The 115,343-nt window shown below is 50.0% G+C and carries 95 protein-coding genes (1 of these 95 cut by a window edge); 40 read left to right on the top strand and 55 right to left on the bottom strand.

Annotated elements, in window-relative coordinates:
* Positions 1–317: 317 nt before the first annotated feature.
* Positions 318–632, bottom strand: coding sequence for a cupin domain-containing protein (locus GL2_RS09040; RefSeq protein WP_143730343.1), 315 nt, complete (start codon positions 630–632; stop codon positions 318–320).
* A 56-nt stretch (positions 633–688) separates the two neighbouring features.
* Positions 689–1,570, bottom strand: coding sequence for a LysR family transcriptional regulator (locus GL2_RS09035; RefSeq protein ID WP_143730342.1), 882 nt, complete (start codon positions 1,568–1,570; stop codon positions 689–691).
* Between the two features lie 122 nt (positions 1,571–1,692).
* Between GL2_RS09035 and GL2_RS09030 the strand changes: the two genes are divergently transcribed.
* Genes GL2_RS09030 through GL2_RS09020 form a run of 3 tightly spaced genes read left to right on the top strand, consistent with a single transcriptional unit; the run spans position 1,693 to position 3,206 of the window.
* Complete coding sequence (locus tag GL2_RS09030) at positions 1,693–2,367, top strand: type 1 glutamine amidotransferase domain-containing protein (protein ID WP_143730341.1); 675 nt, start codon at positions 1,693–1,695, stop codon at positions 2,365–2,367.
* A 59-nt stretch (positions 2,368–2,426) separates the two neighbouring features.
* Complete coding sequence (locus GL2_RS09025; protein ID WP_143730340.1) at positions 2,427–2,879, top strand: DMT family transporter; 453 nt, start codon at positions 2,427–2,429, stop codon at positions 2,877–2,879.
* Between the two features lie 36 nt (positions 2,880–2,915).
* Entirely contained in the window at positions 2,916–3,206 is a 291-nt protein-coding gene (locus GL2_RS09020) for a putative quinol monooxygenase (RefSeq protein WP_143730339.1), read from the top strand.
* A 92-nt stretch (positions 3,207–3,298) separates the two neighbouring features.
* Here the strand turns inward: GL2_RS09020 and GL2_RS09015 are convergent, their stop codons facing one another.
* Positions 3,299–4,750 carry an aryl-sulfate sulfotransferase gene (locus GL2_RS09015; RefSeq protein ID WP_143730338.1) on the bottom strand — a complete coding sequence of 484 codons (1,452 nt, stop codon included), beginning with the start codon at positions 4,748–4,750 and terminating at the stop codon, positions 3,299–3,301.
* A gap of 316 nt (positions 4,751–5,066) precedes the next feature.
* Here GL2_RS09015 and GL2_RS09010 point away from each other — a divergent pair, with 316 nt between their 5' ends.
* Positions 5,067–5,729, top strand: coding sequence for an outer membrane beta-barrel protein (locus GL2_RS09010; protein ID WP_143730337.1), 663 nt, complete (start codon positions 5,067–5,069; stop codon positions 5,727–5,729).
* Between the two features lie 75 nt (positions 5,730–5,804).
* Here GL2_RS09010 and GL2_RS21680 read toward each other — a convergent pair whose 3' ends face one another.
* Positions 5,805–6,707, bottom strand: a complete 903-nt coding sequence (locus tag GL2_RS21680) for a hypothetical protein (RefSeq protein WP_197736539.1) — start codon at positions 6,705–6,707, stop codon at positions 5,805–5,807.
* An 840-nt stretch (positions 6,708–7,547) separates the two neighbouring features.
* On the opposite strand from GL2_RS21680, the gene GL2_RS09000 reads away from it, so the two are divergent.
* Positions 7,548–7,994: a L,D-transpeptidase family protein gene (locus tag GL2_RS09000; RefSeq protein ID WP_232053805.1), complete on the top strand. Its 447-nt coding sequence runs from the start codon at positions 7,548–7,550 to the stop codon at positions 7,992–7,994.
* A 31-nt stretch (positions 7,995–8,025) separates the two neighbouring features.
* Here the strand turns inward: GL2_RS09000 and GL2_RS08995 are convergent, their stop codons facing one another.
* Both GL2_RS08995 and GL2_RS08990 read right to left on the bottom strand, forming a co-directional pair.
* Complete coding sequence (locus tag GL2_RS08995; RefSeq protein WP_143730336.1) at positions 8,026–9,453, bottom strand: sodium:alanine symporter family protein; 1,428 nt, start codon at positions 9,451–9,453, stop codon at positions 8,026–8,028.
* A gap of 166 nt (positions 9,454–9,619) precedes the next feature.
* The gene (locus tag GL2_RS08990; RefSeq protein ID WP_143730335.1) at positions 9,620–11,134 is read right to left on the bottom strand and encodes an MFS transporter; all 1,515 of its coding nucleotides are present in this window, start codon (positions 11,132–11,134) and stop codon (positions 9,620–9,622) included.
* 125 nt (positions 11,135–11,259) lie between these two features.
* Here GL2_RS08990 and GL2_RS08985 point away from each other — a divergent pair, with 125 nt between their 5' ends.
* Together GL2_RS08985 and GL2_RS08980 are read left to right on the top strand one after the other, a co-directional pair.
* A complete protein-coding gene (locus GL2_RS08985) occupies positions 11,260–13,758 on the top strand; it encodes a TIM-barrel domain-containing protein (RefSeq protein WP_232053804.1) in 2,499 nt (832 codons plus the stop codon).
* Positions 13,759–13,813: 55 nt separating this feature from the next.
* Positions 13,814–15,712 (top strand): alpha-amylase family protein, encoded by a 1,899-nt coding sequence (locus GL2_RS08980; protein WP_143730334.1) that lies wholly within the window; start codon positions 13,814–13,816, stop codon positions 15,710–15,712.
* A 58-nt stretch (positions 15,713–15,770) separates the two neighbouring features.
* Here GL2_RS08980 and GL2_RS08975 read toward each other — a convergent pair whose 3' ends face one another.
* On the bottom strand, positions 15,771–17,762 hold the full coding sequence (locus GL2_RS08975) for an alpha amylase C-terminal domain-containing protein (protein ID WP_143730333.1): 1,992 nt from the start codon (positions 17,760–17,762) through the stop codon (positions 15,771–15,773).
* A 1,519-nt stretch (positions 17,763–19,281) separates the two neighbouring features.
* Here GL2_RS08975 and GL2_RS08970 point away from each other — a divergent pair.
* The gene (locus tag GL2_RS08970; protein WP_143730332.1) at positions 19,282–20,133 is read left to right on the top strand and encodes a universal stress protein; all 852 of its coding nucleotides are present in this window, start codon (positions 19,282–19,284) and stop codon (positions 20,131–20,133) included.
* A 64-nt stretch (positions 20,134–20,197) separates the two neighbouring features.
* Here the strand turns inward: GL2_RS08970 and GL2_RS08965 are convergent, their stop codons facing one another.
* Positions 20,198–21,850 carry an alpha-amylase family glycosyl hydrolase gene (locus GL2_RS08965; RefSeq protein WP_143730331.1) on the bottom strand — a complete coding sequence of 551 codons (1,653 nt, stop codon included), beginning with the start codon at positions 21,848–21,850 and terminating at the stop codon, positions 20,198–20,200.
* A 274-nt stretch (positions 21,851–22,124) separates the two neighbouring features.
* Here GL2_RS08965 and GL2_RS08960 point away from each other — a divergent pair, with 274 nt between their 5' ends.
* From GL2_RS08960 to GL2_RS08950, 4 genes are all read left to right on the top strand, one after another.
* Positions 22,125–22,985 carry a DUF3014 domain-containing protein gene (locus GL2_RS08960; RefSeq protein WP_143730330.1) on the top strand — a complete coding sequence of 287 codons (861 nt, stop codon included), beginning with the start codon at positions 22,125–22,127 and terminating at the stop codon, positions 22,983–22,985.
* A gap of 573 nt (positions 22,986–23,558) precedes the next feature.
* Positions 23,559–23,684: a hypothetical protein gene (locus GL2_RS22125; RefSeq protein WP_255505853.1), complete on the top strand. Its 126-nt coding sequence runs from the start codon at positions 23,559–23,561 to the stop codon at positions 23,682–23,684.
* 314 nt (positions 23,685–23,998) lie between these two features.
* Positions 23,999–24,418, top strand: coding sequence for a tetratricopeptide repeat protein (locus tag GL2_RS08955; RefSeq protein ID WP_143730329.1), 420 nt, complete (start codon positions 23,999–24,001; stop codon positions 24,416–24,418).
* A 255-nt stretch (positions 24,419–24,673) separates the two neighbouring features.
* A complete protein-coding gene (locus GL2_RS08950) occupies positions 24,674–24,982 on the top strand; it encodes a hypothetical protein (protein ID WP_143730328.1) in 309 nt (102 codons plus the stop codon).
* 247 nt (positions 24,983–25,229) lie between these two features.
* Here GL2_RS08950 and GL2_RS22335 read toward each other — a convergent pair whose 3' ends face one another.
* The 3 genes from GL2_RS22335 to GL2_RS22325 all read right to left on the bottom strand — a co-directional run bounded on the left by GL2_RS22335 (position 25,230) and on the right by GL2_RS22325 (position 26,366).
* On the bottom strand, positions 25,230–25,436 hold the full coding sequence (locus tag GL2_RS22335; RefSeq protein WP_370452136.1) for an integrase core domain-containing protein: 207 nt from the start codon (positions 25,434–25,436) through the stop codon (positions 25,230–25,232).
* A 98-nt stretch (positions 25,437–25,534) separates the two neighbouring features.
* Complete coding sequence (locus GL2_RS22330; RefSeq protein ID WP_370452135.1) at positions 25,535–25,930, bottom strand: DDE-type integrase/transposase/recombinase; 396 nt, start codon at positions 25,928–25,930, stop codon at positions 25,535–25,537.
* Between the two features lie 184 nt (positions 25,931–26,114).
* Positions 26,115–26,366: a transposase gene (locus GL2_RS22325; protein WP_370452134.1), complete on the bottom strand. Its 252-nt coding sequence runs from the start codon at positions 26,364–26,366 to the stop codon at positions 26,115–26,117.
* A 344-nt stretch (positions 26,367–26,710) separates the two neighbouring features.
* Here GL2_RS22325 and GL2_RS08935 point away from each other — a divergent pair, with 344 nt between their 5' ends.
* The gene (locus tag GL2_RS08935; RefSeq protein ID WP_143730327.1) at positions 26,711–27,010 is read left to right on the top strand and encodes a hypothetical protein; all 300 of its coding nucleotides are present in this window, start codon (positions 26,711–26,713) and stop codon (positions 27,008–27,010) included.
* Between the two features lie 154 nt (positions 27,011–27,164).
* Here the strand turns inward: GL2_RS08935 and GL2_RS08930 are convergent, their stop codons facing one another.
* The 4 genes from GL2_RS08930 to GL2_RS08915 all read right to left on the bottom strand — a co-directional run bounded on the left by GL2_RS08930 (position 27,165) and on the right by GL2_RS08915 (position 33,354).
* Positions 27,165–28,688 (bottom strand): tryptophan halogenase family protein, encoded by a 1,524-nt coding sequence (locus GL2_RS08930; RefSeq protein WP_143730326.1) that lies wholly within the window; start codon positions 28,686–28,688, stop codon positions 27,165–27,167.
* A 138-nt stretch (positions 28,689–28,826) separates the two neighbouring features.
* The gene (locus GL2_RS08925) at positions 28,827–31,691 is read right to left on the bottom strand and encodes a TonB-dependent receptor (protein ID WP_232053803.1); all 2,865 of its coding nucleotides are present in this window, start codon (positions 31,689–31,691) and stop codon (positions 28,827–28,829) included.
* 167 nt (positions 31,692–31,858) lie between these two features.
* Entirely contained in the window at positions 31,859–32,821 is a 963-nt protein-coding gene (glk, locus tag GL2_RS08920) for a glucokinase (RefSeq protein ID WP_143730325.1), read from the bottom strand.
* A gap of 224 nt (positions 32,822–33,045) precedes the next feature.
* Complete coding sequence (locus GL2_RS08915; RefSeq protein ID WP_143730324.1) at positions 33,046–33,354, bottom strand: DUF1272 domain-containing protein; 309 nt, start codon at positions 33,352–33,354, stop codon at positions 33,046–33,048.
* Between the two features lie 749 nt (positions 33,355–34,103).
* Here GL2_RS08915 and GL2_RS08910 point away from each other — a divergent pair.
* Together GL2_RS08910 and GL2_RS08905 are read left to right on the top strand one after the other, a co-directional pair.
* Complete coding sequence (locus tag GL2_RS08910) at positions 34,104–35,519, top strand: amidase (RefSeq protein WP_143730323.1); 1,416 nt, start codon at positions 34,104–34,106, stop codon at positions 35,517–35,519.
* Positions 35,520–36,032: 513 nt separating this feature from the next.
* Entirely contained in the window at positions 36,033–37,325 is a 1,293-nt protein-coding gene (locus GL2_RS08905) for an amidohydrolase (protein WP_143730322.1), read from the top strand.
* Between the two features lie 40 nt (positions 37,326–37,365).
* Here GL2_RS08905 and GL2_RS08900 read toward each other — a convergent pair whose 3' ends face one another.
* From GL2_RS08900 to GL2_RS08890, 3 genes are all read right to left on the bottom strand, one after another.
* A complete protein-coding gene (locus tag GL2_RS08900; RefSeq protein ID WP_143730321.1) occupies positions 37,366–40,269 on the bottom strand; it encodes an FG-GAP-like repeat-containing protein in 2,904 nt (967 codons plus the stop codon).
* A gap of 325 nt (positions 40,270–40,594) precedes the next feature.
* Positions 40,595–42,922, bottom strand: coding sequence for a VCBS repeat-containing protein (locus tag GL2_RS08895; RefSeq protein ID WP_143730320.1), 2,328 nt, complete (start codon positions 42,920–42,922; stop codon positions 40,595–40,597).
* A gap of 279 nt (positions 42,923–43,201) precedes the next feature.
* Positions 43,202–44,677 (bottom strand): DEAD/DEAH box helicase, encoded by a 1,476-nt coding sequence (locus GL2_RS08890; RefSeq protein WP_143730319.1) that lies wholly within the window; start codon positions 44,675–44,677, stop codon positions 43,202–43,204.
* 450 nt (positions 44,678–45,127) lie between these two features.
* Here GL2_RS08890 and GL2_RS08885 point away from each other — a divergent pair, with 450 nt between their 5' ends.
* Entirely contained in the window at positions 45,128–45,721 is a 594-nt protein-coding gene (locus GL2_RS08885; protein WP_143730318.1) for a GNAT family N-acetyltransferase, read from the top strand.
* Between the two features lie 232 nt (positions 45,722–45,953).
* Positions 45,954–46,922: an alpha/beta hydrolase gene (locus tag GL2_RS08880; protein ID WP_143730317.1), complete on the top strand. Its 969-nt coding sequence runs from the start codon at positions 45,954–45,956 to the stop codon at positions 46,920–46,922.
* A gap of 104 nt (positions 46,923–47,026) precedes the next feature.
* Here the strand turns inward: GL2_RS08880 and GL2_RS08875 are convergent, their stop codons facing one another.
* A complete protein-coding gene (locus GL2_RS08875) occupies positions 47,027–48,088 on the bottom strand; it encodes a hypothetical protein (protein ID WP_143730316.1) in 1,062 nt (353 codons plus the stop codon).
* 501 nt (positions 48,089–48,589) lie between these two features.
* On the opposite strand from GL2_RS08875, the gene GL2_RS08870 reads away from it, so the two are divergent.
* Positions 48,590–50,101 (top strand): CoA-acylating methylmalonate-semialdehyde dehydrogenase, encoded by a 1,512-nt coding sequence (locus GL2_RS08870; protein ID WP_197736538.1) that lies wholly within the window; start codon positions 48,590–48,592, stop codon positions 50,099–50,101.
* Between the two features lie 43 nt (positions 50,102–50,144).
* A complete protein-coding gene (gene mmsB, locus GL2_RS08865; RefSeq protein ID WP_143730315.1) occupies positions 50,145–51,035 on the top strand; it encodes a 3-hydroxyisobutyrate dehydrogenase in 891 nt (296 codons plus the stop codon).
* 142 nt (positions 51,036–51,177) lie between these two features.
* Here mmsB and GL2_RS08860 read toward each other — a convergent pair whose 3' ends face one another.
* Positions 51,178–51,900, bottom strand: a complete 723-nt coding sequence (locus GL2_RS08860; protein ID WP_143730314.1) for an SDR family oxidoreductase — start codon at positions 51,898–51,900, stop codon at positions 51,178–51,180.
* Between the two features lie 163 nt (positions 51,901–52,063).
* Here GL2_RS08860 and GL2_RS08855 point away from each other — a divergent pair, with 163 nt between their 5' ends.
* Positions 52,064–52,936 carry a LysR family transcriptional regulator gene (locus GL2_RS08855; RefSeq protein WP_232053802.1) on the top strand — a complete coding sequence of 291 codons (873 nt, stop codon included), beginning with the start codon at positions 52,064–52,066 and terminating at the stop codon, positions 52,934–52,936.
* A 58-nt stretch (positions 52,937–52,994) separates the two neighbouring features.
* On the opposite strand, the gene GL2_RS08850 is transcribed toward GL2_RS08855, so the two are convergent.
* The 7 genes from GL2_RS08850 to GL2_RS08820 form a co-directional block, all read right to left on the bottom strand.
* Complete coding sequence (locus GL2_RS08850; RefSeq protein WP_143730312.1) at positions 52,995–53,396, bottom strand: FAD-binding oxidoreductase; 402 nt, start codon at positions 53,394–53,396, stop codon at positions 52,995–52,997.
* 405 nt (positions 53,397–53,801) lie between these two features.
* A complete protein-coding gene (parE, locus tag GL2_RS08845; RefSeq protein ID WP_143730311.1) occupies positions 53,802–55,688 on the bottom strand; it encodes a DNA topoisomerase IV subunit B in 1,887 nt (628 codons plus the stop codon).
* A 12-nt stretch (positions 55,689–55,700) separates the two neighbouring features.
* A complete protein-coding gene (locus tag GL2_RS08840) occupies positions 55,701–56,294 on the bottom strand; it encodes a YqiA/YcfP family alpha/beta fold hydrolase (protein WP_232053801.1) in 594 nt (197 codons plus the stop codon).
* A 104-nt stretch (positions 56,295–56,398) separates the two neighbouring features.
* Positions 56,399–57,079 (bottom strand): hypothetical protein, encoded by a 681-nt coding sequence (locus GL2_RS08835; protein ID WP_143730309.1) that lies wholly within the window; start codon positions 57,077–57,079, stop codon positions 56,399–56,401.
* Positions 57,080–57,382: 303 nt separating this feature from the next.
* On the bottom strand, positions 57,383–58,153 hold the full coding sequence (locus GL2_RS08830; protein WP_143730308.1) for a phosphodiesterase: 771 nt from the start codon (positions 58,151–58,153) through the stop codon (positions 57,383–57,385).
* Between the two features lie 95 nt (positions 58,154–58,248).
* Positions 58,249–58,770 (bottom strand): DUF1249 domain-containing protein, encoded by a 522-nt coding sequence (locus GL2_RS08825; RefSeq protein WP_143730307.1) that lies wholly within the window; start codon positions 58,768–58,770, stop codon positions 58,249–58,251.
* A gap of 87 nt (positions 58,771–58,857) precedes the next feature.
* Positions 58,858–59,520: an NUDIX domain-containing protein gene (locus GL2_RS08820; protein ID WP_143730306.1), complete on the bottom strand. Its 663-nt coding sequence runs from the start codon at positions 59,518–59,520 to the stop codon at positions 58,858–58,860.
* Between the two features lie 159 nt (positions 59,521–59,679).
* Here GL2_RS08820 and GL2_RS08815 point away from each other — a divergent pair, with 159 nt between their 5' ends.
* Both GL2_RS08815 and GL2_RS08810 read left to right on the top strand, forming a co-directional pair.
* Positions 59,680–60,720 (top strand): glycosyltransferase, encoded by a 1,041-nt coding sequence (locus GL2_RS08815; protein ID WP_143730305.1) that lies wholly within the window; start codon positions 59,680–59,682, stop codon positions 60,718–60,720.
* 39 nt (positions 60,721–60,759) lie between these two features.
* Complete coding sequence (locus GL2_RS08810) at positions 60,760–61,815, top strand: glycosyltransferase (RefSeq protein ID WP_143730304.1); 1,056 nt, start codon at positions 60,760–60,762, stop codon at positions 61,813–61,815.
* Positions 61,816–61,886: 71 nt separating this feature from the next.
* On the opposite strand, the gene GL2_RS08805 is transcribed toward GL2_RS08810, so the two are convergent.
* The 4 genes from GL2_RS08805 to GL2_RS08790 are packed head-to-tail and all read right to left on the bottom strand — an operon-like array spanning position 61,887 to position 66,174.
* Positions 61,887–62,438 carry a DUF4136 domain-containing protein gene (locus GL2_RS08805; RefSeq protein WP_143730303.1) on the bottom strand — a complete coding sequence of 184 codons (552 nt, stop codon included), beginning with the start codon at positions 62,436–62,438 and terminating at the stop codon, positions 61,887–61,889.
* Between the two features lie 22 nt (positions 62,439–62,460).
* The gene (locus GL2_RS08800; RefSeq protein WP_143730302.1) at positions 62,461–64,848 is read right to left on the bottom strand and encodes a PqiB family protein; all 2,388 of its coding nucleotides are present in this window, start codon (positions 64,846–64,848) and stop codon (positions 62,461–62,463) included.
* The gene (locus GL2_RS08795) at positions 64,841–65,527 is read right to left on the bottom strand and encodes a paraquat-inducible protein A (protein ID WP_232053800.1); all 687 of its coding nucleotides are present in this window, start codon (positions 65,525–65,527) and stop codon (positions 64,841–64,843) included. The genes GL2_RS08800 and GL2_RS08795 overlap by 8 nt, the downstream gene beginning before the upstream one ends.
* The gene (locus GL2_RS08790) at positions 65,524–66,174 is read right to left on the bottom strand and encodes a paraquat-inducible protein A (RefSeq protein WP_143730301.1); all 651 of its coding nucleotides are present in this window, start codon (positions 66,172–66,174) and stop codon (positions 65,524–65,526) included. Before GL2_RS08790 ends, GL2_RS08795 begins: the two co-directional genes overlap by 4 nt.
* Positions 66,175–66,530: 356 nt before the next feature.
* Between GL2_RS08790 and GL2_RS08785 the strand changes: the two genes are divergently transcribed.
* Positions 66,531–68,054 carry a TolC family outer membrane protein gene (locus GL2_RS08785; protein ID WP_143730300.1) on the top strand — a complete coding sequence of 508 codons (1,524 nt, stop codon included), beginning with the start codon at positions 66,531–66,533 and terminating at the stop codon, positions 68,052–68,054.
* Positions 68,055–68,096: 42 nt separating this feature from the next.
* On the opposite strand, the gene waaA is transcribed toward GL2_RS08785, so the two are convergent.
* Both waaA and GL2_RS08775 read right to left on the bottom strand, forming a co-directional pair.
* A complete protein-coding gene (waaA, locus tag GL2_RS08780; RefSeq protein WP_143730299.1) occupies positions 68,097–69,395 on the bottom strand; it encodes a lipid IV(A) 3-deoxy-D-manno-octulosonic acid transferase in 1,299 nt (432 codons plus the stop codon).
* Between the two features lie 103 nt (positions 69,396–69,498).
* Positions 69,499–70,419, bottom strand: coding sequence for a glycosyltransferase family 2 protein (locus GL2_RS08775; protein WP_172621097.1), 921 nt, complete (start codon positions 70,417–70,419; stop codon positions 69,499–69,501).
* A gap of 189 nt (positions 70,420–70,608) precedes the next feature.
* Here GL2_RS08775 and GL2_RS08770 point away from each other — a divergent pair, with 189 nt between their 5' ends.
* Together GL2_RS08770 and GL2_RS08765 are read left to right on the top strand one after the other, a co-directional pair.
* Positions 70,609–71,739 carry a glycosyltransferase family 4 protein gene (locus tag GL2_RS08770; RefSeq protein WP_143730297.1) on the top strand — a complete coding sequence of 377 codons (1,131 nt, stop codon included), beginning with the start codon at positions 70,609–70,611 and terminating at the stop codon, positions 71,737–71,739.
* The gene (locus GL2_RS08765; RefSeq protein ID WP_232053799.1) at positions 71,726–72,397 is read left to right on the top strand and encodes a YrbL family protein; all 672 of its coding nucleotides are present in this window, start codon (positions 71,726–71,728) and stop codon (positions 72,395–72,397) included. Before GL2_RS08770 ends, GL2_RS08765 begins: the two co-directional genes overlap by 14 nt.
* Here the strand turns inward: GL2_RS08765 and GL2_RS22120 are convergent.
* Positions 72,394–72,870, bottom strand: coding sequence for an ELM1/GtrOC1 family putative glycosyltransferase (locus tag GL2_RS22120; protein ID WP_255505858.1), 477 nt, complete (start codon positions 72,868–72,870; stop codon positions 72,394–72,396). The two genes, GL2_RS08765 and GL2_RS22120, sit on opposite strands and share 4 nt — an antisense overlap.
* A 71-nt stretch (positions 72,871–72,941) precedes the next feature.
* The gene (locus GL2_RS22115) at positions 72,942–73,283 is read right to left on the bottom strand and encodes an ELM1/GtrOC1 family putative glycosyltransferase (protein ID WP_255505852.1); all 342 of its coding nucleotides are present in this window, start codon (positions 73,281–73,283) and stop codon (positions 72,942–72,944) included.
* A gap of 277 nt (positions 73,284–73,560) precedes the next feature.
* Between GL2_RS22115 and GL2_RS08755 the strand changes: the two genes are divergently transcribed.
* Both GL2_RS08755 and GL2_RS08750 read left to right on the top strand, forming a co-directional pair.
* On the top strand, positions 73,561–74,925 hold the full coding sequence (locus GL2_RS08755) for an O-antigen ligase (RefSeq protein WP_143730296.1): 1,365 nt from the start codon (positions 73,561–73,563) through the stop codon (positions 74,923–74,925).
* Positions 74,925–76,268, top strand: a complete 1,344-nt coding sequence (locus tag GL2_RS08750; protein WP_143730295.1) for a UDP-glucose/GDP-mannose dehydrogenase family protein — start codon at positions 74,925–74,927, stop codon at positions 76,266–76,268. Before GL2_RS08755 ends, GL2_RS08750 begins: the two co-directional genes overlap by 1 nt.
* An 82-nt stretch (positions 76,269–76,350) precedes the next feature.
* Here GL2_RS08750 and GL2_RS08745 read toward each other — a convergent pair whose 3' ends face one another.
* The 3 genes from GL2_RS08745 to GL2_RS08735 all read right to left on the bottom strand — a co-directional run bounded on the left by GL2_RS08745 (position 76,351) and on the right by GL2_RS08735 (position 82,134).
* Positions 76,351–77,304 (bottom strand): branched-chain amino acid transaminase, encoded by a 954-nt coding sequence (locus GL2_RS08745; RefSeq protein ID WP_143730294.1) that lies wholly within the window; start codon positions 77,302–77,304, stop codon positions 76,351–76,353.
* Between the two features lie 60 nt (positions 77,305–77,364).
* On the bottom strand, positions 77,365–80,208 hold the full coding sequence (gene glnE / locus GL2_RS08740) for a bifunctional [glutamate--ammonia ligase]-adenylyl-L-tyrosine phosphorylase/[glutamate--ammonia-ligase] adenylyltransferase (protein WP_143730293.1): 2,844 nt from the start codon (positions 80,206–80,208) through the stop codon (positions 77,365–77,367).
* Positions 80,209–80,358: 150 nt separating this feature from the next.
* Positions 80,359–82,134 carry a GspE/PulE family protein gene (locus GL2_RS08735; RefSeq protein WP_143730292.1) on the bottom strand — a complete coding sequence of 592 codons (1,776 nt, stop codon included), beginning with the start codon at positions 82,132–82,134 and terminating at the stop codon, positions 80,359–80,361.
* 147 nt (positions 82,135–82,281) lie between these two features.
* On the opposite strand from GL2_RS08735, the gene GL2_RS08730 reads away from it, so the two are divergent.
* The 6 genes from GL2_RS08730 (at position 82,282) to ilvD (ending at position 89,904) form a co-directional block, all read left to right on the top strand.
* A complete protein-coding gene (locus GL2_RS08730; RefSeq protein WP_143730291.1) occupies positions 82,282–82,959 on the top strand; it encodes a TIGR00153 family protein in 678 nt (225 codons plus the stop codon).
* A 10-nt stretch (positions 82,960–82,969) separates the two neighbouring features.
* Entirely contained in the window at positions 82,970–84,244 is a 1,275-nt protein-coding gene (locus tag GL2_RS08725; protein ID WP_143730290.1) for an inorganic phosphate transporter, read from the top strand.
* A 234-nt stretch (positions 84,245–84,478) separates the two neighbouring features.
* The gene (locus GL2_RS08720; RefSeq protein WP_143730289.1) at positions 84,479–85,357 is read left to right on the top strand and encodes a carboxylate/amino acid/amine transporter; all 879 of its coding nucleotides are present in this window, start codon (positions 84,479–84,481) and stop codon (positions 85,355–85,357) included.
* A complete protein-coding gene (gene argE, locus GL2_RS08715; protein ID WP_143730288.1) occupies positions 85,335–86,498 on the top strand; it encodes an acetylornithine deacetylase in 1,164 nt (387 codons plus the stop codon). The genes GL2_RS08720 and argE overlap by 23 nt, the downstream gene beginning before the upstream one ends.
* A gap of 121 nt (positions 86,499–86,619) precedes the next feature.
* Positions 86,620–87,942 carry an amino-acid N-acetyltransferase gene (gene argA / locus GL2_RS08710; RefSeq protein WP_143730287.1) on the top strand — a complete coding sequence of 441 codons (1,323 nt, stop codon included), beginning with the start codon at positions 86,620–86,622 and terminating at the stop codon, positions 87,940–87,942.
* 126 nt (positions 87,943–88,068) lie between these two features.
* Positions 88,069–89,904: a dihydroxy-acid dehydratase gene (gene ilvD / locus GL2_RS08705; protein ID WP_143730286.1), complete on the top strand. Its 1,836-nt coding sequence runs from the start codon at positions 88,069–88,071 to the stop codon at positions 89,902–89,904.
* A gap of 52 nt (positions 89,905–89,956) precedes the next feature.
* On the opposite strand, the gene GL2_RS08700 is transcribed toward ilvD, so the two are convergent.
* The 10 genes from GL2_RS08700 to lgt all read right to left on the bottom strand — a co-directional run bounded on the left by GL2_RS08700 (position 89,957) and on the right by lgt (position 98,533).
* On the bottom strand, positions 89,957–90,607 hold the full coding sequence (locus GL2_RS08700; RefSeq protein WP_172621096.1) for an energy transducer TonB: 651 nt from the start codon (positions 90,605–90,607) through the stop codon (positions 89,957–89,959).
* Between the two features lie 217 nt (positions 90,608–90,824).
* Positions 90,825–92,183, bottom strand: coding sequence for a tetratricopeptide repeat protein (locus tag GL2_RS08695; protein ID WP_143730284.1), 1,359 nt, complete (start codon positions 92,181–92,183; stop codon positions 90,825–90,827).
* A gap of 11 nt (positions 92,184–92,194) precedes the next feature.
* Positions 92,195–92,818 (bottom strand): energy transducer TonB, encoded by a 624-nt coding sequence (locus tag GL2_RS08690; RefSeq protein ID WP_143730283.1) that lies wholly within the window; start codon positions 92,816–92,818, stop codon positions 92,195–92,197.
* A gap of 5 nt (positions 92,819–92,823) precedes the next feature.
* Positions 92,824–93,225 (bottom strand): biopolymer transporter ExbD, encoded by a 402-nt coding sequence (locus GL2_RS08685; protein WP_143730282.1) that lies wholly within the window; start codon positions 93,223–93,225, stop codon positions 92,824–92,826.
* A gap of 115 nt (positions 93,226–93,340) precedes the next feature.
* The gene (locus GL2_RS08680) at positions 93,341–93,868 is read right to left on the bottom strand and encodes a MotA/TolQ/ExbB proton channel family protein (protein ID WP_143730281.1); all 528 of its coding nucleotides are present in this window, start codon (positions 93,866–93,868) and stop codon (positions 93,341–93,343) included.
* Positions 93,869–93,882: 14 nt separating this feature from the next.
* On the bottom strand, positions 93,883–95,253 hold the full coding sequence (locus tag GL2_RS08675) for a MotA/TolQ/ExbB proton channel family protein (RefSeq protein ID WP_143730280.1): 1,371 nt from the start codon (positions 95,251–95,253) through the stop codon (positions 93,883–93,885).
* Positions 95,250–96,032, bottom strand: a complete 783-nt coding sequence (locus GL2_RS08670) for a DUF3450 domain-containing protein (protein ID WP_143730279.1) — start codon at positions 96,030–96,032, stop codon at positions 95,250–95,252. The genes GL2_RS08675 and GL2_RS08670 overlap by 4 nt, the downstream gene beginning before the upstream one ends.
* A gap of 287 nt (positions 96,033–96,319) precedes the next feature.
* Positions 96,320–96,829, bottom strand: coding sequence for a dihydrofolate reductase (locus tag GL2_RS08665; protein WP_143730278.1), 510 nt, complete (start codon positions 96,827–96,829; stop codon positions 96,320–96,322).
* A 12-nt stretch (positions 96,830–96,841) separates the two neighbouring features.
* Positions 96,842–97,675, bottom strand: coding sequence for a thymidylate synthase (locus GL2_RS08660; protein ID WP_143730277.1), 834 nt, complete (start codon positions 97,673–97,675; stop codon positions 96,842–96,844).
* Positions 97,676–97,681: 6 nt separating this feature from the next.
* Positions 97,682–98,533 (bottom strand): prolipoprotein diacylglyceryl transferase, encoded by an 852-nt coding sequence (lgt, locus tag GL2_RS08655; RefSeq protein ID WP_143730276.1) that lies wholly within the window; start codon positions 98,531–98,533, stop codon positions 97,682–97,684.
* Positions 98,534–98,628: 95 nt separating this feature from the next.
* Here lgt and GL2_RS08650 point away from each other — a divergent pair, with 95 nt between their 5' ends.
* Positions 98,629–99,459, top strand: a complete 831-nt coding sequence (locus GL2_RS08650) for an NRDE family protein (RefSeq protein ID WP_143730275.1) — start codon at positions 98,629–98,631, stop codon at positions 99,457–99,459.
* Between the two features lie 34 nt (positions 99,460–99,493).
* Here GL2_RS08650 and GL2_RS21465 read toward each other — a convergent pair whose 3' ends face one another.
* Entirely contained in the window at positions 99,494–99,670 is a 177-nt protein-coding gene (locus GL2_RS21465) for a hypothetical protein (protein ID WP_172621095.1), read from the bottom strand.
* A gap of 224 nt (positions 99,671–99,894) precedes the next feature.
* On the opposite strand from GL2_RS21465, the gene GL2_RS08645 reads away from it, so the two are divergent.
* The 4 genes from GL2_RS08645 (at position 99,895) to GL2_RS08630 (ending at position 106,177) form a co-directional block, all read left to right on the top strand.
* Positions 99,895–101,862, top strand: coding sequence for a L,D-transpeptidase family protein (locus GL2_RS08645; RefSeq protein WP_143730274.1), 1,968 nt, complete (start codon positions 99,895–99,897; stop codon positions 101,860–101,862).
* A 246-nt stretch (positions 101,863–102,108) separates the two neighbouring features.
* Positions 102,109–103,305 carry a murein L,D-transpeptidase gene (locus GL2_RS08640; protein ID WP_143730273.1) on the top strand — a complete coding sequence of 399 codons (1,197 nt, stop codon included), beginning with the start codon at positions 102,109–102,111 and terminating at the stop codon, positions 103,303–103,305.
* 27 nt (positions 103,306–103,332) lie between these two features.
* Positions 103,333–104,511: a murein L,D-transpeptidase gene (locus GL2_RS08635; RefSeq protein WP_143730272.1), complete on the top strand. Its 1,179-nt coding sequence runs from the start codon at positions 103,333–103,335 to the stop codon at positions 104,509–104,511.
* A gap of 1,132 nt (positions 104,512–105,643) precedes the next feature.
* Complete coding sequence (locus tag GL2_RS08630; RefSeq protein WP_143730271.1) at positions 105,644–106,177, top strand: DUF882 domain-containing protein; 534 nt, start codon at positions 105,644–105,646, stop codon at positions 106,175–106,177.
* A 66-nt stretch (positions 106,178–106,243) separates the two neighbouring features.
* On the opposite strand, the gene GL2_RS08625 is transcribed toward GL2_RS08630, so the two are convergent.
* On the bottom strand, positions 106,244–107,422 hold the full coding sequence (locus GL2_RS08625) for an imelysin family protein (protein ID WP_232053798.1): 1,179 nt from the start codon (positions 107,420–107,422) through the stop codon (positions 106,244–106,246).
* A gap of 55 nt (positions 107,423–107,477) precedes the next feature.
* Entirely contained in the window at positions 107,478–108,134 is a 657-nt protein-coding gene (locus GL2_RS08620; protein ID WP_143730270.1) for an HAD family phosphatase, read from the bottom strand.
* Positions 108,135–108,473: 339 nt separating this feature from the next.
* On the opposite strand from GL2_RS08620, the gene GL2_RS08615 reads away from it, so the two are divergent.
* Positions 108,474–108,980: an RNA pyrophosphohydrolase gene (locus GL2_RS08615; protein ID WP_197736566.1), complete on the top strand. Its 507-nt coding sequence runs from the start codon at positions 108,474–108,476 to the stop codon at positions 108,978–108,980.
* A gap of 93 nt (positions 108,981–109,073) precedes the next feature.
* A complete protein-coding gene (ptsP, locus tag GL2_RS08610; RefSeq protein WP_143730268.1) occupies positions 109,074–111,338 on the top strand; it encodes a phosphoenolpyruvate--protein phosphotransferase in 2,265 nt (754 codons plus the stop codon).
* Between the two features lie 68 nt (positions 111,339–111,406).
* Here ptsP and gcvH read toward each other — a convergent pair whose 3' ends face one another.
* The 4 genes from gcvH to GL2_RS08590 all read right to left on the bottom strand — a co-directional run.
* A complete protein-coding gene (gcvH, locus tag GL2_RS08605; RefSeq protein ID WP_143730267.1) occupies positions 111,407–111,793 on the bottom strand; it encodes a glycine cleavage system protein GcvH in 387 nt (128 codons plus the stop codon).
* Positions 111,794–111,859: 66 nt separating this feature from the next.
* Positions 111,860–112,948 carry a glycine cleavage system aminomethyltransferase GcvT gene (gene gcvT / locus GL2_RS08600; RefSeq protein ID WP_143730266.1) on the bottom strand — a complete coding sequence of 363 codons (1,089 nt, stop codon included), beginning with the start codon at positions 112,946–112,948 and terminating at the stop codon, positions 111,860–111,862.
* Positions 112,949–113,153: 205 nt separating this feature from the next.
* Positions 113,154–114,269: a CNNM domain-containing protein gene (locus tag GL2_RS08595; protein WP_143730265.1), complete on the bottom strand. Its 1,116-nt coding sequence runs from the start codon at positions 114,267–114,269 to the stop codon at positions 113,154–113,156.
* Between the two features lie 301 nt (positions 114,270–114,570).
* Positions 114,571–115,343: the 3' portion of a rhomboid family intramembrane serine protease gene (locus GL2_RS08590; RefSeq protein ID WP_143730264.1), read on the bottom strand. 190 nt of this gene lie beyond the right edge of the window; the window shows 773 of its 963 coding nt (coding positions 191–963); its start codon lies beyond the right edge, outside the window; it ends in the stop codon at positions 114,571–114,573.

Genomic DNA, 115,343 nt, shown 5'->3' with positions numbered 1-115,343 from the left:
TGAACCTGGATAGGTAAAAGTAATCACTTACCGAACCAGACACCTAACAGGTTAACTCTACAAGGACATCTACGTCTGACAATAATCTATTTCCAGCATATATTTCGACCATTTCAGGTCACCTTTTAAAGACCCAAAAGGTAATGAGATTTTGGCGGTAAAAAACCTATAGTTTCCATCCCATAGTATTCCTTTCTCAATAGCCTATAAGATAATTATAATATTCAGTATTTTCGCTACTATAATGCTATTATTTATAAACAATAGTATGCAAAGTTATGATAGAAGTAACCACTCGCTGGAAACCTTTTGTAATTTTATTTGTAAAAAATAGCAAGCCAAATGGTCGCTTGATCTACACATGTCTCTACAACCCGATGCAGTCGCCCTGCTCTAATTTCTAAAAAATCTCCAGCCTCCAAACGCACTCTCTCACCACCATCAAATTCTAGTATTCCATATCCGGACAGTACTATTACCCACTCATGCTCCTCCTGGTTATACCAGCCCTGCTCTGGAGAGGACTGTCCGTTAGAGACAATTCTCTCAATTCGCACAATGTCAGACTTAACAATATCTGAAAAGTGCTCCAAGGATTTATCCTTGGGTAATTGAAAAAAAATATTTTTCATATGACCGCTTTTATTGCGCTAATGGTAGCTGAGTAAAGAAAATTTCATTTGCAAACTTATTCTTCCCAGCCGGAAAAATATTCAACTAAGAAGTCAATCGCCAATCTCGCCCGCAGCGGTAAAAAACGTCGATTCTGATAAACAATCCAACTACTTGCCCCCTTACTCCAAAAAGGTTCAAGAACTGGCCTCAACAGACCCTGTTCAACATAATCACTAAAACTGCTTTTAGGCATATAAGCAATACCTAAACCTTGCTCACAGGCTCTAACAACAGTATGGGCATTATTACTTCTCCAGCGTCCTCTAACCTTAATGGTTTCCTGCTTTCCATCCAGCTGAAATACCCACTGGTCATTATTAGCCACAATACAGCTATGTATTTTTAATTGGCTGGGACGCTCAGGAATGCCATTCGTCCTTAGGTAATCATTGCTGGCAACGGCCATCATTTGCCGCTCGGCGAGCTTTCGAGCTACCAAGCCGGAATCTTCCAGTCGACCATAACGAATAGCAAAGTCGATCCCATCTTCCACAAAATTGACCATCCGGCTATTGAAGTCCACATCAATACTCAACTCCGGATGTTGCACACCAAACTCCATTAAAGCCGGAGCAACGTAATGCTCAGCAAAGAAACCTGCACAACTCACCCTCAGGGTTCCACTCAGCTGGAACTGCTGTTGGCTTACCTGCTCATTCGCTTGCAACAATCCGGTCACCAGCTCCTTACAACGCCGATAATAGACATCTCCAGCCTGGGTAAGGCTGACCAAGCGTGTTGTACGGGCCAGAAGGGCACAACCCAGGCGCTCTTCCAGACGTGAGACCTGTCGGCTGACATGGCTGGTGCTACAGCCCAGTTGCTTAGCCGCCGCAGAGAATCCCTGGCTTTCTGCAACGGCCACAAACTCGACCAAGCCGTCAAAACTTTCCATATTCTACAACCTCTATTATTGCTATACAGCAAAGGTATTTCACCAAATAGGCATATTATCGGCAGATAAAGGACAATCTACAATCCCTCCCCACTGAACGCTTACCAAAAGAGGAAACAAACATGAAGAAAGTACTTATTCCCGTTACCAATCACGCCACCCTGGGTGAAACCGATCAGGCCAATGGTACCTACTCCCCAGAACTGACCCATGTGGTTCATGTGTTTAAGGAAAATGGCATCGACTACGATATTGCCTCCATTAAAGGCGGCAAAGCCCCTATGTACGGCACTGATATTGAAGGTGACGAAGTAAACCAAAAGATACTGGATAATGAAGATTTCCAGAACCGTATCAACAATACCATTCCCGTAGATCAGCTGAATATCGCCGACTACGATGCGATCTTTTACCCAGGTGGATTTGGCCTACTTTCCGACCTGGCAACCAATGAAGACTTCGCCAAACTGAGTGCTGAACACTATGAAACCGGCGGTATTCTGGCAGCAGTCTGCCATGGTCCTGCAGGCTTCTTGCCTATTACCCTGAGCAATGGGGAAAAGCTGCTGGCTAGCAAGTCTGTTACCGCTTTCACCCGTGAAGAGGAGATTGACTTCGGCACCATCAATGATATTCCCTTCCTGCTGGAGGAATCTCTGACTAGAAGTGCAGCGCGCTTTAACAAAGTACAGCCCTGGCAGGAATTTATTATTGAGGATGGACGTGTAATCAGCGGCCAGAACCCAACCAGTGCCCATGGCGTAGGCCTGGCCATTGCCAAACAGCTCGCCGACTAAATGAGCTGCGGGGCCGGTTCCCCCGGACCGGCCCGCTATTATGAGTAGAGGTTCCACAAGTGCAAAATGCAATTATTTACCCATCCTTAATGCTCGTGGCAGGCATTGGCATACCGGTAATGGCAACCCTAAATAGTGGTCTTGGCGTTAAGCTCGGCAGCTCAGCTCTGGCAACAACCGTGCTTTTTTTTGTTGGCCTGGTTATCTCCGCAGCCTACCTGTTAAAAACAGAAGGACTACCCAGTGAGATTATTCATAGAGGTATTTCCTGGTATTTTTACCTGGGTGGGATTTTGGTGGCTTTTTACATATTGAGTGTTACCTGGGTTTCACCAAAGTATGGCGTGGGTAACGCAGTATCTTTTGTACTTCTCGGACAGCTACTCGCCATTAGTGTTATCGACCACTTTGGATTATTCGGAGCACAACAATCCAGTCTGGATACTAAACGCCTGATTGGACTAACCATGATGGTTTTCGGTGTGTTGTTAGTAGTTAAACGTACCAACTAATCTCCCTGATGCAATTTAAATATATGAGAGAAAATAATGGCCAATTTATATGTAATGGCAAGAGTTACGGTTCAACAGGAAAAGATTTCCCAGGCATTCAAGCTGTTAACCGAACTGGCACACCAATCTGAAGAAGAGTCAGGCTGTTTATACTACAAAATCCTGCCTTCCACAGATCACAGTAATATATTTACAACCCTTGAACTATGGGAGTCCAAGGAAGCTGAACAGCAGCATTGGGACACAGACCATTTGAAAAATATACTGGCCCAGTTATCTCCTCTTTTAGCCGAAGAAGCAAGAATTGAGAAGTATACAGAAAAGTAGAGAGCCTGAATCCGAACGTGATTTTTTACGATAGCAAGAAAGACCCCAGTTTTTTGCACTGCGGTCTTTCATGCAGCCACTACAGATATATTTTATATATCATTACCAGTGCGCCCCAAGAGTTCACCCCAAGTTATACGCTCTGCACGATAAACCAATGTATTTTCAATTTCCGCTTGCCAGGTGACAACGGCCTCTTCATCAGGGGTCACTTCCACTAAATAAGCATTTCGGTCACTGCCAGTACTCACATCTGAAGGGCCTCCTGCACAAACAAGGATATTCCCTCCAATAAGCTCATCTACATCCCCCAATGATTGAGTGTATTTAGGGACAATATATTCCCAGCTTTGCTGAGCTTCCATGGTGTTGGTGTCCAACACAAACTTTACCGCGCGACTTTTGTAGATATTACCGCTCAGTTCGGATTCATTTCTATTGTCGTAGATGAGAATCTCACCGCTACTGATTAACGTTGCGGCATGCTGAGATGCCATCCAAGAGCCACCATTTAAATCGAAAAACTTATTGGCCAAAACTTCAGGGACATCACTATTACGCCCCATGATCCACTGAATGACTCCGCTCAGGTGATCGATTTTAATAACCCAGCTTTGAGATCGACTGGACAGTAAAATCGAATCATCCTCAGCTGTATGAAACAAGGCGTTAGAATGGGTCCAATCGGTGGCTCCATTACCCAGCACACGACTGGCCAGCGCACCGGGAAATAGGCTGGTATCCAAATGATCGAATGCCGACCATTCCCAAACTGTATTCCCCTGTGAATCCACTTCCACAATCACATCCCCCTGTAGGAAAATTCCATCAACGGTTTCACGAGCATAAGTCAATGCCAGCAGGTTTCCATTATCAAGAAGAATTGCATCATGGTGGTAAGCAGGTAGAGGAAAGCTTTCCAGTGTTTCTCCAGTTAATGTGACTATGCGCGCTTCTTGATCCAGTAACAATAAAAGCTTTCCATCGCCAAGGTTACGGGCAACTGGAGCACCCGCAAGAGGATGATCACCATGCAGGTACCAAACCACCTCTCCTTGTTCATCAATCCCCCAATAGCGACTATTTGCATCAGAAGCCGGCGCAAAGATAGTGATTCCTCCTTCACTCTTCTCAGTACTGGCAATAATCTTTACTGTTGGAGCCCCCGCAGGCAATGAACCAGTCTTAAAGGCTACCTCCTCACTGCTGACCACCTCCCCAGTTTCAAAAATAGCTAATACGGTAAATCGGTAAGTAGTATCTGCCCGCAAGCCCGCTACAGTTATATTGTGTTCCGTTCCGGGGTTACTGTAAGCTGTTCTGCGTCGTTCCGTATCAGCAGATTTTACTCTGATAGCTACCCTCGCATCCGCGCTGGTTGCCACACTAGCATTGACCATCAACGTATTTTCGGGGTGTGCACTGAGCAATAATTCAACATTAGTTGAGTTATTAACCTCTTGTCCACCGGCAGCACTGCAAACACCAAGATAAAATAGAAAGAAAAGAAATTTGATTCTGATGACATTAAATTTTTTTCTCACCTTAATCCTCACAAATTTATATGAATACAGTTATTTAACGCGGAGATATTCCCTTGGTTTACAAGAAAAAATTTATATTTTTCACTTCTAGAAAGCTATAATGGATTTTTCTTGAGCAACCCTCTCCGAATGTTGTAATATGCGCCAAAATTCACTTTCAGCATATTTAGCAATGTTAAATACAGACATCTCCTTATGGGGCAATGACAGCTCCACAATCTATGAGAGCCTTACCCCCGCTTAACTTCTCCAGATGCTGAGAGTCAATCGTACTTTTCTTACCAAAAGATCTTCCAACCTGATTTAAGGATGTCAATTGAAACGACTAATTCTTGCCGCTATCCTCGCCACTTCAGCCTCTAGCTCCATGGCAATGGAAAATAATTTCTACCTGAAATCTTCCTTTGGAAAAGTAGATACAGATATTTCAAATAGAGAAGCCCTGGAAAATTTTGGGGTAAAACTTTCCGATCCCAAAGGGTGGAATGTAACCCTAGGGTATCGCCTCAATAATTTCCTCTCTATTGAGGGTGGCTATACAAATCTGGGAAGCTCTGAGGGCCGAGACAGAGGAAGTGATTCAATCAACACCGATTATGAAGCTCTTCACTATGAATATGACTACAAGGTAGATATCGATACCCAGTCAAGAATGCTTGGCATATTCCTAACAACTGACATCACTAAAAATTTATATGCTGGTATTCGCGTAGGATATCAACAGTGGGATGCTGAGCTGAAGGAAGTTGAAAACCTCAACTGGAACTATGAGGTTGTTATTTCTGGTAGCCAGATAGCCAGTGAATCTGGCAGCTCCAACTACTCTTATAAAGGGGACGATGACGGAAGTGACCCATACTACGGAATCTCTGCTGGCTGGAACTACAACAACTGGAGTCTCAGTCTGGAGCACACCATTTTTGAGATGGGGGATAGAAAACCCAACTTCTCTTCTTTGGCGCTGACCTACAACTTCTAATAGCAATTGTCAGAAAAATTTACTCAGCAGCCTACCTGGCTGCTGAATTTTATCAAAATTGAAAATACCTGGAAGCTATTTAGCTCCCGCAAATAAAACCTCAAACCAACGTAAATCTTCAGGCCCAAGCTGAGCTTTACGAGCCCACTTCTTATCTAAATAAATATCCTTATAAACGTGGTATACAGCTTTTTCAGTTAGTTCTCGCCAGTATTTACCATCCAGCTCTGGGATTGATCCAACCGATAAATTAGGGTCTGTTAGCGGATCATGTTGCTCTGCTGAGGTCCTTAAAGCCAGATCCAGCTCCTGCAAAATAGGATTCACAACCTTAAGGGTATTGACTTCAGAAAATTGGCGAGCAATACCCTTCTCTGCCTGCGCGACAAATCTGTTGGACTGGAACTCCTCTATTTTATTGCCCACTGGACGCAACCCGAACTTATTCACTAATCCGCCGAATCCTGGCACTAAAGCTTTTGCCGCCAATCCGGCACCTACAATTGGATTGAATATTGCAGTTACCCCACCGACAAGCAACATGCCATAAGTCATTTTTCTATCCAGAATATCAATCTCATCAGCAAGCCTAACCAGAGGGTTTTTATGGTTTTCTTTCTTCTCCCTAGACATATCGACTGCGCTGTCTACCATAAATTTACGCAGATTCCCCTCATAGTACTCATTGGGCAAGTGAAAAATACGGCGCTTAGGAAGATCATTGATCTCTGGAGCCTTATCAGGCAAACACCGCATAGTATGCAGAGAAAAACCAACCTCTGAGAGCTTATAGGGAATAACAAAATAGTGCTTTTCATCAAATTCCATTTCATTTTTCTTACTCCTCTCAGAGGATGCAAGCACCGGCAATCCTTCAATCATGCCCTGAATAACTTTAACACCAGAATTTGAATTGCCAGTAACCTTTGAAGAATAATCATCCAGGGCTTCCCTGCTTCTATTTAGGTATTTTTTCATAAATAATTTTTTCCTCACCTTAAGGTTATAGATCCTATATCTATCGGCTATTCTGAGGTTTTTATTCCGGCTCCATAAACTTTTACCTTCGGATGTAACCTTCCTCTAACCCAGCCCATCAAACAGTAGGTATTAAAGATGACAAAGCCGCTGATATACCACATTCGCAGATAGAATATCACCCATTTAAATAAAGCTATCCGTAGGCCTGCTTAGTAGTAACCAACTCCCCACTTATTCCATTTTGATGTGATTGCACCCGAAGGGCGACCTTAACATCCCTCTGACATGCAGTGGCAAATACCACTGCTAACCCATCCCGCAGTGAATGCCGAATATAAAGGCAATCTGCACTGGGGAATCACTCACTGTTGTCATATCCCTACTAACTGGGAGCCTGTCTCTCGCCCTGGGATTGGTAGCAGTATTGTTCACAACTGCAGTTGTTTGCACAGCCCACTGGCAATTGAGAGGTGTGTAATGCATAACCGACCTTCGCTGCAAAATCATCAAACCATACCTAAACGGAAAACGACCCTACAAAAAGTGCAGGGATCTCTACGTAAAAGCTCATCATTTGCCGCCGCCTTGATGGTTGCGGGTTCGGCAATATTGGCTCCACTGGCCTACGCCGTGGATTATTCCAATTCATACGCCCAACCAGGCTCGAGGTATGTCTCTCATCAGGGGCATGGAGGCCATTCTGGCGGGCATGCCAGGTACAACAGAGATTACAGATACAGAAGGGATTACAGGGGGCATTCGAGATACAGCAGAAATCAACGGGGATATGCAAGACACGGCAGGTACCAGAGGGAACAACCACGCTATGGTCGACATATGTGGTTTAAAGCCCATGTGCAGGGTGCACCTCGTATCGTGATCGATCTCAGTGACCAGATGGCCTACTTCTACAGAGGTGGACGCCTGGCAGGTATGTCTCCTGTCTCTACTGGCAAAGCCGGCCACCGCACTCCTACTGGTAACTTCCGTATTTCCGAAAAAAAATATAGTCACCGTTCAAATCTGTATGGTCACTATATAAGCCCCCGCGGCTATGTACTGCGCAGTAATGTAGATGTGCGCCGTCACCGTAAACCTGCCGGGTCTCGCTTTCGTGGGGCATCTATGGATTACATGATGCGGATTAATGGCCCGGTCACCATGCATGCCGGTTATGTACCTGGGTATCCAGCCTCACATGGCTGCATTCGTCTGCCCTGGCATATGGCTAAGGTTTTCTACCGCCACGCCAGAGTCGGAACAAAAGTTTCTGTCGTGCCTTAGGCAGAATTGGAGTGTCATGATAAAGGCGGACTTAACAGTCCGCCTTTTTCTTATTATTGGGCAACGTCTGACCCTCCCGTCGTGCGACTTCCATACGGGTGAAATAATCATGAGCAGCATGGTTAACATGTCGCGCCAGCAATAATGTGGAAACCATGGTGGGTACTGCCATCACTGCATACATGCCGATAATAATACTGTTGACCGCACTCAGAGACGCCACCGCACCCAACACTATCAGCACCATATAGAGCCCGGTATAAAACCCTTGCCAGCGGCCGCCAAAAAGAAATACATAGCATTTCATACCGTAATACCAGCAGGTGACGATGGTGCTAAAAGCCAGGGGAAATACCATAAATAGCAACAGAATGGGTCCCACCTGCCCAAATACCTGCGAAAATGCCTGTGCGGTCAAGGTCACGCCGGCCACACCCTCGCCCTGCTGCCAAGCCCCGGTGAGTAAAATCACCAGGGCGGTACAGGTACAAATCAATAAGGTATCCACGATAGGGCCTAACATGGCCACCACGCCTTCACGCACCGGCTCGCGGGTTTTTGCCGCACCGTGGGCCAAAGATTCCGTGCCTATACCTGCTTCATTAGAGAAAGCACCCCGGCTTACGCCAATCGTGATCACGGTGCCCAGAGCACCACCGGCAATGGCCTGGCCACTAAACGCATCACTAAAAATCAGGGCAAATGCCGCCGGTACCTGCTCCCAAAAATTTCCGATCACGATCAGGGTCAAGATTAAATAAAATAACACCATTCCTGGCACAACCCTCGCGGAGAATTTGCCAATACGCTGGATTCGCCCAGCAATCACAAACGCTGAGGCAATAGCGATTAATAAACCAATAATAAAATCAAACAACAGCGAACCGCCTGGCGCTACCCAGCCCAGTGGCTCGGCGAAAGATTCCCGTAATAATTGGGTAGTCTGGTTGGACTGAAATACCGGCAACATACCGCACAATCCAGCCACCGCAAATAAAACTGCCAGAGGCATCCATCGCTTGCCAAGGCCTTCGCGGATCACATACATGGGACCGCCCTGCAGTTCACCATTGGCATCACTGCCACGGAACATCACTGCGAGGGTAGCGGTGTAGAATTTTGTGGCCACCCCCACCAGGGCGGTGACCCACATCCAAAAAATAGCTCCAGGGCCACCGGCAGTAATGGCGATGGCTACACCGGCAATATTGCCCAAACCCAGAGTACCGGAGAGTGCTGTAGAGAGCGCTTGGCCATGGTTTACCTGGCCTGGATCATTGGCATCGTCATAGCGCCCGCTTAACAGCCCGATACTGTGGCTCAAGTGACGATAGGGGCGACCACGGGAATAAAGCAGTAATGCCAATCCACCACCGACCAGCAAGACAAGCAGCGGCGGCCCCCAGACAAAATTGGCAAAGTCCTTTAAGGCCTGCTCGATCGCATTAAAAATAGACATAGGTAGCTATAGTTTTCTGTGAGATTCAGCCAGTCTAGGTAGACTGGCACTAAGCTGTCAAAATTCGAGGTACTCCCCAAGCCCCAGGCCAATTCTTTGAAAAAGTTTGTTACCAATAAAAAAGCCCCTATTTAAGGGGCTTTTTATGGGAAAAGCGGATCTGTGTTTAGGTTGTGGTACCTGCCCGTACCACAGGCTCTGACTCTTCAGTTTCCCGCACAAAAAATACCGATACCGCACCGAGCAGCATGCTCACTCCGGCCAGCACAATTACGTATATCGCCTGGTTATCGAAAACAGACTTAAGGATCAGGCCTGCCAATAGGGCAGAAACAATCTGTGGAGCGGCAATGGTGAAATTAAAGATTCCCATATATACACCAGTTTTGTCCGCTGGCAGGGAGTCAGATAGGATCGCATAGGGCATCGCCAGGATTGCGGCCCAGGCGATACCGATACCAATCATCGGCAGCAACAGCCCCAGGGCACCGCTGGGAACAGAAACCTGGGTAATCAACAGGTTTACCTGAGTCGGCTCACCGCCCTGGAACAACAGGAACCCGATATAGCCCAGCCCACCCAGCGCTAAAGACAGAGAGTATGTCAGTTTGCGTCCCAATACCGTAGCTACTCGCGCCAGCACAATGGAAAACAAAGCCGCAAACAGCGAGTAGGCGGCAAAGATAATCCCCACCCAATCTCCAGCTGCCCCCTTTGCTGCGGCAATATGTGCGGGAATTTCCTTCACGGTTTCCAGATAGGCGGGGTCGAACCATTTGGCCTCCACATCCCAAACATGTTGAGTGATAGCGGGAGTGGTATACACCCACATAATAAACAGGGCGAACCAGGAGAAAAACTGCACCAGGGCCAACTGGCGCATCGTGCGAGGCATACTCAGCATCAAACGAAAAAAGCCTCCCAGCCGCTGGAGAAGCGTCCCTTTTTGTTTCCGCTCCTGTCGCAGCTGCTCTGCGTCAAGGCCTTTGTAAGTATTGTACTGCTCTGGTGGATATTCCTTAGTGCGTATAACAGTCCAGAGCACACTACCCAGCAGTACCGTAGCCCCAATATAAAAGGCCCCGATCACCGAGGGGGCCACTTCACCTGCCTTGGCAGTATTTTCCAGGCCAATCACATTGGTAAGGACAAAGGGCAACATGGAGCCAAAGATAGCGCCGATATTAATCAGCAGGGACTGGATGGAGTAACCCAAAGTGCGCTGTTCGGAGGGCACCATATCTGCCACCAGGGCACGAAATGGCTGCATGGTGACATTAAAGGCTGCATCCATCAGAGCCAGCATCACGCCGCCAAAAAGGATAGGGGCCACCAGTGCTACCACTAGGCCGGCATTGGGCATAAATGCCATACCCAATGCCGCAGCGATAGCACCAAACAGGATATAGGGATTGCGACGGCCGAAACGACTCCAGGTGCGATCCGATGCGGAGCCAACAATTGGCTGGACTAGCAAGCCCATCAACGGCGCCACTATCCAGAACAATGATAACGAGTGCAGGTCAGCCCCCAGGTCAGACAAAATCCGACTGGCATTGGCATTTTGCAGGGAGAAGCCAAACTGTACTCCCAGGAATCCGAGGCTGACATTCCACACCTGCCAAAACGGCAAACTCGGCTGCTGGGTTGCAGCGGCGGCGCCGCTAGCTGGTTGAGTCATAGGGATCACCGCATCTCTATTTATGCTTATTATGCCATTCTGTCACGCCAAACCCAGGCCTCCATCCCCCCAAAGGGGGAGGATGCGGGCACAAACCAGTGCCTTAGCATAGGCTTGGGTCCAGTGTGTCTGCACAGGTCCTGAGCCACTCACTGTCGAATAATCAACTGAAGTTCCGCGCGATGATCCCAAATCTGCCCCTTCTACGTCTTGTCTCTCTCGCCTGCATCCTCTGTTTAAGTATGCTGGCTGTTGCCAGCGAACAGAGAAGCTATCAGGCCCATAACCTGAGCAATAACCGGCTTACCATAAAACTAAGCGATGGAGAGGTCTCCCTTAATCCAGTGGGCCCCTCAGCACTAGCCGTTCACTACCATCGCGAAGGAATCAAGCAACTTCAATCCTTCGCTATTGCCTCCGGCCGGGACAATATCCCCAAAGCACATTTACGGGACGAAAAGGACAGGCTGCTATTCCGTTCAGGCTCCCTGAGTGCAGTCATCCACAAGTCTCCCTTCCGCATAGAGTACCTGCGCGGTGAAGAGCAAATCCTGAGCGAAGAGAGCGGCTTCTTCGCCACCGAGACACTGCGTGGCTTCCGCTTTGCACTGTCACCAAGGGAAAAACTACTGGGCGGTGGCGAGCGGGTACTGGGCATGGACCGTCGCGGCCAGCGACTGCCACTCTACAACCGCGCTCACTACGGCTATACCACCGAATCCAACCAGATGTACTTCTCGCTGCCGGCAGTACTGTCCAGCAACAAATATATTTTGCTGTTCGACAATTCCGCTACCGGTACTCTGGATTTGGGCGCCAACGAAGAAGATATACTGCAGTTTGAAGCCGTCGCCGGACGCACCGCCTATATCGTCGTGGCCGGTGAGACTTATCCACAGCTGCTGGAAAACTATGTGTCGACAACCGGCAAGCAGCCTCTGCCCCCGCGCTGGGCTTTGGGTAACTTTGCCTCCCGTTTTGGCTATCACAGTGAGGCCGAAGTCCGCGCGACCGTGGACAAATTTGCCGAAGAGGATTTCCCCCTGGATGCCCTGGTGTTGGACCTCTACTGGTTTGGCCCGGATATCAAAGGCCATATGGGCAACCTGTCTTGGGATAAAGAAGCCTTCCCCAAGCCAGAGAAAATGATGGCCGACCTCAAAGAGCGCGGTATCAACACCATCCTGGTGACCGAGCCCTTTGTGCTTTCCACCTCCGAACGCTGGCAGGAGGCCGTAGCCAATAATGCCCTGGCAAAAAACCTGGCCGGGGAGCCCAAGCGCTTCGACTTCTATTTCGGCAACACTGGCCTGATCGATGTCTTCTCCGAAGATGGCCGCGACTGGTTCTGGAATATTTACGACAACCTGCTGGAGCAGGGCGTCTCCGGCTGGTGGGGCGACCTGGGCGAACCGGAAGTTCACCCCGCCGATACCGTTCACGCGATCGGTATGGCCGATGAAGTACACAATACCTTTGGCCACGCCTGGGCACAGCTCCTGTATGAACGCCAAACCGCAAAATACCCGGAACGCCGTCCTTTTATTATGATGCGTGCCGGTTTTGCCGGCTCCCAGCGCTACGGCATGATTCCCTGGACCGGCGACGTGGCGCGGGAATGGGGTGGCTTACAACCCCAGGTAGAGTTGGCTTTGAGTATGGGCTTGCTGGGCTTTGGTTACACCCACTCCGATCTGGGTGGCTTTGCCGGCGGCGAGAAATTTGATCGCGAGCTCTATATCCGCTGGTTGCAATACGGCGTATTCCAACCGGTCTATCGCCCCCACGCCCAGGAACATATCGCCTCAGAACCGGTGTTCCACGACCGTCGAACCCGCAATATCCTGCGCGAGTACGTAAAATTGCGCTATCGCCTAATGCCTTACAACTACACCCTTGCCTTCGAAAACAGCCAGACCGGCATACCGCTGATGCGCCCATTGTTTTTTGAAAACGAGAGCGACCTCTCCCTTCTCGATTACAAAGATGCCTACTTGTGGGGTCAGGATTTCCTGGTAGCCCCTGTGGTAGAGGCCGATGTCGATGAAGTGGCAGTAAAGCTACCCGGCGGTACCTGGTTCGATTACTGGAGTGATAAGCAATACACCGGCGACCAGGCCCAGATAAAAGTGGACCTGAAAACCATCCCAGTATTAGTGCGTGCCGGCGCCATTATTCCCACCATCGGCGATATCCAAACCAGCCGTGACTATTCCAGTAAAAAGCTGACCTTGGACTACTACGCCCACGAATCTGCGCCAAATTCCCAGCGTTATATTTATGAAGATGATGGAGCTACAGCGCAGGCTTTTGAAAAGGGTCACTACGAAAAATTACATTTCTCTGCTGGGCGGAATAAACAAGGTTTGACCTTTGTCCTCAAACGAGAAGGCGAGGGCTATACCGGAGTACCGGAATCCCGCACAGTCACATTAAAAATCCACAACTGGCAACAGGTGCCAGCGCAATTGCGGATCAGCGGTGAATCCCTGCCTATTTTCGACAGTGAAAAAGACTTTAACCGGGCCAGTCATGGAGCCTGGTACCACAAGCGCAACCAGCAGTTGTGGGTTAAGTTTGACTGGCATAAAGACCGGCTGGATTTAATCCTCACAAACCCATAGCCCAGCGATCGGCTTTTTGCGATTAAAAATACACATTCAAAGTATTCAGGAACCCATGAAGACAGTACATTCCCTGTTTATTGCCAAACTCCTCGCCGCTGCACTATTCGTTATTAGCGGCTGTAGCCAGGAAAATAAATCCCAAGAGATACAGCCCGCTCCAAAAATGGCCGAAGAAAAAGCGGTTATCTATCAGGTGCTACCACGCCTATTTGGTAACACTAACGATACCAACAGGTCCTGGGGCACAATCGAAGAAAACGGTGTGGGCAAATTTTCTGATTTCACCCCAAAAGCATTAGAAGAAATTCGCAATCTGGGTGCCACCCATATCTGGTACACCGGTGCCCTGCACCACGCACTCGTTGGCGACTACAGCGAGTACGGAATCAGTAACGACGATCCAGACGTGGTCAAAGGCCGCGCTGGATCCCCCTACGCCATTAAGGATTACTACAGCGTAAACCCAGATCTGGCCGATAATCCCGCTGAACGATTACAGGAATTCCGTGCACTGGTGGAACGCAGCCACGAGGCCGGCCTGAAAGTGATTATCGATATAGTGCCCAACCATGTAGCCCGAGCCTATCAATCCCAACACAAGCCACGGGGCGTACGGGACTTCGGTGCCGATGACAACACCCAGGTCACCTACGCCCGCAACAATAATTTCTACTACGTCGTGGGTGAAGACTTTCGCGTGCCTGTAGCCAAAGCTGGCTACCAACCACTCAATGGGGAAGCCAACCCCCTTGCCAATGGGAAGTTTGCAGAGAGCCCAGCCAAGTGGACCGGCAACGGCGCACGCAGCGCACAACCCGCCATGCATGACTGGTACGAGACAGTAAAAATTAACTTCGGTATTCGCCCCGATGGCAGCAAGGATTATACCGAGTTACCCCAACATTATGCCGAACGCGACTACCGCGCCCATGCCCAGTTTTGGTCCAACAAGAAAGTACCTGACACCTGGAAAAAATTCCGCGATATCACCCACTACTGGCTGGACTTCGGCGTAGATGGATTTCGCTACGATATGGCCGGAATGGTACCGGTGGAATTCTGGAGCTACCTGAATTCCTCTATCAAAATGCACAACCCCGATACGCTACTGCTTGCTGAAATCTATACTCCGGAACGCTACCGCGATTACCTGCGCCTTGGGAAAATGGACTATCTCTACGATAAAGTCGGCACCTACGATGCCATTCGCGCGGTAATGGAGGACAAAGGCAGCACTGATAAAATCGCGGAAATTCAAGCAAACCTGATGGATATCTCCTCCCATATGCTGCGTTTTATGGAGAACCACGACGAACAGCGTATCGCCAGTCCGCAGTTCGCTGGTAACTCCCAAGCGGGCAAACCCGCAATGCTGGTTTCCGCCGCGCTCTCCCCTGCCCCCACCCTGGTGTACTTTGGCCAGGAATTAGGGGAACCCGCCAGCCAGGACGCCGGTTTTGGCAAAGCCAGCCGTACCACTATTTTCGACTACTGGTCAGTGCCGAGTGTACGCCGATGGAACAACCAAGGTGCTTTTAATTCAGACTTGCTAACGAATGACGAGAAGGGGTTACGCAGTTTTTACCAACGCCTGCTCAATTTTTCCACAGATAGTCCCGCTCTGCGTGGTCACTATATGGATTTGCATAACTACAACCGCAGCCAAAACTCGGACTATGGGGAAAAGCAATTTTCTTTTGCTCGTTGGGATAAAACTGAAAAACTCTTAGTAGTCGCTAATTTTGATAATGTAACTGCGAATTTCGACTTGCTGATTCCAGAGAAGCTTATTAAACAGTGGTACTTGAAAGACGGCAATTATCAACTGAATGGGCAAATCACCGATGAAGAGCAACAGCTAATTATTCTCAATGGGCAAGGTCGAATAAGGCTGGCTCTTTCCCCCTTTAAAAGCCATATATTTAAGCTTGAAAATATGACCCCCTATTGATGATTTAAAATAAAAACCCAGCTTATAGCTGGGTTTTTATTTTAAATCAAATGGAAGCTCAATCTACTATCAGATCATAAGTCATCGTCTGATCATTCACCTGTATTTTGTAACTTCCAATAACAGAGGTGTAAATATCAGATCCACCCCGCTCAAGAATATCATCGGCATTATTATCGCCGTAGTTCTCACTCCAGTCGCCACTGACATCAAATTTAAAACGTTGCTGGGATTGGCCATCAAAATTGACCTGAATTTCCCAAATATTGTTTGCTACTAACTGCATAGGCTCAGCACCCCAGCCGTTAGGCGTTCCACGGAAGTAAAGTGAGGAAAAATTTGAAGTATGGCTGCTGCAATCGACACAGGTAAGCGAATACCCGAGTGTTTTATCGTTCACCTCGACGATATAAGTACCAGCCACACTGGTATAAATATCGTTACCACCCAACTCAAGAATACCATCGGCGTTATTGTCTCCGTAGTTCTCACTCCAGTCAGTACTTATATCAAACTTGAAACGCTGATTATTACCGCCATCAAACATTACAGTAGTACGCCAGATATTATCTCCTATCAGAGTCATCGCCTGGGCACCCCAGTTATTGGCCGTACCGCGGAAATTCAACTGTGAAAACCCATTACCGGAACAATTATCACAGGGTGTTGCCAATTGGCCGCCATGAATCGCGGCCGCAGAATTGGCATTGACATTGAATGTTGCAAAACCATTGCTATCAACCTCAATTACATCACCACTGCACTCTTCATCGCCAGCCAGCACATTGCAATACTCTCCCGCAGGCATACCGGTATAGAGGGTTTGCCTTAAAGAACTGCTCTCATTGTTGATCAGCACAAAGCCCTTATTTCCACGACCAAAGGCAATCTGGTTATTGCCATTGTCCCACCAGTTGTCCATAGAGGTGCCGTCGACATAGTTACGGAAGCCCACCATATTGGCGATATTGCCCCAGCGATGCTGGCAGACCCAGTCACCGTTCTGACAATTATTTGGGCCATTACTGGGAGGACCAATATCAGTATCGGAAAAGTTGTATCCAGACATTATCTTGGGATAACCATAGGGATGTGCCAGCATAAACACATTGGCCAGGTTGTACTTGGCTCCATCGTGATAGGTCAGATTACCACCACCACCATGTCCGCGTTCCCGGTCGTGGTTATCGATGAAATGTACTGCATCACTTGAAGACAGTAGTCCCCAGCTCTCACCTATACTGGCCAGATTTTTAATCTGGCCATTGAAATTACTGGCGACATCAGTCCCATATTTAAATTCCGTTACATGGCCAAGGAAAGTGTAGTTGGAAGGCTGAATTTCAGAGGCTTCCCCCGCTGCACCAATCACTTCTGAGAAAATCCATGGATTGCCGGCCTTACTCATAATGCCCTGCATATCACCCGGAGACATATGTTTGACTGCATCTACACGGAATCCTGCCACCCCCATGCCCTGCAGTTTATTCAGATAGTCCGCCAGGGTTTGCTGGACATAGTTGGAGCCGGTATTCAAGTCCGGTAAGCCGCTGAGGCGACAATTCCAGACGTTGTTTGCATCGCTGTAATTATCAATGGTGCAATCAGAGTGGTAATCCCAGGATGAGAACTCCGGGTGGTTCAGAAGTGTCCATTGGGTGCCCCCCCAGCCTGTACCACCGCCACTCCAGGCGGCAGTATGGTTAATCACCACATCAGCATAAACTTTAACACCCACTGCATTGCAACGGCTGATCATGCTTTGCAGCTCCTGCTCAGTACCACTGCGACTGGTGAGATTTGTATATGTCACCGGCTGATAACGCGCCCACCAGGTTGAGTGACTGATATGCTCATTGGGCGGAGATATCTGCACCGCATCGAAGCCCTTGGGACCGAGGAAGTTCTCACACTCACTGGCGATATCATTCCAGCTCCACTCAAACAAATGCACAAAGGCAGTACCAGCACTCACGTGACTACTGGACAATGCACCAAGCACAATGCCCGCACCTCCCAGTAAGCTTCTCAGAGCAATATTTTTTTTCATTTTAGTTTTCCTTATCTCTCATCTTTCGCTGTTATTTTTTGGAAGATCGGGAAATTTTTCAGGCTATCCAGGCCCAACTGGTCAGCGCTGGCCACTCCCAATATCGCGCTGTTTAAGTGCAAATAAGGCCTACAACGACCACGGAGAACCAGAATGTAAGAGTAAGCAGGCAGGCACAGGCATTCCCATCTGGTATAACGCAGAAATATCTATCGACAACAGCTCGAGATGACTGCCATTGGGAATCAGGTGAAAGGTCGTTAACCGAATAGGTAAACGGCTGGGAGTGAAACCTCTCATCAGTGGTGACCATACTTATTCTTGTGATATCTGACCCGAGTTTGAGGATTTCGCCCCAAAAATACATGGCTTTGGCCTAATGACCGACCCTCTTCCGGGGGTGTGGTCTATGACAGAATAAGCAAGTGGTACTAACGCACACATCCCCCTAGAGGGGGGCGTAGTGGCTTTTTGTGCAATGATTTGCTCTACGCCAAGGGAGGATTAGTGCAGCTACAAACAAGAACATAGCTCAGGTTTAAACTTCTGTAGACAGAGAGAGGCTAATCAGTGAAGGGTAGCTTGAGTAATAATCATTCTGTAGGCTAACCAAGAAACACCTAAATAAAATTTCATTTTATTACACGTAGAATCAAGTTTAGATATCTCAGGCTGAAAGTACATACTGACTATGAGTGGAAAAATGTGATTGGCGTAGTGCTATAAAACGTAATCCAATAACTCCTCATCGCTGCGGTAGGCCTGTCGTCAGATGAAAATATTTTCAGTACAGAATTCCTCTCGCAGACAAACCTGTAGGCCTATCCTTTTAGAGGAATCCGGTTTACCAGTGTGAATTGTCATCCAACGGCCTCCAGTATCAGGCCAACTCCAAAAACAGACGCTGCTACTATTCTACGCACCTGCTAATCAAGTTCGTACTCTCTCAATGTATTCTTTGGTCATTAGTTTGATGCCAGGTGGGTATTCATCTCTGTGCTGGCGGTATACTCTTAGAGGGGCTGCAAAATCAAATTCCGGAAAATAAATGTATGTTTATACGTACTTTATGACACTCTCTTTCGTAGATCCTGATGTAACTTTTCTTATCATGAGAAAAGCAATGGAAAGTAAGCTTCTACCCTGGTTTTGCCAAGCTTCGTCACTAATCCGGCCGTATACAATCCACCAAACCTTAGAGAGATTTTGCTGGAAAATTGCTAAATAAACAGCCTGAGCCTCTTGATTGATTCTGGCACTTCCAGAAATTTTCCAGCCTCATAAAAGTCAGCATGCAACTCCGAGTCTGATCACCACCAAGATACTCAAGCACTTGATCTGCCTCAACACAGCTAAACCAAGTTACTTCATTATGCGGCTTCGGGCAGCGTGGAATGGCGCCTAATTCAACGTTTCTCTATAACAAAAACTCCTCGCCACCAGCGCCCCGTGATAGATTAGACCCAAGAGTCAACTGCATAAGGCAGGGACCGGAAATACCCTTTGATCTGGAGGAAAAATGGAGCAACAAAGCACCGTATTCGTGGTAGTGGACCCCAACGATGAAAAGCATGTAGCTCTGGAGCGAGCCCTGACCACTTCGCGGGACCGGAATCCCCAACCGCGTTTGGCGGTATTTGTGGCAGTTGATGGCGAGGCCGTAGACACTCGCGCAGTGAACGATCACCTCTTCCGCGACGAGTCCTGGTTCCGCGAACAGATCCGCGATCCCATTTCCGCCGCCGGACTCACCTGTGAAATTACCGTGTGCTGGTCCAGCGACTGGCAAGCTGCCATCGTACAGGAATCCAAACGCTGCAACGCAGAAATGATCTACCTTCCAGTACATGCAAAATCCAGCCGTCGATTTACCTTTGCTGAGTCTAAATGGCGGGTGCTGAAGACCGCGCGTTGCCCGGTGGTACTAATCCGCCCTGGTGCCAAGGAGGAGCGCAAAGTTGTGCTGGCCACCGTGAATTACCAGGCAAAGACTCTGGAACAGCGCCAGTTAAACCGTCAAATCAGTGAACGCGCTACTTATATCGCCGGACACTATGGTGCCGAATTACACCTGGTCAATGCGTACCTGGATTCCATGCTATACCCGGATCGCGGCGCCTTGGCCAAGCTTGCCGATAAGACCGGTGTCCCCACCCATCGTATCCACGTAAAACGCGGCTATACCAGTGATGTGGTTGAAGAAGTGGCCCGAGAAATTGATGCGGACTTGGTGGTGATGGGAACAATGAACCAGTATGGTGAGACCGGTTCATTCTTGCGAGGTAATACCGCCGAGCGCGTTATCGGCCAGCTGGATGTGGATGTGATGGTCTGCAACCAGTTCACCAGCACCGACATGAAAGGCGATTAAGCAACTTATATAAACTTATATTAGCCCCGGCAATATAAAAATTACCGGGGCTTTTTTATATAATCTATTTATTCTTCAGCTTGGCTGAAAGCAACAACAATTCACCATCGGTAACAAGAGTTACCTTCCCAACTTTCACTTTCGTACGCTTACCCGAATAGTAGTCCATCAGCTCGAGGCCATCGGCAAAAACCCCTTTTACAGAAATAGTTTTCTTTCCCTGGGGTACATCCAGGGCGACAACAACCGGCTGTTCACCCGATAAGGTGCGAGCAAAAGTATAGGGGTTGTCTGCAAGTTTTTGATGTTCACCGGCACCGACTGCCGGATGAGCCTGGCGGAACTGGCCGAGTTTCTGCCAGTGGGCCAATAATTTACGGATCTCAGGCTTTTTCAGGTCGTCCCAGTTCATATTGGTACGCATGGAAGCATCGCCATAAGCACGTTTATCAATCATCGGTCGTGCCAGCTCATCGCCGTAATAAATCTGCACTGCACCGGGAGCCAGCATCAATTTGGTGGCGGAGCTTTTTGTTTGCTGGCGTTCGCGATCAAAAGAGTGATGATCATCATGTGACCCCAGGTAATTAAGCACCCCAAGCCCTTTCAGGTCACTATTATTCAGCGCGCTCGAATAACTGGAAAAAATCTCCTCGTGAGACTGTCCGGCAACCTGAGCAAAATCGAAGTTAATCAGGCTGTCAAAACCATACTGATAAAAATCCACCTTCTTATCGCTATAGTCGTAGGCGCGTCCGACTGTGGGACCATAATTATTCACACCAAAGTGGTAGACCTCCCCCACCATAAAGAAATCACGATCATTAAGTTTCTTGTGCGGGTTTTTGGCTTTCCACTCCTCCAGAGCCAGGTCTGCCTCTTTTTTCAGTGTTGCCCAGGCCTCTGCCTCAACGTGTTTAACGGTATCTACGCGGAATCCATCGACACCGTACTCGCGCACCCAGTCGGTCAACCATTTGATTAGATAGTACTTGGGCGCGCGAGGATAACCAGTACGCTCAAAGAACACCTCCAACTCGCGCTGCTCTTGCTCCAGGCGGCCCTCTCTTTTCCACTTTTCCACCAGTTGCGGCGGCAGCTCCACAGCCTCCTCACTCTCGGTGAGGATATCGGTGAGGTTCGCATGAATTGCACATTCAACATTACCGGTATAATCCGACCAGTCGCACTGTTGGCCATCACGTAACCAGGTGATGGGCCATGCTGGGTCCTGCTCGGTAACAGGTCCTGTGTGATTGAGAATCACATCCATTAATACGCGGATACCACGACTATGAGCAGCATCAATCAACTCTGCCAGCTCGACCTCAGTACCGAAGTTGGCATCTACAGCGGTCCAGTCCTTGGGCCAGTATCCATGAAAAGCATAGGTACGCTTGTCTGAATCGTTGAAGCCGTGGATATTCTCAATCACCGGGGCCATCCAGATAGCATCCACCCCGAGATCACTAAAATATCCAGCCTCAATTTTATCGATCACTCCGCGTAGGTCCCCGCCTTCAAAGCCGCGTAAATAGGCAGCATTGTCTTTACGACCATAGGGAAAATCGTTTGTCGTATCGCCATTAGAGAAACGATCCGGCAACATGAAATAAACAGTCGCATTGCGCCAGAAAGGATCTACCGGCTCGATGGCAGCAGCAGCTTGTGCGACTCCGATCAACATGGCCATCAAAAAGCTGGTCAATTTATGCATTATTTCCTCTCTTTTCTACCGGTCGCTATTTGTCCAGTCCACTCTAATATGCACAGTAGAACACACATCCTCCCACAAGGGGGCGTAGTCTAAGGCTCTTAAATGTGTAACACCGCATATGTGAGCTTCCCTTCATCACTATACGAAAATGCAATTCCCCTTTGCGACTGGCCCCGGCGGAGAGTAATGTAAAACTCATGCACCACGAAGAAACCGCAGGGCTTTGCCGTGGTCCAACCATTACATTCTGATAGAAGCAAAAAGGAGGCAGGGAATGTCGGAACACCAGTCTAGGCAAGGGTGGATCATCGGAATTATTGTGGTGATTGTCGTCGCCGCAGCAGCCTATTGGTTGTGGACCGGCGAGGAAAAGAAGAATGAAGTTCCCATCACCAAAGTAATCGAAGAGCCCCAAACCACCCCCGAACCGGAAACAATGACACAGCCTGAGGTGGCAGCTCCCGCACCGGAACCCCAGGAACCCGCACCGGCGGAAGAACCTGCCAGGGAACCCCCTCCCCCTCTGAATGAGAGTGATAAGACCGCTTACGACGACTTGATGGCTCTGGCCCCAGACAACGCCCTTTCCCGCTGGCTGGTGCCCGATGAGGTGATTCGCAAGTGGGTCGCCGCTGCCAATGCAGGTTCTCGTGGAGAGTTGATTCACAAGCATCGGCCGCTAAAAACGATTCGCGGCCCGATTATTGTTACTGGCTCATCTATGGAGGGCTACCAATTATCACCCGACAACTATCGCCGGTACGACCAGCCGGTACGATTGTTCGCACTGATGAACACTGATACTGCTGTAGGTCTCTATCAATACTGGTACCCGCGTCTGTCCCAGGCTTGGGGCGAGCTGGGCATTCGTAACAAGACTTTCCACCAGATAGTCATTGAGGCCATTGACCAGGTGTTGGCAGCACCGGAGATAGAGGGCCCCATCCAGCTAGTACGGCCGTCAGTGTATTACAAGTTTGCCGATCCAAAACTGGAGAAACTACCCGGCATTCAAAAACTGATGATCCGTATGGGTCCCGATAACGCCACACGGGTAAAGGAAAAGCTCAAGGAGCTAAAGGAAAAACTGGAGGCCATGCCTGTCCAGAAACCCGAGACAAACCAGGCCCAGTAAACAACTTGCTAACCCCTTCTTCCGGCTGGAAAAGCGGCTTTCTTGCCGCAACCAGTCCGGAGGAGGTAGCAAGCGAAATCACCAGGGACAGCACATCGCCCATCATTTGCCCTGGCGCCCACAGGAACCACTCACCACCACTCTCTATCTAAATAAGCTACCACCTCAATTCACAAAGCTGCTTTGATCAACATGTAGTGCAGCCTACAGAGCCCTTCAGCCTAATATTATCCCCCGGCTTATTCGGGTATATTACCGGCATATCCGGTAAACCAGCCGGGCAAACACAAGGTAAAATGGAGTGCCCGCTGCCGGCCTAGATCTCAGCACTGCACTAGAGCTTTTTGGGCGATGATCAAGTAGTTCAGGAAGAGCCTTTGATTTGCTGGCTACACCGGGAAAATCACCAACCTCCTCCCCACTTGCTCTGCTGGCCGAGAATCGACCCCTTGTCAGAATCAATACCAGCTGCTGATAATAATTGAAGCTCACCTTGAACAATCGCTTCCTCGGCAGGTTACTTGCCACCACCGTCTTTCTAATCACCTCTATCAGCAGGATATACCCAAGTATATGGAGCAATTCAACCGGCTGGTTAAAGCTCTGCAATACCAATTCTGGGCAAAAGGAAAACCTTCAGGCGAGCGTAAAAACAGCAAAGAGATGAAAAACCTGATTGAGTCAATAATCAAAAAATAAGCCATGAGAAAAATGTTTATTATCTCTGGAATTCTGCTATGCACAGAACTCGATCAGTTACGCCACTTATTGGGATACATATCTAGAATTTCCCCAATCTCTCAATACCGTTACCTCTCAACAGAGATATCTGGAAGAAATAGCTGCAATTGAATCCGAGTAAAAAGCCTGTAAATATGCCGCTTCTCAAGGATCTTGCCAGGGCAAAATTTAAGCTTGCTAACCTATTCCTTAAAGGGCAAGGGGTCCAATAGAGTTCAGATAGGGCAATTAAATACGATACACAGGCCGCGGAAGATGGTTCTGCCCCAGCGATGAATACCCTGAGCTTGCTCTACCTCAACAGCAAATGGGAGCGGCAGGATTATGCGAAAGCCTCCAATTGGTTTGAACGTGCCGCTGAGAATAAATCTATGTATGGCTATTTTAACCAGGATCGTATTTACGAAGAGGGATTGAGGGTAGAACGCAGCCAAGCACACGCCCTGGCACTTGACAAGGAATCCTCAAGCCTTGGACATGCTACATCTTCGCTAAAGCTGGCTAAAGTGCATAGTGTAAAGAACGCAAGCAGCAGCGATTTGGAAGTGGCCTTGTACTATTTGAAAAAGGCTGCCGAGCAGAGTGAAAATAACAACATACAACATACTTTAGAAAAGTGTCAGAAATCTCAAACTTGCAACAATATGGAATTAGGAAAGTTACTCAGGTTTTTATCCACCAAAAACCAGTAATCAATCACTTACGTGCTCAACCCTGCGATCTGAAAAGGAGTCCGGATCGCAGTACTCAATCCTTCCCCTTCTTCTCAGCTTACTCCCTTTCATCACAGAATAGTGGAAAAGAACCCCTCTTATCGACAGGCTCTAGAGCGTTCAAATTTTTTAACAAAACTGTGAATACCTATTCGACTTCACAGAATAACAAGTAGGTCTCCCTATAATTCGATCCGATTTATACCAAGTGCAATCAAAGCAATCGGGACAGACATGAACGAGTCTTTAAAATTACTAACAGCCATGAGTTTATCCGTTTTCCTTACAGCCTGTGGAGGCTTTGATAATGACGGTAATAATGATGGCAACGCTGTAAGTGGTAATAAAGGCACAGGCAACGATAAGGATACACCAGCGGTGATCACTGGTGGTAAAGGGGTTGCCACTGAAGATAGTAAAACCTCAACTTCCGGCCAGTTGAATGATAGCATTAAAGCCAATCAAACTTTTGAGGAATCAGAGCTTCAGGGAGAATATGGCAATCTGGAAGTCTCTCGGATGGCAGCCGGAACTACTCTCTGAATGGCGAGCTAGCTGATCCACTGAATGCAAATGAAATTGTTACAGATAAGTTCACAGTTGGTTTTGGGAGCAACAAAGAAACCACAATAATAACCATATCTATAACTGGTACTGATGATCCCTATACATTTGACCCTGGCTCGCCTCTCGCAAATTTAGTGGTGGATAGCAAGGAATACGCTCAAGGAACCATGATAATAGAGGATATCGATGGCGATGTTGTGGTCAAGTCTAACCGGACACCTCTCTAAGCACATTTCTCAAATTCGATGGGAGTTACATCTCCTAGAGTTGTGTGGATTCGGTGTGAATTGTAATAAGAGATATAGGCCCTCACATCTGATATCGCATCCTTCCTTGTCGAGTAGAGATTTACAGTTAACCACTCCCGCTTCAAACTGCCAAAAAAGCGCTCAGTCAGTGCGTTGTCCCAACAATTTCCCTTACGGCTCATTGAGCACATCATCCCATGCTGCTTCATGAGCGCTTGGTAGTGTGGCTAGTATACTGACTGCCTCTATCAGAGTGATGTAGCAAGCCTTTTGGCGGTGCTCATAAATTAACAGCCATGATCAACGCACGGCTTACTAGTGTAGTTTCCATCTGGTGGTCCAGATGCCAGCCAACAATCCGACGTGAGTAGAGATCGATAACTACCGCTAAATAAAACCAGCCCTGCAAGGTCCATATGTATGTGATGTCAGTAGCCCAAACTTGATTCTTAGCGGCCGGTGAGAAATTCCTATTCAAAAGATTCTCTGCGGCTGGCAGGCAGTGTTTGCTATCTGTCGTCAAAGTAAATCGTTTCTTGCACTTTACCACCAACCCCAGCTGTTTCATTAGCTTGCGAACTCGATAACGTCCAATTTTAAAGCCTTCTTTGCGTAATAGCTTCATGAGATGGCGGCTTCCAAGGCTTTGTCGAGACTCAACAAATAAAGCCTTCAAGCGGCGGCACAGCTTCTATGTATGGCTATCTAATGAGCTATCACTATCGCGGCACCATTCGTAATAGCTACTCTTGCTTACCTGCATCACCCGACAAATAGCCCTAATAGGAATATTCCTTTGCTGCTCCTGAATAAAGCTGTACTTTACTTCATTTATTTCACAAAGAAGGCGCTGGCCTTTTTTAGGATTTCTTTCTCCATGCGCAGCTGTTTTTTTCTTGTCGTAACCGATCTAGCTCAGCGCGCTCACCAGTATCCAATCTTACTTCGCTCTCCACTTGCTTCAGCTCTTTTATCCAACGTCGCAGGTTACCTGTGGTGGTTCCTACAGCCTCTGCAGCTTTAGAAATCGAGTATCCTTGCTCGGAGACTAGGGCTGCGGTGTATTTCTTGAATTCCGGCTCGAAATGCCGGCGTTTACCTTTTATTGTCATACTTCACCTCGCTTGGTGGTTTTACCACCCTAGCGAAGGGTCCGGAAGGATTAGACCACTACATTATTACGTCAACTATCATATCGCTCACGATATACTTAACCCAATATCACATTTTGAGGGTTCAGTAACTGTTCATTATCTCAATGGTAGAACATCCAACCATGTTGCTGTACTTGAGCAACCAGGTGACAGCTTTACCGATTCGAAAATTGGACTCTCAATTACATATAAGTCCATGAATTCTTCCAGTAAGTCAGCTGTTGTTAATGTAAGCTATGGACAATAGTTTCTGAATAACTAGACTTATTCCAACCTGAATGGTTCTTAAAAGGATAAATATTATGTTAAGAATTCTGATATTGATCGCGGGATTGACTCTTACTTTCTTTGCTCAAGCAGAAGAAGTTGTTACTGGAACTCTGGAGGAAATTATCTCTGAGGACTTTGAGACTGGGAAAGTAGAAAGACGCTTCTCCCTGAAAGATGAGCAAAGTGGCCACTACTACTTCATTGAAGTAGATGAATTGAAACGCAAAGGCATGAAAACCGGGGATCGAGTAAAGATACGTGGTGAGCGTGGCGAAAAGCGTATGCTACATATCCGGGAGACCCAGAAACTTAAAACCGAAGGAGAGGAATAAGCAGGTTGGCCTGCCCTGATAATAAGCCAACGCTTGAGTCTCTTTTAAAAATTCTTTCTTAGATCGTGAAAGTGTAACCGTAACCCCAAGTACTTACCTCATATCGATCTTTAGCCCTGCCTAGTGTAGGGCTTTTTTTATGATCACCATTGATTCAGTCACCTATAACCCCCAACGATAATAAATTAAGCTGCTGCGAATGAGGCTTAAAGTTAAGGGCACAACGGCGATTAAAACCCCTGATTTCCTCAATTTTATACTTATGTGCGAGCTCATTCCCAGGTCGTAGCTGCTCCTGAATCGGATAAATACCCTTTCCGGTCAATAGGCAATTCCAGGAAACATTGGGAAAATAGACATCCAATTTTTGGTTCATTAATTCATCGGTCAAATTCTTACCCGCCATCCAAGACATAATTATAGAACGCAAAGAAGGGGAGATTTTTTCATTGGTGCCATTGGCTATCCAGTAGTCCGTATCCGTTCGAGAGCTGATACGATAATGACAGACAATATAGTCTCGCACTGCATCAAAGCGGGCGTTGATGCGGTTATTAAACTCATCTCTGAATTTATCCGTATAGTCACCATTATTATAGGCTTCGATAAAGCGCACGACCGTCTCCTGCACCATATCCAGAGCGGTCGCTTCCAGCGGCTCAATAAAACCCTGAGAAAGCCCTACCGCAAGGCAGTTTTTCGCCCAGTGCTGAGCGACCCGGCCCACTTTAAACTTTAATCTCCGTGCCTCTGCATCGCTATCCAGTAATCCCAAGTGTGCACGAAACTCAGTTTCTGCCTTGTCATCATCAACAAAATTGGAGCTGTATACATAGCCATTGCCATTGCGATTAGTCAGAGGGATTTTCCAGGCCCAACCATATTTCAAGGCCGTAGATATAGTGTGGGGGGCATAGTCTTCCTCCTGTTCTGTAGCAAAAACTACTGCAGAATCATTAAAAAGGCTCTCAGCACAGCTAATAAAAGGCACTTTTAAGGTTTGCTGTATTAAGTTTCCACGGAACCCGGAACTGTCCACATAGAGATCTGCCTTTAGAACCTCACCATCAGTAGTTTTCAGGTAGTCAATGTTTCCCAGGTTATCTAGCATAGCCCCAGTAACCGTTGCCACTTTGTATTTAACCCCCTTTCTTTCGGCAACTCGCCGCAAATATTTGCCCAGCAAACCGGAGTCAAAGTGATATCCGTAGGCAATCTCAAACGGGAAGTTTTCTGGCGCAACGGGAGATAACTTTTGACGTATCATCTCAGTAGCCAAAAAAAAGTGATCAGGATGCCCCTCCAGATCTACACCTTTACGTCGCAAAAAGCTATTGTGGAAGAAGGCTGGTACAGTAAATTGATCTGGCTGGCCAACGAAAGGATGTACATATTCACTAAAGCCTGGCTTGGTAGACCAACCTTTAAAAGTAATTCCCACTTTGTAAGTTGCATTACACTCCGGCATCCATTCGGCTTCACTGACTCCGATAGTATCCATAAAACCTTTTAGCGGGGGTGTTGAACCCTCACCAACACCAACAATGCCAATATCGGGGGATTCCACCAGGGTGATATCAAACCCTTTGTCCTGCCAGTGGGCCGCCATCAGGTTTGCGGTGATCCAGCCTGCAGTACCTCCGCCCAGAATTATTATTTTTTTATTGTGATTACTCATGACGCCCCCGAAAATCTATAGCACCGTACCTAAAGCCTTGTACCCCAGGTTTATCTAAAAAAAACCGCCCGGCAAGCATGGCTCAGCGGGCGGCTTTCTATCACACACTCGGTTTCATACCGGAAGAATCAACGACACTTAATAGCTGTAGTTAAGACCTAGGTAAAACTGACGCCCAAATTCGGTGTACTCACCCAGAGCACCATCGACACCGTAGGACTTCACATCCGCTTCATCAGTCAGGTTATTGGCTGAAAAAATAACATCAATACCATTATCAAAGGCGTAAGATATCTGTGCATCCACTGTGGTATATGCTTGTGCTTCAACAGGTGTGGAGCTGCCTGGCACCGGCATATTCAGGATAAATTCATCGCGATAGCGCACATTGAGGTGTGAACTGAAGTTACCGATATCCCAAAATATCGTGGTGCTCCAGACATTTTTCGACAGACCAGGCAGCGGCAGATTTTCTCCGTAGAGGCTACCACCACTGACCTCGGTTTCACTCTCAGTGTAAGAGTAACTGGCAGTCAGGCCCAGACCAGCCCAGATACCGGGTAGCTGGTCAAAAGTCTGGGTGCCCGCAAGTTCAATACCACGAATATAACCACCCTTGTCATTATTGACGAAGGTTTCAAAAGCGCCCGCTTCCAACCCAACAGGAATTTCAATACCCAGAGACTCAAACATTGCCGTACGTTCGGCTTGGCTATCGAAGTAGATGTACTGCTTCTCTACCAGGCTCTCGATATCCTTCCAGAAAAGCGCTGCGGTTACAGCCCCCCCTTCTTCAAAGTAGTGCTCGTAAGCAAGGTCAAACTGGTTCGCGCGAAACGGGTCTAGATAAGGAGAACCCTTGGTCCACACATTGTACTCAGTAGCACCATCACTATTGACGCTATTCCAAGAGCCGGCACCGCCTTTCAGCTGCCCCACTGGTGGACGCCCCATGACTTTGGCTGCGGCAAAACGGATATAGTCCTGCTCTGTCAGCTCAAAGTTCAGGTTCAGAGATGGCAGGGTGTCAGTGTACTCAGGACCATATTCGACGTAGTCATAGCTATCTGAAGTGACACCCACATCATCAGTGATCTCGATACCGTTACCGGCTCCTACATTTTGAATACCGCTGGACTTCACATCGGTTTCGACAATGCGTACACCAAAATTACCAGTAACCGGAATATTCCCCAGTTGGGTATCAATATTAGCCATCAGGTAATAAGCAAGTACTTCTTCAGTCACAGCTCCAGACTCAACAAAAGTCCAGTCCTGGCTAAATACTTTCTTACCTTCGTAATTTCCAGCACCAAAAATACTGGAAGCCAGAGCATCCATATCGGTTACCACAAATTGCGGCAATCCGTTGGTAGATTCAACTTTGACATAACCACCCAGTTCTTGTGGCATGCAGTCAATGCTCGATAGGTTATCCGCACAGTAGTCATTAAATTGACCATCACGGCTGCCATAGAGGAATGCGCCGCGCTCAGAGTCAAAAGTGCGCTCAGATGCTCGGAATCCCGCCTCAACAGAAGCAATTGCGCCCCACTCCAAGTCAAATTTGTAATCCACCTTAAAGGCTTCAACCTCATCGGTGTACTCGTGAGGATACTCTTCGTAGCGAGATAAGCGCATAGTGTCAAGGTCAGTAAAGTCGACTTCGGAGAAGACACCGGAAGGGATACCATCGCCATTGAGAGAGTAGGTAAAGCTCTGGCCTGCAGCCTCTTCCCAGGCAAGCAGGTTACCAGCAGCATCAGTGGTCAGGTCATAGGCATGCATGGACACAATCTGGTCCTTGCGAGTCTTAGTGCCCTCACTGTAGGAATAGTCAACCATTAAGGTATGACGATCACCAAAGCTCCATTCCAGGTTAAGCCCAATACTATCGCTGTCCGCTTGGGTAGACTGGTCTTCAGAGCGTGCCTCAAACCAGGGACTGGAATCATAGATCGTCTTCGGGTCAGTAATTATTACCGTACCGTCGGTAACCACACCGCCGTTAACTTCAGTATCAGAAAGGGTGTAGGAACCCATATTACCCAGGCCACCCACGGTAATACCGTGACGGGTATCGACTCGCTCAAATTCAGACCTGAAGTAGTCGAGTTGGGCCTTGAAGTTATCTGTAGGTTGGAATACCACACTGGCCAGGTAACCGTTACGAGTATCGGTACCGTTGCCAGACTGCCACTGGAAAGCCCGTGGTAAAGCATCCGCACTGCCGTCTCCATCGAAATCATTGCCCTGCTCATAGCCGATCTGTGCATCGGCACCCGTGCGCGCCTTGGTAAAGCTGTTTGGCTGCTCAAGATTGGAATAGCCGAGGGCAACGCCAACTTTGTCATCCATAAATTTACCCATGTAGGACAAGGTAACACGCTGACCGAATTCGTCTGCTCCCACCTCATCCGCCGCATCGTTAAACGACATGCGCACATTGGCATTAAAATTATGCTCTTTTTCAGCATCCAACGGGTTAGCAGTTTTCAGCTCAACAGAGCCCGCTACACCACCTTCGATATGGGATGCTTTCGGGGACTTATAAACAGCAGCCTGATTGATCAATTCTGCCGGGTACTGATCAAAGGAGATCCAGCGAGTACTTTCTGTGTAGCCACTGGTAGAAGCCTGCTCGCGACCATTCAGGGTGGTCTGCAGGAAGTCGCCGTTCATACCGCGGATATTCAACTGTGAGGACTGGCCATTGGAGCGCACTGTAGTCACGCCGGGCAAGCGGCCCAGGGCGTCGGCAATAGATTGATCAGGCAGAGATGACAAAGCACCCGCGTCAACCACATCGGCAACCACATCTGCGTTGCGCTTGGCTTCAAGGGAGTCCAAGACACTGGTACGAATACCGGTAACTGTTACCTCTTCCAGTGCTTCCTGCTCCTGCGCATAGACCCCTACAGAGGCGGATACAGAGGCTGCGATGGCAGCAGACAGTAAAGTGGGTCTGAGCGCCCCTTTACTTTTATTGGATAGACTCATCATCTTCTCCCTGGACTTATCGTTATGTTGAGACCCTGCATCCTAGGGCGGCCCCTTATCCATAACATCCTCCCCCAAGGGGGGAGGAGGCGGGAGAAACTGTGACTAAGGTCACAGGGATACATCTCTGCATCCCATACTTAAGTATGTTGGTTATTTATACAGGAAAGTCAGCCCTCAAGCTGAACTGCCGCACCAATCAGTGCTTGGTAGCCAGCATTTAGGGCATAGACAGGCACCGTCTCCATCCAAGGGGCTACCCGCCCCTTATTCAGGAATCGCTGCTCAAACTCACTCTCGGGCAGCAGCTTGGCAATGCGCGGCAATATACCACCACCGAGGAATACGCCTCCCCTAGCCCCCATATACAGTGCCGCGTCACCGGTAGCACTGCCGAGGAAGTTCAGGAAGTCCAGTAGGGTTTCACGGCATAGGGGATCTGCCCCATCCAACCCCCGTGCGCTGATATCGGGAGGGCTAAGGTCTTCTGGTTCCTGTCCGTTCAGTTCACACACCGCGTGGTAAAGGTTTACCAGGCCACTGCCAGATAACACCCACTCATTAAAGACCGGTGAGCGACTCTTCATCAGAATCTGCAGCAATTGCAGTTCGCGCTGAGTGGAAACGGTCAGGTTAGCATGCCCCCCTTCACCAGCGAGCACATGATAGCGGCCATCTGCCTCGGCCAGGCCAGCCACGCCAAGGCCTGTTCCCGGTCCAAGAACGGCCATGGGCGCTCCTTCTACACGGGGAACATCTCGCAGTACCTGATAATCCTCACTACTCAGACGTGGCAGGGATTGTGCCAGCGCGGCAAAGTCATTGATCAATTCCAGGTGTGGAAATGCAAACTCCTGAGCCAACTCTCCTGCATCAATACTCCAACCAAGATTAGTCATATAGACTCGGCCACCGGTAGCGGTCTTTTCCAGGGGGCCTGCCGCAGCAATACACGCCTTCTCGGGCCTGGGTCCCTCCAGTTCATCAAGCCAATGTTGTAAGGCCGCATCAAAGCCTTTAAAGCGCTTGCAGTCTACGACTTTCAGCCGTTCCAACTGGTATCCTGCCGCCACGGGTTTGGCGATCGCAAAGCGGGCATTAGTGCCGCCGATATCCGCTACGATACTTGTCATGTTTATCCCTATGAGATCCCCAAAAAAGGCGATATAAGTTACGGTGTCAGAGAAAATATTGCCAGCCCCAAAGAAATCGACTTGGGGACACTCGCCCCATAAAGAAACCGGATAACCTCCCCCAGTTAACTTTACCGGGCAATTACTGATCACTTTACAGACATTGACCGACCCAGACAAAATGGTCACATAAGCCAGACTGCTTCCAACCTACTGACTTTGCCTCAACGCGCCTCCGGGGCAATGCCCTTCGCTGTTGTAGCAAAATCCTGCATTTCCTCTTTACTGTAGCGACTCAATACCCGCTTTTGCGATGCGGGCTGGAACTGGACACCCACTCCAGGGCGCAGTGCTGCCTGGGGGCGAACCGGACGAGGACAAAACCCACCGCCGCAGTTTGGGCAGACATTACTCAATACCTCTTCTACACAGCGCTTACAGAAAGTGCACTCATAAGTACAAATCATGGCCTCAACAGAATTTGGCGGCAGGTCTTTATCACAGCATTCGCAATTAGGTCTCAACTCCAGCATGAGAAACTCTCCTTCATCACATTATTTTTCATTTCTATGAGCCATCAAGCTATCAATAAACAGAGAAAAGCTCCCCCTGCCGTTTCCTCTGTTCGGCTTTCAAGGGGCCCTGATCCAGCGAAAGCGTCGCCTCGTCATCCATAAGCACATCATGAACAACAAAGAGCCACTAAAAGCCCACAGACTACCCATGATCTCCAGATCATCTCTACTAAAGTACTCAACCCTCAAGCATTAATAAATTTTTGCGTATAGATATTTTAAAGAAGCTATGAATACACGATATCTACTACCATAAATAAAGTGAAATCACACGGAAATCTATAGGTTATGGCAGCCATTCATACCCCAAAAGAACTTCAAGGAAAGCTAAGAGTACACAAAATATGAGAGTGACCCGCGAATTGTGGAACAAGATGTAACCGGGCTTATATGTGCTGCCGATAGACCTCCGCTTGGTTAAACCAAATTTCAATATACACTGATTTACAAACCTGGCCGACTGAAAAATTCATTCTAAAAAAACATCAGGAATACACTAGATGATACATGAAACGCCGTAAAAAACTCTCAACTATTGACTACAATTAGCTAATACTATTTTTGATCCAAAGAATCTTTTCGTGAAAAACTTCAAAAATCAGTTATATGCTCCTTCTATCTGTAGAGCACCTCATCTATTTATTTCAAATCACAGAAATTTAACGTCATCACCCCAAATAAGTACTGTAAATACTTTATAGGACTCGATGAATATGATTGCATTGCCTGCAAATAAACTCGCAAAAATGATTCAAAATAGAGAGTGCTCTTGTGTCGAGCTGACAACAGCTTATATTGAACAAATTGAAAAAGTTAACCCCCTCATCAATGCCGTGATTCAGTTTAACCCTCAACGCGCACTGGAGGAAGCCAAGAAGAGGGATAAGCAATTAGCAAAGGGTAGAAAAGTAGGGCCTTTACATGGCCTGCCATTTACCTTAAAAGATGTTTATGCAACTCAAGGTGACATCGTCACCGCAGGATGCCTGGGTTTAAAAAACAATATAACCACCTATGACTCTACAATTGCCAAGCGCCTAAAAGAAGCCGGAGCAATACTTTTAGGTAAAACCAACACACCGGAATTCGAAAACTCAGTTGATACCGATAACTTAGTGTACGGGCAAACATTGAACCCCTATGATTTAAGCCGAGGCGCCGGCGGCAGTAGTGGTGGAGCTGCTGCAATTGTCGCAGCTTGTGGTAGCGCTTTCGATGTTGGCGCCGATGTCGGTGGCAGTATCCGTGTGCCAGCACATTATTGTGGCCTCTGCGGGGTGAAAACAACACCACGAGTTATTCCATCTACTGGTGTTGTTTACCCTGGAGGTATTCGAACCGGTGTAATGGGTTTGATACTAACAGAAGGCCCAATTTGTCGCTATGTGGAAGATGTTTCACTACTATTATCGGTTTTAGAGGGACCCGATGGACGAGACTCGGCCGTTATCCCCAGGCCTATTAGTCTTGAGAAAACTAAAAAAGCAAAAGATCTCAGAATAGCTTACGTATTTGATGAAGATAACCCACCAATTTCCAGTGAAACCCGACAGACTATTCAGAATGTGGCTAATGCCTTATCTGCGCTGAATTGTACGGTTAAGCATGATTGGCCACCTCGTTTTGGAGAAGCTTTTGATTTCTTCCACAAAACACTTGGAGCTTATGCTTACACTGCATTCAAGACCGGACTGGAAAACCTAAATGTAAAAAGAGTTTCACCCCTGATGCAAAAGCTGCTTGACTACATCAAGCCCTACTCCCTTAATATTGATCAGTTCATGCAGGGATGGCATGAGTGGGATTTATTTCGAAGTGATATTCTTAAGTTCTTTGATAATTACGATGCTTTAATATGCCCAGTTATGCCAGCAGAAGCAATTTCCGCTGAAAAAACAATGATGGACCCGGGCATGCCGGTCAATACCAGTTATGTTTGGGGGGTAAGTACGTTGTTATTACCAGTTGTTACCATTAGAGCAGGCACATCCAGGTCAGGGTTACCTATTGGCGTACAGATTATCACAAAACAGTTTCACGAAGGTGTTGGGTTACAAATTGCGGCCCATATTGAAAAAAGTTTAGGAGGCTGGCAAAAACCACCGGCACCCTGCAATGTATAAGCACAATTTTCTCGGCGTTTATTAAAGCGCCATCACTAAATCAAGAAAAACACCTGATTCTTGATTTATAAAATTATAATTTAGTACAAAAACCAGTGATACATAACGACCAATAGTTCATACTGATACCAATGCATCAAGCGCCACCAAAAGATATATTACTTACTTTCATCGAAACAGTGTATGTTTTTTACCCTTAATAGAATACATATAGATCTCCAGCAAAATACCCACCAAGGACATCAAAAGCCAATCATATATTTTAACCAAGCTCTTGGGAGCCACTCAATATCTATACGCTTAAATTTTCCCAGCATATCTTGAGTCAGTATTTGCAATACATAAAATAGGTATCGAAATATTGATATTTAATTACAGGCACATACAGAGTACAAATATAAAACCCATTCAACCCTTACATTAAACGCGTCAGCTAGGTAAAAACTAAATTTAACCTAGGAAGTACACTATTTTAAAGATAGAATTAAGTAACAATAATGAAGGTAGTGTAACGTGAAAAAAATTCTATCCTTGGTCATCAGTATTTCATTGAGTCAGGCTTCTATCGCCGATTCCAAACCAGAACAGTTACTGGAAAACACCGAATCCAAAGTTATTGAGTGGCGCCGTCACCTGCACCAGAATCCTGAGCTGGGCAATCGCGAATTTCAAACAGCCAAATACATTGAACAGCACCTGCGTGCATTGGGTCTTGAAGTAGAAACCGGTATCGCCCATACCGGCCTTGTGGGATTTTTGAAAGGCGGCAAACCCGGACCAACCGTCGCCCTGCGAGCTGACATGGATGCTCTGCCGGTAACCGAGAGAACCGATGTACCCTTCGCCTCTAAAGCGAGAACCACTTACCAGGGCAAAGATGTTGGCGTTATGCATGCCTGTGGCCACGACACCCATGTGGCGATGCTGATGGGCGCCGCCGAGGTCCTCGCGGGCCTTCGCGATGAGCTGGCTGGCAACGTCTTATTCATATTCCAGCCCGCCGAAGAAGGCGCACCGGACAATGAGGAAGGTGGTGCGGAGCTGATGCTCAAAGAGGGGATCTTCAAGAAATACAAGCCGGATGTAGCCTTTGGCCAGCATGTGACCTCCTCCCTGCCTGTTGGGGTAGTCGGTTACCGCTCCGGCCCTTTGATGGCCGCCGCCGATGAGTTCCGCATCACTATTAATGGCCACCAGACTCATGGTTCCCGCCCCTGGGGTGGAGTGGACCCTATTGTTGCAGCCGCACAGGTAGTTATGGGAACTCAGGCGATTGTCAGTCGCCAGATAGATATCACAAAGGAGCCAGCAGTTATCTCTTACGGCCGCATTGATGGCGGTGTGCGTAATAATATTATTCCGGATAGCGTTTACCTGAATGGCACCATTCGAAATTTTGATATGGATAATCGCACGGATATCTTTAAACGATTGAAAAGTACCGCGGAGTTAATTTCTGAAAGCTCTGGTGCTAGCGCGGATGTGGAGATTTTGGAAGGATACCCAGTCACCATCAATAATGCGGAATTAACCGAAATGGCACTACCCATTTTGAGATCCGTAGCGGGTGACAAACGGGTGATAGAGATACCTAAAGTTACTGGTGCGGAAGATTTTTCCTATTTCGCCAATGAGGTACCCGGTTTTTACTATTTCTTAGGCGTGACCCCGGAAGGGCAAGATCCCAGTAAAGCCCCAAGCAATCACTCACCGCTATTCTATGTGGATGAAAGCGCATTGCGTAAAGGGACTGAAGCTTTGACCTTACTAACCCTGGACTATATGGCTAATTATAAAGCACAATAATAGAAAGCGAGCCTCTTGTGAGGCTCACTTTTAATATTATCTATTCCTCAACATCTAAAGTTATAGTTTTTTCGTTCGTCGCTCCATCATCATCCGTAATGCTGAATTTGAAAGATAAACTGGCTGGCTCCGCTGGTGTCATAAAATAAGCAGTCAGCATGTCCGCATCAATCAATTCAACTGACGGGCCCGATACCTGCTCCCATTTCTGGCTCACAATAGCTCCATCCTGATCTCTTGAAGCCGCACCGTTCAGGGTCGAAATTGTATTAGTCTTAACACCGCCAACAGCCCCATATGCAACAACCATAAACGGTGGAATGTTTCCCTCTACGATTACCGTAAATACACTCGTTACTATCTGGCCATTGTTATCTTCAACCTCTAGCTCAAACTCCAGAGTAAACTCACTTCCCGGGTTTCGTGGTGCTATAAAACTCGCACTGCCATCAACGTGAGTTACTAATTCAATACCCCTATTGGAGAGGGAACTCCAGCGATAGTCGACAATATGCGCACCAGGGACATCCCAAGAAATACCAGGAACCAGTAACACATTTTCACCGGGCTCAACTTCTTGAGTATTGCTTATCACTTTGGGGGGAACTAACTCAACATCTACGCTGACTGTCATTTGGCTTGTCGCCCCTCTGTTATCAGTGACACTCAATTTAAATGACAATACAGCTGGTTCTGCTGGTGCTTTAAACCTGGCAATTAAATTATCAGCGTCAACTAATTCAACGGGTGGGCCCGATACTTGCTCCCAATGTTGTCTCACAATAGATCCATCTGAATCATTTGAATAGGAACCATCTAAAGTCACATTTGTATTGGGTTGAACCACTCTCATAGTTCCAACACCCATATTTGGGGGCATATTTTGCTTAACAATTACAGTAAATAAAGCCGTGGCTGTCAGGCCATCGTTATCCTCGACCTCAAGTTCAAATCTCAGGGTAATTTCTGTATCCCAAGGAATTTGGGGTGCTATAAGGCTCGCGCTACCGTCGGCGTGGGCTGTCAATTCTATATCCATATCGGAGAGTGAACGCCAGCGATAATCTACAATATGGCCGTCATTATCCCCAACCCACCCTTGAAGCAAGACTTCCTCACCTGGATCAACGAATTGGTAACTCGAGATTATATAAGGGGCAGCTAAAACGATGCTTTCAACAAAGATAGGAACTATTGATTTACTCTTCAAACCACCATTATCCTCAACCTCAACCTCAAACTCAAAAATCCTCCAATATTTTTCATCCCCAGAAAATACTGGGGTGAAAAATGAAACGGTTCCATCATCAAGATTTTTCAGCTCAACTGGCAAGCCTGACACCTGTCGCCAATGATAGTTAATAACTGAGCCATCAGGGTCATAAGAACTGCTTGCAGATAATTTAACCTCTTCACCAGAAACAACTGACGCTATTGGATCTAGCAAAACTATAGGAGCCAAATTAGTTCCAATACTAACCCCCACTTTACTAGTATTCTTTAGACCCTTATCATCCTCAACTTCCAGCTCGAAAATTAACTCCTGTACAACTCCAATAATTTCGGAGGGCGCGGTAAAGCTAGCGAAACCATTACCAGAGTCATTTAAGTTAACAGGAGTACCGGAAATCTGTGTCCAGCGGTAAGCCGCAATACTGCCGTCGGAATCTGAAGACAGAGTACCATCGAGCAATACCCCCGAATTATCTTCAGCAGTTTGATTTTCACCAGCGATAGCTGTGGGTGGCAGGTTGATATGCCCAGCACCACCTTTTAATATAACCAATCCCTGTAACGGATTTGCGACAACGATATCCGCAATACCATCCCCGTTAATATCTCCACTAGCCATACTCTGAGGTCTAGTATAAGTTGCACCAGGAATGGCAATCTGTTCACTCAAAGCCAAGGCACCATCATCTTGCTGCTGATAAATACTTAAGAACTCTCCACTGGCCGGCAAGACAACTAAATCAGCAAGGCCATCATTATCAATATCTTTTATTAAAAGCTCTCCAGGAAGACCTCCATAACTGTGGATTTCAGGTTGCTGCAATAAGCTATCTTCTCCCTGGTAATATACAGCGACTCTTAAATTATCCTGCCCGATGCCAACTATTGATACTGAAATATCATTGCGGCCATCATTATTAAGGTCACCAATGGCGATTCCTTTTATTTGAATATCATCATTCTCATCAGCATTTCCACCTAATTCAATACTGGTAATTTCATTCAACCTCAAAGAATCATCCGGCGATAGAACAACCAAGCTATTTTGGGGAGACCCGTTAGCAATTAGAGAAATATCTGTTATACCATCTCCATCAACATCACCCAGTGCCATTTGCCCTGGACTGTCAATAGCTAGATCGCTAGCGGTACTCACATAGGTAGGTGCCCCCCCTACTTTATGAGTTATTACAGCACCATTCTCTTCCCAACTAACTCCGAGAATTCCTTTATTACTATTATTGCCAAGGTCGGCAATTGCGACTCGCTCAGAATAGGAGTTTTCCAAAGATTCCACATATACTAAACCGTCAACGGGATCTTGCAGGTATATCTCAGTTACGCCACTGTCAAGTCCAACAATAACATCTATCAAACCATCATTATCAAGATCACCCACTGCAATAGATTGAGGCAGACTTGTCTCTCCACCTGCAAGTGGATAATCAATAGACTCCGTCAGACCACCAAATTCGTCCTGTAGAAATACCTTTAATTTAAAGTCATTTTCAGGATCAAAGTTGCTCGATGTAGTTAGTACAACATCATCAAGTCCATCATTATTAAAATCGGCAACAGCGACCGCTTCTGCCTTTGAACCAGCGGAATAAATCTCAGCTGGCTGAAAATGAACCTCTCCACTTGCAGTGTTTGCAAATAGAAAAGCAGCCGAGGAAAGAGCAAAATATTTTGCGAGTAATCTAAGCTTCACAACATCTCCTTGTGCAATATTGCTTTAAAAAGCGGCACTAATTTAGCACAAAACGTGAAAGCGAAAATGAAGTTAGATTGATTACAAGAAGGAATTCAAATAAAACAAAATGAAGCAGACACTAGTCTCAAGTTAAAATAAATTAAGAAGGAATATATTCCAGTGAAGCTCCAAGTAGCCCCCCTTGATATAGATGGTATCTCTCTTCGCATGTGATACCGAAATACATAGCCAGCCGGCTTTGGATTTTATGGTTAACCACAAGAAATAGAAGTAAAAAAAGAGCCCTATTTGGGCTCTTTTTTTATCAATCCACAGCAATCAGTTAAAGAACTCTAGTTGATATATTAAAAGTACTGCTTTCTCCATCATCATCGGTCAATGTTACGGCAAAAGCCAAAGTGGCCTGCTCGGAAGGCGCTGTAAATGTAGCGGTAACACTGTCTGAATTTATTATAGAGACAGAAGGGCCTGATATTTGCTCCCATTGATAACTTACTATTTCTCCGTCAACATCAAAGGCACCTGAAGCATCAAGGGTAACAATGGAACTTGGCTGAATACTTCTCACGAGACTTATAGGCATAACCGGAGGCATGTTCTGCTCGACAACCACACTAACTATACCAGTAGACTTCAATCCATCATTATCTTTCACCTCAAGCTCAAACAACAAAGCAACTTTTAAGCCTGGAGAAACGGTAGGCGCAATAAAGCTAGCGGTGCCGTTTGGATAGTTGATTACAGAAATATCAGAAAGTGAGCGCCAATTGTAGCTAACAATTTCACCATCAACATCACTTGACCTCCTGCCATCGAGAAGAACTTCTTCTCCAGAACTTACTGTTTTAGAAACTCCAGCAAAAGCCACTGGAGGGGCGAGACTCCGCACATTTACTTGTGTAACAGCACTACTTTCCAGACCTTCGTTATCCGTGACTACTAACTCAAACTTCAAAACTTCAAAATATATTAAAGGAGAGCCAGATACTACTGGCGGTGCAGTAAAACTCACAGTAGCTGCTGACTCCTGTATTAGTTCTACGGGCTCTCCAGAAATTTGTCTCCACTCATAGCTCACAATCTCCCCTAAAAGATCAGTTGAGAGACTACCATCTAGAGTTACAACATCACCCGAATCTACCACCTGAAAATCAGTTGCAATTGCTCTAGGTGGGATATTTCCATCCAGGGTAACAATCGCTGTATCAATAGATACTACATTTTCGTGGTCTTCGACTTCTAATTCGAATACCAACGCTTCATCCCCACCAAGCTCGGCATTCTTGGATGATGGTGCCTGGAAAGTAGCAAATCCATTACCTGTATCATTTAAGGTTACAGCGGAGCCAGAAACCTGGCTCCAACGATAATCAATAATGCCTCCATCTCTATCGGCTGAGTGGCTTCCATCTAATAATATTACCTGGCCCTTCCTCACCACTTGATCATCCCCTGCATCAGCTATTGGTGCCAAGTTAATCCCTTGGGTATTTCCTTTCAGTAAGACCAACCCTGAAGATGGGCTTGCAATAACAAGGTCAGGAATTCCATCACTATTGATATCTCCCATATCAATACCCTGAGGATTCTCATAGTAATCCTCAGGTATCCGATATGAAGATTGCCTCAACAATCCACCGCTACTCAATGTACTAAAAATAGATACTGTGTCACCGCTCAAAGGAACTGCTATAAGTTCTTTATTTAAATCATTATTTAAATCATAGGCTATCAACATTCCATATATACTGCCATCAGGGGAAAAAATTGATTTTTCTAGTACTCCATCATTTCCTTGGTAGAAAGCCATTTGTGAGGTATCAGCATTCTCTCCAGCGGCAGAAAGCCATACATCATTACGGCCATCACCATTCAGATCTTCAATTAAAATATCATTAATAGGATATTCGTGGCCAAGTTCATAGTATGAAATTGGCGAAAAATTCCCCTCCCCTTCGGAAAGCATTACAGCCAAAGTGCTTCTTTCTAACTGCTTGGCAACTGTAACAATATCGTCAATGCCGTCATTATTGATATCGCCGAGAGCCATACTGCTTGAGTCATCAGGCTCCATAAAATAAATATATGATTTATGATCGTATATCGGATCATTTGTCATTGCATACACTGCAACCCCAAACACTCCTGACCCCACCCCAACAATATCGTCAATTCCATCTCCCGTTACATCGGCAACTACTATCTGGCTTGAGTGAGATGAACTCAGAGATTTACTCAAGACCAAGGTTCCATCACTAACCTGTGAAAAAATATCAATTCGATCTCTGTCAAACCCTACTGCAATGTCATTAAGTCCATCGCCATTGAAATCCCCAATGGCAATCGACTTTGGTGAACTAGCATCATCGCCATTCAAGGAATAATCAGCGTCCCCCTGTAACTTTCCATACTTATCCTGTAAAAATACCTTTAGTTTAAAGTCATTTTCAGGGTCAAAATTGCTAGATGTACTTAGCACCACATCATCTCGCCCATCATTATTCAGGTCCGCAACAGCCACAGCTTCAGCTTTTGACCCAGCAGAGTAAATCTCTGCCGGCTCAAACTGTACTTCACCAAGTGCCTGCCCCGATAACAGCAAAGTCATCGATGAAAGAGTAAAAAATCTGGAAAGCAATTTACGCTTCACAACATCTCCTTGTTTAAAATTATGCCAAATAAGCTTTTGAAAATAGCACAAACAAAACAGGAAAAATGTGATGAATTATGGACGAATAATGAAAGATTATTATCAGGAGTTAGTCGCTGAATGTTTAATCAATTAAAAGTAAACACTGGTACCAAAAGCTCGGATAAATCTTAGAAAACAGCAACCTACAAGTAACCAAAGAGAATTATCGAAGGTAATGGATAGAGAATATATACGAACAATAAAAAAGCGGCTCAAGGCCGCTTTTTCCATTTTGTCTTACGCGCTTTCCGAACGCCCCCTTACAGGGCGGCGGCGCGGTGCGCGCTTGGGCTGTTGGGAATCAGTGCGGGCAGCTCCATCTCCACGGCCACGACCACTTTCATTACCCTTGGTGCGAGACCCTGAGTTTTCACGATTATCCCCACTGCTACGGGAGCCGCTTTTACTCCGGCTCTCACCGTTGCCACGACTATTACCGCGATTGCTGGAACGGTTGCCCCCGCCATTGCGACCACCACGACTGTCGCCGTTACCGCGCGCTCCTTCACTGCGCTTTTGACCATTGGCTCGCGGCTTTTGTCCACCGCCGCGCTTTGGATTACCCGATTCAGGCAACTGATGATCTGGTTCAAAACCCTCAATTTCTTCGCGGAGAATCGGCTTACCAATTAAGCGCTCGATATCGCGCAACTGCTTGATTTCATCCGCACTAACCAGGGATACCGCTTGGCCACTTGCACCGGCACGACCTGTACGACCAATGCGATGCACATAATCTTCGGGAACATTGGGCAGATCAAAATTGACCACTTGGGGTAGCTGATCGATATCAATTCCACGGGCAGCGATGTCAGTGGCAACCAGAATTTGTACCTTCCCCGCTTTAAAGTCGGCCAGGGCACGGGTGCGTGCATTCTGACTCTTGTTGCCGTGAATTGCTTCCGCGCGAATATTATCGCCCTCAAGCTGCTTCACCAGGCGATTGGCACCGTGTTTGGTACGGCTAAATACCAGGGCCTGGTGCCAGTCGTTTCCGCGAATCAGGTGACTCAATAGTTTGGTTTTACGTGCCTTATCCACAGGGTGCAACTTCTGGCGCACCGTTTCCGTCGTCGTATTGCGTGGGCTGATATCAATTTCCAGCGGATTCTTCACCAGCCCTTTTGCCAGCTGGCGTATTTCCGGGGAGAAAGTGGCCGAAAACAGCAGGTTCTGACGCTTAGCTGGCAGGACTCTCAACACCTTCTTGATATCGTGGATGAAGCCCATATCGAGCATGCGATCGGCTTCATCCAACACCAGGGCCTCAAGCCGGTCAAATCGGATGGCTCCCTGATTGTGTAGATCCAACAAGCGCCCCGGTGTGGCCACCAGGATATCCGCACCACCGCGCAGTCGAATCATCTGTGGGTTGATCTTCACTCCGCCAAACACAACAGAGTGGCGCAGGGGCAGATACTTGCTGTAACTCTGCACATTATCGAATACCTGCGCAGCAAGCTCTCTGGTAGGGGTTAACACCAGAGCACGAACCCGGCCTTTATTTGCGCGCTCCCCGGAACTCAGGAGATGTAGCAGCGGCAGAGTAAAACCAGCCGTTTTACCGGTACCCGTCTGGGCCGCAGCCATAATATCATCGCCCTCCATCACAGCTGGAATGGCCTGGGCCTGAATGGGCGTAGGCGCACTATACCCCTGCTCAGAAACCGCACGGGCAATCTCCTGGGCGAGGCCCAGATCTTCAAACAACATAAAAAAACCTCGAACTGCGCTCCAGGCGCAATCAAATACATTCGCACCATAAGAGTGCGAAGAAAAATATCGGAGTTGGCATCCAGAGCGGATCGACGCTCTATGCACACAGCCGTCTATTCACCGAGAAAATCGGTGCGCGGCATTCAGTAGAAATTTCCGGGAAGAATTTGAGAAATGTTCCGGGGAGGATACCGACGGATTGCCGGCCTACAAATGACGCAGCTGAGAAATCACAGCACACGCACTATACCACAAATGAACTGACTGTATAGTTTTACCTTTTACAGCCATGCCCTATAGCCTTATACACAGGCATTGTTAGGGAAACACCCGGCGCGACCGTAACATAGTTTTGCGTTCGCAACGCGAGCGTCTATCTTTTTGATATCCAACCCCCGTTGCGAACTAAAGACAGAACTGCCAAGCGCAGTTGGGATATTAACTGTTATGTCATCAAACAAAAGAACTGGTACTGAGCAACTGATCACACTCGGCAACGGGCGCAAGGTTTCTATCCGCCCCATTTGTCGTGGTGACGGACAGCTTGAGAGAGAGCTTATCGAAGACCTGTCGCCCCAAACACGGCGCGACCGCTTTATTGGTGGCAGCTGTAAGGCCAGTCAACAATTAATTGAACTGCTTACTGATAATGACCATCAGGTCCACGAAGCTTTTATAGCCCTGTGCAGCAGTGACCATGCGCAAAGGGCAGTGGCAGTAGCACATTACGCTGTAGATGCGGATCGACGAGCTTGTGAGTGTGCCGTAGTCGTTAGCGATGACTGGCAAGGTCTGGGCCTTGGGCGGTTAATGTTAAAACGACTGATCCACTGTGCCCAGGAACAGGGCCTTGAGCGTATTTACTCCATTGAATCTGCAGAAAATAAACGCGTGCATACTTTTGCGAGATCTATGGGCTTTGTTTGTCAGGCCGATGCACGGGATTACACCCTATTGACCTATACACTAAGCTTACAACCTACACTGCAAACAGCTGGATATGATCATAATTCAGAAGACAATCGAATTAACCTGAACTAAACCTCTATCCACAAAGGGCCATCGAATAATATTTGGTTGCCCTTTATGCATCCCAATTTAGATCTTTGCATACCATCAATCTGGTGACTCCCTTCGGCCAACACCGGACATGACTTACCGGTCAACATGCTCTGCTCTCGACTACTCGATAACCAGACTTTAATAACTTCACACCCAATAATTAGCCTTTAAAATCCTTAAGAACCAGGTACTGGCTTGAAACAAGAATAAAATGCTGCTGAATAAACTCGTTATTATCATCTTATGCTTTTCAATATCGGCATGCTCATCAAACATTGCTAGCTATATTGAAAAGTCCCGAAGCTTTCCACACGATCATATAATCACCAGCGAGCAGATTTCTCAATGGAATTTTAGTAAGAGTAATTATTGTCAGGCTCAGTCCAACCAGTGTATTAGCTATTTTCATGCAGCCCCCTTATCTAACAAACGGATTAGTTACTCTATTGATATCGAATCCGAAAAAAGCGTGAGCGCAGTAAATCTCGAATTAAGTAGGGACAACCTGAAAAAGGATTTTTCAGGTACGATTATTCTTTTACATGGTTTTCGTGCTTCAAAAGAATTTATGCTTACTTCAGCACTTTATTTTCGCTTCCTTGGGTTTGATGTAATAATCCCCGATCTTCTAGGGCACGGTGAATCAGACGGAACTAAGGGATATGGTGTAGTGGACAGTGAAATCATCAGTAATTTAATTGATGATGTAGCCCATAAAAACATCATTAAGCAAAAAAATATCTACCTGCTAGGTAATTCAATGGGGGCTCTTACCGCTGCTCGCATCTCTTCTTCACGCCAAGATATCAGTGGCCTGATATTTCAGGCTCCTATGGTCAAGTTTGATCAGGCCGCTTACAATTATGCCAAATCTGGATTTCCACTACTTAGCGGCATTATTTCGGAGAGCAGTATTCGTGAAGGCGCGGCTTTAGCATTAGATCGGGCCAACATTAAAATTGATGACACAAAAATAAAGCCACTACTCATCTCTTCGCAAACCCCAATACTTATATTCGCTTCATCTTCCGACTCTGTCGCCCCACACACCGAATACCAGGACTTAATTTATAGAAACATTAAATTAGTAGTCCTTAATGATAGAAATCATCCTAGTATGGTGGCGATTGGGCAAGATGAGCATAGAGTGCTCTCCAGCTGGCTGGCAAATAACAACTAGGATTACAGGTTAGGTGTAATTTGAATATATACAAATTTTGATATTCAGCGGCACCTTGCAGTGTCGCTGAATGAAAAACAACTTACTAGAAGTAGCTAAAGTGACTACTTCTCAAAGAAATCATTACAAGCCAGCGGACCACTAAACTCGAGCAGCGCTTGCGGCATAGATCTAGTTTCGACTAAATCTCCCTTCTTATATAAAGAAAACTTCATATTGGCCTGCATAGACTTCATGTATCTCTGCTCACCACCAAAAATAATTACTGAAGGAAATTCAAGAGGATAAAAGCTATTAATATCTGCTTGTGCCTCAACAACCAATTGATATCTGATCTTATTGAGTTCAATCCGCATATAACCAGAGCAAGCATCTATCACCCTTTTTACAGATAAATTATTAAAGGCGGGGTAAAAAACCAAATCATAATCATCTGAAATATAGCGGCCGGCCCACATCTCATAATCAGAACTGCCAAGCTTGGCCCCTGTAAACATATAGTAAAGCTCATCAGAGAGTCCCATGCTATATGCCATCCCAGCGCTTGATTCCTTATCATACCACCCCTTATCCAGCTGGGCATAACCTGTACCCATCAATGACTGGGCACCATCATGAAAGCTGTATTGCACAGGTGTCCCTACCGTGTATAGAAACCACTTACCACCCACTCCGGGAATCTCTGGAATAATCCCAAAAGGTGTTTGTCCTGGATTTAAACCATGCCAATAATGGTGATGTTCACCATCCCAGCTCATGCTGAAATTAAAATTTTCGTGGTTTACCCAGATGGCATCTTCATTTGCCATAAGGATACCTGGCACTTCATAGTAGAATTTGCTGGGATTATCAGGATGGGAAAGAATCACCTCATCTAAAAATAAATCATATTTTACAGATTTACCATTTACCGGCGTAAAGGCCAGATGAATATAGGCTTTTGGCTTTGGCTCAGAAAATTCAGGGGCAATATATGTCTGAAAGCTCACTTTAAAATAACCCACATCAGGCACGGCTATATTATAAAACCACTGCTCTGCCCAGGTTTTATCTGAAGTAGGATTGTGAGCTTTTAAATCATCAAGTGTTGTAGCATAGCCCCTAACACCCAATAATAAGAATAGAAAAACGAACAGCAAACACCTAACTTTAATAAAGTAATGCATAGCACCGCCCTTATGAGAATTTAAATATATTTATAAACAGAAAATCCAAGCCCATATTATTTAGATAATGTCAACATACTGCTGAAATCATCTATCCACCTTGTTCAGTAATAAGATTGCTGTGACTAGTCAGACATAAAAACAAGGATTATGAGCCAATTTATTTCTGATACTAAAGGCCGAATTTCGGCGAAAAAGAGAATAACAGCCTTTAGTTGACACACACGTCCATTTCGATCATTCATGTATAAAATGAGAGAAATGCCACAATTAGAATCAAATTATTTTTTCTATAGAATTATCAACCTAAAAATTTAAATATAAATTTCATAATTTACATAAGAATCATTACACCTACCTTCTTATCACAACCTCAAAACAAGCACCTGAATAGACTAAAAAATTCGCTTATCCGGGAATATATGGCAGAAATTTTCTCTTTCATTTTTAAATTATGCCTAAAATGAGTGAATCTAACCTCCTGCCAGAAATATAAACTCAATGGATAAGTCTATCCCCCCCCAGCTCCCGATATATGTCAATGGCACATGGGTAAACTCTAATAGTAAGAAGTGGTTGGATGTCACCAATCCAGCCACTGGAGAAATCCTTTGCCGTGCACCATATACAACTATTGATGAAATGCATGGCGCGGTTATCTCTGCCACAGAGGCGTTTGAAAAGTGGAAAAATACGCCAATTCCTACTCGTGCACGGATCATGCTCAAGTACCAGGCGCTACTGAAAGAGCATCAGGAATCCCTGGCGCAAATATTGAGCGAGGAAACCGGTAAAACCTTTGAAGACGCTAAAGGGGATGTTTGGCGTGGAATTGAAGTTGTCGAGCATGCAGCAAACATTGCCAGCCTGATGATGGGTGAGACTGTTGAAAACGTCGCCAGTGCAATTGATTGTTATTCATACATACAGCCAATAGGCGTCTGCGCCGGGATCACGCCTTTTAATTTTCCTGCAATGATTCCCCTGTGGATGTTTCCCATGGCGATTGCCTGTGGCAATACCTTTATCCTCAAACCGTCTGAACAGGACCCAATCACTCCCTGTAAGCTGGCAGAACTCTTCGAGGAGGCAGGAGCACCACCGGGGGTTCTGCAAGTGGTGCATGGTGGTCGTGAGCAGGTAGATTTTCTGCTTAAAGATTCTGATATTAAGGCAATCTCTTTTGTCGGATCGGTGCCTGTTGGCCGGCATATATACCAAACTGGCACTCAGTACTTGAAGCGAGTACAGGCATTTGCAGGCGCCAAAAATCATATGGTGGTAATGCCTGATGCCAATAAATCCGCAGCTATCGGTAATATAATCGGGTCCTCCGTTGGCGCCGCTGGCCAGCGCTGTATGGCAATTTCAGTTGTCGTTCTCGTAGGTGAGGCGCAACAGTGGATAACTGAAATCCGTGATGCTATGGCCAAAGTGAAACCTGGACATTGGATGAACCCGGAATCTGACTTTGGCCCACTGATTTCCCCCACAGCTAAGAAGCGTGTATTGGAATATATTGCCAAAGGAAAAGCTGAAGGCGCAGACTGCCTGCTTGACGGTTCCAAAATATCAGTTGAAGGTTATCCCGATGGAAATTGGGTCGGGCCAACCCTGTTTTCCAATGTGTCGCCAGATATGTCCATCTACACAGATGAGATATTCGGCCCGGTCTTATGTCTGGTTAATGTAGATTCACTGGAAGAAGCGATCCAGTTGGTCAACGATTGTCCTTACGGTAACGGTACTTCTATTTTCACTGCCAGCGGTGCTGCTGCTCGTAAATACCAGCATGAAATTCTGGTGGGCCAGGTAGGAATTAACGTTCCCATTCCTGTACCTCTACCGTTCTTTAGCTTTACTGGCTGGCGAGCTTCATTTTATGGAGATCAACATGCCTATGGAAAGCAGGCCGTGCGCTTCTATACGGAGACAAAAACAGTGACCGCACGCTGGTTCGATTCCGATATAGAACATGCTGAACACGCCAATATGACCATACAGCTCAAATAATTATTTAAAGAAAGTCGAACTTCATTCCGGCAAGGAGATCACAGTGACCAGATCAGTCGCCTTTTTTGGATTGGGGCATATGGGTGCTCCAATGTCATTCAATCTGGTAAAAGCCGGTTTTCAGGTCAAGGGCTATGACCCGGTTGCGGAACTACTCCATAATGCTGGCGAACACGGTGTGGAAAAGTGCGCTACTCCACACCAGGCGATCGTGGATACAGATTTTATTGTGAGCATGTTGCCCCATGATCGCGCCGTTGAATCCCTCTATCTGGATGAAGAAAAATTATTAGAGCAAATCTCTGCAAGGACACTGATAATCGATTGCTCAACGATTTCGGCAAAAAGCTCCAAGAGGCTTCTCGCTGCTGCGAGAGATAAGAGATTACATGCTATTGAAGCACCCGTATCTGGCGGTGTCGCAGGCGCTGTAGCAGCGACCTTGAGCTTTATGTGCGGTGGAAATCATGAAGATGTGGAGCGGGCAAGAGAGATCCTTCAGCATATGGGGGCCAACGTCTTTCATGCTGGCCCCGCAGGCTCCGGGCAAACCGCCAAGATCTGTAATAACATGCTGCTGGCTATTCATATGATCGGCACCGCTGAAGCGCTACAGCTTGGGGTGGATAACGGCCTCGATCCTAAGGTGCTCAGCGAGATCATGTCGAAAAGCTCAGGAGCCAATTGGTCTCTGCAAAAATATAATCCCTATCCCGGAGTAATGGCCGAAGTGCCTGCAAGTAAAGAGTACACCGGTGGGTTTATGGTGAAATTGATGTGCAAAGACCTGGGGCTTGCGCAACAGGCTGCAAGTGATAGCAGAAGCTATACCCCCCTTGGTTCTTTGGCCCGTAATCTTTACGGACTTCATGACCTCGCAGGCAATCAAGAATTGGATTTCTCCAGTATTCAGCGCCTATTCCAGAAGAGCTAACAACCCCTTGAAATAACCCATAGTCATATATTAATTATTACGATCAGCAACAAATAATAATCACTAGGAAATGTAAAGGTATGCCTTTGAGAAGGCCCCGCTTTTGTAAGAGGGGCATCATATATTTCTCTAGCTGGGCAAATTAACGCTCTTGCCCTGTAGGGGCGATCTGAATCTCCCTGATTGTTACATCCTGTGGCTGTGTATACATAAACACAGCCGCACGAGCGATGTCCTCGGCATTTAGTGCGCCGCCAATAGAGTCCTTCCACTTCAGGTAATCATCAATAATTGCCTGTGAGGTGGTATGAGTTAAAAGATCGGTTTCCACGGCGCCAGGACTTATTGTCATTACACGAACACCACTAGGTGCTAGCTCTTCTCGTATCGTTTCACCAATCGCTGCTACAGCATATTTAGTACCACAATAAGCAGCGTGATTAACAAAGGTTTTTACACCGGCAAGTGAACTAATATTGATAATACTGCCGCGTCCCCTTTTCTTCATACCTCCAAGTACAGCCTGTATACCATTCATGGTCGCCAGCACATTCACATCGAACATCTGCTTCCACTCGACAGGATCTTGAGTTTCGATATTCCCCAAAAGCATCATACCGGCATTGTTAATCAAGCAGTCGGCAGGACCAAATTGCTGTTCAGCCTCCTCAATTGCGGCCCCCAAGGCCAGTCGGTCAGTGACATCTACCTGCTTGCACAGGGTGTTGGGCAGATTCAGGGATTCCATCTTCTCCAGGCGACGTGCCAATAGCAGGAGGGGATATCCGGCATCTGACATCTGCTGCGCAATAGTCGCACCAATGCCCGAGCTAGCTCCAGTAATCACAACCAATGGTTTGGACATAACAATCTCTCTTCTCTATCTCATCGCCGGTCTAATGTTCGGCATTCATTTGATGGACTAAGTATAGGATTTGGGACTAAGATGATTAACCTAACCAATAAGAAAACATTGTTTGTTTTTTATGAACAATCTATCCTGGCGGGCTATCAGGGCCTTTTTATCTGTGGCAAAACACGGGAGTTTTACCGCTGCGGCTGAGCACAGTGGGTTTTCCAAGGCCAACCTGAGTCAGCAAGTATCAGAATTGGAAGCTAATCTCGGAGTCCAGTTACTTTATCGCACCACCCGCAAACTGCGCCTGACGGAAATTGGTGAAGGTTATTACCAGCGTTGCAAGCAGGCGATGCAACAACTGGATACTGCTGCTGAGTGGGCTTCACAGAGTAAAGAGGGACTAAAAGGTAGTATCCGTATAAATGCCGTCGGTGGCGTCATTGGTGAAGAGCTTATTGCCCCACTGGTAATAGATTTCCAGCGTGAATACCCCGAGGTACGAGTGCACTTGGACTTTTCCAGCGTGCGTGTAGATCTGCTTGAAGAGCAATATGATCTGGTCATCCGTATGGGTACACTGCCGGACTCATCGCTGATAGTACGCAAACTGCATACTATTAAAACCCGATATGTCGCAAGCTCTGGCTTTTTAGATAAATACGGTTCAATTACCAAACCTTCTGATCTTTCCCAAGTACCTCTCATTTATGGAAGTGTCGATCAATGGGTGCTCACACGTGGCAAAACCCAGCAAGTTGTTCAGGCAGATAAAGGAATAAAAATGATCAGCGGTCGAGTTATGCATCGAGCATCTTTGGCTGGCCTGGGGGTAACTCGCCTGGCAGATGTGTACGTACAGGCTGACATTGCCAAGAACAGGCTTATAGAAGTTTTACCAGGCTGGTCGGAGTCTACGATGTTGTCTATGGTGTGCCCTCCCTTGAGACACCAAATAATCCGTGTTCGCAGCCTTATGGAATGGTTTAAAGAGCACTTTCCCAGAGCGTATCAACAATTATTGAAAGATGGCCCAACCGGCTAACCTAAATCTACCACTTTCTATTACTACTTTTTTGATAGTCAATTGATCGACTTTAAAATTATTTTTCCCGTAAATTTTCCGATCGCTCGATGACTTCTAATTCTTCCAGAGTTAATGCCTTATAACCACGCAAATAGGGCCAACCAAATCCCCAGCGAAAAGGGGTCGGTAAATATGGCGTACCACCAATTCTGACCCCTACCAACATTAATAACGCCAACTCCCCCTCACCGGTACTTGCAACACAAACCTTTAAATTTTCGTCAGCCAGCTTGCGCTGTTCATAAGTTCCTCCTTTCCAGTAAGCATAATCATGAGCTAAGCAGCAATTGATCCATAACTCCCTGTGCTCAATTGTTCCATCGGGAAAAACACTGCAAGCATCTGTCTGAAACGGCTCTATTTCCAATGCCCATACGGGACTTAAAGAAAATAATAGAATTATTAACATGTACTTCATACTAGTCACGACCTTTATCAAGCAAGCAACACCTCACCAAATAATACAAAGATGGAGATTTAAATAAAGAAACACTCGCCCCTGAATATACTCTCAAGTAGTTTCTCGGGTGAGATTAATTAATATCAACTACGGAAAAAATCATCTAAATTAACCAGGTTTCTTTAACGGTATTATTATTGCCATGATAGGAAAGTGCATCAGAATTCATAAAACCAACAATACTTCACATCCTAAAAATCCATCCTAGCGGGGAAAGTCAGTATTTTTCTGATAATGGATATTTTTATTGAAGTCTTAGCCAGCCATATAGCTGACTGGCGCGATTAAAGATGTTAATAGCAGTTTGATAGTTATCCTAATTGTAAAGCCCCAAACTTTAGGGCTTTACAATAGAAAATAATACTAACCAACTTCCGCAAGATTTCCCTTACTCTCCAACCACTGCTTACGATCACCCGCACGCTTTTTAGCGAGGAGCATATCCAGCAATTGGTTACTATCATCACCAGCATCTATATAAAGCTGCACCAAACGACGTGTATTGGGGTCCATAGTGGTTTCACGCAGCTGCATGGGGTTCATTTCACCCAAGCCTTTAAAACGGGTAACTTGGATCTTGCCTTTTTTCTTTTCTGCGCTGATGCGATCGAGAATACCCTGCTTCTCCGACTCATCCAGGGCATAGTAAACATCCTTGGCAATATCGATACGGAATAGTGGCGGCATCGCTACATAGACATGACCATTGGTTACCAGAGGGCGGAAATGCCGCAGGAACAGGGCACAAAGAAGAGTCGCGATATGCAAGCCATCTGAGTCAGCATCGGCGAGGATACAGATTTTATTGTAACGTAACCCTTCGAGGTTTTCGCTGCCAGGATCCACACCTAGCGCCACGGCGATATCGTGTACTTCCTGGCTACCCAGGATTTCGCTGGAGTCCACTTCCCAAGTATTCAGGATTTTGCCACGCAAGGGCATGATGGCCTGGAACTCACGATCACGTGCCTGCTTGGCAGAGCCTCCTGCAGAGTCGCCCTCCACCAGAAAGAGTTCGGAACGGGAGGTATCAGCACTGGAGCAGTCAGCCAACTTACCTGGCAGCGCGGGCCCCTGGGTGACCTTTTTTCGTGCAACTTTCTTCGCCGAACGCATACGCTTTTGCGCATTGCCAATACAGAGCTCAGCAAGCTTATCGCCCTCTTCCGTATGTTGGTTCAACCACAGGCTGAAAGCATCTTTGGCCACACCGGAAATAAATGCAGTTGCCTCGCGGGAGGACAGGCGCTCCTTGGTCTGCCCGGAAAACTGGGGATCAGCTAACTTGGCAGAAAGTACATAGGAGCACTGACCCCAAATATCCTCAGGGCCCAACTTAATACCACGGGGTAGCAGATTGCGAATTTCACAATATTCACGCATCGCATCAAGCAAACCGGCGCGCAGGCCATTTACATGGGTGCCACCTTGAGCGGTGGGGATTAGGTTTACATAGGATTCCGCAGTAATCTCCCCACCTTCCGGCAACCACTGTACAGCCCAGTCTGCAGCTTCCGTAGATGCCGCAAAACTGCCGACAAAAGGCTCTGCGGGCAGAATTTCCCAGCCCTGGTTGGCTGCTGCCAGATAATCCTTGAGCCCATCCTCGTAGTACCACTCATCAGACTCACCGTCCTGTTCGTTGATAAAGGTCACAGTGAGGCCGGGGCAGAGCACCGCTTTGGCGCGCAACAGGTGGCGCAAGCGCACCACGGAAAATTTAGCGGAATCGAAATATTGCGGGTCCGGCAAAAAGCGCACACTGGTTCCTGTTGCACGCTTGGGGCAGTCACCAACTACTTCGAGATCAGAGGCTTTCTCTCCATCCTTGAAGCCGATCCGATGCAGCTTGCCATCCCGCTGGATGGTAACCTCAAGTACCTTCGACAAAGCGTTAACCACAGACACACCCACACCATGCAGGCCACCGGAAAACTGGTAATTTTTATTGGAAAACTTACCACCGGCATGCAAAGTGGACAGAATTACCTCTACACCGGGACGACCCTGCTCCGGATGTATATCTACAGGCATGCCACGGCCATTATCACTCACTGAGAGTGATTGATCTTTGTGTAAAACGATTTCGATTTTATTTGCGTGGCCAGCGAGGGCTTCATCGACACTGTTGTCGATGACTTCCTGGGCCAGGTGATTGGGGCGTGTAGTATCTGTGTACATACCCGGGCGTTTACGCACCGGGTCCAGCCCTGTGAGAACCTCAATATCTTCGGCGGAATAATTGGCCATAATTTTTATGAATTACTGCTGGTTAAATAAGAATTCGACTATAGGATCGCAATAGCGCACAAATCCCTGGAAACTGTGATCACCACCATCTTCGATAGTTTGACGCTGCCCCTGGTAAAAGCGCTGCGCATCTCGGTAATCGAGCGTTTCATCGCCTCGCTGGGCCAAAAGCCAGTAGCGACTCCTTAGAGGGCTGGGCAGCTCGTTTTCCAAACGCCCCATGGTATCAACGTCCACCCCACCTAGGCGATAGTCCTGTGACTCACCGCTATAGGGCTGTAAAACCTGACCGATATAAGCCGGCATAAAGCGGGACGGCCGAACCGCTGGGTTGACAAGCACTGCAGGCAAATTAAAACGCTCGCCCAAATAGGTACTCCAGAAACCTCCCATGGAACTTCCCACCAACCCGATAGGACCAGGGTTAGCAGCCTGCAGGAAACCCTCTAGCAGGTTGACCAGTGATTGCCGGGCTATTGCTGGATAGGGAGAGATTTGCGGAGCACAGAAAATGATTTGCGAATGATCGACACTGAGTCGTTCCCGTATCAACTGGCACTTAAAGGATTGCGGCGATGATAGGAAGCCGTGCAAATAGATTAGCAACGGTCTTCCCTTGAGATCTTGAGTTTGCATAGGCAGGGATTATAGCGCCCCTGGAAGCTAGTGGGTGCGAAGCTCAGCATCACCCGCCCAATATATCGTGAAACTTAAAGTAAGGACTTATCCAGGCTGGCAAAGGCTCGGCGCATATCTACACGCATGTCAGACCAAAAAGTAACGCTGGTAAAGCGCTCCAGGCGTCCACCCGGCCCGGTCGACCCAAAGTTCTCGCCGATATCCCTGCGGTCGCGAAAGTGCATTACCGCATTGCCATCGCGATCGAATAAGGTACCCACCAGCACACCATAGGCACTCTGTTCGGTGTATACACGCCATGCCCAGGGGGAGGGGTCCAAAGGTGCAGCCACGGAAAACTTCTCCAGCGACATGGCCAAGGTGTAATCGGCCTCCGCCTGCTCGGGAACCAGCTCACCATTGCGCGCGCTGAGGAATTTGGCAGAGAAAGTCTTTGCCAACAGGGAATTCAGGCGCTGCAGATCCCGCTGATCGAGTTCGTAGTCCTTTTCACGATAGTTACTGCGCGGCAGCGAGGAAAAGCGCTTACTGTACTCAATTTGTACTGGGGCGACATAAATCTTGGCGCCACTAAGGTCCAAAGCAAAAGCCGCAGACACTTCGTCCAAATGGCTCGGGCGAGGCTCCAGGCCATCTGGCTGTGCCTGAACCGAATCATTTGCCGGGGCCTCCGCCTTGAATACTGGCGACTGAACACAAGCCGTGAGAATGAGTGTTGCACCCAAAAATGAGATTAAAAATAATTTTTGCATTCTTATACTCCTGAATTCCCGATGTTATTAATCCAGCGAATAGAGCCCGAATACAAAAATTAATTACCACATTTTTAGGGCCGCTCGCAGCCAACTACACTAAGCCATTAAATTTCTATGGCTCTGGCTTTCGCCGATCAGTCCCTGTACCACTGTCCAGGCATGCGCTGAACACAGGGAAATTTCATTGTAAAGGGCACCCTGGAGAAAGATAGAGGTAAGTTCGTTAAGAATGGTTTTTACACTTATCAAACGAAAGTGCAAACAACCCGCTACAGCTAATTGGTACCGGGTTGATATGAATCAATAACCGGAAGAAGCGAGATCTACATAATATTCAGAGATGGCCACGCGCTCGACTCCGGTGCTGTAAGTGCCGTCACCATGTAGTTCGAACCAGCGATAGCCAGGCATCTCGTCATCAACTGCGAAGGGCCCACTACCGGGTGTAAACTGTACCGAGGTAGACGGCGTTGCGTGCAGGCCTACTTGTCCTCGACTACTGTCAAATTGCTGGTGTACATGCCCCCAGACAATTGCTTTTACCTGGGCCGCTTGATCCACCATTTGCAAAAACTGTTCACATCCCTCGCGCAGCATATGGCCGTCAATCCAGTTGCTCCCTACGGTAACCGGCTGATGGTGCATCATGATCATAACCGGGTGTTCACGGCTCTCCCACAGCAAAAGTTGCAACCGCTCCAGCTGGACCTCAGTCAGGCCACCGCAAATCTTCCCTTCAACACTGGTATCCAGCAGCACTAGTCTCCAATTTCCCAGCCTGATCAAGTCTGTGCTGCGATTGGGAGCCAACTGCCGCATACGCGAGCTGGTATCGTGATTACCGGGAAGCCAATACCAAGGGGTGGGAATAGTGCGTATTTTTTGCAAAAAGCGACAGTAGGAGGCCTCAGAACCGTTGGCGCTGATATCGCCAGTGGCGACCAGAGCTTCGGCACGAGGCTGTTTGGCCACAATTGTCGCCAATACCTTTTCGAGTGTGTGGCCGGTGTCCAGACCCAGCAGTTGATAATCGGGCCTGCTGCCAATATGTGGATCTGTGATCTGGATCAAACGGTGCGATGTCACCCCCGGGGGTGAGTTCGAATTATTGTGCTCGCGAATCACTTGCTCACCTTGTGTTCACATCCATGTGCTCTACTACAGAATCAGAATCTCCGGCCATCCAGCACCAATTCGAATTCTGCGCGACCATTTGCGAGGCAGTACTCCAGCCACTCGCCAAGAAAGCGATTAGCCTGAGGCCTCTCATCTGCGCGTTGCATACGGGGATTCGGGTAAGCGGTATTCACTCCTTTACCACCCACCGGCCCGCAACCATTGGCTGTAATGACCTCTGCCATGCACGCATCGTGATAGAGGCGTACTGTTAAATCAGGGGGTTCCAGCCAGCGGCACTCACTGAGGCTTACCTCCGCGCCCAGAGTCACTTCCGTCGTGTATCTGGATCGCACCATCACTCTCAGTATCAGGGTGCCACCGGGCAGTTGGTAGCGCCAGTACTCTCTCTCCGAAAGCTTTGGCAGCAACCTGATCAGACGCAGGTAGTTTGCATCGCAGTCGGCATGATAAGACGGCAGATCGACTCTATACACCGCACTTTCATTGCCATTTGGCGACAAATTCTTCCGCTTGCGCTGCCGCGCCCGTGCCTCGCCCAGTACAGCCATTATCAACACTCCGATTCTATCGCTGCCGTGACTTAGATCTCAGTTTGCCCTTACCGCAGGTAACAGAACGCAAGGCATAATGACCGGTCAGACAGGTGGTGCCACCTTTACTAGTTTTTCCCGATTTAACTCCAGCCACTGCATGCAAATAATAGTGGCCGCGTTATCCACTGGGTTCTCTCCTGGAGCATAGTCCCCACCCATGGCATCAAGTATTTGATCCCTGGCGAAAACCCTCAGGCGTATATCCTCGTTTTCCTGCTCAAGGCCAAAGTACCCCTCTGCAAAACTTAAGTCCACCAGGGCACAGTAAAGATGCAGGCGCTCAGAGCTACCGCCGACGCTCGGCATATAGCTGTGAATAAAGTGCAGTTTCTGTACTTCCAAATCAGCCTCTTCCAGTACCTCGCGCCGCGCAACATCTTGTAGATCCTCCCCTTCCTCGACCATACCGGCGACCACCTCCAGGCACCAGGGTCCAGCTGGGCGCTCCAGGGCTCCCACACGGAACTGTTCGGTAAGCGCTACCAAGTCCCGCTCAGGGTCATAAAGCAGCACTCCCACAGCTGGCCCGCGTACAAACACCTCGCGCTGAAAGGCTCTGCTCCAGCCTCCACGAAATAGGCGGTGGCGCAACTGCAGACGCAACATGGTGAAAAATCCCTTGAACACGGTTTCTTTGGAAAGTATTTCCACAGCATCCGAGGAAAACTCGGGAGACAAACTGTTTCGACTGTTATTTCCTTGCATTGTTCGCCTTCTTTCTTTGCGATGCAGATCTTGTGCACTCTGGGAGGTCCAGGGCTATATAGGTCAGGACCAGCTGTTATACTCTGCGCCCACCGTAACAGCCTCTGAATCAAGCGGCCATACGAATTATCTCCCTGGATTTTTAGAGAGTGCGCCACTATGAGAGTGCTCAATATCGCCTATCAGCAACTGCGCCGTTATGGCAAGACGCGGGTCAGCTGGGCGCAGAAACTGACTTTTGGCCTGATCAAGAATGATCACTATACGCAGGTGTTCAGCGACCGGGATGTAGCCGCATTCGAGGCCCCTTTTGGTATCCGCGACCTCGGTGTGAATAAAGCTAATCGCCGCTTGCTGGAGACCGTAGAGGCATTTGAGCCGGATCTGGTGATTGCTGGTCACTGCGACATGATCAGTAACGATACCCTGAAGGAAATCAGGAAGCAGCAACCCAGCTGCTTAATTGCACACTGTAATAACGACCCACTCTTTGTCCCCAGTAATGTAGAGCGGATTAAATATCGAGCGGAAGTGGCCGATGCGGTTTTTGTATCCACTGGACGCCGCGAATTGAAAATTTTTGAGGGGATTGGCGCGCGGGTTTACCACATGCCCAATCCGGTAGAGACCTCCATCGAAAACCTCAATAATGCTGAACGCACAGATCTGCCCATTGATCTGCTGTTTTGTAGTAACAGCAATAACTTCACCAAGCGCTTACAAATGGTGAAAAACCTCAAGGATGCCCTGGGTGATTTGCTGAACTTTAAAACTTATGGCAGCTTTGGTGAACCTCCAGTCTGGGGGCGGGATTACGACCGTGCTCTTTCCCAAACTAAAATGGGATTGAACTTTAACCGCCAGGATACTCATTACTGGTACTCATCGGCACGCATGGCACAGCTGGCCGGAAATGGCATATTGCAGTTCACCAGTGACAAGCTGCATTTCGATGAACTGCTGCCACCTGAGAGTGTCGTTTACTTTTCAGGGGAGCAGGATCTACTGCAAAAGATCCGCGGGTTCCAGAATGACGATGCCAAGCGACGTGCCTGGGCGGCACGAGCCCGGGAGTTTTTCCACACGGAAATGAATTCCAAGCTCTATGCACAGTACATCGTTGAAGCCACGAGCTTACAGCCCTTTAGCCATGATTATGCCTGGGCTCACGATGTCAATCTGGATGGCACCCTAAAGTAACAGCAGCGCCAGACCAATCACACTGAATATGTTGGATTTATGAGTAACAAGCCAATTCGAGTGGCACAAGTCCTCGCCGGTGCCGAGCACGGCGGTGCGGAAAACTTTTTTGTACGCCTGGTAAGTGGATTGAACCCAAGAGGGGAAATTAACGAGAAGGCATTTATTCGCAACCACGACCATCGCGTGCAGGCACTGCGTGGCAACGGTGTTGAAACCGAAGGGTTTAAATTCGGTGGCAAGCTGGATTTTCTCGGCAGGAGAGTTTACCGGGAGGCCCTGGGCAACTGGCAGCCAGATATTGTAATGACCTGGATGGGGCGCGCTACTATTATTACCCCCAATTCAAAAAACTACCTGCTAGTCAGCCGTCTCGGGCATTATTACAATCTCAAATACTACCGCCACGCAGATTACTGGATCGGAATCAGCAAAGGTATCTGCCAGCATTTGATTGATGGCGGTATCCCCAGGGACCGAGTTTTTCATATCCCCAACTTTGCCGATGAGACCTCTGTGGAACCGTTGCCACGCAACAGTTTTAATACCCCGGAGGACAAACCCCTGATCCTCGCTGCGGGGCGCTTACACATCAATAAGGGCTTTGATGTCCTGTTACACTCGCTGACGCAGATTCCCAAAGCCACACTGTGGCTCGCAGGTACCGGCCCGCAGGAGGCCAAGCTGAAGGCATTGTGCCATAAGCTAGGTTTGGATCAGCGGGTACGCTTTCTCGGCTGGCGCAACGACGTCACCACCCTGATGCGTACCGCCGACCTTTTTGTGTGCCCATCCCGCCATGAGGGTCTGGGTTCGATCGTAATGGAGTCCTGGGCGCATCGCTGCCCGATAGTAGCCACCAATTCCCAGGGACCGGGTGAGGTAATTACCGATGGCAAGAGCGGCCTGATCACCCCCATTGATGACGCCGATGCTCTGACAAAGGCCATTGGGTCTGTCCTGGATAATCCGGAGCTGCGCCAGAGCCTGATTGAGAATGCATCAGAAGTATATGCAAACGGCTATTCGAAGAAATTTATTGTAGATTCCTATATTGATCTCTACGACAAGCTGATGCACCGGGGGCACCCTTAAAAAACAATAAAAAGCCGCCATTTTTTGGCGGCTTTTTACCATCACAGGGCTTAAGAAATTCCAACAATGGTTTATTGGTAAGCCTCAGGCAAATCACGCAATAACGCACTCACACCTCGCACAATCAGGCGCTGGCGCTGCTCAATACTATCTGGGCGTGTCAGGAGTTCACTAGCACTGCCTCCCCAGATAATCTCACCACCAGGACGACCGATACCCACGCTCATAATTACTAACGGCGCATCGGTAAGCGGCGGCAACTCTACAACTTCCTGTGGGGCATTACTGTCAAACTGCTTATCCCAGCTGGGATCCCTGGTATCCCCGGAAAAAAACTCATCGACCACAGCAACCTGATAATCCACCACCATGTCAGCAGTCTGGTCCTGGGACACCTGACGGTAACCCCTCTGCTGTAACTGTGCCGCTACGGTACCGCGCATCTCCTCATCCAACTCCACCAATTGCGCCGATGCGTCAGGGGTATCAACGAGCGGGGTCACTGCCCATTTATAAGTGGAGAAAGCCACTGGCTGCGCCCCGGTATTTGCCCGTTCCACCTGCATCTCCTGGCACCCCGCCAATAGCAGCAGTGTTACCAGACCCGTCATTATGTAACGCATAAATACTCCTTAAAGTTCATACTTATTTGACCGGCTCAGAAGAGTCATAGAGTTCTATTTTGGGACTCCACTTATACCACTCTGGTTCAGCTTTTGGATACAAAGGAAAGTGGCTGCCAGTTTCCACTTCGAATCCCATAAATGGAGCTTCCGGTGTGGCTAATGCGATTCCCCCTTTAATCAAAGCTTGGGCAGATTCAGTATTAATATTGAGACCACTGCGCAAGCCAAAATTCACTTCCACCCCACTGGCATTCCAGAAAACTGTATGTTCGCGCACCAGCGGGCGATACTGAGGCTGAATATGCACGTAGATATAAACACGGTCTGCATATTCCCCCAGGGAAAAACCGGTCACTTCACCCACCTGAACCTGCCGATAGTAGACAGGACTACCCGCAACCAGAGAGCCGCGCCTGGCAGCATCCAGTATCACAGTTAAACCTGGTCGGCTCATAGTATCAGCGAGATCTTCTTTAGGAGCTTGCAGTTCCGCATAGAACTCTGTCTGCGGGGGCCCACCACCCGGCTCTAAAGCCAGGTAGCGCCCAGTGATCAATGTATCCAAGTGCGCAATCTTGCTGATACCAATCTGTGGGGAGACCACCCAAATACGTGTGCCCGCTCGAGCAAAATTTCCGCCACGGTGATATAGCTTAGCGCGCGCGCGCACCTCGCCAAGATCCCTTCCAAGCCGAAGCCGGGTAATCTCCCCCACCTGCACACCTTTAAAGCGCAAGGGAGCCCCGACTTTCAGCCCCTCTGCACTGGAAAGGCTGATTTGTATCTCGATCCCTTCCTCGAGTGCGGCTTCACGACTACTGTACAGGGGAAACTGATCGCCACTCTGTGCCGGTGTTGATTTCGCGCGATCCTCACGCCGAATACCAAAGGCGACACCACCACGTAACAGAGACATCAGAGAGTCCGCCTGCACCTCGATCCCCTCACTGAGGCTCGCACTGGCGCGCAGCCCACTGACGTTCCAGAAACGGGCACCCTGGTGTACCAAATGCGCATAGCGCGGCTCAATGACCACATACACCTCAACACCTTCGCCATCCCTGCGCAACTCCATTCCCTGTACTTTACCTACTTCAATACGACGGAAGTACACAGGGGCCCCGCGTTGCAGTGAGCCGGGGTTCCGCGATGTAAGACGCAGATGCAGACCGGGTACTCGGGGATCCCTTTGTGGAGCCGAGGCGCGTGCCGAAAAAATACGCTGAGAGCGATTTCCTCGACGAAGTTCCACTTCGATACGGTTACCCTGGATAAGCTTGTTGAGACCACCGGTAAAATCAAAGGTCGGAGGCGCCAGCCAAAAACGGGTATTTTCACTGAGCAGGTCATCAGTCGCCGGGTCCATCAGCACTTTAACTTCCATGCCATTCATACGCTTATTGGCTTTTGCCCCGCTGACTTCACCCACCTGAATCCCCTGGTAATACACTTTGGTGCCCCCGGGTGTGACATCGACACCACGGTCAAAATTCAAGGTGACGGAAATTCCGGCGTCTGCAGCGGCAAAATTTTTATATAATTTAAATTCTGTGCCATTTACCGCTAAGGGGGATTGGCTTTGCGATTCCGGTGTATAAAAACTGACGCCGCCGGCAAATAAAGCGGCAAGGGATTCCAGGGTAACGCTGATACCGCTGATACCGCCCTCGATAGATATACCAGAGCTATTCCAAAAACGGCTGCCCCGATGAATTAGGTAAGCGTACTCTCGGCGGATAAATAATTCGATACTGACTTCATTGCCATCTTTATCAAGGCTGTAATCCGCTACCTGCCCGACCCTTAACTGCCGGTAATATACAGGAGAGCCTCGGCTCAATGAGCCTAAACGACGCGACTTCAGCACCACACGCAGACCATCGCCACGGATAAATGCTGGAGGGCGGTCCAATGCGACAAACTCCCGCTTGCGCTTGCCACTACCGGATTCTACCGCTATGTAATTACCCGACAACAAGGTTTCCAAGCCGCTGATACCAGTGATGGATAATTCCGGTTTCACCACCCAGAATTCAGTGCCTTCTACCAGTAGGTATTCCGCACTGCGGTTGAGACTGACCTCCGCCAATACGCCATCGGCACCATTCAACTCTTTCGCATTGGGCACCAGGCGTACATTCTGCACAACCCCAATATCCACACCGGAATATTTCACCACGGTTTTGCCTTTCACCAGCCCATCACCTGAGTGAAATAGGATACTTGCGTGTACATCTCCCTCGGCAACATCCTGGTAAAGTAGCCAAATCGCTATTAACCCGGCCACCAAAGGTAGAATCCAAACCAGCGGCAATCCCTTGCTAGAGCGCACTACCCCCCGTTGGGCACCACCATTCAGGCGAGCCTCGTCGACACCATTGTCCTGAGGGGGCAAGTTATCAGCCATTTTCTGCGGCACTGTTGTGTGCCGTCTCCGGTGCTACAACATTACTGTATAGATCTCCATCATAGGCATCCCAGATAAGGCGCGGGTCAAAGGAGCGCGCTGCCGTCATGGTAATCACGACTACCGAAGCAAAAGCGGTACTGCCTGGACCTGCCGCCACCTGGGCGATAAACCCCATATCCACCAGTGCCACCAAGATGGATATCATAAAGAGGTCGAGCAGGGACCAGCGCCCAATGCCGGATACCACCCGGTAGATTTTCATAGCCTGGGAAGGCACAAAAGGTAAGCGCAGTTGCATCTGTACCAACAACAAAGCCAGGCCAAGTAACTTCATTACCGGCACAGCAATACTGGCCACGAAAACAATTAGCGCAATTCCCCACATACCGCTGTTATACAGCTGCATAACGCCACTGATAATCGTGGTTGGTTCACCGGCACCCAGATAAACCACCGTCATAATCGGCAAAATATTCGCAGGCAGTAACAATAGCGCTCCGGTAATCGTCAGCGCCCAGGTGAGCATTAAGCTGCCATCAATACGCGCATGTACCCGTCCACCACAACGGGGACAACGACAGCGTCCTCCCACTACCGGCAAAATAATTAATTGATGACAACTAAGACAGCTTGTCAGACCCTCGTGCAGTCCCTTGCGGGGGAGGTTTTTACTCATGCCCTTGCCTCCCGCAAAGCACGCCGGCGCGCCAAGCGGTGCCAAATGGCATTCTGGTCAAAGCTGAGCGAGGAAAGATTCGCAACCAACATCATGGCACCAAAGCAATAAAGCCCCGGCTCTACATCCATTTTTCCCAAGTCCCTCAATTTAATCAGCGCCACAAGAATGCCGAGCATGTACACATCGAGCATGCCCCATTCCTTAATATGCTGGTACCAACGCACAGCAATAGACACCCAGCGATCCAGTACCCCCCAGACACTTCCACAACAGATAAATAACAGCAGCAGGAATTTCCCCAAGGGGGCCAGCACACTGCAAAACAGTACCAGGGACGCCAGCCAGATATATCCGGCTTTAAATAGGGAATGAACACCGTTCATCAAGGTGTTCTCGGCACCAAAAGAGAATAACGAGAATTTGAGCAGAGGCAGACTTGCAGAAGGAATAAATAGTAATAGTCCCGTCATGCTCAGGGCGATGGTGTAATAGACGCTGTGATTGGCACTGCGGTGCAATGTGCAGCCACAGCGTGGACAGATCAGCTTCTGACCGGTCGGTGCCAACCCACCAGTCAGCAATAAGTCGCATTCGTGGCAGGCTCGCTGCCAGGGTATCGGCTTGTCGTTACGCAGCTGCTCCATGTGCGAGAAGTCCTTGCCTTATCCTGCACAATTTTTGCCGCATCCAAATGCTTCGATGGCGCGTCTATTGCAATATAGGGCCTTTGCCCTATTCAATGCTGCCGTGACATTGCCAGGCAGTTACCGGTAAACGCACATTCGCGTCGGTTTAACGAAGATATACCAAAAAGCCGAAAGCGTCGCCTCGACGCTCAGGCTGGCCGCAGGTACACTCTCGCGACTGCTGATTGGGGAAACTGGCAGCACTACCGAACCATGCGAGCAAAAGGAACCCACCGAGTACCCAGAACTCGAGTGCCGCTCCGAATACTTTTTTAAAGCTTGAAGACCGCACCCGCCACAGGAAGTTGAAACAGATGAAAAGAAGTAACCGCACAGAGCCGCGAGGCCGCCAGTTGCGCCCACTGAAGAAACTACTCGCCGCCGCTCTGCTCGGATTCGGCGCCATGCAGGCCCAGGCCGACACCCTGTGGGATATTTATATGCAAGCGCTGGATAATGATCCGCAGTTAGCTGCCGATCGTGCTGGATACCATGCAGGAATTGAGGCAAAAAATCAGTTTCGTGCAGCATTATTGCCACAGGTGAACGCCCAATTCCAAGCAATAAGGAATCACGAAAACAACCGATTTGCACGTGCAGAACCTATTGATGATGAAAACAACCTTGAACTCATCGATTTTCTTCAGAAAGATACGGGGACTTTTAACGACAGGACTTACAACGCTAGCCTGAGCCAAGCCATATTCAATGCCCCCGCCTGGTTCGATTACAAGCAGGGCAAGAAGCTGACCGAAAGGGCTACTGCCGAGTTCAGTGCCAACCAGCAGGCCATGATGATTCGCGTAGCCACCGCCTACTTCGGTGTATTGCGAGCCTACGATGTATTGGAGGCTGCAATTGCTGAGGAGCAAGCTCTGGCCAAACAGCTTGAGCAGACCCAGCAACGTTTCGAGGTGGGGCTGACCGCCATTACCGATGTGTACGACTCTCAGGCAGCCTACGATAGCTCCGTTGCCCGTCGCTTAACGGCCCAAGATGACTTGCTAAGCAACTTTGATGCCCTATCTGTCCTTACTGGCGGCTATCACGAAGAGGTCTCCCCTCTAGTCGAAAGTTTTCAAGTAGCGCCGCCCGTGCCGGCAGAGCGTGCAGACTGGGTCGATTTCGCCCTAGCCAACAACTTCGACCTGAAAGCCGCACGGTTGAATGCTGAGGCAGCTCGTTACAATGCCCGCTCAACCGCCAGCGAACATCTACCCACGTTAACGGGATCTCTCTTTTACAATAAAGCCACCTCGAATGGCGACCAAAGAACCAGAGTTTTATTCGAGGATGCAGCTTTTCAGAACCGGAATCGATCAACGACCTTTTCACGCGACCAAGACCTCCGTGACACTACTGCGGCGATTACCTTAGATATCCCAATCTACACCGGCGGCCTCCTCAGTGCCAATCGCCGAGAAGCGCGCAACCTGTCCTTCCAGGCCCAAGACCTGCGCAACCTGACCGAGCGTAACACTATCCAGAACACCCGCACACTGCACCGTGCAGTGGTAACAGATGTATCCCGTGTTGCAGCTCGACAGCAGGCTGTAGTCTCTGCCAAGAGTGCTCTAGATGCTACCCAGGCAGGCTACGAGGTGGGAACACGTAATATTGTCGATGTGTTGCTGGCTCAGCGCACACTGTTCCTAGCACAAACCGATTACGCCAACTCACTGTACGACTACATCCTCAACACCCTGAATCTCAAGCAGGTGGCAGGACTTTTGTCTCCAAAAGACCTGCAAGAATTGGATGCTATGCTGAATCCGGCAAACAATGTAGCTCGTGTGGCTGAACCTAACCCAACCAGCCTGCCAGCGCCATCCAAGTAAACACTTCTGGTACTAAATGAAAAGTGAGCAGCACTAACCTGCTCACTTTTCAATAGCAGTAGACATCATATTTTCTATCTCTCCCAGCAGGCACTGCAATGCTCCACTGTTCTGCTCCGCGACCAGCTTGGCTTTCTGACCTGCAGCAAGCCGCTCCTCATTGTTTAGCAGCCACCCCTTTAACTGTTTAGCCAACGACTCAGCATCTTCCACAACCACCAATCCACCAGCATCTCCCAGCAACTGTGCCACAGTAGCAAAGTTGTGCAGGTAGGGGCCGGATACAATTGGCACCCCCCAAGCAGCGGGCTCGATCATATTGTGCCCGCCCACAGGTACTAAGCTGCCGCCTACGAAAGCCATATCGCAAGCGCCATAGAAGCGCAGCAGCTCCCCCATGGAATCTCCCAGTAGTATCTGGTCTCGAGCCTGCGGGGCCTCACCTTCACTACGCCTGGCAACCCTAAAACCGCGCTCCTGACATAACCGGGCAACATCATCAAAACGCTGGGGGTGTCGAGGCACCAGGACCAGAAGCAAGTCTTCAAACTCTTTTATCAGGGTCGAGAAAGCATTCAGGATGGCCTCGTCTTCCCCGGCATGAGTGCTGGCTGCCAGCCATATCTTGCGACTAGTAGGACCACGCCATTGATAAGACAAAGCCTGGGCCTCACTGACAAGGCCCAGGTCAATACCCTGATCAAACTTGATATTCCCACTGGTAACCACCCTCTCTTGAGGTAAACCCAGGGAAATAAAACGTTCTGCATCTGCTTTGTACTGTGCAACGACCTTATCTAGGTTGCCGAGCATCGAACGGGCAAAACCCGGAAATTTCCCATAGCCGCGAGCAGATTTCTCACTGAGGCGTGCATTAGCCAGTAATGTCGGGATACCCTGCTTTTTACAGCACCGCAGCAGATTCGGCCACAGCTCCGTTTCCACGATAACCAATATGCTCGGACGCACAGACAGCAGAAAAGGGGTGAGGCACTCGGGAAGGTCATAGGGTAAATAGTAATGCAGTAGACGCCCCCCCAAGACAGGGCGAAGAACCTCACCCACCCGCTCAGAGCCAGTAGGCGTACTCGTAGTCACCAACCACTGCCATTCGGGGTGACGTGCCGCTAGCTGAGAAATTACTGGCACTGCCGCCAGAGTTTCTCCCACGGAGACAGAGTGAACCCATATCAATGGGGCGCGACTACGGCGTTCAGATACTCGCCCCAGTCTTTCACGAAGACGATGGCGATAAGCGGGCTGACGGCGACCACGCCACCATAAGCGAAATAAAATAAGGGGGATAGCTATACGAAAGAGCCAAGTATAGAGAGTCTGCATATATCCAGCTGTCATCAATTAGCAACTACTTGCAACCCGAACCTGAGATCCGGCCAACTATCTTACATGCAGAAATAACAATTTAGGTCTTAGATGAGAGTTGTTAGCAATCCACAACCCGATAGAAATCCGAGCGAGCTCCAAAAACCCCAGAAGCCATCCCTACAGATCGGCAAAACCGTAGCCAAGGCCGCGATCCAAGGCGTATTCCACCAAAAACCAGCCCAAATAAACAAAGAACTCCAGCAGTAAGTAGCTGAAATATCGCCGATAAAAAGATGCCAGGCCGGCTTCGCCCCGAAAGCAACTTCTGCTTTGCCAGCGTAATACCTGCAGAGTACTTGCGGCGAGAGAGCCAGCGCAAATTTGCGCGGCTTATTGGTACAGCCTCAAAGACTTTAGCCTCAACGCAGTGAACGATATCCCCACCCTTGGCGTTGAGTTCGGAAAAAAACAGTACATCTTCCCCCCCGCCAAAAGGATCTCGCTCATCAAAAGACAAGCTAAACTCTCGGATCATTTTCATCGGGATAAGAACATTATTGGTGGCGCAGTAGGTAAGTCGATCACCCGTCTGCCTTTTCCTGCGAGAGAAAAAATTAACGTAGTAAGCTGGTACTGAATCCGGTAACTGCCTTACTACACTGCCATTAACCACTGAATTACCACCCAGCTGCTGAGAATAACGAAACAGTCGAACCAGCCAGTCACGGGCCACCCATTCGTCATCATCAATAAACACTAGATAGTCCGCACCCTTTGCCTGAGCCTCCTGGATACACCGATTGCGGGCAAACGGTATTCCGCGGCGCTCCTCAAGGGCATAGAGAATAGGAAAAGGCGAATCAACCACAAGGGACTCAACTACAGCTTGCCCCTCTTGATTCTCTGGATCATTATCCACCACTGTTACAGTAACACTGGCATCCGCAGGTAACTCAAGCTCAGCAAGGCTCCGCAAAGCAACACGAAGTTGCTCCGGTCTTTTACATGTGCAGATACAAATGTCCAGCAGTGGTCGCAATTTTAACTCCACAAACAACCAAAAATATGATCAGGGTTTCGGCAATAGCAGCGCAGCCTATACCCCTCTAATTGGCATGTCTATAATATTTGGTTTTCGGCCTGCGTGTAGGCAGCCCATCAATTTTTTGGCATCAAGCTAGAAGATCCGGGTGACACTTAAAGACAAATTTATTCTGTGAAGCAATCCATGAAAGTAATGCAGCTACTGCCCGCCCTAAACTCAGGGGGAGTTGAACGAGGTACGCTCGATCTGGCGCGAATGCTCGTTCTAGCTGGCCACGAATCTATCGTGGTTTCCAATGGTGGCAGCTTGGTCCCAAGACTGGAGTCAGAGGGCTCAAAACATTTCACACTGTCAATTCATAAGAAATCCCTTAGCAGTTTGCTACAGGTTAGACCGCTAAGACAACTAATTCAGCAGGAAAGTCCGGATGTATTACATGTACGCTCAAGGATCCCCGCCTGGATAACCTTCTTAGCTTGGCGAAAACTTACAGCCAGCTCACGACCACGCCTTATCAGCACCGCACACGGCCTCTACTCTGTCAATCGTTACAGTGCCATTATGGCCAGCAGCGAACAGGTCATCGCCATATCCGAGTGCGTGAACAATTACTTACAAAGTAATTATGAGGCATACCTACAGCGCCCCCCGGAAATAATCTATCGCGGGGTCGATACCGACGAATTCAACCCCAACATCCCCCTCCCAACCGGCTGGAGAGAGAGCATAGAGCAAGAATTCCCAAACCTACGCAGCAAACGCTGGCTTCTCTTACCCGGAAGGCTAACCCGCTGGAAAGGGCAAGAGGACTTTATCGATTTGATCCAGCGTTTGAGCTTCAACCGCAGTGATATCCACGGGATAATCCTGGGCGGGGCCGAGCCCAATAAGAGCCACTATGAAGAGGAGCTCAAACAGCAAGTAAAAGAAAAGGGGGTTGAGAGCTACCTTACGTTTGTCGGCCACCGCAGTGACATTCGCCACTGGTACAAAGAATCCAGCCTGGTATATAACCTCTCCAAGCGGCCAGAACCATTTGGACGTACCGTTATTGAGTCAGCAGCCATGGAGACACCCGTTATTGGATATAATGTAGGGGGCCCCGCCGAGTCACTGCGTATTTGCTTCCCTCAAGGGCTAGTGGAGCAGGATGATGCTGAAGGTCTGTATAATCGCACCCAGGCATTACTCAGCGACCCAAAACAAAAGTCCACTCTCTCCGAAGATTTCACCCTCAAGCGCCAAGCGGAGCACACTATCGAAGTCTACAAAGCTATGATTAAAGAGCCATCTCAAACCTATGACAGTGATTAATTTAGATCACAGCGAGCCTTTTGCCAGCGGTGGTAACCGCTTTTGTTACCGTCATCCTGAAAAGCCGCTTCTCTGTGTTAAGGTTATGCGCCCAGGACGAACTACTGAGCTACTTGGTCGCGCGCCCTGGTATAAACAGTGGCGAGGGCAAGACGGCTTTGATGATAACTTGCGAGAGCAGGAAGGTTACTCACAAAAGGCTGTACATCAAAACAAAAAGGGTCTCTGGCAACATTTACCTCGCTGGTATGGGTTACAGCAAACCAGTTTGGGGCCAGGTGCAGTCACTGACCTTATTTTAGACAGCAGCGGCAACCCCGCCCCTACATTGCGCCAATACCTAAATGAACATGGCTTAAACAGTGAGGCGAGAGCTGCTCTAGAACGCTTTGCAACATGGCTGCTGGAATATGGTGTTCTGACCAAAAACCTGATTGCCCACAATCTGGTAGTACGCCAGGAAAATGAGAGACTAGAGATCTATGTAATTGATGGCTTGGGTTGCGCATCCTTTTTACCCTTTCCTCAAATCTCTGATTACTTTGCCAAACGCTATATTCAACGCCGTATACAGCGCATGTGGCTACGGGTCGAATGGGAAATTTCTGATAAGAAAACGCCCTGGAGAAGATTTGAAGCCCAGGGCCTCAAGCATTAGCGTAAAGGCAAACCACAACGACGTAACAGGGCTTGAGCACAAAAGAGGTATTGATCCAGGGGCTTTCGCCCCACCTGGGCCCTTACTTCGTCTTTTTGGTCACTGACAATACCCTGGTCGATCAGCCGCTGTACTGCGGCTCTCACTTTATTTGATCTTGACTTACTCGGCACACGTATTACACCCACTTTGGCGCTACTCTGCAAAGACTCAAATAGCATCGAGATACTATCCTCACTCACCCAGATTTGCTCAGCCGAAGCCATTTCCCCCTTAAGCCAGCCAGCTGAACAGGAGCGCCAATCTACTATTTGAGCACGGCTTGAGGATAGAATACTAATATTACCCTTTGGAGTCCGGCGACTATCGGATAATTGCCAACTCAGCGGCTGCAACAAGAGTTGCTCCACTTGATGGCGGATAGATTCTATGTCCCAGGAGAAATGCCTGCTAGGACCACCCAGTAAGATCAACCCCCGTCCGGGTTGGATATGCCCACCAGGTAGAGGCTCCGTCAAAGCGCCCTGACTGAGAATAACATTATCTAAAGGGGGGGGCGGTCATGCTCTGGAACAACCACAAAATCAAACCACCGGAAGGGTAGCTGAGGCAGGTTAATAGCTACTGCACGCCCCCCAAAGCGGTGTCGCGCTGCCAACATCGGCAGGCGACTTCGGCGCCCCGTCCCAATCAGAAAATCAGGTTCGGGAAGTGAGGAGAGCTTTTTTGAGCTGTCCAAGAAGATACTTGAAGCTGTAACCGAGGAGGAGATATCAAGACTATTGACCTCGCCCACATAACTGCTTTGCAAACCACAGATCAGCGCCGCACTTTGCTTTTCATGCGCACGATTACCGTCAAGGAAGCGCCAAACTGTCAGCTGCAAAGGAAATCCTGAAATTGCAAATAGATAGAGGTTATTGGGCAACCACCAAAATATAGTTGCTGCCCCCTTTAAAGACGTACATCCTACCCCACGGTAAAGGCCTGTTGAACCCCTGTACCATCCAGTATAATCTCCCCGACTTCACTACTCCTGAGGCGCACTGTCACCAGAGTACTACGTTTCTGAGAGCTATTGGACATCCAGTATACTTACTGTTTCAAGGGCGGTATCCGACCTGAACTCCCCAGAGTATTATTAGGATACTTATCAACAGCCATTGGACAGCTTCAACGAGCTTTATTCGACAACAGCAAAACAATTATCAACTAAAAACTTAATTATGCCAGAACCTGGAAGTAACCTTAGCCCACAAACCCCAGTGTATTACCGTCAGCAGGACTCAAAGTGGATCACTATACTGCTTCGTATCACTTATCTGGGATTATTCCTTCTGGTTTGCGGCTTGTACCTTTCTCCAAAAGTATCAGGCGTCCAAACAAGTTTTTATTTAACTTTACTACCAGCAACATTATTACTACTACTGTCGAAAAAAAACTTCCAATTCATATTCTCATGGCAATTTTCTGCCTTCTGTAGCCTTCCCTTGGTATTGGCACTATCCACCCTTTGGGCCAATAGTGACAATGCCGATGTCATGCGTGAAGCAACATATTATTGGAAGCTGGTACTCTACCTAGTGATTTTTTACTGTGCAGTTCTCCTATTACTAGAGCAATATGGCGATAAGATCTTAGAAAATCTATTACTCGCGATAATTTTAGTAGGTGTTGTTTCTGGAGTAGCCTCATTAATTACCTATGGTATTGAGGGTGGCTTTCAACGCTTTTATCGTATTGGAGGGATATCCTTAGAGGGTAATATCGATAAAACCGGCATGCTATTTGGATTCCACGCTCTTTTTTGCTGTTATGGGCTCAGTCGCCCATCTCAGCTTTGGCACTGGCTGTCATGGGCAGGCTTGGCAATTTCGTGTATTTATATTCTACTTTCACAAACAAAAGTCCCTATTGTAATGGCTGGTTTCGCCGTACTGGTTTCAGCTTTTATTACTACATCTCGGCTACTAAAAATAATTGTGGCCTTGACGCTTTTTATCATTCTTCCACTAAGCTACTTCTTTATGTTTGGCGACCTCCCACTAGTTCACCGAGGCAATGCCTACTCAATACGCATGGAGTTATGGGACAAAGTTTTTGACGAGTTTATGCTTTCTCCAGCTATTGGTTCAGGGCTGGTTCACAAAAAATTTATTGAACTAGGTCAGGTATTGCCCCACCCTCACAACTACCTTCTGGATGTAGCTCGTTTTACGGGCCTGCTTGGTATCGCTGCCTGCGCCTGGCAAGGACTTGGCGCACTTTCCACAGTAACAACCAAAGAAAAACTATTCAGTTGGATTCCAGGCTTATATGTAGCTTGGCTTTTGTTCGGCACCCTGGCTATGTTGATCTATGCCCAGCAACCACTGGTCAAACCCAACTATATTTGGTTCTTTTATTGGGTCCCTCTCGCAGTCCTATTAGCCCGCAGCTACCTAGAAAAGTGCAGGTTTAAGCCCTCTGGCTTCACTAGCCAGCAGGCACACCAAAACAAACCACCTCAAAATATTGAGTCAAGCTAATGAATGTGACCGTTTTTGGCACCGGCTATGTAGGCTTGGTGCAAGCAGCTGTACTGGCTGAGGCCGGTAATAAAGTTGTCTGTATTGATATCGATAATGACAAAGTCAAACGCCTGAAGCAGGGACAGATCCCCATTTTTGAGCCAGGTCTTGAGCCGATGGTGAAAAACGGAGTCAGCACCGGCAACCTGTCATTTTCTACTAATGCCGCTTTCGGCGTTGAGCATGGGGAGCTGATTTTTATCGCTGTTGGCACCCCGCCGGATGAGGATGGCTCTGCCGATTTACGCCATGTCCTTACTGTCGCCAGGACCATTGCCAAGTACATGGACAGCAAAAAATTTATCATCACCAAATCAACAGTTCCTGTAGGAACCGCAGATAAGGTTCGCACAGCGGTTGAAGAACAATTAACGGACCGAGACAGGCTCGATCTGCCCTTTGATATCATTTCAAACCCTGAATTCCTCAAGGAAGGCTCTGCGGTTGCAGACTGTATGCGCCCAGACCGTATTATCATAGGCACTTCTGAAGTAGAGTCTGAACAAAAGCTTCGCCACCTATACGCACCTTTTAATCGCAATCATGAAAAAATTCTTGTCATGGATGTAAAAAGCGCGGAACTTACTAAGTACGCTGCTAACTGCATGTTGGCCACCAAAATCAGTTTTATGAATGAAATGGCCAATATTGCCGACAAGGTTGGAGCGGATATCGAAGCTGTGCGCAAGGGTATCGGTTCAGACCCACGGGTTGGTTACCAGTTTATTTATGCTGGAATTGGCTATGGTGGCTCTTGCTTTCCCAAAGATGTCAAGGCCCTAATTTCATCCGCCCAACAACTCGGGTTGTCGGCCGATATTCTCTCTGCAGTGGAATCGCGAAACGAGCATCAGAAGCACTACTTGGCCGAAAAAATTCTGGGACATTACGGAGGGAACCTGGAAGGTAAGACTTTCGCGCTATGGGGTCTCTCTTTTAAACCCAATACTGACGACATGCGCGAGGCCCCAAGCCGTATCTTGCTTGAGCGCTTATGGGAGCAGGGTGCAAAAGTTCAGGCATTTGACCCTGAGGCACTGGATGAATGCCGCAGAATATATGGAGGTCGAGCAGACCTTAAACTTTGCGACTCCAAGGGTGATGTACTGCAGGGTGCTGATGCCTTAATTATTGCAACTGAGTGGCAGCAGTTTAAAAGCCTTGATACTGAAGAGTTGAAAACCATACTGGCCGCTCCTGTTGTATTCGATGGCCGCAACCAATATGAACCAAATGAAATGCAGGCTGCAGGCTTTGATTACTATTGTGTGGGACGGCCTGATACCAACGGGGCATCATAGTAAAGGCTAAACGAGCAGATTTAGCAGATAATAAAACCCGGTTTTCACTGGGTTTTATTATTGGGCTATTGTAAACAGCTTCTCAAGCGATCCGGAAATTCACTTCTGGTGTATCACTCACATCACTCAACCATCCCCGATGGGCGGTACTACGCCCCTGAACCACATCAAAATAGAGGCTTTGCAAGCGCCCGGTAATCGGCCCACGACGACCACTGCCTATGGCGCGACCATCGAGTGTACTGATGGGCAACACCTCTGCTGCAGTGCCGGTAAAGAAGGCCTCATCGGCAATATACACTTCATCCCGCGTGATGCGCTTTTCGACCACCCGGTACCCGCACTCCCTCGACAATTCAATAACTGTATCGCGGGTGATCCCATCCAGACAGGAAGTGAGTTCTGGGGTATAAATTGTGCCATCCCTTACAATGAAGAAGTTCTCTCCACTACCTTCTGCCACATAGCCTTCCGGATCGAGTAACAGCGCCTCATCACAGCCGTTGCGCACCGCTTCCTGCAGAGCCAACATGGAATTGATGTAATTGCCGTTGGCCTTAGCTTTACACATACTGATATTGACGTGATGACGGGTATAGGAGGAGGTATTTACCTTGATGCCTTGCTCCAGGGCTTCCGGGCTCATATAGCTAGGCCACTCCCAGGAGGCAATTATTACATGGGTTTTGAGTCCCTCGGCACGCAACCCCATCCCTTCAGACCCGTAAAACACCATAGGCCGCAGGTAGGCCTGATGCAGGTTATTTTCCCTCACCACCAACCTTTGTGCTTCATTCAGCTCATCGGCATCAAAAGGCATGGGAATATTCATAATTTTCGCAGAGCGAAACAACCGGCGGGTGTGATCCTGCAAACGAAAAATACTGGCGCCGCGGTCGGTTTCATAGGCACGTACGCCTTCAAAGACTCCCATCCCATAGTGCAGGGTATGGGTGAGAACATGTACTCGCGCATCGCGCCATGGAACCAGCTCACCATCAAACCAGATAACGCCGTCGCGGTCGGCAAAAGACATAGGGAAACTCCTACAAATCCTGAAAAACAGTTTAATCGGGCAGCAGGAGGTAGTCGGCTTTTAACCGAGCAATTGCTGCCAGTTTGTTTGAACGGTCTTTCTTTCCGCTATGAATCGGTCATCACTCACAATCCCCGGCAGTTGTTGTAGTGCCAGGCGATGACCTTCAGATCGGTAGGCTTTGTAGGCGTCGATCAAATGTCCGGCTTGTTTAGCCGTCATCAGGCCCGCGTCAATCAGACTTTCGAGAATGCGAATATTGTCAGTGTAACGCACTATCGAGGGCGCAGTTTGCGCCCAGGCCAGTGCAGCATATTGGACCAAAAATTCAATATCGACAATACCGCCCGCGCCGTGCTTGAGGTCGAACTTTTGATCATTGCTCTTATCCAGGTGGGAACGCATTTTATTGCGCATCGCAACCACTTCCTCGCGCAATTTCTCCCCATTTCTGGGCTCGCAAAGCAATCGTAATCGCAGCTCTTGGAAGGCGCTACATACACGGCTGCTACCTGCCACAGGTCGGGCGCGTACTAATGCCTGATGTTCCCAGGTCCAGGCGCTCTCGCGCTGGTATTTCTCAAATGCCGCCATGGAGGTGACGAGCAGCCCCGAATTACCCGAAGGGCGCAGGCGGGTGTCCACTTCATAGAGTGGGCCACTCAGGGTACGGGTTTGTAAAATATGAATCAGGCGTTGTGCCAAACGAGTATAGAAACGCAGATTATCAATACTTGTCTCCCCGTCAGTATTGAGCTGGGAATCCGCATCATGCACAAATACAATATCCAGGTCTGAGCCGTGGGCGAGTTCCAAGCCGCCGAGTTTGCCATAGGCAATAATGGCAAAGCGCATATCCTCCTCTGTAGCTCCCGCAGGCACCCCGTACTTCTCCACCATCTGTACCCAGGCCAAGTGCAATGATTGCTGCAAAATCGCTTCCGCCATCCAGGTGAGAGAATCACTTACCTTCATCAGCGGTAAGGCACCACTCACCTCTTGGGCAGCGATACGCAGACTTTGGCTCTGCTTGAAATAGCGCAGAGTTTCCATTTGCAGCTCCAAGTCGGCAGGATCAACTCGCAGCAACTCGCGACGCAACTCATCCGCAATATCCTCGGCAGTCGCCGGTGCCAATAAGCGGCGTGAGTCCAGCAGCTCATCCAAAAGGATTGGATGGCGAGCCAGCTGTTCGGCAATCCTTGGGCTGGCGCTACACAAGCGCACTAATTGGCTTAATACCGGTGGGTTTTCATTGATGAGTACGAGATAGGCACTTCGGCGCAATACGGAGCGCACCAGGGGCAGTACCCGCGCAAGCACCAGTAGCGGCTGCTCCTGCAAACTGGCAGCAGCTAGCAATAGCGGCATAAACTGGTCAAGGCGTTCACGGGATGAAGCCGGCAGTGCGATAACCATCGGCGAGTTGCAGAGTTCCCGCAGTAAACCCAGGGCCTCCTGAGCAGGAGTAAAACCCGCATCTCTCAAACTGTGCAGGTTGATCTCCTCACTACCGGACTCATTGCAACTACCCCAAAGCCCTTGCCACTCCTCCGCTACGCGGGGCTCGGCAATTTCTTCCGGTGGGGCAATTACGGTATCGAATTCACGCTCGACCACATTGCGCACCGCCGCCAGTTCTCCGAAGAGTTGATCCCAGTTATCACGCCCCAAGGCATAGGCCAGTCGCTCACGCTCTTTATCATCCTGTGGTAATGCCTGGGTTTGCTGGTCCCGATAAGCTTGCAGGGCGTGTTCCACGCGACGCAGCAGCAGATAACAGTTCGACAGTTCCGAGGCCACACCAGTCTCTACATGCCCATCACTCTCTAAGAGGGGCAATAGCTTCAACAGGTTGCGCTCACGCAATGCCGGCTCGCGGCCGCCGCGAATCAGCTGAAATGCCTGGGCGATAAATTCCACTTCTCGAATACCACCACGGCCCAGTTTGATATTGCTGGTAAGGCCGCGCGCGCGTACCTGACGCTGAATCAATGCCTTCATCTCCCGCAGTGCATCAATCGCGCTGAAATCAATATAGCGGCGATAGGTAAATGGACGCAGCAGTTCCATCAAATCTGCTGCGGCCCCATTATCGCCAGCTACCGGGCGTGCCTTGACCATGGCGTAGCGCTCCCACTCACGTCCCTGTGTCTGGTAATAGTCTTCTAACGCAGCAAAATGGCTTACTAGGGGGCCACTGTCTCCATAGGGTCGCAGGCGCATATCCACGCGAAATACGAAACCTTCGGCAGTGATAGCATCCAGTGATTTGATCAGGCTTTGACCCAGGCGCTGGAAAAACTTCTGATTTTCCACACATTGCTCACCATCGGTGTGTCCCAGCTCGGGGTAGGCAAAAATCAGGTCGATATCTGAAGAGAGGTTCAGTTCACGCGCGCCTAGCTTGCCCATTCCGAGCACCACCATAGACTGCACCCGACCCTGTATATCCCTAGGCTCACCGTAGCGATTTACCAGCTGGGTGCGGTGCCACTGCATAGCTGTATTGATACAGAGTTCAGCCAGCTCACTGAGTCGCAAGCAGGCCTGTGGAATATCCCACTGGCCGGCAAAATCCCGAAATATAACCTCCGCAGTGACACGGTTACGCAGTGATCTCAATGCGCCGTCGAGGCTTTCATCACTATCAAAGTCAGGCAGAGCCAGGCCCAGGTCGTCGGATTTCAACAATTCAGGCAATAACTGTGGCTGCCGACAACACTGGCGGTGGAAAAACTCGGAACCCAGGAAGCTGCGCGCCAGCCCCTGCTGTAAGTCCCTATCTTGAATAAGGTTCTCCACCTCATCAATAAGGGCGGTATCCGCCTGTTCACACCAATCACTCCATTGAACATCCAGCTGGGACTGAAGTGATTCGGGGCAATAGGCATGATCGAACATGGGGCATCAATCCTTGGAGCTGATATCGAGCAGAGGGGCCTGTCCTCTATTCTCCAGGCTTCCTCCAATTACGGAGCCGGTAGTCTATGCCAACCAAACTCATGACAATTACGCCAGTTCTTCTGATTCAGGGCAATCCTGTCCGAGCCTTTAAAACGCAATATCCGGTGGAGGTGCCACACGCAGTACTTCGGCCACAGTAGTCAAACCAGCCGCCACCTTTTTAGCACCGGAGAGACGCAGACTGTTCATACCCTCACGCATAGCCTGGCGCCGCAACAGCTGGAGATCGCAGTCAGAGGTTACCTGAGCCTGTACTGGTTCACTAAAAGGCAAAATTTCATAAATACCCTGGCGGCCCAGGTAGCCAGTATTTCGGCATTCCAAACAGCCTTCAGGTGCATACACTTTATCCGGCAATGGCGCCTTCCAAGGGCGCACCAGGGAATGCCAATCGGCCTCTGCAATCTTATCCTCGCGTTTGCACGAGGGACACAGGGTGCGAACCAGACGTTGGGCCATCACGCCGAGGATGGTGGATTTCAACAGGTAATGGGGCAATCCCAGGTCCAATAAGCGGGTGACTGCTGTGGGAGCATCATTGGTATGCAGGGTAGAGATCACCAGGTGACCGGTAAGGGCCGCCTGTACCGCCATCTGCGCAGTTTCCAGGTCGCGGATTTCCCCGACCATGATAATGTCCGGGTCCTGGCGCATCAGGGTGCGGATACCTGCGGCAAAGTCGAAGCCGATGGAATGGTGCACCTGGGTCTGGTTGAAGCTTTCCTCAACCATTTCAATAGGGTCTTCCACCGTGGAGACATTCACCGCACTGGTAGCCAGCTGCTTGAGCCCGGTGTACAAAGTGGTGGTCTTTCCCGAGCCGGTCGGACCGGTCACCAGTACAATGCCGTTGGGGCGTGACAACATTTTCTGCCAGCGGGACAAGTCATCGCCACCAAGCCCCAGATCGCTGTAGGAACGCGCCAATACCTCGGGATCAAAGATCCGCATTACCAACTTTGCACCAAAGGCGGTAGGCAAGGTGGAGAGGCGCAACTCCACTTCACTGCCATCGGGGCGCTTGGTCTTGATACGTCCATCCTGGGGTTTGCGCTTCTCCGCTACATTCATGCGCCCAAGAATTTTCAGGCGGCTGGTTACCGCCGCATTCACCTGGTCCGGTAATTCATGGATAGGGTGCAATACGCCGTCAATACGGAAACGGATACGCCCCACCTCCCGTCTTGGCTCGATATGGATATCACTGGCGCGCTGGTCGAATGCGTGTTGCAGCAGCCAGTCGACAATATTAACAATATGCTGGTCGTTGGCCTCGGGGTCCTTGAGATTGCCAAGCTCCAACAGCTGCTCAAAGTTATTCGCTGCGGAAGTGCCCTGCAGGCCACTGGCTCCAGAAATGGAATTGGCCAGCGAGTAAAACTCAATACAATAGCGCTTGATATCCCCTGGGTCGGCCACCACCCGTCTAACCATACGACCACTGGTATGCTCTAACTGCTCCTCCCAGCCCCTGGCAAAAGGTTGGGCGGTTGCGACCAATAGCTCATCGGTTCCCGCTTCAACACACAAAATCTGGTGGCGCTTGGCAAACTGGAAGCTCATCACTTCAGTCACCGCATTCACATTCACTTTGAGCGGGTCGATATGGTAAAGGGAGTGAGAAGAGCATTCTGCCAGCCAGGCACTAAGCACCTCATTACTCAACAGAGTTCCGGGGACTTTTTGGTTGGCAATATCACAGCTGGCGATATAGCTGAGCGGGTGCATTTGTGCCTGCTCGGCGGTACGCGGAGTACCCACAATCCTGTTGGCATCCAACCTGCTTACGTAGCCCTGGCTGACAAGGTCTTCCAGCAACCCACGTAAGTCCAGCAGTCTGTCAGCAGCTTTGCTCTCTGCCATTGGTAAACCCCTTTATTCTCATATGGCGACGCCGCATTGTAGCCCTATCCCAAGGGCACAACAGTGCATCGTTAACGCACTATTACCGAAGTTGCCCCGATTGGGGTACCATGCCGCCGTTTCGTACTCTGAGCAATGGAGCTAACCATGGCCCTGTCGAATATTGCCAACCTGTTTGGCCGCTCTCCGATCAAACCGATCGAAAAGCATATGGCTACGGCCCACGAGGCTTCAGCCGATCTGATTCCGTTTTTTGACGCCCTGATTAAAGGTGATCTGGACGAAGCGGAAAAAATTCAACTGCGCATCTCTGCCACAGAAAACCGCGCTGATGACATCAAGAGAGACCTGCGCCTACACCTGCCGGACAGCCTGTTTATGCCGGTCTCCAGATCTGACCTGCTGGAACTGTTGCACGCCCAGGATGAAGTAGCCAATACCGCACAGGATATCGCCGGGCTGGCAGTCGGCAGAAAAATGCAGATCCCGCAAAGCCTGCAGCCGCTTATGGAAACCTTTGTCGAAAGTGCTGTGGCCACCTCTTCCCAGGCATTGCGTGCCATTAACGAGCTGGATGAATTGCTGGAAAGCGGCTTCGCCGGTCGTGAAGTCACTATTGCCAAGCGTATGACTGAGGAGCTGGACGAACTGGAGCGCAAATCGGACAAACTCGAAGTCGAGATTCGCGCGGCACTGTTCTCCATAGAAAAAGACTTACCCCCGGTGGATGTCATGTTCCTCTACCGGATCATTGAATGGATCGGCGAACTGGCCGATCGCGCCCACAGCGTGGGTAACCGTTTGCAGTTGTTGTTGGCACGTTAGGGGGCTCAACGTGGAAATTCTTAGTCAATACGGCCATATCTTATTGATTCTGGCTATTGTCGCGGGCTTTTTTATGGCCTGGGGCGTTGGTGCAAATGATGTCGCCAATGCCATGGGTACTTCAGTAGGCTCCGGCGCACTGACTATCAAACAGGCGATTGTAATCGCCATGATTTTTGAGTTTGCCGGCGCCTACCTGGCAGGTGGGGAGGTTACCGCCACCATACGAAAGGGCATTATCGATTCTGACGTTTTCTCCGCACAACCCCAGCTGCTGGTATACGGCATGCTGTCTGCACTACTCGCCGCAGGGACCTGGCTGCTAGTTGCGAGTATCCTCGGCTGGCCAGTATCCACTACCCACTCTATTGTTGGCGCCATCGTCGGTTTTTCCGCGGTTGGAATCTCCGCTGACGCCGTAGCCTGGGGTAAAGTGGGCAGCATCGTAGCCAGCTGGGTGGTGTCCCCGCTATTAGCCGGTACTATTTCCTTCCTGCTATTCCGCAGTGTCCAGCGCCTGATCCTCGATACCGAGGACCCCTTTGCCAACGCCAAACGCTACATTCCCTTTTACATGTTCGCCGTCGGCTGGATGATCGCCATGGTCACCCTGACCAAAGGCCTGAAACATGTTTTAAAGGACGCCAATATCCAATTATCGTTTATCCAGGATGCGGGCATCGCCGCACTGGCTGGGCTGGTGGTTATGGGGATTGGTATCACCATGCTCAAGCGCGTTAAACAGGATCCCTCCATCGAGGCAGAAAACCGCTTTGCCAATGTCGAGCGGGTGTTCGCCATCCTGATGATTTTCACCGCTTGTGCCATGGCCTTCGCCCACGGCTCAAACGACGTGGCCAACGCTGTAGGCCCCCTCGCTGCCGTTGTGAACACCATTCAAAGCGGTGCAGTTACTGCCAAATCCACCATGCCTTCCTGGATCCTGCTGCTGGGTGGCCTGGGTATCGTGGTGGGTCTTGCCACTTACGGCTTTAAAGTAATGGCGACCATCGGCAAAAAGATTACCGAGCTCACACCAAGCCGCGGCTTCGCCGCTGAGCTGGGCGCCGCCGCCACAGTAGTAATGGCCTCGGGTACAGGGCTGCCGATTTCCACCACTCATACATTGGTTGGAGCGGTGCTGGGGGTTGGTCTGGCACGTGGTATCGGCGCCCTTAATCTGCGTATGATCACCACAATCGCCGCCTCCTGGGTAGTTACCCTGCCTGCAGGTGCCGGTATTGCGATCCTGTTCTTCTACCTGTTCAAAGGTATTTTTGGCTGATCTCACAACCGGGCATTTGCCAAAGCCAAAAGAAAAGGGAGGCCTCAGAGCCTCCCTTTTTGTTGCCCCTTCACCGGCGCAAACCCTGCATTAGTACCAGGGCCACTAAATCGGAATCTGCATGAGCGGCCCGGTTCAATTCCTATTCCCTTAAGCTACCAGTAACATGATGAATCCAAATTTAAGCGGTCTCCGCCGCATTCCGCGAACACCTTACGCTAGCCCCTTATTCATATGCCTCTACTGATTTTTGTCACCCTGTTGTGGGCCTTCTCGTTCAGCTTGATCGGGGTTTACCTGGCAGGCCAGGTTGACAGTTACTTTTCTGCCATGACTAGAATTCTGCTGGCATCTCTAATTTTCCTGCCGCTGTTGCAGTGGCGTCGCTCGGACCCTCGCACTGCTATCACACTGATGGCTATTGGAGGAGTTCAGCTGGGACTGATGTATCTGTTTTATTACCAGTCATTCCTACTACTCAGTGTTCCGGAAGTCCTGCTGTTCACCATATTTACTCCCCTGTATATCACGCTCTTATACGACTTGCTTGAGAGGAGATTTTCTCTGTGGAACCTGACGGTTGCGTTACTGGCAGTTTCCGGGGCAGCTATCATTCGCTGGGACAAGCCAAATGGTAATTACTGGTACGGGTTTGCCATGGTTCAGGGGGCCAACTTGTGTTTCGCCCTGGGTCAGGTGGGCTACAGACAGTTTATGCGCCGCCACCAACCCCTTGCCCCCAGGCAGACTTTTGGTTGGTTTTTCCTCGGTGCCAACCTTGTTACAGTGACAGCCTGGGTGTTTCTGGGTAAAGCCCAGTATCCGCAAAATAGCGTACAGTGGGGTGTATTAATCTGGCTGGGAGTGGTGGCCTCAGGACTCGGCTATTTCCTGTGGAACAAGGGCACCACCCAGGTCACAGCAGCAACCCTGGCAGCCATGAATAATGCGCTTATTCCCGCTGGATTACTGGTGAACCTGTTAATCTGGAATCGTGACGCCCCTATCATAAATCTTATGATAGGGGGAGGCGTAATCGCGACTGCCATAATGCTCAATGAATGGCGTAACAAGCAAAGGGAAATTCAACATGGTAAGTACCGTCCTACCTGACCTCAAGGAACAGTTACGTCAGCTGGTCGCCAGCCCTAGTGTCAGTGCCGTTGATCCAGCACTGGATATGGGAAACCTCCGTGTATTGGAAATACTTTCCACATGGCTGGAAACTCTAGGCTTTAAAGTGGAGTTGATGCCCATACCAGATAACCCAAATAAGGCCAATATGATCGCCACCCTAGGCGGAAGTACGGATGGCAGTGGCGGACTGATTCTATCTGGGCATACCGATACAGTACCTTACGACGAGGGGCGCTGGCAGTCAGATCCTTTTAAGCTGGAAGAGCGAGAGAATCGTCTATATGGGCTGGGCACCAGCGATATGAAAGGTTTCTTTCCCCTCGCTATTGAAGCGGCCAAGACCTTTGTCCACAAGCCCCTACGCCAGCCTTTAACGATTTTAGCCACCGCCGATGAAGAAAGCTCCATGGCTGGAGCTCGTGCTCTAGCCTCAGCCGGACGACCCCTCGGACGCTTTGCTGTCATTGGGGAGCCGACGGGTTTGCGCCCCATTCGTATGCATAAAGGAATAATGATGGAGTCTGTACGAATTACCGGGCAGTCCGGCCACTCTTCTAATCCGACCCTTGGAGCAAGCGCCTTGGAGGCCATGTATTCGGTTATCGGTGAATTACTATCTTTACGCAAGGAGTGGCAGCAAAAGTACAATAACCCGGGTTTTGAAATTCCCGTGCCTACTATGAACCTCGGCTGTATACACGGTGGCGATAACCCAAACCGGATTTGTGGTTCCGCTGAATTGCATTTCGATATACGCCCACTGCCTGGCATGTACATTGCTGATCTTCGCGCGGAATTGAATAACCGCCTGCAACCCTGTATTCAAGACAAGAAGATTCATATCGACTTAGTTCCACTGTGCCAAAGCACTGAGCCATTTGAGCAAGATATAAATTCCGAACTCATCAAGGTAGCCGAAAAGCTGACGGGGCACAGTGCAGAAAGCGTTGCCTTTTGCACCGAGGCGCCCTACTTGAAGAGCATGAATATTGACACTATCGTGCTTGGCCCCGGCGATATCGACCAGGCCCACCAGCCAGATGAATACCTGGGGCTTGAGCGCATAAACCCAATGGTGGATATATTGCGCAGCCTGATAGCACGCTTCTGCCTGTGATTGCAGAATATTACTCTATGCCACCTGTTAATAAGCAGTTGGGCACCTCACCGAGGGCAGAAATAACTCCCAAATACTTGTCACTGAGCCGGCAAGTACCTCAACAGACGGTAATGCATTAGTGAGCGACGATAACGCTTCTCTCAACTGGTTTCGCCACGCGGCACCTTATATTAATGACCTTCGCGGCCGCACTCTGGTAATTGGTATTCCCGGTGATGCCCTGGAACACACTAACTTTCGTAATTTGGTTCACGACCTGGCACTGCTCGCCAGCCTGGGCGTGCGCCTGGTCGTAGTACACGGTGCCCGTGCACAAGTGAACAGAGCCCTTAAAGAAAGTGGAGTCGAGAGCTGCTTTCATGAGAACAACCGGGTCACCAATCGAGAGAGCCTGGAGATTATCAAGGCTGCCGTGGGCAGGTTGCGATTTGATATCGAGGCCGCTTTCTCTCAAGGTCTACCCGATTCCCCCATGGCTCGCTCGGCGCTGAAGGTAATTTCTGGAAACCTGGTAACCGCGCGCCCTTGTGGCGTGCTGGATGGTGTGGACCTGGGCTGGACCGGTACCGTCCGCAGAATGGAGGTCAACACCATTGAGCAAGCCCTGGATCAGGGGGCATTGGTATTGCTCTCACCCCTGGGAACCTCGTTGACTGGCGAATTATTCAATATCAATTACCTCGACCTGGCTGCAGAGGCCGCACGAGTATTACGCGCTGAAAAGCTGGTGTTGTTCCGCGCACCTGCCCAACTGATTCTGGACGGCAATCCAGTACACGAACTCAGTATTGTACAGGCTGAACAGGTCGCAGCCCGAGTACAGAGCGAAGCGCTGCAGTGTGCAATACGCGCCTGTAACTCGGGAATCGCAAGAACCCACCTGCTCAGCTATTGCCACAATGGCGCTCTGATCCAGGAGCTGTTCCGCCGCGAAGGTGCAGGTACTATGATCTATCGGGATAGCTATGAAGTGGTGCGCCGCGCGCGTATCACCGATGTAGGTGGCATCCTCGGTCTTATCCGTCCCCTGGAAAAGCAAGGTGTACTGGTGCGTCGTTCACGGGAGAAACTCGAAGCAGAGATAGAGCACTTTACTCTGGTCGAGGTCGATGGCACTCCCGTAGCCTGCGCTGCTCTCTATCCGATTAAGGATGATAGCAGCGCCACATTCGCAGCTGAAATCGCCTGTGTGGCCAGCCACCCCGAATTCCGTGGTGGAGGCCGTGGCGCCAAATTGATGCGCCACCTGGAGCGGCAGGCACGTACGCTGAATATCAGCGAACTCTACGTGCTTACCACCCAAACAGAGCATTGGTTTATCGAGCAAGGTTTCGAGCAGGTTCGTATCAGCGACCTGCCCGCTTCACGTAAATCGCTCTATAACATCCAGCGTAGCTCTCGGATTTTACGAAAAAACCTTGCTGCAAATCCTCCTACATAATTCGCATTCACCGAAATATTTATCCTAGTAAACCGCGCAGTCAGACCGGGCTGCGCGAAAGCATCCCTGAAATCGCCTTTTTTTGCTAAGCTGTCGCTCTAATTTGCCTAGCCGGAAGCTTGCATCATGCCCCAGTACCGTTCCCGAACCTCCACAGCCGGTCGTAACATGGCCGGAGCCCGTGCTCTGTGGCGCGCCACAGGGATGACAGACGAGGACTTCCACAAGCCGATTATCGCTATTGCCAATTCTTTCACCCAGTTTGTACCCGGCCACGTGCACCTGAAAGATATGGGGCAACTGGTGGCAAGAGAAGTTGAGCGGGCAGGCGGAGTGGCCAAAGAATTCAATACTATTGCTGTAGATGACGGCATCGCCATGGGCCACGACGGCATGCTCTACAGTTTACCCAGCCGCGAGATTATCGCTGATTCGGTGGAGTACATGGTCAATGCCCACTGTGCTGATGCCCTGGTGTGTATTTCCAACTGCGACAAAATCACCCCGGGAATGCTGATGGCTGCCCTGCGTTTGAATATTCCGGTTATCTTTGTTTCCGGCGGCCCAATGGAGGCGGGTAAGACCAAATTGGCCGACCACAAGCTCGACCTGGTGGATGCTATGGTGATTGCGGCCACGGACACTGCTACAGACGAAGAGGTGGCCGAGTACGAACGCTCCGCCTGCCCGACCTGCGGCTCCTGCTCCGGTATGTTTACAGCCAACTCGATGAACTGTCTCACCGAGGCACTGGGGCTTTCCCTACCAGGAAATGGCACAATGCTGGCCACCCACGCCGATCGCAGGGAGCTCTTCCTGCGTGCGGGCCGTGAGATCGTCGCCCTGACCAAACGTTACTATGAGGCGGATGACGAAAGTGCCCTGCCTCGCAATATCGCCAACTGCACAGCCTTTAGGAATGCTATGGCACTGGATATCGCCATGGGAGGCTCCACCAACACCATCCTGCACCTACTGGCTGCGGCCGAGGAAGGAGATATCGATTTTACTCTGGAAGATATCGATCGACTCTCCCGCAAGATCCCCCAACTCTGTAAAGTAGCTCCCAATACAGAGAAATACCATGTCGAAGACGTGCACCGCGCTGGCGGAGTGATGGCCATTCTCGGTGAGCTGGAAGCTGCCAACCTGATCGATGCCTCTCAACCCACTGCGTACGGCGGTACTCTCGCCGATGCACTGACGCGCTGGGATATCTGTCGGACCTCAGATAAATCGGTTTGCGATTTCTATCGGGCCGGCCCCGCTGGCATCCCCACGCAAACCGCCTTCAGCCAGGATTGCCGCTGGTCCACACTGGATGCTGATCGCCAACATGGCTGTATCCGCTCCGCAGAGCACGCCTACTCATCTGAAGGTGGCCTGGCGGTCCTGTTTGGCAACCTTGCGCCCAATGGCTGTGTAGTGAAAACGTCTGGAGTGGATGAAGCCCTTTGGCATTTTGAAGGCCCAGCTCATGTTGTTGAGAGCCAGGAGGAAGCCGTTTCCCATATCCTCGAGGGCAAAGTTCGCAAGGGTGAGGCCGTTATCGTTCGCTACGAAGGCCCCAAGGGCGGCCCTGGTATGCAGGAAATGCTCTACCCCACCAGCTACCTGAAATCCAAGGGGCTGGGAGAGCATTGCGCCCTAATTACTGATGGCCGTTTCTCCGGTGGTACTTCCGGGCTCTCTATCGGGCATGTCTCTCCTGAGGCCGCATCTGCTGGTAATATCGCCCTGGTGCGAAATGTGGACCCAATACGTATCGATATTCCTGCACGAAAAATAGAGGTCGCTATCAGCGAAAGCGAACTTGAAAAGCGCCGCCAGGAGATGGTCAACCTCGGAAAAAAGGCCTGGAAACCGAGCGAACCACGCCCCCGCAAAGTGAGTAAGGCCCTAAAAGCCTACGCATTACTCGCCACCAGTGCCGACAGGGGGGCAGTGCGGGAGATTGAGTAGACAGAGTTCGATGAGCAATAAAAAACGGCCCTGTTGGGCCGTTTTTTATTGCTCACTCTGCCAGTTTGTAAGTAATACGGTTTCGCACCCCATAACGCTCAACCGGCGTTCCATCCTCTAGCATAGGCTGGTATTTAAATCGTTCAGCAGCTGCTAGCGCTGAACGATTAAATACACTGGTTTGCTTGCCGGTACTGTCATATCCACCGATAACTCGGGCATCACGAACTGCTCCAGTTTTAGTCACTGTAAACTCAACAACTACGTAGCCTTCCATCCCCCTGCGCATCGCTACACTAGGATAACGCGGAGTCGGCTTATAAACTGGTAGAGGGTCCCTTGATGACAAAACTGGACTTCCATCAGTCGCTACAACTGGGGGAGCAATCCCTATCGTACTATCTAAAACATCTACCTTCCGGTCCACTTTCGTCAGTTGAATCGGCTTTGGTATTTCCTGTGGAGCTGGCGGAGCCTGATATTCTTTAATCGTAACAACTTCTTTCTTTGTCATATGCACCGGCTTAATTGGTACTAACGGCTTAGCCGTTGGCTCGACAAAATCGCTGGCGATTAGCTGACTCATAAGAAAGATCAGCCCAAGTGTAATTAGGGCGGCATAAGCCAAACCTTTGGCATAGCCTGCGAACAAGTGACTGGGGAAAAATTCGGGGCTGGAAATTGGTGAGCAAGCTCTATCCATAACACCTCTCCTATTATTGTTAGGGTGCAAAAGCGGCATCTAAAATGCCGAAATGGAAAAAGCTGATCAGCTGACTTTAATCATTAGCTAATTCACAAAAAAATGCAAATAGTCTGTTAATACAGGTTGTCTAGCTTGGGCAAATTGCATGAACTCTAGAAAGAAAAAAGGCCACACAGAAATGTGTGGCCTTTTAAGTAGAGAGGAATTAAAACATTTAAATTGCTAATTTCTCCTCGCGCTTCTTCTCACCCTCAACGTAAGCGATCCACTGCTGGGCAGATTTCTTGGAGCGATCGTCTTTGGAGGCTTCCTTCAGACTTCTAAGAGCAGCGTCATACCTTTTAAGGTTGGCATTCGCCATACCCATAACAATATGCAGTTGGTCTATACGCTTGATCTTACCTTTATCAAGGGCCTTGTTACCCATGGAGATGGCCTTCTCATTCTGATCCAGGTCCAGGTAAATCCCGGCTAAGCGCGAATAGATATCACCTTTATCAGAAAGTTTCGCCGCCGCTTCAAGCTGGGGAATTGCCTTTTGCAACTCCTGAGCCATCTGGTAAGCCTGCGCCAGAGTCTCCAGATTTTTGGACGTACGCGGAATCTTCTTCTCTTTGATGCCTTTGGCAATCACCTTGGCACCCTTGTAAGGCATTTCATGCCCCATAAAGAGATAGCCCATGTTCAGCAGGTCTTTATCCTTTTCCAAAGCCCCAGCAAGATAAGCGGCTTCCATCATGTGCAGTTGGTCTTTATCGCGCTTGAGCTCACCATACATCGCAGCCAAAGTTTTGTAGTACACAGGCTTAGGATAGTACTGCACCAGCTTTTCCAGAACGCCGGCTACCTTCTTGTAGTCGTTACGCTCGAAATACACATACTGCTGCAATCCGTACCAACTTTCTTTTGGTACCTTACCCTCCTTTTCGTACATGGATACCGCTACATTGATATCCGCGAGGGCTTTGCTCTGGTCACCAACCTGATTATAAGCTTGGGCGCGCAGAGCATAGGAATCGGCAGTAATACGATCGGAAACCTTGAACCATTGATTCAGGTAGTTAATCGCCTGCTTGTAGTCCTCTGTAACGAAGTAGAGCTGAGCAAGGGTGAACAAGGTTCCCACTTCTAGTGCCACCGGTAAGTTTTCCTCACCCTGGTTCAGCACTTTCTTAAAGTACGGGATTGCCTGCTTGTAACGCTCAGTACTGTAGTAAACAACACCGAAGAAATTGTACATCTGTGCTACTTCATAGCCATTGTACCGTTTCTTACTCGCGTCCATCTCCTTCAGAGCGGCAAGAGCGCCTGCCCAGTCCTCTGCATCGGCAGCTTCCTGGGCCTTTTCCAGCTTTTTGTACGCTGCTTCGCGCATAGCAGGAACTTTACGAGTCTTCTGCTTGCTGGGCTTTTTTTGCTCCTGCTCCTGCGCCTGAGCCGAGGCGAAAGGTGCGGAAACACCTGCTGCTTCGAGCACGGTAACACTGATCGCCGGTGCCAGGACCAGGGGCAGCGCTACTGAGGTGCGCAGAGCGAGCTTGGACAAACCTTTACTCATGCTTGTCAACTTCATAGTGCTTCCCCTTAGTTCTTGGCCATATTAAAGCTGATCTTGGTCCGCACATTGGGGACCTCGGTCGGCTTGCCATCTACGACCCGCGGCTTGTACTTGTACTTGTACTTCAGAGCGGACTTGAGCGCGGCCCTGTTGAAAACGGTGGTGGGTTTACCTTTCAAAGTGAAAGCTTCAATTACGATGGGGTCACGAACAGAACCGTTGGTAGTCACCGTATATTCAACAATCACATATCCCTCCAAGCCACGCTGTAGGGCGCGACGGGGATACTGCGGTTGCACCTTAACGATAGGCAGGTAATCACCTTCGCCAAAACTGAAACCCGACAGTTTAACGCCGCCACCCGCTCTCGGAGCCGCAACACTGATACTGGTATCAAGGTTCGGGTCTTCAAACTCGGGCTCTGGCATCTCCGGCGGAGGCGTTTCCGGCTCTTCCGGTTTCACCGGCTTGGTCGTATCGTATTGTGTTTCGATCTTCTGCTCAGGCATCACTACATCGGCAACCTTGAACTGCTCCTTATCCTCTGGAGCACTCATGTTTGCCGCAATCAGCTGATGCATGGTGAAGATGAGGCCAAAGGTAGTGGCTATCGCCAACGTTCCTGCCCCAAGAAGTCTTACCGGATTCATAGCTGTTAACTCTTTTCTGTCGCGACCGAAACTTTCTTGATACCGATTTTCCTGGCGGCTTCCGCAATCAGGGCAATCTTCTCAATACTCGCTTCCTTATCGGGCTGAATTACCAACCACCCTTTCGGGTTTTCCGAGTAAAGGCGCTCCAGGACAATTCTCACCTGGCGCTCGTCAACCTTCTCTTTGGCAATCCAGATCTCATCACTATCGTTAATTGCTACCAGAATAGAGGCGGCCTTGAGTTCAGCGGTTGTTGCATCCGGCTTCACAACGTCAGCGCCCGGCTCTTTGATAAAAGTCGCGGTGACGATAAAGAAGATCAGCATAATAAACACCACGTCCAGCATGGGCGTGAGGTCGATAGCGCCGGCTTCTTCTTCTGCCGTATTTTGTCTTTTGCTCATAGCAACTCTCTTAGCGAACTTTTCCGCGAGGAGCCCACAAGGAGCACCCCCGGTGAAAATATCTGGTTGGCTAAACCTTCACAGCAAATAAGCTTGCCTATTCGCTTATGTGTGCTTAGTGGTCCATCGTCAGATGGTCTTCCAGCAGCTGAGTTTCACGCTCTGCCTTACGGGCAAGGTAGGTATTGGCAAAAACACCTGAGAGGGCCGCAACCATACCCGCCATCGTCGGGATAGTTGCCATGGATACACCACTGGCCATCTGCTTGGCGTCACCACCACCTGTAATCGCGAGAACATCGAACACATTGATCATGCCCCAGACCGTGCCCAGCAACCCAAACAGGGGAGCAAGGGCAACACAGGCCTGGATCATGTCCATATTGTCCTGAATTTTCTCGGATACCCGGGAGATCATCGCGTAGCGGATCTGGTGGGAACCCCAGGAGTTGCGTTCACTACGCCCCTCCCACTGGTTTACCGCACCCTGAACATCCTCTTTCAATGCTTTATTGAAATAGAAGACCCGCTCAAAAATCAGCGTCCACATAAAGAAGGTCAGGCCGGCGATCAGGAACAGTACTGGCCCGCCCGACGCCATAAAGGCGTTGACGGCGGCCCATGCGTCGATAAATGCGTGCATGTTGCCGCCTCCTCTTATTTGCGCTCGGCGTTTTCTGCCACGATACCAGCACTCTGCTCTTCAAGAATATGCAGGACGCGCTTGGCTCGGGCATTTACGATGGTGTGCATCAGTACAGTCGGAATAGCAACGCACAGACCCAATACAGTGGTAATCAATGCAGAGGAGATACCGCCAGCCATTGCTCTCGGATCACCAGCACCGAAGATAGTGATCGCCTGGAAGGTTACGATCATACCGGTAACGGTACCCAGCAGGCCCAGCAGCGGTGCAACCATCGCGATGATCTTCAGCAGGTTGAGGCCGGACTCGATCGCCGGGCGCTCTTTCAACACAGCTTCTTCCATCTTCAGCTCGAGAGTCTCGCCGTCGACACCTTTGTTCTCTTCCGCAACAGCCAGTACACGGCCCAGTGGGTTATTGGTGTTCGGGGTAGAAGAACGCAGCTGTGCACTAACTTTTGCACTAATACCGGTCAACACGATCAGGCGGAAGATGGCCAGCAGCATCGCAAATACACCAACAGCAGTGATGATGTAACCCACGATGTCACCCTGGTGCCAGCGCTCAACGATATCCGGGCTGTTGATCATGGCTTTCAGGTAAGAACCACCAGTAGGACCAGTCGGGTCTACACCGAAAGCACTGAAGCCAGCAGTAGAAGCCTGCAGGCTATCTGCCATGCCCTGGAACTTGGCATCCGGCTGACGAATCAGCTCAGCCATTTTGTAGGCATTGTTCATTTCCAGGTATTTGCCGTTGGAAACCAGGTTGAAGTTACCAACACGTACAACTTCCTGTTGAGCCTGTTCGCCACTGGGCTTGATCACAGTTGCGTTGAACTTAACAACCTTGCCAGATTCAACAGTTTCGCGCTGAATTTCAAACCACAGGCGTTCAATTTCCTCGATAGTCGGCAGCTGAGTAGCGGTGTTCATTTTAGCCAGCAGGCTATCGATAAACTCTGTACGACCAGGGTATTGAGCGGAAACCAGGGAGGAACCGACGCTCGCACGCAAGTCTGCGGCAGTAGAGGACATATGGCCGAACAGTTCTTTCAAAGAACCCATACGCTCGTCCAGCTGCTGACGCTTCTGGTCTACAGCAACTTCCTGCTCCTGGTATTTCTTTTCCAGTTCAGCAGAGCGCTTCTCTTCAGCAGTGCGAGTGTCTTTGGCCTTTTTCAGCAGGGATTGCTGATTGGACTTCTGGCGACGGAACTCTGCTTCACGCTGCTTGTGCTCTTTGGATTCAGCAATCTTGGATTGCCTAACCTTGCTCAGCAGGTCGTCGAGGGAAGTTGCCTTCTCTTGGGCAACAGCAGAGAAACTGAGCAGGCCAGCCGCTGCTGCAACTAATACGCGTTTGGCGATAGAGGATTTCATTGCGCTGCCTCCGGAGCCGGGATCGGCATGGTCATGATGTCGATAGTGGCCTGTTTCTTGGCGATTTTCAGACCACTCATGAGGGCGCGGCGGTATTCGCCAGCATCGATTTCCACCCAGGCTTTCTGGCCTTTGTCATAGGCGAGGGAGATTTCAGAGTCGGTAGTCTGGGCCAGCAGAGCGATACGACCAATCTGCAGCACGTTTACTTCGCGCTCCTGGCCATTTACGTTCAGGGAATCACCGTAAGTGTCGATCTTACGTGCGTATTCCGCTTCGAAGTTGTACAGCTCCAACACCTGGCGGAATTTCTCCGCAACGGTGATATCGGAACGGTCCATATTGTTCTTTACGCCTTCGAGGTTAGCCATGCGCTCGTCCAGCTTGAACGGGGCATCCAGTTCGATGAACTGTTCCAGGCCTTCCAGCATGCGCAGGATCAGCGGCTGGATCTGACGTTCAATTACAGTGACATTGGCGATGGACTCATCCAGCTCGTTGATCACTTGAAGCTGGTTGGCCAACTGCTTTTCCAGCTGACGGTTGTATACGCGCAGACCATCGATTTCTTTATTGACCACCTTGAAGTCCTGCAGCAGGCTGCTGGTTTCTTCGGCAATCTTGTCGATGCGCTTTTGCGATGCCTGGGCCGCAGTGGTTTTCTGCTGGCCGACGGCGAGTACGTTATCGAGAGTATCCGCAGTGGCTATGCTGCCGTAGAGCGCGCCGGCAGACAACGCAGTGGTCAGCGCCACAGCCATGAATCGCTTGGTTTTCATTAGACCCCCCAGTGGGTTCAATATTTCACAACATGGTCGCGATGAGTTAGCTGCTACAACGCGGTGTCCTTTTGTTTTAAAAACATTGGTTAGAAGACAGCTAAGAGCCGCACATTGTAAACAGCCGATTTGATTATTCAAATGCCGATTGTCAGCATCGGTCCGCATGGGTAGCAAGGTAACAACCGGGTAACAAAACCGGGTCGCTTGCACACATTGACGGCGGCGTTTCCTTTGTAAGCTGTCGTAGAATTTAACAGATTGGTTAAGTTTTAATCAAATTGTTTTTATTTAAATCTGTCGTACTGAACTAAAGCGTAGTTGTACTCATTCTTGTCTGAGGCTGGGTAACACTCCCGCACCACTTCGACCCACGAGTCATCAATCTTTGGGAAGAAGGCGTCCCCTTCAACCTCAGCACCCACCTCAGTAACGTAGAGCCGAGCAGCCAGCGGCAGCGCCTGGCGATAGATCTGTGCTCCACCGATCACCATCAGCTCGGTCGCACCGACCGCCAAAGCGCGCTCGCGAGCAAGGTCCAAGGCAGCCTCCAGCGACTCCACCACCTCGACGCCCCCGGCAGTCCAGTTACTGTTACGGGTGATCACGATATTGGTCCGGCCCGGTAAAGGCCGGCCAATGGATTCATAAGTCTTGCGGCCCATTACCACGGGCTTGCCCATGGTGGTGCGCTTGAAGAATTGCAGGTCACCGGAAATGCGCCAGGGCAACTCATTGCCTTTGCCAATAGCACCATTGCGCGCTATAGCCGCAATCAGGGCGATAGATATTTCCACTCCACTCTCCCCTTAAACCGCAACCGGTGCCGGTATATGCGAATAGGCTTCATAGTTTTTCAGCTCGAAGTCCTCATAGCGGAAGGCGAACAGATCTTGCACTTCGGGGTTGAGGTGCATTTCTGGCAGAGGCAGCGGCTCCCGCTGCAATTGCTGCTCCACCTGCTCCAAGTGGTTAGAGTAGAGATGGGCATCGCCAAAGGTGTGGATAAACTCTCCGGGTTGCAGACCACAAACCTGAGCCAGCATAAGGGTCAGCAGGCTGTAGGAGGCGATATTGAAGGGCACGCCAAGGAAAATATCCGCACTACGCTGGTACAGCTGACAGGACAGCTTGCCATCCGCCACATAGAACTGGAACAACGCGTGGCAAGGCGCGAGCGCCATACGACCCTGACGGGCATTATTTGCAGGAGAGACGCCCTCATCGGGAAGGTCAGCAGGATTCCAGGCACTGACTATCAAGCGGCGGGAATCGGGGCGGGTTTTCAGCTGCTCCACTAACTGTTCAATCTGATCGATTTGACGACCATCCGGTGTCGGCCAGGAGCGCCACTGGTGGCCGTATACCGGGCCCAAATCACCGTCCTCTGCAGCCCACTCATCCCAGATCCTTACCTTATTTTCCTGTAGGTAGCGGATATTGGTATCCCCCTGCAAAAACCACAGTAGTTCGTGGACAATCGAGCGCAAGTGACACTTTTTCGTAGTAATTAGCGGAAAACCTCTCGCGAGATCAAAGCGCATTTGGTAGCCAAAAACACTCAGGGTGCCGGTGCCCGTGCGGTCACCTTTTTCAGTGCCGTTGTCGCGCACATGGCGCATTAGATCGAGGTACTGCTTCATCTATTGCTATGCTCCGCCATTAGCTTGGGAACGCGTCTCTTTATTGCCATCTTTTCCACCGCGCCCCACTGGTAACGGTTGGGTGCGATAACTCCACACCAGTAGAGTGATACCGGCTACAATCATCGGCAGACTCAACAGCTGCCCTCGGGTCATCCAGCCAAATAGATCGAAGCCTATATGACCATCCGGCTCCCGCACAAACTCCACCAAGAAGCGGAATACACCATAGAGCAAGACAAACATGCCGCCTACCGCAAGGCGTGGGCGCGGTTTACTGGAAAACCACCAGAGCACCGCGAAGAGCACCAGCCCCTCCAGAAAGGCCTGGTACAGCTGTGAGGGGTGCCTGGCCAGTAGTTCAGGGTCTTTGGGAAATACCATGCCCCAGGGGCCTTCAGTCGGCCGGCCCCAGAGTTCCTGGCCGATAAAGTTACCCAGTCGGCCCAGCCCCAAGCCAATGGGCACCAGGGGAGCAACAAAATCGATCAAAGCCGGGAAGGTCGTACCTATTTTCCGGGCATAGAGGACAGTGGCCAGCATTACTCCGACCAGCCCACCGTGGAAACTCATACCACCTTCCCAAACTTTGAGCAGGGATAGCGGGTTTTCAATCAGTTGCGGCAGATTGTAGAAAAACATGTAGCCGAGCCGCCCGCCAACAACCACGCCAATGGCGCAGTAGAGAATCAGATCCTCGACTTCGGACTTGATCACTGGCGACCATGACTTGGTACTGCGCCGCAACGCCAACCACCAGGCGCCAATAAAGCCGAACAGGTACATCAGCCCGTACCAATGTACTTTTAAGGGGCCAATAGCAATGGCCACCGGGTCTATTTCTGGATAAGTCAGCATGGGGGAATCGAGATTGTTGGCTAAGGGCGTATTATGGTCGCAAAGCACCCTTTAGCGAAAGGGGCGCGCCTTTCCCCACCCTTCAGGAAACCGCTATGTGCCTGCTGCTGTTTGCCTATCGCTGCCACCCCGATTATCCACTGCTATTAATTGCCAACCGGGATGAGTTCTACGCTCGCCCCACGGCAGCGGCAGCGCTTTGGCCAACGAAATGCCTGGTTGCCGGGCGCGACTTAGAAGCTGGGGGCACCTGGGCAGGTATTTCCCCTGGGAGGGTCGCCGCGGTAACCAATATCCGAGAACCCGGCAGATCCGAACCCGAACAAGCGCTATCCCGCGGGGAAATTCCAGTCAATTTTCTGATCGATAACAGAACCCCCGAACAATTTGCCAGGGAACTCCAAGGGCCCAGCTATCGCGGTTTTAACGCTCTGCTATTTGACCTTAAAGCGGAGCATTCACTCGCTTGTGCGGGCAATCGCCATAGCCCCTTTTTATTTACAGCCGGTATTCACGGCATTTCCAACGGGGCTCCAGATGCCCCCTGGCCCAAGGTCGAAAATGGGAAAACAGGGCTGGACCGAATTGTGCAAAATATAAAAGGGCCAATCAGCGAGGGAAACTTTGTAAGGCCCGCCCTAAACCTGCTTCAGGACAGACAGAGGGCTACCGACTCAACTCTCCCCCACACAGGAATTGGTCTGCCTCTCGAAAGGGCCTTGTCGCCAATTTTCGTGCAGATAGACCGCAGGGAGAAACTCCTGCCAACTGGTGTTGCTTTAAATGACACGAATGGAGGCTATGGCACTCGAGCCAGTACACTGATCGCCATTAATCGATATGGTTTCAGCCAACTATGGGAGCAGACATTCGTGGAGGGCAAGCCACAGGGACCGCTGCGTCATCTCAGCCTTCCACCAGTCTAAAACAACTAAAACCCCATGAAAAACTGTGACTTAGTCAGCTTTTCCCAGCCTGGTTAGCCGTATCTTTTCGCACAAGCATCCACCTCTTAATCAAATAATCTCCCCCAAAAGAGTACATATTTAATAGCTCGATCGGTGCAGAGGCGCTTTTTTCCTTGCCTCCTAATCTGAAGAGAAAGAAACGCCAAGCAAATTCTGCAATTGTTGCCATACTTACTTTCACAGGCTGAAATTGGTTGATATTCGCGCAAGCGCGGCGCCAATACAGTCTAAGTAAAAAAGGAAGTCACGCGGGACGCATGACAAATGCGAGTCAACGCTGGACACCAAACAGTTTCTGGATGGGCTCGCTACAGGTTGGGAAGGTATGAACGATCTGGCGCCCGGCATTATCCACAAGACAACTCCGGGCCCCTGCTGTATCGCTGAGGTACCATGTCTTATTTCAACCCAGAGCACCGTAAACGCAAATCCATTCTGCCCCTGCTGACTCTCGGCACACTGTGTGTCTCTATTCTCTATTACGCTTTTGCCGCGAATCAGAAAACGGTACCGGTATTGCCAGAAAACGCCGTGCGCCCGCACCTGGTTCATTGGTTAGAGGAAAACCCTGATGCGTGGCCGGCCCAGGACCCCATATTCAATCCCACTGCAGTGCGCAGAATCTACCAGCGCAACGGTTACCGCCTACTTTGGTTTGACAACTACAACCTGAGTGATAGCGCTAACGATCTACTCAAACAACTGACCGCCGCCAGTTCGGGGAATCCCAGCAGTATGGTGGACTACCGCTACCATTTGGGTTATTTCGATCGCACTCTTCGGGACACCCCCCAACGACTGCAAATGGCCGCAGTCCTGGATATCCTGCTCACCGATGCATTTGTCTCCTATGCCCAGGACACCCAGCTTGACAGGATCAGCCCCAAGAGCCGTCCGCGCCGCGGTATTACTCCGGTACTTCGTGACAACCAGGGTTTTCGAATGGCTGCTGTAGCCCAACCCTCCCAGCGAGAGTCCAATGAGCATCGTGGTCGCAAGCATTTTCGCGGCTATGACCGGGCGCGAATTAACGGCAGCACCCCGCGCAGCCGCCACTACTCACGTGATTACAATACCGACAGAGACCGCAATTACTCCGGCTCCTCTAGCTCTACCCGCAAATACAACCGCTCGCGGTTAAACTCCAGTCGGGATAACAGCGGGAGTGGTTCTGGGGCCAGGAGTGATGGCAGTCGTGTCTATTACAATCAGGGCCGCAGTGGTAATAGCCGCGACAGCGCGACAGCGCCTCCCTCAAAAAACAGTGAGGGCCCTTATTTCGAGGAGAGCAATCCTTATGGCAGCGATGCTTATGCCTTGAGGAGTGAGCTTGAACGACTTCGCAAAATCTCCGCCAGTGGGCGCTGGCGCCCAATCCCTCCAGGCCCTGTTATGACCATGGGGGCACGCCACCCCCATGTGAGCCGCCTGCGCGATATGCTCTCCCTCTACGGTGATTATCATGGTCGCTATAGTTATGGCGGTGGCGACCCCAACAGGTTTGATCGCGGCCTGCACGAAGCGGTGCTGCGCTTCCAAAAACGCCACGGCCTCAAACCCGATGGCATCGTAGGCCGTGGCACACGCAAGCGACTCAACCTCTCCCCTGCCGCAAGAGCAAAAATTGTTGAGATGAATATTCAGCGCAGGGAAGAGCTGCCTGGCAACCTTGGGGCGCGCTTTATCCAGGTAAATATTCCCGCATACCGTCTCCAGTATGTAGAGAACAACCGGGTGAAGCTGGCCATGAACGTTGTGGTGGGCAAGAAGAAACATGCAACGCCGGAAATCACTACGCGCGTCAGCAAGGTAGTATTCAATCCCACCTGGACTGTGCCGCGCAGCATTCTGGTCAATGAAATCCTGCCCAAGGCACGTAAGAACCCTGCCGGTATGGAAAATATGGGATACCGGGTGGTCAGTGGCAGCGGTGAACACTTGCCCCTCACAGCCAGGAATCTCTCGGCGGCCGGTGCAGGGTCCTACCTGATGCGCCAAATGGGAGGTGAGGAAAACGTACTCGGACGGGTGAAATTTGAGATTCCCAACAAGCACGATGTCTACCTGCATGATACCCGTGCGCGCACGCTCTTCTCGCTCACCGACAGGGATTACAGCCACGGTTGTATTCGCCTGGAAAAGCCCCGTCACCTGGCCGAAGCCCTGTTGCGTCCTCAAGGCGATTGGGACCAGTGGCGTATCGATAAACTCACTATCGGTGAGGAAACCACCGAGGTGGACCTGAGACAACAGGTCAAGGTGTATATCACCTATTGGACAGCCTGGGTGGATGGTCAGGGCAAGCTGAACTTCCGCCCGGACATCTATGGAAAGGACGGACTAAGCGATAATCAATTTTGAACAGACAGGGCGACCCCTTGGTCGCCCTTAGCCTCCCCCAAGCATTCCCTGTATACCTTTTTTATATGGTCGCCCCTGGCGCCCATTCCTCAAAATTATTTAGAGCTCCTCAGTCACAAGTTACCAATGTGAGCAGAGTGATCAGTTCCATTGATCCTCCTTCGCTTACAGGGGTGACTTATGGGTGTTGGCTACTTATCTCCTCACAGACAAACCTCTCGAAAGGTAAGATGGCGCAATGGGGTTATGGCCCTCTCACTAGCCATTACATTTGGTTTCGAATATTCAACAGCAAATGCTGCACCTGACAGAGGTGGTGACACCACTCTGGATGAGAGCATATCTGGAAGCGATCCTTTCTCTCCCTATGGTCGACAATATGCCCTGCTCAGTGAGGAGCTGGCGCGTTATCGTGCCCTGGCAGAGGGGGACCAGTGGAAGCCTTTGAGCAAAGGCCAACCTATAACGCCGGGAAGTCGCAGCCCCAGGGTCGCTCAACTGCGTAGCCTGTTGATGCTTTACGGGGATTACCGCCCCAATGATTTTGCAGAAACGAACCAAAAAAGCAGCCTTGAAGCCAATGTCTACGATAAGTCCCTACAGCAGGCTGTACATCGATTTCAGCGGCGCCATGGACTAAAAGCTGATGGGCTGGTGGACGAACGTACCCGCGCACGTCTAAATACCAACCCCGCAAAGCTTGTGCGCATACTCAATGCCAACCTCCAGCGCTGGAAACAGCTCCCCAAAGATTTGGGACCACGCTATATCATCGTGAATATTCCGGAATTCAGCCTGCGACTGATCGATGGCGACCGCGAGCAATTTCGCATGAAAGTGGTTGTGGGCAAACCCAAGCACAAGACACCACAAATCGCCACACGCATGACCCGGTTGGAATTTAACCCTGTGTGGCGAGTACCTCCAAGTATTGCCCTGCATGAACTCCTGCCCAAAGGCAGTTCAGCCCTGAGCGCCAAGGGCTATCGGTTGGTCAATCATCGCGGCAGGGCAGTTCCCTTTACCCGCGGCAATGTCGCCGGTGTACGTAGAGGCAAGGTCACACTGCAGCAAAAAGGCGGACCGGGTAATGCTCTGGGGCGAGTCAAATTTGTAATCCCCAACCGCGAGGCAATTTTTCTGCACGACACAAACAGCAAACACCTGTTCAAAAAGTCCCAGCGCGCTTTTAGCCACGGCTGTATTCGGCTGGAGAAACCATTGAAATTTGCCCGCATGATGCTGGCGCAGCAAAACAGCTGGAATAGACCGCGTATCGACCGGGCCCTGATGAGTAGCCGCACCCACGGCGTAACGCTGAAAAAACCGCTACCGGTTTACATCGCCTACTGGACCGCCTGGGTAGATGAGCATGGGCAACTGCAGTTCCGCCCGGATATTTACCATCGCGATAGTTCCGACGCAGGGACAAACCGTGGTTAACCTCATGCATCACCACGGGAGCTGTATATGGTCAGCACTCCCCGTCACCTAGGGCTCGCAGCCCTACTGAGCCTGGTAATCGCCTCCGCAACACCGATACACGGTGCCATGGCAACCAGAGAGCCTACGGCACTGGTTCCAACCAGTGTCAGCGAGCAGCTGAGGAATGAAGCTAACCGTTACCGCGAAATAGCCAAGCGCTGGCGACCTATTGCCCAGGGAGGACCTCTTCAAGCAGGGGATAAAGATGTAAGGGTTCTGCAACTGCGAAAATTACTGGAACTTTATGGGGATTATCGTGGGCAGCCTGGCCCCTCATCAGCTCCACAGAAGGATCACCTGCGCTTCGATAGCGCCCTGCAGTCCGCCGTTGAAAGTTTTCAGCGCCGGCACGGGCTGCCGGCTTCCGGCGTCGCCAACAGTGAAACTCTCACCGCGCTATCAGTTTCTCCCATGGAGAGGGCCAGACAAATGATCCTGAACGCGGATCGCTGGGAGCAATTATCCCTGCCCACAGAAAGCCGTTATGTGCTGGTCAATATTCCCAGCTATCGCTTGCAGTTGGTGGAAAATGGGCAGGTAAAACTGGATATGAAGACGGTAGTGGGTAAGGGCAGCAGCCGCACACCCAATATGCGCAGCCGCATCACCAGTGTAGTTTTCAACCCCACCTGGACAGTGCCCAGAAGTATCTTAATCACCGAACTCCTGCCCAAGGCTCGGCACAACCCCGCTGCCATGCACCGCCGTGGTTATCGGGTAATTCAGTACCGTAGCGGAAATACATCGCCGATCACCGACGAGAGCCTCGACCGTGCCGCTGGTGGCCATGCCACCCTGCGCCAGGTCAGCGGCCCGGGAAACACCCTCGGCAAGGTAAAGTTTGTAATTCCTAACAAACAGGCCATTTTCCTGCACGATACTCAGGCGCAGAGCTTATTTTCAGAACAGCAGCGCGCCTTCAGCCACGGATGTGTTCGCCTGCAGCAACCGGAAGAGTTGGCTTACTCCCTGCTTGAACCCCAGGGCTGGGATAGAACCCGCATCGCTCAAGCGACAACCGGCAGCGAAATTCTCAATGTACCTGTTAAGCCCGCTCCGCAACTTTACCTTGTTTATATGACAGCCTGGATAGATGCCGATGGGCGCGCACAATTCCGCCAGGATATTTATCACCGCGATAAAAAGCAGGGGCCCCTGAATTAGCTGGCTTTTAAAGTGGGAGACGGAAATCCCGCTTACTGAGAACTTGGGTTTAAACTTTCCAGAAAAGTACATAACCAAATAAAAATAACGAATACACAACCACGCTTCCTGCAAAAAAGCAGTCTCAAATTTAGGCGAGGGGTTTCCCCTCAAAAACTTGAAAGTAAAAAGTAGGAGTTACCTACCATCGCAGCAAGGAATAACGACTATCCAGTTAATATTCAAAAATAGCAAAATCAAAGCCCTTAAAATTTAAATACAAAATTGAACGACCAATTTCATATAAAGGAATTTGCTATTCTTAAATCCCACCCCACACAATAAAATTCAGTGCTCCGTTAATACCATTCAGGTTATTTACCCCCCAATTACATTGCCGCATACATACTGTTTACACAGCCTTTGCCAAAAGTACGGTCGATGACTGAGGGGGCTTTTCAAGGCATCGAAAAGAAGTAGGCAGGTCGGTTTTCAGAAATAGCTCTCAACAGGATCAACAAGCAATCTCCCTCAATTCGTTGACTTCATAACTGAATTTGTCCGCACTGTAGAAACTCACAAGATGAAGGCTGCAGGCCCAAGCAACGGCTCGTCACTACCATTAGAGCCAATAATAGAGTCGATGCCTGGTTGGCATGGCTACACCAACAAAGCCACAAACCGGCATGTATATACATGTACATACAAACATATGATTGATAAAAGGCGCTGATATGATGAAGGCCGGGTGAGACTGCCCGGCCACGCAAGCCTGAGCTGCCATAACTTAATCGTCTGACTATGCCCCGCTGTACAATCAGAGGCGTTTGCAGGGTAAGAATTTGAGACTGTCTCACTTCCAGGCCCGAAATACCCTCCTTACAGAACTTTCCAGTCGCAAAAAAAATGTTTTTTTAGCAAAACAGTCAAAATGACAACGCTGTCTCCTTATTTTTAGGTGACGCCTATTTATTTCCATATAAATTTCACTCTCCCGTAGCATCTGAAGAAAAATTTACCAGTGAGAGTATGTAATTATTTCTGAATTAGCAGCTGTAAATTTGTAACAACTGGTTATTTTTTGTACATTTTCTGCCGTACCCGGATGCGCCACCCAACGCGCACCGATGAGAGTTAACGACGAGGCGGAATTATGAAGAATCCATCCAGACGTCGATTCCTGGCAGTGACCTGCGCAACTGCGGCGGCGGTCAGCGCCGGACCGACTTTCGCTAAAGTAGGTAGCTCCCGCACCCTGAAATTGCGTAACCTGCACACCGGGGAGAAGCTGGAGGCCGCCTACTGGGCAAACGGAGACTACAGCAGCGGCGGCTTGAAACAATTCAACAAACTGCTGCGCGACCACCGAGCCAACGAAGTGACTCGAATGGACCCGAAACTGTTGGATATCGTGTATAAGCTGAAGGAAAAGTTCAATTATAAAGGTACCATCGAGATCATCTCAGGGTACCGCTCGGCCAAGACCAACGCCAAGTTGCGCGCTGCAGGTCGCGGAGTTGCCAAGCGCAGCTACCATACTCGCGGCATGGCCATGGATATCCGTATGCCCGGTGTGTCCCTGTCCAAACTACGACAGGCAGCACTGAGCCTGAAGGCGGGCGGTGTGGGTTACTATCCGAAAAGTAACTTCGTACATGTGGACACAGGTCCTGTACGCCGCTGGTAATACTGAAGAAATACCCCAAAATAAAACCCCGGCCTTTGCCGGGGTTTTTTATATCAGTCAGTTTTCTCAGCTCTCTTCCACAGGAAGAGCAACAGGCATTACATCCTTTTCCGACACCGGGACCTGGGTTATCCCCGCCATCAGGCCCGCCATACGCTCCAGCAGCTTGCGCGCCTGGGTTAACTGCCCCAGCTCTGCAAGCTCAATCGGGTCCTCCATTTTTAGCAGCAGGGCCTCGAAGTCTGAAAAAGTCTCCTCCAAGGCACTCACTTGATGGCGGTCGAGAAGTACTTCAGCCATGCCGCCACCACCGGTGGGAATCCAGTTAGACTGCAGGGTTGCCATAATCGCCAGCAGTGCCTGTTTGGAATCCGCAGCCCGCCCACTTTCGACATCACTCTCGGAGCCCTCGGGAAGACGTCGCAGCAATTGCTCATCAATTACCTTTGTATGCGCCGCGCGGATTTGCTGTAGCCTCGCAACTGGCCCCAAAGAGAGATATTCACGGGAGAGATTATTGGCAGAAGTTGGCCAGCGGCGCGCCAGGCCCGCCATATCCTCTTCCATCCCCTTTGCAATCAGGCGGGTCAATTCGCGACGGCGGTTCACCGCCAGAGCCTCTGGCTTCTCTCCATTACTATCAGAGACGAAATCTGCAGCCGTGCGCTCTCCCGTAGGCCCCCAAAGCATTATTTCCAGGGCATGGAAACCGGTACTCGCTTCCTCGTGGGCAGTGAGACGATGCTGCTTACGCAAATTGGCCAATGTCAGCTCGATAGCCGTATCGTTAACGATGCCGCTATCCGAATACCCTGGCACGGTATCCAGGTAACCGGCCTGGGCCGGCCAACTATCCAATGCCAGCAACAACTTGCGCCCCTGGCTGCGCAAATCCACCGGGGAAAAAGCCAGCTGGATATAGGGGAGTGTCGCCGCGAACTCCCGGTGGGCGTCCAGCCAGGAGAGCCTGGCCTCTTCCAGCTGGTCCTCACTCGGCTGCACCAATAGAGCCTCTACGGCTCGCTGCAAGGTTTCCACCGAAGCGTGGGTATGAAGAACCTGGGCTTGCCCAGCCTGCCAGATCGCCAGGGAGAGATCCGAAGCGGCCTTCTCATTGACCTGCTGTGGTGCCACATCCCGAATGGCTTTGGGCGGCTCTGCCGACTTCTTCTCGCAGCCAGATACAAAAGCCAGGCTGCAGAGCAACAGCGCTACAGCCAGTTGCCGAATGCTATATCCGTTCACTCAATTCCTCATTTTCCCATTGTCGCAAAGGTTCAGGCGGTGCGATTCAGCGACTCTAGCGCAAACTGATAACCGGCCAGCCACGCGCTTCCGCTTCTGCACGCAGACTTGCATCGGGATCAACTGCCACCGGATGTTCGACTTCGGCCAACAAGGGCAGGTCGTTGATGGAATCGCTATAAAACCATTTTTCCCTGCTTTCAAATTCAGGGTTATGCGCCAGCCATTGGCGCAGACGCAATACCTTGCCGGCCTGATAACAGGGCTCACCGACAACCCGCCCGGTGAATTGACCTCCCTGTTCTTCCGGCTCGGTTGCCAGCAGGGTATCGACTCCCAAGCGCGCGGCAATGGGCTCAACCACAAAGCGGTTGGTGGCGGTAATAATCATAATGTGGTGCCCTTTGCGACGGTGCTCGCCAATCAGCTCCTGCGCCGCCGGCAGCCACAACTCACTGACCACTTCCTGCATAAACTCGCTTTGTAGGTTTTCCAGCTGGCCGCGAGAAATCTGCGAGAGCGGCTCCAAGGCAAATTCCAGGTAGGCAAAAATATCCAGGTCGCCGCGCTGGTAATCCTGGTAAAAGCGGTCATTGGCCGAGCGGTAATGCTCACTGTCCACGTGCTCCCGATCCACCAGGAATTCACCCCAGGCGTGATCGCTGTCTCCGCCGATCAATGTATTGTCGAGATCAAATATTGCCAGCTGCACCACCAACTCCCCCGTAAACTATAGATTCCCTATGGGTATTTCACCGCCAAGGTTAGGCCGCCGTCATTACAACGACAGGCAATTTTACCCCGCACTCGCCAGCATCACACGGACTGCGTCACTGAATTGCTGTAAATCCACCTCTGTGGAACAATGCGGGACAAGTAAGTGCAGCGCACGGCAGCACACAACAGTATTGAGGACGGTATTTTGGGCGACGGCAAGCCGGCACAAGCCGGGAGAAGAAACCGCCGTAGGCCCGCCAAGCAATCAAATCGCACCGACAGCCCCGCGGTCAATAACCGCAACCGGGGCCCGAGTGGCGAAAACAGCAGCAATATAGACACCGAGGGCTTTCGCCCCAATGTCGGCATCATTGTGCTGAATGCCCGCGGTCAAGCGCTGTGGGCTAGGCGGGTAGGTGGCAAGGACGCCTGGCAGTTTCCCCAGGGAGGAATAAACCCGGGCGAAACCCCAGAACAGGCGCTATATAGGGAACTGTACGAAGAAGTAGGCCTCACTCGCGATCAAGTCAGCCTGATTGCCTGCACCCGAGGCTGGCTGCGATACCGCCTGCCACAGCGGCTGATTCGCCGGCGCTCCGAACCGCTGTGTATCGGACAAAAGCAAAAGTGGTATTTGCTCAAGTTGGAGGCGCAGGAGTCTTCCATCAGCTTTGACAATGGCTACAAACCCGAATTCGATCACTGGCGCTGGGTCAGTTACTGGCACCCACTGAGCAAGGTGGTCACCTTCAAGCGCGAAGTTTACCGGCGCGCTCTGACCGAGCTGGCACCACAACAGTTACAGCTGGAGAGACGCTGGCTGCGCGACAAGGGTGAATAACCCGGCATTCGCAACCCGTTTCATCCAGCATCCCCTGGCTCCAGGCTGGCCCTGGACCCATGAATTTCTCCGTTGACTGGCGAGGACAGGCCATTGCTCGGATCTCTGCGCAGTATCGTTCAGGAAGTTAACACCGCCAGGGACCTTCCCGCGGTGCTCCAAATCATTGTGCGACGTGTGCGCGAGGTGATGCACACCCGAGTCTGTTCTGTTTACCTGCGTGACAAGCAGTCCGGTAAGTATGTCCTGATGGCCACCGACGGCCTGCTTCCCAGTGCGGTGGGCCAAGTACACCTGGCACCCGGTGAGGGTCTGGTGGGCAACGTGGTAACCCGGGAAGAACCTATCAACCTGGAAAAAGCCGAAGCTCACCCCGCCTTCCAGTACTTCCCCTCTACCGGAGAGGAGCGTTTCAGTGCTTTTTTAGGCACCCCGATTATCCACCACCGCGTCGTGCTCGGCGTCTTGGTTGTCCAGCAGGAGGAGCAGCGCCGCTTCGATGAAGGTGAGGAGGCATTTCTGGTCACACTGTCTGCGCAGCTTGCAGGAGTGATTGCCCATGCGGAGGCTACCGGTACGCTGGCCACCATTCGCAGACAACGTCAGGAAACCCACTTCTCCGGTATCGCCGGCTCTCCAGGCGTTGCCATAGGCAGTGCCCACATTGTCACGCCCCAGGCAAACCTGGCCACGGTACCCTACTCCCTGTGCCTGGATATCGAAGATGAGCTGGCACTATTCCAGCAGGCACTCAGCACGGCCAGGGAAGAAATCCGTGAAGTTGGGGAAAGGTTAAAGGGCGACTTGAATCGCGAGGAGCGTGCGCTGTTCGATGCCTACATCAGTATGCTCGATGACAATTCCCTCGCAGTCGAAGTCTGCGACCGTATCCAGCAGCAGTTGAGTGCACCCAGAGCCTGGGCCGAGGTGATGCTGGAGCATGTGCGACGCTTTGAAGCCATGTCCGATTCCTATTTCCGCGACAGGGCTGCCGATGTGCGCGACCTGGGGTCCAGGGTCCTCGCGCACCTGCATCAGCGCCAGCAAAGCGAGCGCGACTACCCGGATAACACGATTCTCGTGGGTGAAGAACTGACCGCTGCTGTGCTGGCCGAGGTCCCGCGGGAGAAGTTGATTGGCGCAGTCTCCGTCAAAGGCTCATCCAATAGCCATGTGGCCATTATCGCCCGCGCCATGGGGCTGCCCGCCATCATGGGCGTACAGGACCTGCCCTACGAGACTATCGATGGTGTGGACATGGTAGTGGATGGCTATCGCGGCGATCTGCATATCCATCCCGGCGCCGAGCTCAAGCGCCGCTATGATGATATCGTCGAGGAAGAGCACCAGCTCGCGCGCAGCCTGGATCATATGGCCGGCCTGCCGGCGGAAACTGCCGATGGCCACCGGGTCTGCCTTCTTGTTAATACCGGGTTAATGGCCGATGTGGTGCGCTCCCTGGAGCGCGGTGCAGAGGGCGTGGGCCTGTTCCGTACCGAAGTCCCCTTCCTACTGCGCGACCGCTTTCCCTCTGAGGAGGAGCAGCGCGAGATCTACCGGGAACAACTGGAGGCCTTCGCGCCCATGCCAGTCACCATGCGCACTCTGGATGTGGGCGGTGACAAGGCGCTGACCTATTTTCCGATTGAGGAGACCAACCCCTTCCTCGGCTGGCGCGGTATCCGCGTCACCCTCGATCACCCGGAAATATTTCTTGCACAAGTGCGCGCCATGATGAAGGCCAGCCTAGGCCTGAACAACCTGCGCATCATGTTGCCCATGATCAGCGGGCTCAATGAGCTTGAAGCGGCGCGCAAGTTGATAGAGCGGGCCTACCGCGAGCTATTGGAAGAGGGGTATGAAATTGAAATGCCACCTGTCGGGGTTATGGTGGAAGTGCCCTCGGCGATCTACTTGATTCGCGAGCTAGCCGAGCGCGCAGACTTTATCTCAGTCGGCAGTAACGACCTGACCCAATACCTTCTGGCGGTAGACCGCAACAACACCCGCGTCGCCAATATCTACCATGCACTACATCCGGCGGTACTGAGAGCACTGCAGGAGATTGTCAGCATCGCCCACGCGGAGGGCACCAAGGTAGGTATCTGCGGGGAGCTGGCTGGCGAACCTGGCGGCGCCCTACTATTGGTAGCAATGGGCTACGACAGGCTATCGATGAACGCTACCAACCTGCCGAGGGTAAAGGCTACGCTGCGCGCTGTGCGCCAAGCGGATACCGAGCTACTCCTGCACCAGGTGCTTAAAATGGACTGTGCGGAGGAAATCGAGAAAACCGTAAATGCCTTTTTACACAGGATCGGCCTGAAAAACATCCTGCATCCAAGCGGCACTCATTAGCAGCTATTGAGACAAAAAAACCGCTGTTTTTGGCAGCGGTTTTTTATGTGCTCGTGAAGCGGCAGAACTTACTCCGCAGACTCCGCTCGATACGCTTCGGCATCCAGCATGTTGTCCAGTTCACTCACGTCGCTGGGCTTGATGCGGAAGAACCAGCCATCGTCATAAGGGGAGGAATTGACGGTTTCCGGCGCCTCTTCCAGTGCCTCATTCACCGCGATCACCTCACCGGAAATCGGGGAGTAAATATCACTGGCGGCTTTGACTGATTCAACCACGCCAGCCTCATCCCCTGCAGCCAGGGTGTTACCGACCTCCGGGGTCTCAACGTATACCACATCACCCAGGGCATCCTGGGCGTGGTCACTGATACCAATAGTCACAGTACCGTCCTCTTCCAGGCGTGCCCACTCGTGGCTGGAGAGGTATTTCAGTTCATTGCGGATTTCGCTCATGCTGTTATCCCTTGATTAAGCATCTGAATATATTGTCTTGCCAACGCGTACACCTGCGGGCGACGCTTAAATAACCGACTTGCCGTTGCGCACAAAACAGGGCTTAACCACCCTGACCGGCTGCAGCTTTTTGCGGATTTCCACCTCTGCGGTGTCACCGACACTGACTGGCACCCGTGCCAGTGCGATGGAATAGCCCAAAGTCGGCGAGAAGGTTCCGCTGGTAATGATACCGCGCTCTTCAGCACCGTCTACCGCCACCTGCTGACCCGCACGCAGTACGCCGCGCTCTTCCAATACCAGACCGACAAGCTTGTGCTTGACGCCCTGCGCCTTTTCATCTTCCAGGGTCGCACGGCCAATAAAGTTGCGCCCCTCCGGCTCCCAAGCAATAGTCCAGGCCATATTGGCTACCAATGGAGAAGTCTCTTCATCCATTTCATGGCCGTAGAGATTCATACCCGCCTCCAGGCGCAGAGTGTCGCGGGCTCCCAGGCCACATGGCGCCACACCAGCATCGGCGAGGGCGCGCCAAAAGCCACTGGCATCCTCTCCGGGAAGCATAATTTCCAGGCCATCTTCACCGGTATAGCCAGTGCGTGCCACAAACCATTCGCTACGAGCCACACTCTCAAATACTTTCAGCGCGTCGATCGCGGCAGTCCAGTCAATCCCCAGGACCTCCTTGGTCTTAGCAATGGCGTTGGGGCCCTGAATGGCGATCATTGCCAGGTGCGGGCGCTCGGTAAGGGTTACTTCGAAAGACTCAGCCTGCTTGTTCATCCAAGCCAGGTCTTTTTCGCGGGTCGCGCAATTCACCACTACACGGTAGCCGGGATCACGCAAATAGACGATCAGGTCGTCAATTACTCCGCCCTTATCATTGAGCATGCCGGTATAGAGGGCTTTACCAGGCTTGCCATCCAGCTTGGCCACATCGTTGGCCAGCAGGTAGCGCAGGTAATCGCGAGCGGCGGCACCATCGATATCCACTACAGTCATGTGGGAGACATCAAACATCCCCGCATCGGTGCGCACCTTATTGTGCTCATCCAGTTGGGAGCCGTAATGCAGCGGCATGTCCCATCCACCGAAATCCACCATTTTGCCGCCCATGGCGACATGTGTGTCATACAGAGGCGTTCTGTTTCCCATCTTAAATTCTCAGTCCGTCAGGTTCCGAAGCCGCGTATTCTAGCGGCTTGAGCACGAGCCTTGCCAGCAGACCATGCACTGCGACATATATGCTCAGCAAGCCTAGCAGCCACCGGGACTAAAACCTGTGCAGGTTGCCGGTGGCCGTCAAAGATTCCGCAGGCGCCACTGAAGGCAGATAAAGGTAACCTGAAGAGAGGGAAAATTAGTCGTCGGAGCCTTCACGCCCCTCACTGCTCTCTTCCGATTTCCGCTCTTCCTTGGCTGATTCATCTACCTTGAGGCCATATTTTTTCGAGCGCCAGCGCCAAAGACGTTTGGCCAGCTCCTGGCGGTCCGGGGTTTTATCGGCCTCATCGACGATTTCCTCTCCAAGCAGGGTCTCAAGGAGGTCCTCCAAAGTAATCACGCCCTCAAGACCACCATATTCATCCAATACCGCACTGATCTGTACACGTCGCGACAATATCTTCTGGAAGGCCTGATAGATCGTGGCAGTTTCCGGCAACATGAGCATTTCCCGGCGGAAATCCGCCAGTTTGCGCTCTCGCTCGCCCTTGGCATAAGCGAGTAACAAATCCTGCTTGAGTACAAAGCCCACGACACAATCGGGATCGCGATTTTCGTAAACTGGAATGCGGGAGAAGCGCCCCTTCTCAACCTCTTCGTAGGCTTCCACCAGCGTTGCATCCTGGGGCAGGGAGAAAACCACGGTACGAGGGGTCATCACCTCACGCACAGAATGGTCCCGCAGGGTGAAAAAGAGATTACGCAAAATATTCGACTCGCGCTGTTCCAGCTGCCCTTCGGCCTCACCGATCTCAGCCATAATGGCAAACTCATCACGGCTGAAGCCGGTCAGGGTCGGTCCATGGGAGAGGCCGCGGGTCAGCAGTTCAGACATTTTTACAAACGGGTAGAGAAGCCATACCAGGCCGCGCAACGCGTAGGCGGTAAATGGTGCCAACTGTCTCCAGTAAACCGCGCCCAGAGTTTTCGGAATGATCTCGGAAAAAACCAGGATCAACAGGGTCAGGATCGCCGAAGCTATGCCCAGGTACTGGCTTCCAAACACCGCCGCAGCCTGGGCACCGGCACCAGCCGCACCTGCGGTATGGGCAATGGTATTCAGAGTTAGAATTGCTGCAAGGGGAGCATTGATATTTCCCTTGAGCTTGCGCAGCAGCGGCCCAGCCCTGTGCCCCTCGCGCTCCAATAGCCGCACGTATGGTGTAGTTACACTGAGAATGACCGACTCGGCAATCGAACAGAGAAATGAAAAACCGAGGGCGATAAAAATATAGGTAATTAAGAGGAGCATATATCCCTGATTACAGCTGAGTTAGAGCTGAATTCTTGCGCACTGTCCGTGACACAACAAGCCTGCATTCGATCAAAATCCAAAAGAGTTGCCAGGCAGGTAAATAAAGTCTGAAAAAAGTCAGGTCTTATCAAGACCTCCCAAAGAGAGCAATCACGTTTTTCCTCTAAACAAGTTATGCTGATATTTTCCTTTGGGGTTTACGATCATGTGAGAATTATTCCCAAGATAAATATCAGGATTCTGACAATATTCAGGTTCCCCGCAAGGGACCTGTACCAAAGTCTTTCCGTTGAGGCTTTTACCCTGGAGAAAACTTCCGTCCCCCTCCCAGAACACAATACACCAGGGCAATTACCAGACCACTAAAGAATCCACCGATATGCGCCGCATTCGCAACTCCCACTCCGGTGAAAAAAGTCACTATGCCCAGGGCACATACTATTAACCAAGCCATGGCTACGGTCAGTAGACCAGAGGGAATATCACGCCATGCTGACTGGAAACGCTGCACCACCAGGGCGAATCCCACTAGGGCATAAACCACTCCGGACATGCCACCAAAAAGTACCCTCGGCTCCCATAAATACTGGGTTAGGTTGGATACAGCAGCTCCAATCAGTACCAGTGCTATATACATGAAGCTGCCACCCCGAGCCTCCAGTGGCCTTCCTAATATCCAGATACCCAGGGCATTGAATAAGGCATGAGGCAGGGAAAAGTGCACGATCGCCGGCGTAAGCAGGCGCCACCACTCCCCACTCTGCAGGTGCCAGGCGAGAGAGGAGTGCGCTAGTGTGTTGCCACTTTGGTCCGGGTAAATCAACAGGGCATTAGAAAAATTATTCGTCTGAAGGAACCATCCCAGAAAACACAGGGCAATCAACAAAAGGCTGATCGGCGTTTTATCCAGAGGGAAGCTGGGCAGTACTGATGCCCGCCTTCCTTTGTGCTCAGCCGATGTATTTTTATCAGGTTGCCCTGCCAACTCTGCTACAGAATCAATTGTTTCAGCCGCTGTCTCCAGGGCATCTCCCGGTTGTGTAGATTGTATCTGTACCTTATCGAGATCTA

Origin of the sequence: Microbulbifer sp. GL-2 (assembly GCF_007183175.1) — a bacterium.
Classification (GTDB): Bacteria; Pseudomonadota; Gammaproteobacteria; order Pseudomonadales; family Cellvibrionaceae; genus Microbulbifer.
Note: the sequence above shows the minus strand (reverse complement) of the source record. Positions and strands in the feature narration are given on the sequence as shown.

Excerpts from the sequence above, each read along its gene's own strand:
- GL2_RS09040 (WP_143730343.1), bottom strand. The coding sequence starts at position 632 with ATGAAAAATATTTTTTTTCAATTACCCAAGGATAAATCCTTGGAGCAC.
- GL2_RS09035 (WP_143730342.1), bottom strand. The coding sequence starts at position 1,570 with ATGGAAAGTTTTGACGGCTTGGTCGAGTTTGTGGCCGTTGCAGAAAGC.
- GL2_RS09030 (WP_143730341.1), top strand. The coding sequence starts at position 1,693 with ATGAAGAAAGTACTTATTCCCGTTACCAATCACGCCACCCTGGGTGAA.
- GL2_RS09020 (WP_143730339.1), top strand. The coding sequence starts at position 2,916 with ATGGCCAATTTATATGTAATGGCAAGAGTTACGGTTCAACAGGAAAAG.
- GL2_RS21680 (WP_197736539.1), bottom strand. The coding sequence starts at position 6,707 with ATGAAAAAATACCTAAATAGAAGCAGGGAAGCCCTGGATGATTATTCT.
- GL2_RS09000 (WP_232053805.1), top strand. The coding sequence starts at position 7,548 with ATGTGGTTTAAAGCCCATGTGCAGGGTGCACCTCGTATCGTGATCGAT.
- GL2_RS08995 (WP_143730336.1), bottom strand. The coding sequence starts at position 9,453 with ATGTCTATTTTTAATGCGATCGAGCAGGCCTTAAAGGACTTTGCCAAT.
- GL2_RS08990 (WP_143730335.1), bottom strand. The coding sequence starts at position 11,134 with ATGACTCAACCAGCTAGCGGCGCCGCCGCTGCAACCCAGCAGCCGAGT.
- GL2_RS08980 (WP_143730334.1), top strand. The coding sequence starts at position 13,814 with ATGAAGACAGTACATTCCCTGTTTATTGCCAAACTCCTCGCCGCTGCA.
- GL2_RS08975 (WP_143730333.1), bottom strand. The coding sequence starts at position 17,762 with ATGAAAAAAAATATTGCTCTGAGAAGCTTACTGGGAGGTGCGGGCATT.
- GL2_RS08970 (WP_143730332.1), top strand. The coding sequence starts at position 19,282 with ATGGAGCAACAAAGCACCGTATTCGTGGTAGTGGACCCCAACGATGAA.
- GL2_RS08965 (WP_143730331.1), bottom strand. The coding sequence starts at position 21,850 with ATGCATAAATTGACCAGCTTTTTGATGGCCATGTTGATCGGAGTCGCA.
- GL2_RS08960 (WP_143730330.1), top strand. The coding sequence starts at position 22,125 with ATGTCGGAACACCAGTCTAGGCAAGGGTGGATCATCGGAATTATTGTG.
- GL2_RS22125 (WP_255505853.1), top strand. The coding sequence starts at position 23,559 with ATGGAGCAATTCAACCGGCTGGTTAAAGCTCTGCAATACCAATTCTGG.
- GL2_RS08955 (WP_143730329.1), top strand. The coding sequence starts at position 23,999 with ATGAATACCCTGAGCTTGCTCTACCTCAACAGCAAATGGGAGCGGCAG.
- GL2_RS08950 (WP_143730328.1), top strand. The coding sequence starts at position 24,674 with ATGAACGAGTCTTTAAAATTACTAACAGCCATGAGTTTATCCGTTTTC.
- GL2_RS22335 (WP_370452136.1), bottom strand. The coding sequence starts at position 25,436 with ATGAGCCGTAAGGGAAATTGTTGGGACAACGCACTGACTGAGCGCTTT.
- GL2_RS22325 (WP_370452134.1), bottom strand. The coding sequence starts at position 26,366 with ATGACAATAAAAGGTAAACGCCGGCATTTCGAGCCGGAATTCAAGAAA.
- GL2_RS08935 (WP_143730327.1), top strand. The coding sequence starts at position 26,711 with ATGTTAAGAATTCTGATATTGATCGCGGGATTGACTCTTACTTTCTTT.
- GL2_RS08930 (WP_143730326.1), bottom strand. The coding sequence starts at position 28,688 with ATGAGTAATCACAATAAAAAAATAATAATTCTGGGCGGAGGTACTGCA.
- GL2_RS08925 (WP_232053803.1), bottom strand. The coding sequence starts at position 31,691 with ATGATGAGTCTATCCAATAAAAGTAAAGGGGCGCTCAGACCCACTTTA.
- glk (WP_143730325.1), bottom strand. The coding sequence starts at position 32,821 with ATGACAAGTATCGTAGCGGATATCGGCGGCACTAATGCCCGCTTTGCG.
- GL2_RS08915 (WP_143730324.1), bottom strand. The coding sequence starts at position 33,354 with ATGCTGGAGTTGAGACCTAATTGCGAATGCTGTGATAAAGACCTGCCG.
- GL2_RS08910 (WP_143730323.1), top strand. The coding sequence starts at position 34,104 with ATGAATATGATTGCATTGCCTGCAAATAAACTCGCAAAAATGATTCAA.
- GL2_RS08890 (WP_143730319.1), bottom strand. The coding sequence starts at position 44,677 with ATGTTGTTTGAAGATCTGGGCCTCGCCCAGGAGATTGCCCGTGCGGTT.
- GL2_RS08885 (WP_143730318.1), top strand. The coding sequence starts at position 45,128 with ATGTCATCAAACAAAAGAACTGGTACTGAGCAACTGATCACACTCGGC.
- GL2_RS08880 (WP_143730317.1), top strand. The coding sequence starts at position 45,954 with ATGCTGCTGAATAAACTCGTTATTATCATCTTATGCTTTTCAATATCG.
- GL2_RS08875 (WP_143730316.1), bottom strand. The coding sequence starts at position 48,088 with ATGCATTACTTTATTAAAGTTAGGTGTTTGCTGTTCGTTTTTCTATTC.
- GL2_RS08870 (WP_197736538.1), top strand. The coding sequence starts at position 48,590 with ATGGATAAGTCTATCCCCCCCCAGCTCCCGATATATGTCAATGGCACA.
- GL2_RS08860 (WP_143730314.1), bottom strand. The coding sequence starts at position 51,900 with ATGTCCAAACCATTGGTTGTGATTACTGGAGCTAGCTCGGGCATTGGT.
- GL2_RS08850 (WP_143730312.1), bottom strand. The coding sequence starts at position 53,396 with ATGAAGTACATGTTAATAATTCTATTATTTTCTTTAAGTCCCGTATGG.
- parE (WP_143730311.1), bottom strand. The coding sequence starts at position 55,688 with ATGGCCAATTATTCCGCCGAAGATATTGAGGTTCTCACAGGGCTGGAC.
- GL2_RS08835 (WP_143730309.1), bottom strand. The coding sequence starts at position 57,079 with ATGCAAAAATTATTTTTAATCTCATTTTTGGGTGCAACACTCATTCTC.
- GL2_RS08825 (WP_143730307.1), bottom strand. The coding sequence starts at position 58,770 with ATGGCTGTACTGGGCGAGGCACGGGCGCGGCAGCGCAAGCGGAAGAAT.
- GL2_RS08820 (WP_143730306.1), bottom strand. The coding sequence starts at position 59,520 with ATGCAAGGAAATAACAGTCGAAACAGTTTGTCTCCCGAGTTTTCCTCG.
- GL2_RS08815 (WP_143730305.1), top strand. The coding sequence starts at position 59,680 with ATGAGAGTGCTCAATATCGCCTATCAGCAACTGCGCCGTTATGGCAAG.
- GL2_RS08810 (WP_143730304.1), top strand. The coding sequence starts at position 60,760 with ATGAGTAACAAGCCAATTCGAGTGGCACAAGTCCTCGCCGGTGCCGAG.
- GL2_RS08805 (WP_143730303.1), bottom strand. The coding sequence starts at position 62,438 with ATGCGTTACATAATGACGGGTCTGGTAACACTGCTGCTATTGGCGGGG.
- GL2_RS08800 (WP_143730302.1), bottom strand. The coding sequence starts at position 64,848 with ATGGCTGATAACTTGCCCCCTCAGGACAATGGTGTCGACGAGGCTCGC.
- GL2_RS08795 (WP_232053800.1), bottom strand. The coding sequence starts at position 65,527 with ATGAGTAAAAACCTCCCCCGCAAGGGACTGCACGAGGGTCTGACAAGC.
- GL2_RS08790 (WP_143730301.1), bottom strand. The coding sequence starts at position 66,174 with ATGGAGCAGCTGCGTAACGACAAGCCGATACCCTGGCAGCGAGCCTGC.
- GL2_RS08785 (WP_143730300.1), top strand. The coding sequence starts at position 66,531 with ATGAAAAGAAGTAACCGCACAGAGCCGCGAGGCCGCCAGTTGCGCCCA.
- waaA (WP_143730299.1), bottom strand. The coding sequence starts at position 69,395 with ATGCAGACTCTCTATACTTGGCTCTTTCGTATAGCTATCCCCCTTATT.
- GL2_RS08770 (WP_143730297.1), top strand. The coding sequence starts at position 70,609 with ATGAAAGTAATGCAGCTACTGCCCGCCCTAAACTCAGGGGGAGTTGAA.
- GL2_RS08765 (WP_232053799.1), top strand. The coding sequence starts at position 71,726 with ATGACAGTGATTAATTTAGATCACAGCGAGCCTTTTGCCAGCGGTGGT.
- GL2_RS08750 (WP_143730295.1), top strand. The coding sequence starts at position 74,925 with ATGAATGTGACCGTTTTTGGCACCGGCTATGTAGGCTTGGTGCAAGCA.
- GL2_RS08745 (WP_143730294.1), bottom strand. The coding sequence starts at position 77,304 with ATGTCTTTTGCCGACCGCGACGGCGTTATCTGGTTTGATGGTGAGCTG.
- glnE (WP_143730293.1), bottom strand. The coding sequence starts at position 80,208 with ATGTTCGATCATGCCTATTGCCCCGAATCACTTCAGTCCCAGCTGGAT.
- GL2_RS08735 (WP_143730292.1), bottom strand. The coding sequence starts at position 82,134 with ATGGCAGAGAGCAAAGCTGCTGACAGACTGCTGGACTTACGTGGGTTG.
- GL2_RS08730 (WP_143730291.1), top strand. The coding sequence starts at position 82,282 with ATGGCCCTGTCGAATATTGCCAACCTGTTTGGCCGCTCTCCGATCAAA.
- GL2_RS08720 (WP_143730289.1), top strand. The coding sequence starts at position 84,479 with ATGCCTCTACTGATTTTTGTCACCCTGTTGTGGGCCTTCTCGTTCAGC.
- argE (WP_143730288.1), top strand. The coding sequence starts at position 85,335 with ATGGTAAGTACCGTCCTACCTGACCTCAAGGAACAGTTACGTCAGCTG.
- ilvD (WP_143730286.1), top strand. The coding sequence starts at position 88,069 with ATGCCCCAGTACCGTTCCCGAACCTCCACAGCCGGTCGTAACATGGCC.
- GL2_RS08700 (WP_172621096.1), bottom strand. The coding sequence starts at position 90,607 with ATGGATAGAGCTTGCTCACCAATTTCCAGCCCCGAATTTTTCCCCAGT.
- GL2_RS08695 (WP_143730284.1), bottom strand. The coding sequence starts at position 92,183 with ATGAAGTTGACAAGCATGAGTAAAGGTTTGTCCAAGCTCGCTCTGCGC.
- GL2_RS08690 (WP_143730283.1), bottom strand. The coding sequence starts at position 92,818 with ATGAATCCGGTAAGACTTCTTGGGGCAGGAACGTTGGCGATAGCCACT.
- GL2_RS08685 (WP_143730282.1), bottom strand. The coding sequence starts at position 93,225 with ATGAGCAAAAGACAAAATACGGCAGAAGAAGAAGCCGGCGCTATCGAC.
- GL2_RS08680 (WP_143730281.1), bottom strand. The coding sequence starts at position 93,868 with ATGCACGCATTTATCGACGCATGGGCCGCCGTCAACGCCTTTATGGCG.
- GL2_RS08675 (WP_143730280.1), bottom strand. The coding sequence starts at position 95,253 with ATGAAATCCTCTATCGCCAAACGCGTATTAGTTGCAGCAGCGGCTGGC.
- GL2_RS08670 (WP_143730279.1), bottom strand. The coding sequence starts at position 96,032 with ATGAAAACCAAGCGATTCATGGCTGTGGCGCTGACCACTGCGTTGTCT.
- GL2_RS08660 (WP_143730277.1), bottom strand. The coding sequence starts at position 97,675 with ATGAAGCAGTACCTCGATCTAATGCGCCATGTGCGCGACAACGGCACT.
- lgt (WP_143730276.1), bottom strand. The coding sequence starts at position 98,533 with ATGCTGACTTATCCAGAAATAGACCCGGTGGCCATTGCTATTGGCCCC.
- GL2_RS08650 (WP_143730275.1), top strand. The coding sequence starts at position 98,629 with ATGTGCCTGCTGCTGTTTGCCTATCGCTGCCACCCCGATTATCCACTG.
- GL2_RS21465 (WP_172621095.1), bottom strand. The coding sequence starts at position 99,670 with ATGGCAACAATTGCAGAATTTGCTTGGCGTTTCTTTCTCTTCAGATTA.
- GL2_RS08645 (WP_143730274.1), top strand. The coding sequence starts at position 99,895 with ATGTCTTATTTCAACCCAGAGCACCGTAAACGCAAATCCATTCTGCCC.
- GL2_RS08640 (WP_143730273.1), top strand. The coding sequence starts at position 102,109 with ATGGCCCTCTCACTAGCCATTACATTTGGTTTCGAATATTCAACAGCA.
- GL2_RS08635 (WP_143730272.1), top strand. The coding sequence starts at position 103,333 with ATGGTCAGCACTCCCCGTCACCTAGGGCTCGCAGCCCTACTGAGCCTG.
- GL2_RS08630 (WP_143730271.1), top strand. The coding sequence starts at position 105,644 with ATGAAGAATCCATCCAGACGTCGATTCCTGGCAGTGACCTGCGCAACT.
- gcvH (WP_143730267.1), bottom strand. The coding sequence starts at position 111,793 with ATGAGCGAAATCCGCAATGAACTGAAATACCTCTCCAGCCACGAGTGG.
- gcvT (WP_143730266.1), bottom strand. The coding sequence starts at position 112,948 with ATGGGAAACAGAACGCCTCTGTATGACACACATGTCGCCATGGGCGGC.
- GL2_RS08595 (WP_143730265.1), bottom strand. The coding sequence starts at position 114,269 with ATGCTCCTCTTAATTACCTATATTTTTATCGCCCTCGGTTTTTCATTT.